This window comes from Nocardia sp. NPDC051929 (assembly GCF_044548645.1).
Classification (GTDB): domain Bacteria; phylum Actinomycetota; class Actinomycetes; order Mycobacteriales; family Mycobacteriaceae; genus Nocardia; species Nocardia sichangensis.
In genome coordinates this window covers 169301-282262 of sequence record NZ_JBIUCG010000006.1, presented here as the reverse complement: position 1 = coordinate 282262, position 112962 = coordinate 169301, and the positions used below count along the sequence as shown (strand labels likewise).

The following is a 112962-nucleotide window of genomic DNA, read 5'->3' as shown; positions in this document are numbered from 1 at the left end:
CACGGCCGCACGGCATGACCGCCAACGCGTTCACGTCCGTCTCGCTGGATCCCCCGCTGATCCTGGTGTGCGTCGCCCATACGGCGCGCCTGCACCGGGCGATCCACGAGGCGGGCGCGTTCGCCGTTTCGGTGCTTTCCGCGGACCAGGAGCCGGTGGCCCGGTATTTCGCCGACTCGGCGCGCCCCGACGGCAGCGCGCAATTCGACCAGGTCGAGTGGTTCCCCGGACCGCACACCGCGGCGCCGATGCTGGCGCACGCGGCCGCGGGCTTGGAGTGCAAGCTCGACGCCGTATTCGACAGCGGCGACCACAGCATCGTCGTCGGCGAGGTCGTACACGCCGAACGCGACGCCGAACTGGCCGCCACGGGAACGCTGACCTTCTTCGACGGCGGCTTCCGTCGCTTGATCCTGTGACGATCCCCCACTCCTCCGACGATTGGAGAACCCCATGCCCTCGCCGTTGGGTCCGCTGCGCGCGGCCCTGTTCGTCCCCAGTCCGGCCAGTGTCCGCCAGGTGCTCAGCGGGTTCGAGCAGCCCGACCAGCACACCGCGCTCGAACTCGAGCAGGTGACGATGCATTTGGTCGGCGGCATCGACTCCGCGGTCCGCAGCTCCGACAACGACGAGCTGATCGCCACCCTCTTGCGGGTGCCGCCGAAGTACCGCGGGTTCGCCTACGAGGGCGCGGCAGTCGGCCTCACCGCTGTCGACTCGCTCTCGCCCGGCCGGCGCGCCGCCGACCTGATCGACGGCCCGGCCAGCGAATACGCGCTGACCATGTACGTCGGCGTCGGCCTCGCCATGGCGAAGATCCCGAAGTTCCGGTGGAAGAAGCTGTTCCCGCAGCACCCGCTGTTCCGCTGGCTCGCCATCGACGGCTACGGCTTCTACAAGGCGTTCTTCCAGATGCAGCGCTACGTGCGGGACAAGCACGTCGAGACCCGCTACCCCGGCTGGCTCGGCGACCGCGACAACCTGAAGCGCATCGCGGACCAGGGCATGGGCCGCGCGCTGTGGTTCATCGGCGGCGGCAGCCCGGCCGGTGTCGTGCGGCTGATCGGCGAGTTCGAGCCGAAACGGCACGCCGATCTGTGGAGCGGCGTCGGCATCGCCGTCACCTTCGCGGGCGGCGTGGAATCGGCTGCGATGGAGGAACTCTGGGACGTGGCCGGCGAGTTCCGGCCGCAGCTGTCGCTGGGCTCGGCCATGGTCGCCCGCATCCGGCAGCAGACCAACAGCGTCAACGAGCACAGCGAAGCGGCGGCGCAGGTCTTCTGCGGGACCACCGTGGCGAAGACCGACGCGCTGATCGAGAGTTCGCTCGATGATCTGCCCGACGACGGCAGCTCCGCCACCTATCTGCTGTGGCGGGACCGGATCGCCGACATCGTCACCGCCAGTCGAGCCTGAGTCGCCGCGATGGCACGGGTCAAGGACTGGGTCGGCAAGCACGTCATCGTCACCGGAGGATCGGAAGGGATCGGCGCCGCGGTGGCGGAGGCCTTCGCGGGGCGTGGGGCGCAGGTCTCGCTCATCGCGCGGCGGAAGCTTCCGCTGCGCGACACCGCGAAACGACTGGGCGCGGACTGGGCCGCCGCGGACGTCACGAGCGCGGAGCAACTCGCCTCGGCCATCACGGAACTGGAGCAGCGCAACGGACCGTGCGAGGTCATCGCCTGCTGCGCCGGTCTCGCGCTGCCCGGGCGGTTCCTCGAAGTGCGGCCCGACGAGTTCGAGGCGCAGATGTCGGCGAACTATCTCGGTGCGGTGCACGCGGTGCGGCGGGTGCTGCCCGGCATGGTGGAGCGGTCCAGGGGAAAGATCCTGTTGGTCAGCTCCACGTCGGCGTTTCTCGGCATCACCGGGTATACCGCCTACGGACCGACCAAGGCGAGCATCCGGCAGCTGGCGTTGTGCCTGCGCTACGAAGTGGAGCCGAAAGGCGTGGACGTCACGGTGATCTATCCGGCCGACACCGACACACCGGGGCTGGCCATGGAGAACAACCGTAAGCCGGTCGAGACCAAGGCGATCACCGGGTCGATCGAGCCGATGCCTGCCGAGCGCGTCGCCGAGGCCGCCGTACGCGGCCTGGAACGCGGCCGCCACCACATCGCGCTCGACCCGCTCACGCGGTTCTTCCTGGCCTGGGCGAACCTGCCCGAGGACATCGCGCGGCCGTTCATGCGCCGCACCATAGCCAAGGCATTGCGGGGCAGCTGAACGCCGACCCGGCAAAGGCCCGCTCACCCATCGATTGCGATGCGTGAGCGGGCCTTTCGCCGTTCTCAGCCGACGATTATGACCACGCAGGCCGCGATGAACAGGACCTGAACCAGCGCCCGCAGCGGCAGCGGCATGGTCTTGATGCCCAGTTCGGCGCGGGCGGCGCGGACGTTCGCCGGGAACAGCGCCACCAGCAGCGCGATCAGGCAGGCCGCGGCCAGGTCGGCGGTCGCGGGAATGAGGACGCCGACCGCACCCGCCAGTTCCAGCACACCGGTCGACGTCACCAGCGCCGGGGCGTTCGGCAGCCGGGGCGGCACCATGGCGACCAGAGCGTCGCGGCGCGGCTGGAGGAAGTGCGCGCTCGATGTGAGCGCGAGCATCGCGGCCAGCCCGAGCGCGGTCGCGTGCGCCCACGAATCGAGCCAGCCGTTGCCGGTGAGCCAGCCGATGAGCCGGGCGAGTGCGGTGACGGCGACGAGGACGACCAGCGGTGCCATCGGGATCTCCTGTGGATCGAAGAGCAAATCTTGACAGTGGAAAGATACGGCTGCGGTCATGAACTTGTCAATGTCTAGATGATGGGTCACCATCGAGGTATGGCGAAGGACGGTTATCACCACGGAGATCTCCGCGCGGCACTGCTCACCGCCGCCGCCGAACGGATCGCCGCCGACGGCGTCGACGCGCTCTCCCTGCGCAACCTGGCCCGGCACGCGGGCGTCTCGCACGCCGCGCCCGCCCACCACTTCGGTGATCGAGCAGGACTGCTCACCGCGTTGGCCACCGAGGGATTCGAACTGCTGGCCGAACAGCTCGCGCAGGCCGGTTCGGACTTTCGCGAGGTCGCGGTGGCCTACATTCGCTTCGCGCGCGAGCATCCGGGACACTTCGACGTGATGTTCCGGCACAGCCTTCTCCACGCGGAGAACGAGACTCTGCGCGCCGCGCGAGAACGATCCGGGTCGGCGCTGCGCTCCGGCGTTTCGAGCATCCAGCCGAGCCACAGTCAGGACCGTCAGTTGTCGACCCGACTCGCCGCGTGGTCGCTGGTGCACGGCTTCGCTTCGCTGTGGCGCGAAGGCGCACTGCATAATTCAGCACTGGCCACCGACTCCGATCCGGAGATCCTGGCCCGCAAGATGCTGTCCACCATCCATTTCGACTGACCGCAAACCGGCTTGCGCCGAGCCGCCATCGTGCTATCCAGAGACCCGGAAGGAGCAGGCGGCCACACCCCCGCTGCCATCGACACATGGACATCCACGCCTACCCCACCGACGCGACCACACCGGTGGACCCGACCGAGGCACACCGGATCGCCGAGCGGCATCTCACCAACGGCGATTACGCCGATCGAGGCATCACCTATCAGCTAGCGGAGTTCGACACCTGCTTCGTCGCCGTCGCCACCTTCCCCCGCTCGCCGCACGTCGACCCGGACAGTCCGCCGGTGATCGTCGGCGGCTCCGTCTGCGTCATCGACAAGCCCACCGGCGCGGTCTCCTATTGGCCGACCTACCCCGCCGACCTGGTCGCCGACCAGTACGCGACCGCGCTGCGCGACGGGACGCTGGTCATCGAGGACGACTGGCCGGAGGACGACGAGTCACCCTCCTCGGCGTGACCGAGTCCCACATCCACGACGCTCGACCACGACGCGATCCCATACAACGACGAGCCCGAACCTGTCAGACCCCGCTGTTAGCCTGAGCACCAGGATCGGCGCTCTTTCGCTCACGAAATCCATTGGGGGATCGCATGTTCGAAGATCAAACGCTCGAAGGCACCGGACCGGCTCCGACGCCCCGTCCGCAGAGTTCCGCGAAAGCGATCGATCCGTTTCGCGAGTGGCAGGAGACCGCTCCGGACGGAGTTCCCGAAGCCGACCTGCGCCGTGCCGTCGCAGTGGCGACCTTGTTCGGCGCGGATGATTCCGCCGAGGCGGAGCAGCTGATGACAGTCGTCTTCGGGAATGGACCCGATACCGCCGCCGACCGGGTGGCGCTCGTCCAGTGGCTGCGGTCCCAGTTCCCGAGCGAGCGGTATCTCGATCCCTCGCCCGGCCCGCTCGGCGACGCGCTCGTCGGTCAGGCGCTGCGCGCGGAAACAGACGCCGGGGTACGGCTGCTGGCCGACGGCGTGCACAGCGCTTCTCTCCGCCAGCGCGAGCGATGCTTCGAAATCCTCTCCCGGCTCCGCACGACAGACGAATACATCGCCTCCGCCTGCGCGAAGTATGTCGCCGCTCATCATCGCCGGTTGGCCGAATACATCGCGGATTCCTCGAAGGGCGACCCGGAAGTCCGGCTTCCCGGCTCGATCACCCATCTCCTCCTCAGCTCGATACCGAATAGCCCGGCCGACGGGTCGAACTCCGGGAGCACGCGACAGCTGACGCTCTCCTTGATCGAGATCGGCGATCGTCTCCGTGCCGCAGGCGACACGCGGGCAGCCGGGCGACTGTACCGCCGCGCGTTCCTCCTCGGTCTCGATGACGACCTCGACAGCCCCCTCGCCGAGGAGCGCGATTCCGACGGTGAACTCACCCCGCTCGCGAGCGGGGCGGCCGAAGCCGGACGCCTGTACCGACGCTCCGTCGCCATCGGGGAACGTGTCGCCACCGCGCAACCGGCCGACTCCGGTTACCGCCGCGATCTGTCGGTGTCGTACGGCAAACTGGCCGATCTGGAACGGAAAGCGGGCGCGGTCGACACGGCGACCAGACTGCACTACTGCGCGCTCGCCATCGTCGAAGAACTCGCGGAGGCCGAACCCGCGAACCGCGTGTATCGCCGCGATCTCGCTGTCGTCAACGAGAAGATCGGCGACATCGCCCACGCCGCGGGCGATGCCGACAAAGCCGCGCGCCACTACGGGGTCACGCTCCTCCTCACCGAGGAACTCGCCGCGGCCGACCCGGGGAATACGCTCTATCGACGCGATCTCTCGGTGTCCTACAACAAGCTGGGCGATCTGGCGTCGGCCACCGGCGACCTCGATGAGGCCGCTCGGCGCTACCAGCTCGCGATCAGCATGGCGCGAGAACTGGTCGATGCCGATCCGGACAACCTCCAGTACCAGCGGGATCTTTCGATCGGCTACGACAAGCTCGCCGAAATGGCCCGGACTCGGGGAGATCTGGACGAAGCGATCCGCCTGTACCGGCGCTCGATGGAGATCGCCGAAGCGCTCGTCGCTGCCGAACCCTCGAACCTCGGATACCGACGCGACCTGTCGATCACCGTAGACCGGCTCGGCGGGGCGATCCGCGCGAACGGCGATCCGCACGAGGCCATCCGGCACTACCATCGCGCCCTCGCTCTCACACAGGAACTCCTCGCCGCCGACCCCACCAATCCGCAGTACCGCCGCGACCTCGTCGTCATGTGCAATGTGCTCGGCGACATCGCCAGAGAATGGCGCGACTTCGGCGAAGCCGCCCGGTTCTACCGACGTGCGCTGGAGGGCACGGAGGAACTGGCCGCGAGCGCACCTGGCAATCTCCGATATCGTCGCGACCTCTTGGTCGTCCGCGATGCGCTGGGCTCGTTGGCGATGGATCAGGGCGACTACGACGGCGCGGCCACCCACTGCAGGCCTGCCCTGATTCATGCGGAGGAACTGTCGGCCGCCGACCCGGTGAACCTTCGGTATCGGCGTGATCTGCTGCTGGCCTACAACGCGCTCGGCAGAGTCGTAGCCGCCCAGGGAGATCACGGAGAGGCGACGCGACTGTACGAGCACGCCATCGCGGTCGCCGCGAGCCTGGTCGAATCCGCGCCGGACAACAGCACCTACCGCAGAGATCTCTCGTTCTGCTACCACCGGTTCGGCGACCATGCCCGTGCACGGAACGACCTCGCCGAAGCCGATCGCGCGTACCGGAACGCCATGACCATCGATCTCGCTCTGGTGGACTCTCAGCCGTCCAACCCGTCTTACCGCCGCGACCTCTCGGTCACTTACGACCGCCTCGGCACTCTCTCGCGAGCGAGCGGCGACCACCATGCCGCGCGGGACTGGTACAACCGCTCGGCCGAGATCGCCGAGGAACTGTCGGCCGCCGACCCGGGCAACCTCGGCTATCGCCGCGATCTGCTGTCCTGCTGCGACAAACTGGGCAGCCTCGCTCGCGACACCGGCGATATCGCCGGCGCGGCCCAGCATTTCCGCCGCGGACTCGCTGTCGCCGACCATCTGGTGCGCTCGGCGCCATCCGATCTCGGCTACCAGCGCGATCTGGCCCTGATGTACGAACGTCTCGCCGACTTGGCGGGCGGTGTCCGCTGAGATCAACGATGTTCCGTCATCGATCGACGCACAGGCTCGTGGCGGCTCGGCATTCAGGTGGCCGATACGACCGCGCACACTCCCACCGGATGTTTCGACGCCGTGATTCAGAACGCGGGCTGGGCGGGGAGGTCAGGATTCGGGTCCGGACTCGACTCACCCGCGTCGGGAACTTCGGTGCCGCGCAGCGAGGTTCCGGCGGTTTCGCGCAGGTAGTTCCAGGCGACCAGACCGATCAGGGAAGCGCCGACCATGTAGACGGCGGGGAACAGCGACCAACCGGTTGCCTCGATGACGGCCTCGTTGATCAGCGGGGCGGTGCCGCCGAAGATCGCGGTGGAGACGTTGTAGGCCAGCGCGAAGCCCGCGTACCGGACATGGGTCGGGAAGATCGCGGGGAAGGTGGAGCTGATGGTGGACAACTGCGGCAGGTACAACAGTCCGAGCACGATGAAGCCGAAGATCGCCCATACCGTGCCCTGGCCCATCAGCCAGTACATCGGCACCGCGAGCACGCTGAGACCGGTCAGCGAGAACAACCACATCGGACGGCGGCCGACGTTGTCGGACAGCCGGCCGAAGAACGGCAGCACCAGCATCATCACCAACTGACCGAGCAGCATCATCGCGGTAGTGGCCGATTCGCCCAAGCCGATCGTTTTCTGCAGATAGGTGGGCTGATAGGTCAGCAGCGTGTAATTGACCACGTTGAGCGCGACCACCAGTCCGGCCAGCGTCAGCGTCTCGCGCCGGTAGGTGGTCACCACTTCACGCAGACCGCCTGGCGGGCGCTTGTGCTCGGCGACCTCGGTGAACACCGGGCTCTCGTCGAGCCGGGCCCGCAGGTACCAGCCGGTCAGGCCGAGCGGGACGGCGATCAGGAACGGGATGCGCCAGCCCCAGTCGTGCATGGTGTCCGAACCGAGCGCGAGCTGGCAGGCCAGCACCGTCGCGGAGCCGCCGACGAAGCCCGCGAGCGTGCCGAATTCGAGGAAACTGCCGAGGAATCCGCGTTTGCGGTCGGACGCGCACTCGGCGAGATACGTTGCCGCGCCGCCGTATTCGCCGCCGGTCGAGAAGCCCTGCACCACGCGGAGCAGAATCAGCAGGATGGGCGCCAGCACGCCGACGGACGCGTGGGTGGGCAACACGCCGATGGCGCCGGTGGCGGCGGCCATGAGCAGGATCGTGGTGGCCAGCACGGCTTTACGGCCGATGCGGTCACCGAGCGGGCCCCACACCATGCCGCCGAGCGGCCGGAGCACGAACGAGATGGCGAAGCCGAGCATGGTGCCGAGCGTGCCCAGTTCCCCGGGGAAGAAGGCATCGGTCAGATACGTCGCGGTGGCCGCGTAGACGCCGTAGTCGAACCATTCGGTCGCGTTGCCCATGGCGGAGGCCGCGACGGAACGTCGCAGCGGGAAACTCTCGGAAGTTCGATCGGTCACGTGCACGTCCTCTCCAGTCCGTCACGGACCTCGGTTCGTTCCACCTCCGGCCGCGAGAACCGAAGGTGTGGCACGAAACAGACCGATACCCAGGATTCGCCCCGGGCAAACAGTCACGTAACAGGAAGAGGGCGAACACATCTGCGCTGACCTGCGACTCAACTAGCAATTGTGATGCCAGTCACATATGCACTCGAGTCGCACCGGTCACCGCCTCCACGACGGTCGCGATACGACGGCGCTCGCGCTCACTTCGGCCCGAGCATGGCGGCGATACCCGCGGCGACTTCCCTCGCCAACGCCCCGTCGACCGGAGCGTGCCGCCCGAGCAGGCGGTACCACATCACTCCGAAAGCGAAATCGACCACGAGGTCCAACGACACCGCCCCGGTGAACCGACCACTGTCCACACCTCGTCGCAGCAGCGTGCGCAACACCTCACGACGCGGGCCGATCACGGCGTCCTGCAATCGCTCGGACAGCGCCGGATCGCGTTGCGCGTCGGCCATCAGTCCCACCAGAGCCTGGCCCGTCAGCTCGCGCGTGAGCTCGTAGGTCGCGGTGAGCAAGCCTTCGACCTCGGCGAGCACGTCGGCGGACTCGGCGCGCACACGCAATGCCGGGTTCTCCTCGACGAGCCCGGCCAGCGCCTCCATGAGCACCGCGGCCTTGTCCGGCCACCAGCGATACACCGTCTGCCTGCCCGCGCCCGCGGCGTCGGCGATGGCCTTGATGGTCAGGTCTTGGTAGCCGTCCCGTTCACACAGTTCCAGCGCGGCGCGCAGGATGGCGCGCCTGGTTTCCTCGCTGCGCGGGCGGCCACGGGTTCCGGTCATGCCGACACTTTACAAGACACCATGCCTCGTTTATATTTCGAGACACAGAGCTTCGAAAATCAGGAGGATGTTGTGGGCAACCGGGTCGTCATCGTGGGCGGTACATCGGGCATCGGCCTGGCCGCGGCGCGCAGGCTCGCCGACCACGGGCACGAGGTGATCGTCGCGGGTCGCGACAAGGGCAGGCTCGAGGCCGCATTGGCCGATCTCGGCGAGAACGTCACCGGCCGTACCGTGGACGCGCGTGACGAGGCGGAACTGACCCGATTCTTCGCGGAGATCGGGCCGATCGACCATGTGGTGGTGACCGTGACCGGACCGTCGGGCACGACGCCGTTCCGCGAGCTCGAACTCGAGCATCTGCGCCGCCACGTCGAGGGCAAACTGCTCCCGCACACCGCCGCGATGCAAGCCGCGCTGCCGCACCTGAACGAGGGCGGTTCGATCACCCTGGTGTCGGCGGCCTCGGCGGGCGGCTCGATGCCCGCCACCGCGGCGCTGGCGGCGGTCAATGCCGGTGTGGAGGCGATGGTTCCGGTGCTGGCGGTCGAGCTCGCGCCATTGCGCGTGAACGCGGTGTCCCCCGGCGTGATCGACACCGAATGGTGGAGCTTCCTGCCCGACGGCGCGCGCACCGAGGTCTTCGACCAGATCGCCGCGACCACGCCGGTGGGGCGGGTCGGCACCGCCGACGACGTGGCCCACGCGATCGAATTCCTGGTGGACAACGCGTTCACGACCGGAATCGTGGTGCGCGTCGACGGCGGCGCACGATTGGGCGCGCCGAAGTAGGTCCTACAGCGGCGTCACGTAGGCGCCCGCGATGCCGCCGTCCACCAGGAACTGGGACGCGGTGATGAACGAGGAATCGTCGCTGGCGAGGAAGGCCACGGCAGCGGCGATCTCCTCCGGTTCGGCGAACCGGCCGAGCGGCACGTGCACCAGGCGGCGGGCGGCGCGCTCCGGGTCCTTGGCGAACAGTTCCTGGAGTAGCGGGGTGTTCACCGGCCCGGGGCACAGGGCGTTCACCCGAATGCCGTCGCGGGCGAACTGCACGCCGAGTTCGCGGCTCATCGCCAGTACGCCGCCCTTGGAGGCGGTGTAGGAGATCTGCGAGGTCGCCGCACCCATGACCGCGACGAACGAGGCGGTGTTGATCACCGATCCTTTGCCGCGCTCGAGCATGTGCTCGATGGCGTACTTGCTGCACAGGTACACGGAGGTCAGGTTGACCTCCTGAACCCGCCGCCACGCGTCGATGCCGGTGGTCAGGATCGAATCGTCCTCCGGCGGGGAGATGCCCGCGTTGTTGAACGCGATGTCCAGCCCGCCGTAGGTGTCGACCGCGGTCTGGAAAAGGGCCTTGACCTGGTCTTCGTCGGTGACGTCCACGTGCACGTACCGGCCGCCGACCTCCTTGGCGGCCGCCTCGCCGGTCCCGGCGTCGATGTCAGCGACCACCACCTTCGCCCCCTCCGCCGCGAAGCGACGGACCGTGGCCAGACCGATACCGCTCCCGCCGCCGGTGACGACGGCGACTCGATCCTGTAAGCGCTGCAACGTATCTCCTGTCGGATGTGCGGGTGTCACTACGTGGCGAGGAAGACGTTCTTGGTCTCGGTGAAGGCGAGCGCGGCGTCCGGGCCGAGTTCGCGCCCGAGCCCGGACTGCTTGAAGCCGCCGAACGGCGTCCAGTACCGCACGGACGAATGCGAGTTCACCGACAGGTTGCCCGCCTCCACACCGCGGGCCACGCGCAGCGCGCGGCCGACGTCGCGGGTCCAGATCGAGCCGGAGAGGCCGTAATTCGTGTCGTTGGCGATGCGCAGCGCGTCGGCCTCGTCCTCGAACGGGACCACCGCGACCACCGGCCCGAACACCTCGTCGGTGAGCACCCGGTCGGTGGGCGCGCCGGGCAGCACCACGGTCGGCGGATACCAGAATCCGGGACCGTCGGGCGCGCTTCCGGTGAACGCGACCTTGGTCGAGGGTTGCACGAACTCGGCCACTCGCTCCCGGTGCGCGGCCGAGATCAGCGGGCCCATCTCGGTGGATTCGTCGGACGGGTCGCCGACGCGCACCCCCTGCACAGCGGGTTCCAGCAACTCCAGGAACCGGTCGAACACACTGCGCTGCACAAGGATCCGGGAGCGGGCGCAGCAGTCCTGCCCGGCGTTGTCGAAGACGCCGTAGGGCGCGGTCGCCGCCGCCTGTTCCAGGTCGGCGTCGGCGAACACGACGTTCGCGCTCTTGCCGCCGAGTTCCAGCGTCACCCGCTTCACCTGCCGAGCGCAGCCCGCCATGATCCGCGTGCCCACCTCCGTGGAACCGGTGAACACCACCTTGCGGACGGCCGGGTGGGTGACGAAGCGCTCTCCCACCACCGACCCCTTGCCGGGCAGCACCTGGAACACACCCTCGGGCAGGCCCGCCTCGAGCGCCAGTTCACCGAGTCGCAGCGCGGTCAGCGGCGTCAGCTCGGCGGGTTTGAGCACCACGGTGTTGCCCGCGGCGAGCGCGGGCGCGAAACCCCAGGCCGCGATCGGCATCGGGAAATTCCACGGCACGATCACGCCGACCACGCCGAGCGGTTCGTGGAAGGTGATGTCGACTCCACCCGCGACCGGAATCTGACTGCCCAGCAACCGTTCCGGCATTCCGGCCGCGTAGTGCAGCACGTCGCGGACGTTGCCCGCCTCCCAACGCGCGTTGCCGATGGTGTGCCCCGCGTTGGCGACCTCGAGCCGGGCGAGCTGCTCCACATCCGCGTCGACCGCCTCGGCGAACCGGCGCAGCAATCTCGCCCGATCGCCGGGCGCCACCTCGCGCCACCCGGCCGCCGCGCGCTGCGCCGCGGCGACGGCGGCATCGGTCTCGGCTTCGCCGACGAGCTCGACGGTGGTGACCACCTGTTCGGTCGCCGGGTTGAGCACCTGCGCTGTCGTCACGAGTCCCGCTCCCTTCGATAGGTGTCCGCCGCCTCGGCCAGCGCCCGCACCAGCCCGCGATCGGTGGCGTCGGCCTCCGGATGCCACTGCACGCCGACCAGGAACGACCCGTCGGTGGACTCCGCGGCCTCGATCGTGCCGTCCGCGGCGTACGCGGTGGCGGTCAGGCCCTCGGCGAGCCGATCGACGGCCTGGTGATGGTGGCAGTTCACCTTCACCTCCGGACCGGCCAGCCGCGCGACCCGGCTGCCCGCGATGGTCAGCACCCGGGTCGCGGTGAACCCGCCCTCGACGCCGGAGTGCTCCTCGTGTCCGACCACATCGGGCAGATGCGGGATCAGCGTGCCGCCGAGCGCCACGTTCGCCAGTTGCAGCCCGCGGCACACCGCGAGAATCGGCATGCCCGCGGCTCTGGCCAGCTCGAACAGGCCGAACTCCGACTCGTCCCGGTCCGGCCTGGTGTAGCCGGGGATTCCGGCGGCAGGGCCGCCGTAGCGCGCTGGATCGACGTCCGCGCCGCCGGTCAGCACCAACCCGTCGAGCCGTCGCACCAGCTCGGGACGCGCGACGCCGGCGGGCGGCAACAGCACCGGGATGCCACCCGCGGCGGCCACCATCTCGACGTAGGCGTGCGGCAGCACCGCGCACGGCAGATCCCACGCGTTGAAGCGGGCCTGCTCCACATAGGTGGGCAGGCCGATCACGGGACGGGCTCCCGCGACCTCAGAGTCGTTCGAAACCACGGATACGCTCCCAGTCGGTGACCGCGGCGTCGTAGGCGTCCAGTTCGACCCGCGCCGCGTTGCGATAGTGCTCCACTACATCATCACCGAAGGCCGCGCGGGCCACCGCGCTGTCGCCGAACAGCTGGGCCGCTTCGCGCAGCGTACGCGGCACACGGGGGCGCTCGGAGTGATAGGCGTTGCCGTGGAATTCCGGCTCGAGCGGCAGCCGCCGGTCGATGCCGTGCAGTCCCGCTGCGATCAGCGCGGCCACGGCCAGGTACGGGTTCACGTCACCGCCGGGCACCCGGTTCTCGAAGCGCAGCCCATGGTCCTCGCCGACCACGCGGATGGCGCAGGTCCGGTTGTCCCGGCCCCACGCGATCGCGGTCGGCGCGAAGCTGCCCGCGACGAATCGCTTGTAGGAGTTGATGTTCGGCGCGAGCAGGTAGGTGAACTCGCGCATGCAGTCCAGCTGGCCCGCGATGAAGTGCCGCATCAACGGCGACATGCCGTCCGCGCCGTCCCCCGCGAAGACCGGCTCGCCGGCCTCGCCGCGCAGGCTCAAATGAATATGGCAGGAATTGCCTTCCCGCTCATTGTATTTCGCCATGAAGGTGAGGCTGCGCCCTTCCTGCGCCGCGATCTCCTTCGCACCGGTCTTGTAGATACTGTGGTTGTCGCAGGTGACCAGAGCTTCGTCGTACCGGAACGCGATCTCGTGCTGGCCGGGGTTGCACTCGCCTTTGGCCGACTCGACATACATCCCCGCGCCGTCCATCTCCTTGCGGATACGGCGCAACAACGGCTCGATCCGCCCGGTGCCGAGCATCGAGTAGTCGACGTTGTACTGATTGGCCGGCGCCAGCCCGCGGTACCCCGCGTTCCAGGCCGCCTCGTAGCTGTCGTCGAACACCAGGAACTCGAGTTCGGTCCCGACGAACGCGCGCAGGCCGCGCTCGCTCAAGCGGTCCAACTGTTTGCGCAGCACCTGGCGCGGTGAAGCCGCGACCGCCCGCCCTTCCGGCGCCACGTGCTCGACGTCGCAGAGCACCAGCGCGGTGCCCGGCCACCACGGGGCCGTCCGCAGCGTGCGCAGATCCGGCCGCAGCACGACGTCTCCGTACCCGGTCTCCCAGGACGAGAGGGCGTATCCGTCGACGGTCGTCATGTCCACGTCCACCGCGAGCAGGTAGCCGCAGGCCTCGGTGGCGTGCTCGAGCACCTCGTCCAGGAAATAGCGTGCCGCGCAGCGCTTCCCTTGCAGTCGCCCCTGCATGTCGGTCATGGCGACCAGCACCGTGTCGATCTCACCCGTATCGACCTGGTCCCGCAATTGCGCCACACTCAGCATCCCGCTACGCATCCACGACCCCTCTCGGCACCAACCGTGCTCACGCTAGAGCAAAACGGACACCTTTGTGACGTGACACCGGAATCTCGTTCCCGGCGCGTAACGGTGTGCGATCAGGCCAGCTCAGCAACGTCTCGGTGGTGGCCGAGCAAGATCAGGACAACGGATTGCGCAGCGCCGCGGAAAAGACCGACAGGCGGCGCGGGCCGGGACGCGACAGCGCGGGCGGGCGCGGTGCGCGGATCGGCCGTCCGAGCCACATGCGCACGAGCAAGGCCGCGAATCGCAGGTGGCCGCGCAGCGCCGGACCGGCGAAGGCGAGCGACCAACGCGTCTGCGTACCGGCCGCGGGCAGCTCACGACCGGCGAAGCGACCGGCGAGCCAGTCGACCATGACCGGCAGCGCCAGGAATTGCAGCAGCAGATGGGTGCTGAGCCGATCGCGCAAGTAGCGCACGTGGACGCCCGCCGCGACGTAGCGCGCGACGTGGCCGTCCACGTCGGCGGTCGCGATCACCTCGTCGTGCACGCCCTGCAGCACGAGCATGGGCATCGCGGGCGCTCGGCCGCCGGGGTGGATGTCGTCGAGGATCCGCCGCAGCCCGTCCTGCTCGAGCATGGCGGCCAGTCCCGCGTCACTGTGTTTGTCGATGTCGCGCCGGGCGAAGCGATACAGCAGCGGGAACGTCGCGGTGGTCTCGGTCTCGGCCAGCCAGCCGAGATATCGCGCGTCCAGATGCGCGCGCAGCATGCGGTCGAGATCCGGGTAGCCGCGGCGCAGCCCGGCGGTGAAGACGGCCGCGAATCCCGCGAAGAGGGTGCCGTTGAGCCGGACGAACGCGGCGGCCGGATCCCCCACCGGCGACCCGGCGACCGCGCCGACGATATTCAGCTCGGGCGCGTATTCGGCGGCCATTTCCGCGGCCCAGGCCGTGGCCAATCCCCCGCCCGAATAGCCCCACAGCGCCACGGGTGTGGTCGGGTCCAGTCCCAGCGGAACGAAGGCGTGCGCGGCGCGCACCGCGTCCAGCGCGCGATATCCCGGCTCCCTGGCCACGCCGAACCGGCCCGCGGTTCCACCGTGATCCGGCACCGACACCGCCCAGCCCCTCGCCAGGGCGCTGGCGATCAGCGGCAGCTCCAGCTGGGGAATCGACCCCGCCGCCCGTGCGCCGCGCCGGAGCGAATAGGACGGAAGACATTTCGAGGCCACCGCGTCGATCGCGCACTGGAACGACACCAGCGGGCGCGGCTCGGCCGGATCCGCGCCCCACGGCAACAGCACGGTGGTCACCGCGACCTCGGGCACCCCGTTCAGATCACACGTCCGATAGAGCAGTTGCCAGGCCGAGATGCGCTGGGGCACAAGACTGAAGAAGCCGATCCGCACCGCACGCGCGCGAACGATCGCGCCGGGACGCAACCGCCCGACCGCAGGCGGTGGGACGTAGAACGGATCGTCTTCGGGCAGTATCGGCCGCTGCGCGAACGGGGCCGGATCGGGCGGCACTGTACCGCCATCCCATTCGAGTTGCACACTCATCCGGTTCTTCCTTTCCGACGGCACGGCCGTGATCGCGGGCATCCCGCGCCGGATCGCCCATATTCACCCAACCAAGGTCGCGCCCGGAAAAGAATTGTCCCGGGTACCAATTAGACGCGCGCGGATTCTCGTGCCGATGCAGTGACAGCGGCTCACCAGCTGCCGTTGCCGCCGACCATCCACGGATTGAAAGTGCATTCCAGCGACGGCTGGGCGACCGGGTCGAGCGCGTGCAGGACGATCGACGCCGCCCGCGGCGAATACATCATCGTCAGGTGGTCGGACATGTCCTGCTCGCACCCGTCTTGCAGCGTGACGTTGTCGACCGTCGCGTCCGGCCCCGCTTGCAGGAACGTCCATTGATAAGGGTTGGTCACCTCGTCGTGCCGCGAGCCGACCGCCGTGTAGGCGACTCCGGGCACCGTGTCGCCCTGGGCGTTCAGACTGGCGTAGAACGGCGAGCCCACCGCTTGCTGGATATTCGCGAGTCCGACCAGCGGCTCGTAGAACCCGAGAATGTTGACGCCCAGATTGTTGATGATCCGGCCCAGCGTGGCGATACCCATCAGCGACGTGCCGTGGTGTGTCGCTCCCAGGCTCACCAATTTGCCCACTTTGCCCTGGCCGCCCTCGAACTTCAGATAATGGTCGGCGACCGTCCCGCCTTGCGAGTGACCGACGATGTCGACGGCCTGCGCACCGGTCGCGGCCAGGACCCGGTCGACGAAATCGCGCAACTGCACGGCCGAATCCTCCATCCGGCCCACGCCGAAGCGCCCCGGCAGGATCGGGCCGAGACCGCCGCCCTCCAGGATGCCGGAACGCCCGAAATTGAAGGCGAACACGCAGAAACCGGCGCGGGCCAGGCGCGGGGACAAGTAGGAGAAGGTGTCGTAGGCGTTGAGCCAGGTGCCGTGCAGCAGCACCACCGGTCGCGGGTGTTCGGCGGTGGGGGTGCAGTTCCAGCGGTTGCCGCCGGGCGGGGCGGCGTCCGGGTGGGTCAGGCCGTAGGCGAAGGCCGCCAGATACGCCGACATCTCCGGGCCTTCACCGAACGCGTCGGAAGCGACGCTGGTCGGCCATCCCGACGAGCTGCCGCTGTCCACGATCGCGCGCGGTTGCCTGCCGTCCGGGGCGGGCGCCAGGCCCGCGCTGATGTAATCGGCCAGGGCCTGCTGGGTCGGTTCGATCTCCTCCCGCGCGTGCGCCGGTCCGTTGCCGAGTGCCGTGGCCATCGTCACGCCCGCGATCACCGCGGCCCCGAGAATCGCCCGTCGAGCGTTGTGCATCATTGCCAACATCGAGTTCACTTCCATTCACGCCGAACCACAGGCGGCCCGGCGGTGAATCGAACACCGCTACAGAATGTTTCCTACGCCACATTCGGATTCGAATGTGATCGGGGACATAGATGCGAGCCGCTTTCCGAATGTATGACTCGCGCCGGGGCGGTGTCACTGCACGCCGAGGAGAAGATTCCGTCTGGAATGTTGGCCCCGAAGCCAAAATTCGCGCGACTGGGCCCGCGACCTTGCCGCGGTTTCCTGTGGTCGGAAACAATCGGCCCATGTCCGTCGCGTTGTCCCCGGTGGCCGGAGACGCTCCGCTCGTCGCCCGGTTGCTCACCCGCTGGCCGCAGATCGCCGAGCGCATGCTCGCCGCAGGCCTCGGCACCACCTCGCCCGCCGCCGATCTGCCCGAGGGGCATTTCACCGCCGAGGTGCTTCCGGCGATCTACGCGTGCGGCCGCGCCGTGCTCCAGGCGATCGGTGAACAGCGCAGCTTCACCAAGGCCGAAGTCGCGACGTTCGTCGCCCCGGTGGCCGAGCGGCACGCCGAGGACCGGTTCCCCCTGCCCGTGCTGATCGAGGCCATTCACGGCTCCGCGCAGTCGGTGCTCCACGAGGCGGCCGCGCTGGCCTCCCGCGAGGAGCTCGACGACCTCGTGCTGGTCGGCAGCCGACTGCTCGACCTGCTCATGCAGATCAACATCACGGTCGTGGAGACCTACACCGAGGTCGAGCAGTCCATCTACAACGCCGAACGGGAGGCGCGCCGGGCGCTGTGCTCGGCGCTGCTGAACGGGTTCCCCGCGGCGGAGCTGGCGGCGCGGGCTGACACCGCCCTCGCGGAGCACTACACCGTGCTCGCCATCCACATCCGGCCCGACGATCAGCCGAGCAAGGTCGCCACACTCGTCGGACGTCGCCGCATCCGCCTGCTGCACCGTGCTCTGGACGCCCTCGCGGGCACCACGGCGCTGGCCACCTTCGACGGCTGGAGCGGAATCGCGTTGCTGCCCAGCGGTTCCGACGCCGAACTCGACGACGCGCGCCACACCGGGCTTGCCACCGAGCTGGCCGAGAACTTCGGGGTTCCGGTATTCCTCGCCGAGTATCCGTCCGTGCCGAAGGACGCCATTCCGCACACCGCGAAGGAAGCCACCGACCTCGCCGAACTCGCGCGCCTGCTCGGCCGTCCGGCGGGCGTCTACCAACTCGACGATCTGCTGTTGGAGTACCAGCTCACCAGGCCGGGCACCGCCCGCACCCGGCTGGCCGAGCGGATCGCCCCGATCCTGGACAGCCCGCACCTGATGGAAGCCCTCGACGCGCACCTGCGCCACGGCTCGGACCGTAAGGCCGCGGCCGCCGAGATCCACGTGCATCCCAACACGTTCAGCTATCGCCTGCGCCGCATCGCCGAACTCACGGGCGTCGATCCCACCGACCCGCACGACTCCCGGCTGCTGGCGGCCGCGCTGACGATTCAGCGCCTGTATCCGGGCAGGCCGCCCGGTGAGGCCAAGGCCTAGGCACGGGGACTCCCTGCGGTCGATCGCGGCCAGACCGTTGGGCACGCCATGGCCCACGACGGAGAATCTATGTTAACTTAACTGCGAATGCCAGTTAACTTAACTGATCGGAGATGGCCATGAGGTCCGCCGTCGTCGTCGATGTCGTCCGTACACCGTCCGGTAAGGGCAAAGCAGGCGGCGGCCTGTCGGACGTACATCCGGCCACCCTGCTCGCGGGTGTGCTCGCCGAACTCGTCGCCCGCAACGACCTCGATCCCGCCGTGGTGGACGACGTGGTCGGCGGATGCGTCACGCAGAGCGGGGAGCAGGCGTTCAACATCAGCAGGACCGCAGCGCTGGCCGCCGGATTCCCGGATTCGGTGCCCGCTACCACGGTGGACCGGCAGTGCGGGTCCAGCCAGCAGGCCGCGCACTTCGCGGCGCAGGGTGTCATCGCGGGCGCCTACGACGTCGCGATCGCGTGTGGTGTCGAATCCATGAGCCGGGCGCCGATGTTCTCCAACGGCCAGGGCAAGGACGCCAACCGCGGTCCGCTCGCCCACCGCTATCCGGACGGCCTCATCCAGCAGGGCATCGCGGCCGAGGTGATCGCCGCCCGGTGGAAGTTCGACCGCGTCGCGCTCGACGAGTTCGCGGCTCGTTCGCATCGGCTCGCCGCCGACACCGCGGCGCGGGGCGGCTTCGACAACGAACTGGTCGCGGCGGGCGCCCTGACGGCCGACGAGACGATCCGGCCCGCCACCACCGGCGAGAGTCTGGCGAAGTTGCGGCCCGCCTTCGTCGACGACCAGTACACCGCGCGCTTCCCCGAGATCGAGTGGTCGATCACGCCGGGCAACTCCTCGCCGCTGACCGACGGCGCCTCCGCCGCACTGATCATGAGCGAGGAGGCCGCCACGAAACTGGGCCTTCGTCCGCGCGCCCGGTTCCACTCGTTCGCCGTGGTGGGCGACGACCCCCTGCTCATGCTCACAGCCGTGATCCCGGCCACCCGCAAGGTGCTGGATCGCGCCGGGCTGAGCATCGATGACATCGACGCCTACGAGGTGAACGAAGCGTTCGCACCCGTGCCCCTGGTCTGGCAGCACGAGTTGAACGCCGATCCGGCCAAGCTGAACCCCCGCGGCGGCGCGATCGCCCTCGGCCACCCGCTGGGCGCCTCCGGCACCCGCATCCTGGCGACGCTGGTCAACCACCTGGAGCAGACCGGCGGCCGCTACGGCCTGCAGACGATGTGCGAGGCGGGCGGCCTGGCCAACGCGACGATCATCGAACGCCTCGGATGAGCGTCCGCACCGCACTGATCACCGGAGGGTCACGCGGCATCGGCGCCGAGGTGGCGCGCCGACTGGCGGGCGAGGGTTATCACCTGACCCTCGCCGCGCGCACGCTCGACACGCTCGAGCAGACCGCGGCCCGCGTGCGCGCGGAAACGGGAGCCGAGGTGCAGCCGGTGGTCACGCAGATGAACGACCTCGACCAGGTGCGCGCCCTGGTCAAGGCGCATGAGGAACGGTTCGGCGGCATGAACGCGCTGGTGCTGAGCGCGGGCACCGGCACGGCGGGCGCCGTGGCGGACCTGCCCGCGAAGGCGTACGAACGCATGCTGGACGTGAATTTTCGCGCGCCGCTGACGCTCGTCCAGGCCGCGTTGCCGCTGCTGCGCAAGAGCGCGGCCGACGATCGGGAGCGCGGCGCGAAGATCGTCGCGCTGGCTTCGATCACCGGCGTCGCCGGAGAAGCGGGCCTCGCCGCCTACGGGGCCACCAAAGCGGCGCTCATCTCGCTGTGCGAGACGGTATCGCTGGAGGAATCCGCGAACGGCGTCAGCGCGACGGCGGTGTCCCCTGGCTACGTCGACACCGACATGACCGCGTGGAAGCGTGCTGTCCTGGACCGATCGGCCATGCTCACCACCGGTGACATCGCCGAGATGGTCCTGGCGGTCACGCGGCTGTCGCGTAACGCGGTGGTGCCGAACATCGTCCTGTCGCGCGCCGGTGATCAACTGTGGCGGGCCTGAGCACCGTTACCTGACAGCGACTGGCGCGTGGATCCGACCCTGGAGAGCGGGCGAATCGGCGTTCGGTGAATCCTAATTCGGACCGGATGATCGGATATCGAATTACCGATGCGATTGTCCGAATAAACCGACATTTCGCGAAATTTATTACTGCCGGTAAATAGCTCGGCGCCTACCGCGAATTCGCGGTAGGCGCCGGCGACGCATCAGAGGTAAGAGCCGCACACGGGCCAGGCGCCCGGACCCTGGGTCGCGAGGACGTTCTCCGCGACGCGGATCTGCTCGTCACGGCTGGCGTTGGACGGGCTGCCGCTGCCGCCGTTGGCCTCCCAGGTGCTCTGGGTGAACTGCAGGCCGCCCGAGAAGCCGTTACCGGTGTTGGTGGACCAGTTGCCACTGCTCTCGCACTGCGCGACGGCGTCCCAGTTGTGGGCCGAAGCGGTCGCGGTGGACAGGCCGAACGGCACGGCGACGAAGGCGCCGACAGCCGCGGTGAAGCCGAGAACACGAGTGGTGAATTTACGGTTTTGCGACATGAGATTTCCCGCCTGCGCCCACCGGCTCGGCGAATTCGCCGCGCCCCTGTCCCCAGGGAAGTTCGTGGACACTCGAATCGCGGGACAGGGTTTCCGGCGTTCTGCGATTCGAGCTCGATCTCGGTGTTGCCCCGAGCCGTGACCGACGTTAGCGGAGATGTCGCGACAGATCACGCTCGAATAACGTCGGCATAGGTTTGACCCTTGGTCGAGACTTCGCGCCGTTCACCCAGGTCGATCGCGAAAAATCGACCGATACAGATCCGCTGTTATGGCTTCGTTATGTGGCCGAGATCACTGCGATATGGTGAAGCGGATCGCATTTTCGCAGGTCCACGACTTGCGGTAGTAGGCATACCCCGGCCTCGCCCGCCGCCACTCAGGGCATCAGCTACCGAGCCGTTACCAAATCGAAGAACCGGAGATATCCGCGTGACGCCGCGGCCGAACCGGTGCCCCGCGACCGGTCCGTGATCTCGGCGCGGGCACGGCGACCTGGCCGGACACCGTCGTCGGCCCCCCGCCGGCTCGCCACAGCGCGCGGCCGACCGGCGCCGGATGCGTGCCGAACGCCTCGCTCCGGCGCCGAGGCAGGCTACTTGCCGTGCGCCCGCAATTGGTAGAGGCCTTCGGTCTCCGCCACCACAACGCCGTCGGCGTCGGTGACCACGGATCGCAGCGTGAAGTCGGATTTGCCGTTCGCCGCCGCCTCCGCGCCGACGCGCGTGATCTCCTCCTCCGACAACGTCGCCTCCGCGCGCACATCCGTCTTGGCCGGCTTGCGGAAGAAGACGTGCAGATCCTTCACCAGCGGATAGAACGCCGAGTTGTCGAATGTGGCGACCGCGATCGCGCCGCCGAGGATCTCGGCCACGGTGAACAGCACTCCCGCGTACATCACGCCGAAGTGGTTGCCGTTGCCCTCGACGGGCACCGAGGTCGCCGCGAAACCGCGCCGCACCTCCACCGCCTGCACACCCATTTTGTGCGCGATCGGGATGGTGAATTCCAGTGCCCCGTTGACGATGTCCTTGAACGGAGGAGTCTCGACGTCGCTCATCGCAACCGTCCCTTCACGCTGGAGGTGGCCGGCACCTCGTTGTCTCTGCCACGGCCACCTCGGTGGACGTCACCGAAGCGTAGGCCCTGACCGGCGCGGCCCGACAGGGTGTTGGCAGTTTGCCAACACAGTCGGCCGCTCGGATCACAGACTGCGGGCGATGATCTCTTTCATGATCTCGTTGGTGCCGCCGTAGATCTTCTGGACACGGCTGTCGGTCCACATCCGCGAGATCGGGTATTCGCTCATATAGCCGTAGCCGCCGTGCAGTTGGAGGCACTCGTCGGCCACCGACATCGCGCGATCGGTGGTCCACCACTTGGCCATGGCGACGGTCGGGATGTCCAATTCCCCACGTAGATGCCGCACGATGCAGTCGTCCAGGAACACCCGGGCCACCCGGGTCTCGGTGGCCGCCTCCGCGAGGGTGAACTTGGTGTTCTGGAAGGCGAACAGCGGCTTGCCGAAGGCGTGCCGCTCCTTGGTGTAGCGCAGCGTGACCTCGAGCGCGGCCTCCATCCCTGCCACCGATCCGACGGCGATGATCAGCCGCTCCTGCGGAAGCTGCTGCATCAACTGGACGAAGCCCTGTCCTTCCTGCGTGCCCAGCAGGTTCGACACCGGGACCCGGACGTCCTCGAAGAACAGCTCGGAGGTGTCCTGCCCCTTCTGCCCTACCTTGTCCAGCACTCGGCCGCGGCGGAAGCCCGGCCGGTCGGCCTCGACCAGGATCAGCGAGATGCCACTGGCGCCCTCGCTGGTGTCGGTCTTGGCGACCACGATGATGAGATCGGCCTGGCTGCCGTTGGTGATGAAGGTCTTGGAGCCGTTCACCACGTACTCGTCGCCCTCGCGGATCGCCTTGGTCTTGACGCTCTGCAGGTCCGATCCCGTGCCGGGCTCGGTCATGGCGATCGCGCCGACGACCTCGCCGGTGGCCATCTTGGGCAGCCACTTCCGCTTCTGTTCTTCGGTGCCGTAGTGCAGCAGGTAATGCGCGACGATCCCGCTGTGCAGGGTGGCGCCCCAGGAGGTGTCGAACGCCTTGGCCTGCTCCTCGATCAGCACGGCCTCGTGCGCGAAGGTGCCGCCGCCACCGCCGTACTCCTCCGGGATCGATGCGCACAGCAGGCCGAGCGCGCCCGCCTTGTTCCAGAAGTCGCGGTCGACGTGGTGCTGCTCGATGAACTTGTCGATGTTCGGCGTCAACTCCTTCGCGAAGAACGAGCGGGCGAGCTCGCGCAGGGCGTCCAGGTCGTCGTCGAGCCAGGCGGACCGGTAGGTCGTCATCGGGTGTCCTTGCGAAAGTCTGATACCGACAGTTACGGGTACAGTGTGTACCACGGAACTGCCGGGTACAAGGTGTACCACCCGATTCGCCTGCCGATACGCTGAGCCGCGTGGCACGACGACCTTGGGTGGACACCGCCGACGCGCGGCGTTCCACCAGTGATCGGCCCGGCCGCGACGAACGCCGCCGGGCCATCGTGACAGCCGCGATCGCGGCGATCGAGGAAGACGGCCCGCACGCGCTGACCGGCCGGATCGCCGACCGCGCCGGACTGGCCCGCACGCACGTCTACCGGCATTTCGCCAGCAAAGAGGAACTCGACCTCGCGGTCGCCCGGCACGCGCACCACGATCTGACCGAACGGATTCGCGCGCGCCTGGCGGTGGACGGCACGCCGCTGGACATCATCCGTGCACCCTTGACCCAGCACGTGCGGTGGGCCGCCGAGCATCCCAATCTCTATCGCTTCCTGGTCGGACGCGACTACCGGCGCGGCCGCAACGAACCGCGCGTCGGCGGCAGCGCGTTCGCCGCCGAGATCTCCGCCGCCGCGACCCGCTACCTGCCGGAATTCGGGGCCGACCCGCTGGCCGCGGACCGGGTGGTGGTCGCCCTGCTCGGCTTGGTGGATGCCTCGGTGCGGTGGTGGCTGGAACACCACGACACCACCGAAGCCGCCCTGGTCGACCGCCTGACCACCGAGTGCTGGCTGCTCATCGACAACCGGCTGCGCGATCTGGGAATTACGCTCGATCCGCGAAAATCATTGCCTGGCAACTGAATCGAGCCCCACAGAGGTCAGCGCGAGGCAGGGACCACTTCGCGCGTGATCGCGTGCACGAAATCGGATAGGTCACCCGGGTTGCGCGAAGTGAGCAAGGTCCACCCGCCCTCGACGGAGCGGACCGCCGCTTCGTCGACCCACTCGCCGCCCGCGTTGACGATGTCGGTCCGCAGCGAGAAGTAGGAGGTCAGCGTCTTGCCGCGGACCAGTTCGGCGTTCACGAGCAGCCAGGGGCCATGGCAGATCGCGGCAATCGGCTTGCCCGCGCCTGCGAACTCCTTGGCCAGTTCGATCGCCCGGTCGGTGACCCGCAGCTTGTCCGCGTTCACCGTGCCGCCGGGGACGACCAGCACGTCGAAATCGTCGACAGAGACCTCGTGCACCGACGCATCCGGTTGCACGACGGTGTCTTTCTCCGTGTCGTGCAGGTAGGTCTGCACCTCCTCGCGCTTCGGTGCGGCATGGGTGACGCGCGCCCCGCGCTTGCGGAGTTCGTCGCGCGGCACCAGCAGTTCGTCCCGCTCCACTCCCGTATTCGAGGTGATGATCAGCACGCGCGTCCCATTCAGTTGATCGGTCATGAGCCGCTCTCCTTTCGCCTCTGGATGGTCCTGTTTCCGGCATGCCGCGCGAGGGGCGGGCTAAACCTCGCCGGAGGCGCGATCCGCGGCGTCGTCCGCCGACAGCAGCGTGCTGGACAGATGCTCCTGCGCCAGCCTGCGCAGCGCGGCGAGCAGCGTGTCGCCCAGAATCGTTCCGACAATGGCGGTTTCGGTCATCCGCTCGAGGACCGGTTCGTTGCGGACCAGGGCGATGTCGGTGGCGGCGATGGCCTCGCTGGCACCCGCGTAGTCGTCCATCGCGGCGACCACGTCACCGTGGCCGAGCAGACGCAGCGCGGCGCAGACATCGATGAGGGTGTCGCGGGCCGGGCTGTCGTCATCGATCCGCCAGCCGCGCCGGTCCAGCAGTGCCGCGACATCCTCGGCGGCGGCTTCCCGCTGCTCCTCACCGACCTGCGACCTCCGGCCGCCCAGCGCGTACTGGACGTGGCCCAGCGCGTCCCGCGCGGACAGGCTGCCGCTGTCGAGCGCCGCGAGCAGTTCCTTCGCCGCTTCGATGGACACGCCGCCGATATCCACCAGCGCCCGGATCAGCCGCAGTCTGCTGACGTGGGCATCGCTGTATTCGGCCTGATTGCGATGGGTCCGCACGCCGGAGGGCAGAAGCCCCTCGCGCACGTAGTACTTGATCGTCGCGGGAGCAACGCCGCTGGCGCGGCTGAGTTCGGCGATCCGCATCGGACTCCTCGGCTCGGTCGACGTATTGACAGTCGATAGTACAGCTATCCATAATATCTGCTGATAGTACAACTATCGATACTTCGAGTTCCCGAAAGGTCAGCCTCCCGTGACCGCCTTCTCCCAGCGATTCCCCGCACTCTCCTGGCATCGGCCACTGATGCTTCTCGCCGTCGCCATGGCGCTCCTGGTCGCCTGGTCGATCGGGGGCATGATCATCGACGACCGCACCTCGACCGGGTTGCCGATCTGGGCCAAGTCCGCCAAGTTCGCGTTTTCGGTGCTGATCTATGCCCTGACCTGGGCGTGGCTGCTTGCCCAGCTCACCAGATGGCAGCGCGTCGCCTGGTGGGCGGGGACGGTGGCGGCGCTGGGCCTCGCGGTGGAGCTCATCGTCATCACCACGCAGATCGTGCGCGGCACCACCAGCCACTTCAATTTCACGACGCCGCTCAACGCGGCACTGTGGGAGATCATGGGGTCGTCCATCGTGGTGGTCTGGATCGCCACCTTGGTCGCCTCGGCGGCGTTGTTCGCCGATCCGACGGCTGACCCCGCCCGCAACGCGGCGATCCGTTACGGCGCCGCGCTCTCGCTCGCGGGCGCCGCGCTGGGGATGCTGATGGTGCCGCCGACTGCCGAACAACGGGCGGCGGGCAGCGCGATCAGGGGCGCCCACACCGTCGGGCTCGCCGACGGCGGACCCGGCTTGCCCATCCTCGGCTGGAGCACGGCCGGAGGCGATCTGCGTGTCCCGCATTTCCTCGGAATGCATGCGTTGCAGGTGTTTCCGCTGGTTCTACTCGCCGTGGAGTACGGGTCGCGCCGGATTCCGGCCATGCGCTCGGCGGCCACCAGGCGAACGCTCGTCGTGATCGCCGCGGCGGCCTACGCCGCACTGCTCGCGGTGCTGACCTGGCAGGCGCTGCGTGGACAATCGGTGGTCCATCCCGACGTCGCCACCCTGCTGGCTCTCGCCGCCATCGCCCTCGGAGCCGCCCTGTCGGCCGCTGTCACGCTGCGGACGAAAAAGTTTGTCGTGCAACGCGTCCCGATAGGAGCGGGACTATGACGGAGCTGCTGTTCGACATCACTTTTTGGTTCGCGACCCCCTTCTGGGCACTGATGATCCTGGCCCCGGGATGGCGACGGACCAGCGCGATCGTCGCCTCACCGCTCATCTGCCTGCCTCCACTGCTCGTCTACGCGGCGCTGGTCTTGCCCGAGTTCGGCTCGTTCGCAGCGGCGCTCGTCGATCCGGAACTCGCCGGGCTGCGAGAAATACTGGGCCAGGGGTCGGGGGCCGCGGCGGCATGGGCGCACTTCGTGGCCTTCGACCTGTTCCTCGGGCGCTGGATCTACCTGGACAGTCGCGCGCGCGGCCACACGCCGCTGCTGATCAGCCCCCTGCTCGTCCTCACCATCCTGTTCGCGCCGATCGGCGTGCTGCTCTACCTGCTCATCCGATTCACCACGACACCGGCGCCCGGCCGGACCGTCCCCATGGAGGCATGATGGAAACCCTCATCGTTCTGCTCACCACCCTTTTGTCGCTGCGCGTTGCGGGTGCCCTCGGCGCGCGCCGGTTCGCCGCATGGCCCACCTGCGCCGCCTATGCGCTGGGCGTGATGCTGATCATGACCGGCACAACGCATTTCCTGCCGGAGTCGTTCGCGGACACCCCCGTTCCGACCCACGCCGATCTGCTCCCGATGGTGCCGCCGTTCGTCCCGTTCCCCGGCGCGATGGTCTACCTCACCGGCGTACTGGAACTACTCGGCGCGGCGGGCCTCTTCCTCGCCCGCACTCGCCGCGCCGCCGGTCTCGGGCTGACCGCCCTGTTCGTCGTGATGCTGCCCGCCAACATCTACGTGGCGCTCTCCGGCATCCCGTTCAACGACGCACCCGCACCGCCACTGTGGGAGCGCGTTCCGGAGCAGGCACTGTACATCGGCGTCGCCTTGTGGGCCGCCGGGATGCTGCGCTTCCCGCGACGAGCGACCGGTGACCGAATCGCCCATACCGCGGTGATTTCGAAACAGTGAGCGGCATGACGACCATCGACAGGCCGGTCAGATGAACGCCCTCGATCGAAGTGCGCTTGCCGGCTCCAGCCCTTACCGTGATCCTCACGGCCCGAGCGCTCCGCCTTCGAACGCGATCGTGCGGAGATGAACCGGCCCTGACCGCCATGACATGGGCTCCAGCTCCGGTACACGCCTTCCCGGAATCGCCACGAGTGAGAGGTCGTTCGACCGCCCGACGCAGCACCTGAACGAAACATGCTGCTCGAGCGTGGCTTTCGCGCAGACAATCCTTCCAAATGGATCGATTTCGCCGAATGATCCACGCGCGGCCGGGTACAACGGAATCGTGAGTGCTTCTAGGTATGTGGGCGCGCTCGTCAGCGCGCTGGCGACAGTTGTCGCGGTGTCCTCCTTCTCCGCTCGTCCCGCCGAAGCCGAGTCCGCGCGGGCGCGCGTGGTGGGGGAGGCCCCGCTCGGCGGATCGGTGTCCCAGATCGATGTCTACTCGCCGTCGATGGACAAAGTGGTCACCAACCGGGTGATCCGGGCGGCGGGCGGCGCACCCGCGCCGACGTTGTACCTGCTCACCGGTATCGGCGGCGGCGTCGACGGAATCTCCTGGTGGGACGATACGGACGTCCGGGAGTTCTTCGCGGACAAGCACATCAACGTGGTGATGCCGGTCGGCGGCGCCTACAGCATGTACACCGACTGGCGCGCCGATGATCCGGCGGTCGGGCGCAACCGATGGCAGACCTATCTCACGCGTGAGCTTCCGGCGACGCTCGACGCCGAACTCGGCACGACCGGGCGCAACGCGATCGCGGGGGTGTCGATGAGCGCCGGATCCGCGGTCGACCTCGCGATCCAGGCGCCCGACGTGTACGACGCGGTGGCGGCCTACAGCGGATGCCCATGGGCCGCGGACGCCGTCGGCGCGGCCATGGTGAGCGCCCAGGTCATCCGTGGCGGGGGCAATCCGGCGAACATGTGGGGCGCTCCGGGCGACGTGATCTGGCGAGCGCACGACGCTTTCGCCAACGCGCCCGCTCTGGCCGGGAAGACCATCTACTTGTCCGCCGCCTCCGGCACTCCCGGTGCCATCGATCGAGGCGGCCTGCCCTTTCCCCCCATCGAGGCGATCGCCAGCTCCTGCACGGCGGCCTTCGCCGATCGTCTCGACGAGCTCGGGCTGTCCGCTGTCCACGTGAATCGCGCGGAAGGCTCGCACACCTGGGGGTTGTTCGAGACCGACCTCCACGAGTCGTGGCCGCACCTGGCGCACGCTCTCGCCGCGTGAGGATTCGGCCGCCGGAGGTCGCCTTCGTGACCGCGGCGGGCGCCTCCGTGCCGGGTGCACGCCTCTTCGTCACGCGCGCCGGAATTCACGCTTTCGAGCGGGTGAGTCCAAGGCCTGTCACGATCGCCAGACCGGCAGTGGCGAGCAGCGCGGCGACGGCGAAGGTCGCGTGTGTTCCCCGGGCCACCTGCTCCGGCGCGGCGCCGATGACGTCGCCGGTTCCCGCCGCGAGAGCGAAGACCGCGCCCATGACCGACGCACCGGTGACGAGACCCAGATTGCGAGAAAGGTTCAGCATGCCCGAGACGAGGCCCCGCTGTCGCGGGTCGACGTCTCGCATGACCGCGGTGTTGTTGGCCGCTTGGAACAGGGCGTAGCCCAGGGTGGTGACCACCAGTGGCAGCACGTAGCCGATGACCCCGGCGCTCGCGGGCAGCAGCGCGAGCGCGGCGGTGCCGCCGATGACACCGCCCAACCCGACGCTCACCATGGTCCTCGCTCCGAAGCGATCCGTAGCGCGTCCCGCGGGCACGCCGGTGAGGGCCGACACCGCGGGACCGGCCGACATCACCAGACCGACCGCGGCCGGATCGAGGTGCAGAGCGCGGGCGAGGTGGAAGGGACCCACGACGAGCGTGGTCATCATGACGGTCGAGACCAGCGCACTGGTCGTCAGGCCCGCGGTCAGGAGCGGATCGCGGAGCATCCCGAGCCTGAGCAGCGGCGCGGAAACGCGGGTTTCGGTGCGGACGAACAACGCGAGGCACGTTCCGGCGACGAGCAGCAATCCGATACCGAGCGGGCCGACCGCGTTTCCTTCGATCGTCATGGCCAGGGCGTAGGCGCCGAGCGCGAGCGCCAGCAGCACTGTACCCGAGATGTCGAAACGCGAACGCGCGCTTCCGATTTCCGGTGCGGCGCCGGTCGGCAGGCGCCTGGCCAGGACCAGGGTGAGCAACCCGAGCGGCGCGACGGCGACGAAGATCGCACGCCAGCCGCAGGCCGCGATGAGCACTCCACCGAGCGAGGGACCCAGCGCGGTCCCGACCGCCGACATCGTCCCGAGCAGTCCCATGACGCTGCCGGTGCGGTGCTTCGGCACGGTCTCGCCGACGAAGGCCATCGTCAGCGCCATCATGCATGCGGCGCCCGCTCCTTGCAGCGCGCGGGCAGCGGCCAGGAAGACGAGATCCGGAGCCAGACCGCACAACATGGTCGCGACCGTGAACACCCCGATACCGCCGAGCAGCAGGCGGCGCCGGCCTGCGACGTCGCCGAGACGGCCCGCGCCGACGACCAGTGTCGTGGTGGCCAGCAGGTAGGCGATCACGACCCACTGCACCTGGTGGAAGGAGGCGTCGAACGCCACCGCCATGGTCGGTAGGGCGACATTCGCGATGCTGATGCTCAGCGAGGGCAACAGCATGGACAACGACAGCGCGAGCAGCGTCCGAGGCAAGGTGGGACGACGGGCGTACGACGTCCGTAGACGGGGTTCTACTGATTTCAAGACGACCTCTTCGATATGGATGACGCTCTGGACGCTAGGCCCCGCTATCACCTGGCGGAAGACGCAAAGATGGAAACTCATCTGTGCACTGAACGCCATATCCCAGGAGCACTGTGAGATCGTGTGCCCATGGCGCGGCCCGATCTGAATCTGCTGCTCACCTTGGACGTTCTACTCGAGGAGGGCAGCGTGACGCGAGCAGGCGAGCGGCTCGCGCTCAGCCCTTCGGCGATGAGCCGTCAGCTCGCGCGATTGCGCCGGGCCACCGGCGATCCGCTGCTGGTACGGGCGGGCCGGGGGCTGGTGCCCACGCCACGCGCCGTGGAGCTGCGCGACCGCGTGCGCGGCCTGGTCCGGGAGGCCGAAGAGGTGTTGCGGCCCGCCGATCACCTCGACCCGGCCGAGCTTTCGAGAACGTTCACCGTGCGCAGCAGCGACGGGTTCGTGGAGCGGTTCGGACCCGAACTGGTGGCCGAGATCGGCCACGAGGCGCCGGAGGTGCGACTGCGGTTCGTGCGGAAGACGAAGAAGGACACCGATCCCTTGCGAGACGGCACCATCGACCTGGAGACGGGAGTCATCGAGCGCGCGCTGCCGCCCGACATCGTGAGCCGACCGCTGTTCACCGACCGCTTCATCGGGGTGGTGCGTGCCGAACATCCGCTCCGTGCGGGGAAGATCACCGCGGCCCGATACGCCGCCGCACGGCACGTGCACGTCTCCCGGCGCGGCATGGGCGAGGGACTGGTGGACCAGGCGCTACACCCGACCGGCCACCGGCGCGACGTCGTCACCGTCGTGGACGGCTTCGGCGCGGCCTTGGCGCTGGCGAGGGCCTCGGACCTGGTCGCGACGGTCCCGCAGCAGCACACCGTGATCCTGCGGCAGGGCATGCACTCGTTCGATCTGCCGTTCCGCGCTCCGGAGGTGACCGTGTCGTTGTTGTGGCACGTCCGGCTCGACGCGGACCCGGCTCATCGGTGGCTGCGCGGCCGCGTGCTCGATGTGTGCGCGCGATCGGCCGGACCGTGAAGGACGAGTGAGCGCCGCGTCCTCGCGGTCAGGTACGCGGGGTGCTCACAGGCCTTCGTCGATGGGATAGCGGGCGGCGAGTCCGGACCGGTCGCCGAGCCCGAAATTCATGACGAGGTCGTCGGCGACCTGCACCAGCACGTCGCGTCCCTCGACCGCCGCAACCCACTCCATCGGCAGTCCGGAGACACCGTGGACGGCGCCGACCAGGTTTCCCGCCACCGCGCCCGTGGAATCGGAATCGCCGGAGTGGTTCACCGCCAGCAGCAGCGCGCCGCGGGCATCTCCGGTCCTGGCCGCGTACAAGGCGCAGTACACCGCGATGGCCAGGCATTCCTCGGCGACCCACCCCTCCCCCACGTGCTCGACCTGTTCGGCGGAGACCGGATGCTCGGACAATTCCGCGGCTCGGGTCAGCGCCGCCACCGTCTCCGCACTCGAAGGGACGGCGGCGAGCTGGGTGATCGTCTCCCGTAACGCGATCGGCAGTTCGGTTCCGCTCACGACCCGATCGACCAGTGCCGCGAACGCCCCCGCGGCGAGATATCCCGTGGGGTGCCCGTGGGTCAGCTGCGCGGCCCGGGCGGCGGTGGTGAACGCGAGATCGGGCCCCATCCCGGACAATCCGAAGGGCGCCGACCGCATGACCGTGCCACACCCCTTCGAATGCGGATTCACCGGCCCGCTCGCACCGAACGCGACCGGTGCGAGATATCCGCGGGACTGCTGTCCCAGGCCGGACATGCACGCGTTCCCGGGCGCCCGCACCGCGTACAGGAAGGGCAGACTCGCCAGCCACCCGTCGACGTGTGGCGCGGGCGCCTCCTGCCGCTGAGTCTGCAACCAGCGCAGATAGGCTCGGCGCAAGGCCGGCACCGGATCGGCGCCGGGCCCCGAGCGCAACAGTCCCTCCGCGGTGAACAGTGTCATCTGAGTGTCGTCGGTGATCTGTTGCGGCGCGTCCTGGGCGTGCTGGGGCAAGAAGCCCGTCACGCCTTCGTAGCCGTACCGCTGCCGAATCTGTTCCAGCCGTAAGAATTCGACCGGCCAGCCGAGCGCGTCACCCACCGCTCCGCCCAGCAGAGAACCCCTGACCCGATCGAAGACCGCCATGTAATCCGCCACGAGACACCATCATTGCGCATGGCTGATCAGTGATCCGCTCCGCCGATCATCCATGGATTGAACGCGCAATCCAGCGGCGAGTTCGCCTCCTGGTCGAGCGCACGCAGTGCGATCGAGGCCGCACGCGGGGAGTACATGATCGTCAGATGATCGGACAGATCCTGGGCGCAGCCGTCCTGCAGGGTGATGTTGTGCACGGTCGCGTCCGGCCCCGGAGTCAGGAAGGTCCATTCGTACGGGTTGGAGATCTCGTCGTGACTGGTGCCGACCGAGGTGTACTCGACACCGGGGACGGTGTCACCGTGTTCGTTCAGCTTCGCGTAGAACGCCGAGCCCACCGCCTGCTGAATATTGGCCTGACCGATGATCGGTTCATAGAATCCCAGAATGTTGACGCCTAGATTGGTGATCAGCCGCCCCAAAGTAGCCATTCCCAACAACGAGGTGCCGTGATGGGTGGCGCCGAACGTGACGAGCTTGCCGACTTTTTCGGCGCCGCCTTCGAATTTCAGGTATTGGCTCGACACCGGCCCGCCCTGAGAATGCGCGACGAGATCCACCCGATCCGCACCGGTCGCGGCGCGCACCTGCTCGACGAAATCGCGCAACTGTCGCGCGGAATCCTCCATCGGACCGACGCCGTACCGGCCCGGCAGGATCGGACCGATACCACCGCCTTCCAGCACGCCGGAGCGGCCGTAATTGAAGGCGTAGACGCAATAACCGGCCCGTGCCAGCCGCGGTGACAGGTACGCGAAGGAGTCATAGGCGTTGAGCCAGGTTCCGTGGACGAGGACGACCGGCCGCGGGTGCGCGGCCGAAGGCGTGCAGTCCGGCCGATTCGCTCCCGGCGGAGATGCGTCGGGATGACCGACTCCGTGCAGGAAGGCGGCCAGGTAGGCAGGCATCTCCGGCCCTTCGCCGACCGCGGCGGAGGCGAAACTGCGCGAGGCGGAACCGGAACTGCTGCCCGAGTCGACGATCGCCTTGGGCTGCCTGCCGTCCGGCGTGGGCGAGAGGCCCGCGTTCAGTTCGTCGACGAGTTGCTGCTCCACGGTAGGCGTTTCGAGTTCGGCGTGTACCGCACCCGCTCCCACGCTCATGGAAAGTGCCACGACAACCACACCGAGCAGACCGCGACGAATCCTGTGCTTCATTGCAAAGCCTTCCATAGATGTGTTCGCATTCTCTTGATACGAACACTTTCATCCTGAAGCAGCTGTGGAGCACTGTCACTGCGCTCGACACATAAGTTGCCGGACATAATTGGGCTCCGGATACAAAAAGTTCCGCCGCGGGCCGGAATCGGCCCACCTGAGGTCAGCGGGCGGCGAACTGTTCTTTCAATTTTCGTTTCATGACTTTGTGACTGGGCCCGAGCGGCAGTTCCGCGACGAATTCCACTCGGCGCGGGGATTTGTGCTTGGCCAGGTGCTCACGTCCGAAGGCGAGCACGTCCTCGGCGGTGATCGGTCCGGAAGGCACTACGACCGCGCAGATCTCCTCGCCGAAGACCTCGTCCGGGATGCCGATGACCGCGACGGCGGCGACACCCGGATGCCGCAGCAGCGCCGCCTCCACCTCGCTGGGATACACGTTGTACCCGCCGCGGATGATCATCTCCTTGATCCGGTCGACGATACGCAGATAACCGTCGGTGTCCTTCACGCCGAGATCGCCGGTGCGAAACCAGCCGTCGACCACCACCGCGGCCGTGGCATCCGGATTGCCCGTGTACCCGTTGAACAGATTGTGACCGCGAATCACCACTTCGCCGGGTTGCCCGGCGGGCAGCAACGCGATCCGCTCGGCCAGGGCGGGATCGGCGATCTCCACCTCGACACCCCAGACCGGATGCCCGACGGTACCCACCCGAGAACCGAATATCGGCTGGTTGACCGCCGCGGTCGGCGAGGTCTCCGACAAGCCATAGCCTTCCAGGATTCGCGCGCCGAACGTCTCCTCGAACGCCTCCAGCACCGGCTGCGGCAGCGACGCGCCACCGGAGATGCACAGCCGCAGCCGCGGCAGGCTCGTCCGCTCGCGTGCGGCGGATATCAACCGGACGTACATCGTCGGCACACCGTGGAAAGTGTTGACGCCGTGCTCGACCATGAGCCGGATGGCCTCGGCCGGCTCGAAGCGCGGCATCAGCACCAGCGCCGCGCCCGCGCGCCAGATCGAGTTCATCGAGACCGTCTGGCTGAACACGTGCGACAACGGCAACGCGCCCAGTGCCACGTCGTCGGCGCGTACGTCGTTCGCGTCGAAGGCGTTGACCGTCGCGTTCATCACCAGGTTCAGGTGACTCAACTCGGCGCCTTTCGGCCTGCCGGAGGTGCCGCTGGTGTAGAACACGACCGCGGGGTCCGCGGGTTGTCGCGAGACGAACGAGGCGATCGGTTCCGCGACAAGGGAATCCGGCGCACGGCAGGGAAGGCCGACGGCGGCGGCCGCCGGATGGCCCGCTTCGGCGAAAACCGGATGGCACAGCAGAAGCCGCGCCGCGCTGTCGCGCAGCATGTATTCGGCCTCGGCGGACGTGGACAACGGGTGCACCGGCACCACCACCGCTCCCGCGGCGAGGATTCCGTAGTAGGCGACCGGGAAGTCGACGACATTCGGGCACATGAGCGCCACCCGGTCACCAGGCCGCACACCGAGCCCGATCAAGGCCGCGGCCTGGGCCCGCGCCCGAAGCCACAACTCGGCGAAAGTGATCCGCCGCGCCCCGTCGATCAGGGCGACCCGGTCAGGGCGCCGTCTGGCCTGCTCGGCCGGAATGCTGGCTACCGACAGTGTCGCGTTCATGCCGACCGCCTGGTGAATCTCGACATCGCTCTCCAAAACTAGCAGCGCAAGTTTTCCGCTCACCGTAGGGCACCGAAACTAGCGGCGCAAGTATCGTGTCCCGCGCCTGCGAGAATGCGAGGACCGAAAGGAGAGCTCATGGCACGACCACGCCGACCGCTGCTGACCCGCGATCGCATCATCGACACCGCCCTCACCCTGGTCGACGCCGAGGGTCTGGCCGCTGTCTCCACGCGGCGCCTGGCCACCGAGCTGGGCGTGCAGGGCCCCTCGCTGTACAACCACGTCCGCACCAAGGACGACCTGATCGATGCCGTCGTGGACGCCGTCCTCGGCGAAGTCGACATCGCGATGTTCGAGGGATTGTCGGCCGAGGATCAGGACTGGCGCTCGGCACTGCGCGATTGGGCCCGTTCCTACCGCACCGCCATGGCGGCGCACCCGCACATCGTTCCCGCCTTGGCGAGCGGTCCCGGTCATCGACCCAACGCGTTGCGCATGGCCGACGCGGTCTTCGGCGGCCTCGTCGCGGCGGGCTGGCCGCGCCGCGAGGCCACCACGGTCGGCACGACCATGCGCTACTTCCTCACCGGAGCGTCGCTGGGATCGTTCGCCGCGGGCTTCCCCTCCGACGTCGCGGTATACGCCGACGCCTATCCGCACCTGAACGAGGCGCACCTGCTGGCCGAGCGGCAGCAGAGAATCGATCGGGACGCCTTCGAAGTCGGTCTGGAATCCCTGTTGGACGGGCTGGAGATCCGTTACCGGCTGCTCGCGGATGCCGGGTAACTCCGACCCGCGCACCGAAGCACACCCGTCGCCCGTACGCCTCGGCGCGAACAGGTACCCGGGCCTGACAGACCAGCCCGCCGACCGCGGCGACCATGCCCCCCAGCGCGGTGTCCGGGTAGTAGCTCGGATATCGGCCCACCGTGCACGTCACCGAGATGGTCAGCGATCCGGCTTTCGCGTTTCCGACCCGGCCCGGGTACTACGGCAGCGGCAGCGCCTGCGACTCAGGGAATACGACCGGCAAGGCGGTCAGCGCTCGATGGAACGGACCGGGACGCCAGGTCAGCTCGTCCACCGGCACCGCGAGACGTAGCTCCGGCAGCGCGTCCAGCAGTTGATCGATCGCGTCCTGGGCGATCAGGTAAGCCAGCGAGTTCGCCGGACACGCGTGCGGCCCGCCGCCGAACGCGAGATGGGCGCGGTTGCCCGCGTAGCGTTCGGCGCGGATCGCCGGATCGGTGTTGCAGGCGGCCATGCTGATCACGACCGGCTGATGGGCAGGCAACCAGACGTCGTCGATCAGGATCGGCTGCTTCGGGAAGCTGAAGCAGAAATTCGCCATCGGCGGGTCGTTGAACAGCACCTCGTCGAGCGCGTCCCGGGTCGACAGACTGCCGCCGAGCACGCTGCCGCCGAACCGCTCGTCGGTGAGAATCAGCAGCAGGGTGTTGACGATCAGATTCTGCTGCGGCTCGATGCCCGCGCCGTAGAGCGTGCCCAGCTGGTGGACCATCTCGGTGTCGTTCAGCCCGGATGGGTGCCTGAGCATGCGCGTGGTGATGTCGTCGCCTGGATCGGCCCGCTTCAGTACCGTCAACTCGGCCAGCGAATCGGTCAGCATCTTGTTCCCGCGTTCCGCGTCGATGCCCTCGAAGATCGCGGCCATACCGGTCGCGGCGCGCTGCGCGATCTCGGCCGGGCAACCCAGCATGGCGTTCAGCACCGCGAAAGCGAGCGGAAAAGCGTACTGGCGCACGATATCCGCCGACCCGTCCGCGCAGAACGAATTGATCAACGGTGTCGCCAGCTGCGCCACGGTGTCGTGCAAGCCGTACAGGTCGACCTTGGCCAGACCCGCGACGTTGGCCTGCCGATAGCGGGCATGCTCGGCTCCGGCGTTGCGCAACGCGTTCGGCCGCCACTGCATCATCGGCAGCACCGGGCAGTCGGCGGCGATGTCCTGCTGCCACGTGCGGGGGTCGGCCGGAAAGTGCTCCGGATCGTTCAAGATCCGCACGGCGGTGTGATACCCGAGCACCAAGGTGGCAGGTACACCCGGGGCCAATTCCACCGGCGCCAGCGATCCGTAACGCTCCCGCATCTCGCGATAGGCGCTGTGCGGGTCCGCGGCGAATTCCGCGGCGAACAAAGGAATCCGCGGGCCGTCGGTGTCGATCGGCGAACCGTGCGGTGCGCGGCTGTGTGCGGAGGGCGGGGACGTCGTCATCGAGGAGGCTCCAGGCGATCGGGCAGCAAGATTCGTGAGCCTAAGCAGCTCGCACGCCCTCTGCACCGGAAACGACTCGAGATGACCCCTCACTGCAAGTTGCTATAGAATTGCCCCGATATTCGACGCGTTGACCTGATCGAAGGCGAATCGCACCCGCTGTGTCGAGTGCGCCGGTCGAGCGCAGTAGCACGGCGGCCGTGCGCGAAACTGCAACCCGAGGACGGCACGCCATGACAGACGTCGACTTTTGCGTAATCGGCGGGGGATTCGCGGGATTGACGGCCGCGCTGCGGCTGAAACAGATGGGTCGGTCGGTGGCGCTGCTGGAAGCCAGGGACCGGCTCGGCGGCCGCACCTTCACCCAGGTACGCGACGACGGGTCGTGGATCGATCGCGGCGGCGCCTGGATCGGGCCGGGACAGGACCGCATCCAAGCGCTGATGACCGAGTTCGGCGTACCGAGCTACAAGCAGTACACCGACGGCGAGGCCATGATGGTCGTCGACGGCAAGCAGCACCGCTACACGGGCACGATCCCGTGGACGATGAGCCCGTGGGCGTCGATGAACCTCGGCGCGGTATTCCTCGAGCTGGGACATATGTGCAAGTCGGTTCCGCTGGAAGCGCCGTGGGCGGCGAAGAAAGCCGACAAATGGGATCAGGTAAGCCTGGCGCACTGGCTGGAAGCCAATGTCCTTTCCAAGCCCGCGCACGATCTGCTCGAGACCGCCATCGCGGGCTGCTACACCTCGGCGGCTTCGGAGGTCTCGTTGCTGTTCGTCCTGTACCAGATGGCCTCGGGTGGCGGGCCGAGCTTCGTCCTCGGCGTCAAAGACGCGGCGCAGGACGCGCGGCCGGTCGGCGGCATGGGCGCGATCTACCGTCCGATGGCGGCCGAGCTCGGCGATGCGATCCACCTCTCGCAGCCGGTCCGCTGCATCCATCAGGACGACTCGGGGGTGACCGTCCGCGCGACCGACCTCCGGCTGCGCGCGCGCCGGGCGATCGTCACCGTTCCCCTCGCTATCGCCGGCCAGATCTCGTACCGGCCGATGCTGCCCGCCGATCGCGCTTTCCTGCATCAGCGCATGCCGAGCGGTTCGATCATCAAGGTCTCCGTGGTGTACGACGAGCCGTTCTGGCGCGGTGACGGGCTGTCGGGACAGTCCGCCGCGCCGGGTTCGCCCGCGACGATCACCATCGATGCGTGCACGGACACCGGGCGGCCCGGAGTCCTGTGCGTCATCATCGAGGGACCGATCGCACGGCAGCTGGCCCGACTCGACGACGCGGAGCGCCGCAGCGCGATCCTCGACGCACTCGTCGAGCGATTCGGCCGGCAGGCCGGCTCACCCGTCGACTACATCGAGCAGGACTGGAGCGCCGAGCGCTATTCCGGCGGCGGGATGCTCAGCCACGCGCCCACCGGTGTGCTCACCCAATTCGGCCACGCTCTGCGCGAGCCGTGTGGCCGCGTCCACTGGGCGGGCACCGAGAGTTCGGCGGTCATGTGCGGCTGGATCGACGGGGCCATTCGCTCGGGCGAACGCGCGGCCAGCGAAGTGCTGGAGCACGAGACCGCCGTGGTGGGCTGACCTATGCGCACCGAGGGAGACGTATGGGACATCGTCAGTAGTGTCGGACTCACCGCATTGGGCGTCGCGACGTTCCGGGCGCTGGAGACATCCGCTCCCGATCCGTTGATCCGGGACGATTACGCGCCCCTGTTCGTCGCGGCCTCGGGCCATCGACATTTCAACGGACTGTTGGCGGACCCTTCCCAACTGGACGACATCCCGCTGGTACCCGGGTTCATGGGCTTCCGCACGAAGTTCTTCGACGACTTCTTCTCGTCGGCCGCGGCGCGGGGCGTTCGGCAAGCCGTTATCGTCGCCGCCGGATTGGACGCGCGGGCATACCGCCTCGACTGGCCCGCGGGTACCACGGTGTTCGAGATCGACCAGCCCAAAGTTCTGGAATTCAAGGAGAAAGTCCTCACCGAGAACGGCGCGCGGCCGAAGGCGGATCGTCGCCCGGTGGCCGTCGACCTGCGCGAGGACTGGCCTGCCGCGCTGCGCAGCGCGGGTTTCGAACCCGGCGAACCGACCGCATGGTCCGCCGAGGGCCTGCTGCCCTATCTACCCGGGGCCGCGCAGGACAAGCTCTTCGAGCACATCGACGGCTGGTCCACCCCTGGCAGCGAGCTGGCCGTGGAGAGCTTCGTGGCGGGAACCGACGTCAAGCGCTTCGCGAACATCGAGAAGAAGTATTTCGACCGCTGCAACCCGTTCGGCGACATCGACCCGGCCGAGTTGTTCTACGACGACGAGCGAGCCGATCCCGCCCGGTGGCTGGCCGGACACGGCTGGTCGGTGCGGAGCGAGAGTCCGAGCGAACTTGCCGCGTCCTACGGGCGATCGGTCCCGGATCTGCCCGAGGAGCTCGACGAGCTGTGGCGGCAACCAAGGCTTCTGACCGCCGAGCGGTAGGCGCTACATCTTGGCGCTGCGAGCCATGACGAAGCTGTAGAGACCGTAGGTGATGATGCCGAGGCCGGCGATCAGGAGCAGAACCACACCGAAGGGCTGCGCGCCGAGCGTCTTGATGGCTCCGTCCAGTCCTGCGGACTTGTTCGGGTCGGATTCGGTCGCGGCGAGGATCACCAGCAACCCGACCGCGGCGACGGCCAGCCCCTTCGCGATGTAACCCACCGTGCCGAGCCGCCGCACGAATGCGCTCGGGTGTCCGCTCAGATCGTCGAGAAAGTTCTGCGTGGCGCCTTTGTGCACGTGGTAGCCGCCGACCGCGATGATGACCAGCCCACCCACGACGAGCGCGATCGTTCCCGCCGTGTTCTGCATCAGGCGCGCCGTGAGCCCCACACTCTGGCTGCTACTCGGTTGCCCGCTGCCCTTGGCAAAACGGAACGCGGTCACGGCGAACGCGAGATAGACAGCGCACAGCGAGAGCGCTTTGACCCGATCGAAGACTTGGGACTTCCAGCTGTCGGCGCCCGGCTTCGACGCGCTGCCGAAAACCGCCTCCACCAGCCGCCACAGTGCCATCATCACGAACGCGACCACACCAACCCACAGAGTGAACACCCCGCCCGGCTTATCGGCCAATTCGGCCATCGCCCCGGATTGATCGGCGCTCCCGCCGCCACCGAACGCCAGCCGGATGGCGATGTAGCCGATCAGCAGATGCACGAGGCCGGACATGACGTAGCCCGCGCGGGCGAACCGCGCGAACACGCCGTTCTGGGCGACGCGACCGGCGGTGCCGGAAAGACCGGTGTGAGTCGTGTGAGTCATGCTGCTCCTCCGTCCCAGGTAGTACGACGGAGACCGCCGCAGGACACCGACCGGATACCCAAGTCCGTGGAGAAAGCACCTGTCCATCGCGGCGGCAGGATGCCCCGCGGTGCGCGCTTCGCCCGCCAGCCACCCGGGTGCAAGGGGCGGGGTGTGCTGCAACACGTCGATGATGGATCCGTCCGACGGCTGTGCCGACGTCCTAGCGGCGGTGGCGCACCGACAGCCAACGGGCATGATCGCGGAAGCCAGGGTTTACGACTCGTGGGTCTTCTCCTGTTTCGAGGATGTTCTCGACCGACTCGGCATTAGCCGCGAGCATCGCGCGGTAGGACTCCTCGGTAGCGCCGGCCGCGTGCGGCGTGACGAGAAGCTTGTCATTGCCCAACGCGATCAGCCCGAAGGGATCGTTCTGGTCGGAGGGCGCGGGCACGACGTAGTAGCCGTCCATGGCAGCGGCCGCGAGGCGACCGTCGAGCAACGCGGTTCGCAACGGCGCCGGATCTACGAGCTCCGCTTCGGAAGTGTTGATCAGAATCGCGCCGGGCTTGACGGCAGCGAGTTGTGCTTCGCCGATCATCCGGGCTGTCTGCGGGCCGTATGGAGCATGGAGACTGATGACATCGGACTCGGCGAGCAGCTCGGGTAGCTCGACCCGGCGAGCGGCGATGTCTCCTTCCAGTTCCGGTTTGGCTGTTCGACTCACGTAGACCACTCGCATCCCGAACCCGCCGACCGCTATCCGGGCAACGATGGTGCCGATGGTCCCCATTCCCACAATTCCCAGCGTCTTCCCATAAAGGTCGCTTGCCCGGGTCTCGGGCCATCGACCGGCCTTCGTTTCCATTGTCAGGTCTGTGATGCCGCGCCAGGCATCGAGCATGAGACCGATCGCGAATTCCGCGACCGCGCGTGCGTTGGCTCCGGGCGCGTTGGTCACCGCGATTCCCGCCGCGGTCGCTGCCGCGGTATCGATGTAGGCGTGATACCCGACACCCATGAACGCTATGACTTTGAGGTCGTCGGCAGTGGACAACGCGGCAGCGGTCGCACGCTCTACACCACCGAGAATGTATGCGTCCTTGCCCAGCAGAGCGCGCGCCAATTCGACTTCGGACAGGTCGTGACGGCAGACTTCTACCTCGATATTCCGCTGACGAAGCCATTCGATCTCGGCTGCCTTCAATTCAGCCCCGGTGAGCAAGGCGCGATAACGGCTCGATCGACCGCGCACGGTCATGCGTCCTTCGCGGCGAGCCGGACTGCGGTGTCTCGCAGCAACTGCGCACCCTCCGACATCAGTTGCGGATCGCGAGCCAAGGCAACGCGGACGAACTTTCTCCCGCGCTCCGGCTGATTCCAGAAGAAGTTCGTTCCGGGTAGCACGTGCACTCCCTCCCAGATCGCCTCATGGACGAAATTCTCACACTCGAGTCCCTCGGGGAGCCGGAGCCAGTCCACCGAGACGGGCGATCGCGATTCGGTGACGAATTCCAATCCCCCGTCCGCGAGAATCGAGCGGAGGATAGCCCGATTTTCCAGCACGGAAGGAAGGATGCTGTGTTCGATGCCATGCTTCGAACTGTCCTCGATGAATTCTGTCAGCACCCGGAGATGGAAAGGAGAGACACTCTGCAGCAGATCGTCGTGCAGTCGGTACATATCTGCGTACATATCCGGACTGCATACCGTCAATCCGACTTTCATCTCGCTGGTGGACCAGGTCTTGCCCGTGTCTTCGAGCACAATATAGGAGACTCCTGATTCCTCCAGGACCTCGTACTGCGACCAACCGCTCGGCAGAGGTGAGAAGAATCGAAAAGACGAGTCCAGAACCAGGGTGCAACGACGGTCGACGCAACACTGCACCAACGTTCTGAACCCCGGTTCGGACAGCGTCCATCCGGTGGGGTTGTTCGGCGAGACCAGCCAGACCACCGCAGGATCGAGCCGAGCCATCGCCGCAGGCAGGTCTTCGACGGTGCAATCCTGTTCCAGCAGCGGCACGAGCTCGACATTCTCTCGGCGCAAGATCGAGGAGATATTGTCGAACACCGGCTCGATCAAGGCGACTCGCTTTTTCGCGCGAGCGCAGTAACTCACCACCATTGTTATCGCGGATGATGCGGAATACGACAGCATATATCTGGATGCATCCTTATGCATCGGCTCGCCCGCCAGGCGCAGAAAGGCGGTGAGGAACACCTCTTCCAGCTCGGACTGCGATTGATTTCGCGCCTCGTGGAACAGCTCTGGAAATCGTTCGACAATTTCGATCTGGGAGGGCGTCAGCGGTTGACGGCAATGCGCATCCGATAGGTTTACGGCGCGATCGAGACTACGCCTCTCGTAGGTGGTGCTGGTTGTGCGCCCGAGCGGATTCGGATGATTCGAACTGTGCGTACGGATAAGTGTCACGGTTGGTCGACCTCCGAAATACTAGTTACATGCTGATGCGATAGCCGGGCAGCCACAGCAGTTGACGAAACCGCGGAGTTCAAGCGGGTGGCCGGCTCCACGGTGAGCCTTTTCGCTGAGGAGATGAAGGAGTTTCGGTCCAAGGCGTCGGGAATTGTCGCATTCCGGTTCGACCCGGGTCGGCAGCCTCGGAATCTATTGACGATACGGCTGGGGATTCGGTTCCGTTGCGCTGTCCGGTAACCGGCTGCTTCACCTTCTTCTCGAAGGCGTAAATTCCGCCGAGTCGGACGTCGAGTGAACCATCGGTATTTCGAGCAAGGGTGATCTGCGCGATATCCAGTATCCGCCTGGTCGCGGTGACGATGAACGCTCGATTCACTGGGCCGGGCGCCCCGGGAATGGGGCCGGCGCGAGCCGCGATTCGGCCCAGCCCGATTCCGGCGCCGATACCGATCGTGGCTGCGGCCAGGATGCCTCCTGACGAACCGGCGAAGTCGACGGACTGACTCGCCCCGATACTTCCCATGGCTACGCCGACCCACATCAGACTGAAATGAAAGCCGAGGGCCTCTCCGAGCGCGTCCTCAGAAGCAGCAGCACTCATCCGATCGGTACAGGCCGGGAAAACAGCACCGGCCAGCACGCCGACCGCGAAAACGGCTATGGCCAGCGAAACCGGCCCGACCGCGAGGGCGCAGAGCGACACGCCGATTCCGAGTCCGACCAGCAGAACGTATGGCGAGATGGTTCTGGAGATCGCGCCGTACCCGTACCCACCGGCCACCGCACCGGCTGCGCCGATGGCCAGCACCAGTCCGATCGCATGCTTGGCATGGAAGTCGTGCATGGCCGTGATGACACTCAGTTCCTCCGCACAGAGGACGGCGGCGGCCGCGGCGTATCCGACACATGCTGTCACGAAGCCGGTCTGCAACCAGGATCGCCGTGGGACCCGCCGTGACACTTCGCTCGTCTCGGTTCGCAGCGGTGGGTTCCGTCTCAGCAACAGGACACCGCAACCCACGGCCACCAACCGGACCACGAGCAGCACCATCGCCGTGTCCCAGATATTCATCACCGCGACGCCCAGCGGCGGCCCGACCAACAGCGACACGTCCGCGGTCACCTCGTACGCGGCGAGCGCCGGCCTTCGCTCCCGTTCGGTCGTGGCGACCGTAATGGCCTGTTTCGCGACATTGATGACCGGTATTTCGAACCATCCCGCCAACGCCGCGAGCAACAGCAACACCGGAAACGGAGCGAATGGCGCGATGAGCCAGCAGATCCCGTTTACCAGGATCGATGGAGCCATGGTGGGGCGCAAGCCCAATCGATCGAGACGCGGGCCGCGCCGCAGCTCGGTTCCGGCCATGCACAGGTAGACCACAGTGCTCAACAAGCCCGCAGCACCGTAGGAAAGATGCAACGTGTGCCGCACATGCATTACCAACAGCAGGGATTGGGAGTTGAGAACAGTCCGGAACAGCAGACTGATCAGCACCATATTGCATACTGTCCGATTTGCCAGAAGCTCTCGGTAGGCTTTCACTCCCACTCACTTTCGGGTGGAATGTCTACTCCTGGCGATCGGACGAGCAGTCATCGATACGCAAAGCTAGCCGACGGATGTCGTCTCGAGCACGGCGCACAACTCCGGGATGGCGACAGAGAGGGCGTGTGCGAATTCGAGCATGTGTTGTTCGATGCCTTTGGAACCGCTCAGGTGTACGCCGAAGCTGCCGGGCTGCAGGATATAGCCGATCCCGATGCAATCGGCGGTCGGCGGCCCGAAACCGAAGAACCGAACATTGACCGACGACACAGCACTGGTACTGAGATAGTCGTCACGCAGAATCCGCCAGCCGGGAGATTCGTAGATCGCGAGCGGCTTTTCGCCGTGCTGACGCTGAATTCGCTGTAGCTCCACGAGATGCCGTTCGGGAGCACGCCCCGCCTGGCATTCTCTGGTGTTGGCGACGTGTGCCCCCGCCGCGGCACGTAGCGCTTCGGCGCGAGCGGTGTGCGTAGCGGTCGAGTCGTTCATCAATGCCACGAAACGAACGACTTCGGGGGTGACCGCCCGGAGCGCCTCGGTACGGCCGTGGCGGTAATGTCGCACGGCTACGGATTCGTAGGTGCTGCCGAGGAATCCCCTGGACCGTTGATGAGCCAGTTGGTAAGCCACTTGCACCAACGCATCCGGCGATATTCCGAGACGTTTGGCCGTGTCCGAGCCGAAGTCGTCGAATGTCACCACCTCCGTGGCGATCTCGCCCGCCTGTTTGCCGAAGTCGGCGGCGGCTTGCCGGATCTCGTGCCGCAGGTCCTCATCGAAACGGAATTCGATCGGTGATATCTCGGGCGCTCGGCCGGGCCGGTCCGCCGAGATGGCTGGCGCATTCGCCAGAATCGCGTCGCAGAAGCCGGCAACCGTGGTTCCGTCCAGGCCGGACTCCTCGATGTTGACGCCCGCGCGACCATCGGCGAACACGATGAATGTCAACGCCTTGTCGTACCAGCGGTTCTCGCCGTCACCATGCAGGAGCGCGTTACAGGCCGAGCGTTCGTCTCGGGGCGCGAAGTCCTCGAGCGCGACGCAGAACAGTGCCGTCTCGATCGTCTCCAGCGCGGCGGCGTTGTCCGGATCTTCGAGGAGAGCCTGGCGGGCCCTCGCCCATGCCGCGCGCGGTTGTGTTGTCAGCGCTCCCGGCGACGGCTCCGCGGCCGGATCGGCTCCCCTGATCGCATCCAGCCCGGCGATCAGATCCTCGATGCGATGTGGGGTACCGTCCGCTGCGAGGACATCCATTCGGAACGCCTGACGACGGAAATGGACGACGATGTGCCGGACCGTTGACGAGCCTGGTTCTCCGGCACTGTGAGCGGAGCGCACGGCGTCGAATTCGATGCCGGGGATTCTGGTGGTAGAGAACAGACACCTGTTCTGGTGCATGGACACCGGACGGCCGCGAAGAATCACGGGCGAAATCATCTCGGCGTCGAGTTCGAGTTTGTACGCGGTGGCGCGCGCGATCAGTTCGGCGGCGCGTTCGAGTTGACCGTGCTCCGAGTCCGTGAGCAAGAAGAAGGAATTCGCACTGAGCGCGATACTGTCGCGGTAGCCGAGATGGCGAGATCTCCAAAAGGCGTCGAGCCAACTGTGGACGCCCGGCGTCCGATCGAATCGCTCTATCTCGGCCTGCCACGTCCGGGCCGGACTGTCCAACGCAAGGAATTGATCCACGGCCGCTGTCGTGACCATCAGTTGCTCGTCGGTCAGCAACGGCGAACATCGCTCGAGAAACCGTTCGCACGTCTCCTCCAACGTCGGGATGGGGAGTCGCGGCAATTCGTCGTCGTAATCGAATGTGCTGCTGGACATCTCGCCGACGGGTTTCTCGCTCACCGTCAGAGTGTCTCATCGCCACCGCAACGACTGGCTCCAGTGGTGGGAATGCCGGGCGCGGCCATTATGGCGGAGTACCGAACCATAAACTATGGTTCGAGATTCGAAGTCGCCGGCATGGGACGCCAGGATGTAGCGGAGGTGCTCCACTCGGCCGGAGACGGTGCGAAACCGGCCCGCACCGCGCCGGAGATCCGCTCTCGATTCAAGTCATACTATGGCCGACTGCAGTCAGCCTTGGATGCCCTTGCGCTGATTGGCATTGAAACGCGCCTTCTTCTGACGATTCCCGCACGTGTTCATGTCACACCATTTGCGGGTGCGGCTTTGGCTGGTGTCGAAGAAGGCCGCTCGGCAGGTTGGCGAGGCACACAAGGCCAGTCTTCCGTTCCGTTCGCCCGCGACGATGCTGATCGCATCGGCGGCGATCACGCCTAGGGCATCTTCTACGCAGGAAGCGGAGCCGAGTCGCCATTGACGCCTGCCCTCGGATGTCAGAACGGCCGCCGCCCGACCCCGAATGCTGCTGTCATTGATGACTTGGACAGCAGGTGCGGGAAGAGCGTCTCCGAGCGCGGCCGCTGTCGCGACGGCGTGAATCGATTCCCGCAGTTCCCAGGCGAGTTCCAGCTGGGCGGTAGTGCAGGAGTCCACGGCCAGGCCGTACACGACCAGCCAGTCGACGAGTCGCTGCGGCGTGGGAATGCGTTCCACACGGTCGCCATGGCGCTCGGACAGAGTCCCCGTGAAGCTGGTCGCTAGCACGTTACCGAGGCGAAAGTCAGGGAGCCCAGCAGGCATGGAACCACCTTAGCTGGTTGCCGGCCGATGCGGAGCCATGCTAGAACCGTCTTAGCCGGTCTCGATAGGCCGAAGCCGGTTCCGCGATGAACAGGAGGTCTCATGCCTGCACTTGGCCACCTCGATCCGGTCTTCACCCGCGACCCCGTCGACGTGCAAGCATTCGAAGCCCACGCGACCGACGCCGTCCTCGACGATCTACGCGCGCGACTGGCCACAGCGCGGCTACCGGAGGCCGAGACGGTCTATCGCGCCGCCCCCGACCCTCGCAGATGGGAACAGGGCGTTCCGCTCGCCGATCTCGTCGACGTCGTGAACTACTGGCGCACCGGGTACGACTGGCGGTCGTTCGAAGCGCGCCTCAACCGGATCGGCCAGTTCCGCACGACCATCGACGATCTGGGAATCCACTTCCTGCACCGCCCATCCGAGCGCGCAGATGCCACTCCCCTGATCTTGACGCACGGCTGGCCGGGCAGCGTTGCCGAGTTCATCGATGTAGTAGACGAGCTGGCAGATCCGAAAGACGCGGACACGCCGGCGTTCCACGTCGTGGCCCCATCGCTACCAGGCTTTGGTTACAGCGACAAGCCGGCCACCACCGGGTGGGGAACCGAAAAGATCGCGGCCGCATGGGTGCAACTCATGGAGAGGCTCGGCTACAGCAAGTTCGCAGCCCACGGCGGCGACTGGGGAGGTGTGATCACCACGGTCCTCGGCGGCAGGTTCCCGGCGCACGTTCTCGGCATCCACACAACGACCGCGCAGGCACCGCCCGGGCTGACAACGGAAGGACTGACGGCGACCGAACGCGAATGGACGGAGCAAACCCGCGATTTCTGGCGCCACCACGCGGCGTACGCGAAGCAGCAGGCGACCCGACCGCAGACCATCGGCTACTCGCTCGTCGACTCACCGGTCGGGCTTCTCGCCTGGATCCTCGACAAGTTCGCCGAGTGGACAGATACCGAAGACAGCCCGTTCGAGACGATCTCCAGAGACCGCGTTCTCGACGACGTCACCCTGTATTGGCTGACGCGGACCGGCGCATCGTCGGCCCGCATCTACTACGAGAGCCACGACTCGCTCGACCCCGAACTTCGGGTCGACGTCCCGTCGGCGATCACCGTGTATCCCCGCGACATCGAGAAGTGCCCGCGCCCCTGGGCACAGGAGCGGTACCGACAGATCGTCCGATGGAACTCGCCCGAAGCCGGGGGACATTTCCCCTCACTCGAGGTTCCCGAATATTTCGTCAAGGACCTACAAGAAGGCCTCGCAGCAGTGCTGGACGCCAATCGGTGAACGCGACTGGGGTGCCGAGCGCGCGCCCACACCGATCCGCCGGCCGAGCGCGTCCAGGCCGGCGGAGACCTCGTAGCGTTGGTCGAGCCATCCAGCCGGTAGCAGAATCATCCGTATTGAGCGGGGTCCCAGGTACGGGTCGGCTTGTTGGTGATGATGAACAGCAATGCCTTGATCATGATGTCACCTCCTTCCTGGGGCTCGGTCGGGCGTGGCCAGGGCTTGTGGGGGTACGCAGCAGGGTGAACGGCCTGGGGGTCGCGGCATTGGTCACGATCGGGCGGGTATCACCTCCGCTGATGACGCGCATAGCGGTGTTCTCGATGAGGGCGGTGGCCGCATCGGTGACCAGATCGTGGGCGACCGCGGCGCCGGCGCAGGTGAAGGGGCCGGAACTGAAGGGTACAAATGGGCCGTGCTCGCTCGGTCGAATCCAGCGGTCGGGTTGAAATGCTCCTGGTCTGGTCCAGTGGTTGTCGTCGTGATGGAGCAGATAGGGGCTGACGGATAGGAGGTCGCCGGTCTGGAAGGCGATCCCCCCGAACTCGGCGGGATAGGGGACGGGACGGCTGACCATCCAGGACACCGGCCGGTGCCGCAGGGCCTCACGTACCACCCAGTCGACGGGCCATGGCCATGGTGCGCCGGGAGAGTGGAGACTGCCCAGCAGCACCGACCACGCGAGCGAGTAGCCCAGTGGTCCCACAATGGACCGGAACATCAGCACATACAGCCGCGCCACCGTTGTATCGGCGACGCCGTCGGGACAGGCACCGATCACGGCATCGAGCAGATCCCGTGGTTCGGCTTCCGCACTGCGGCCGGTGGCGCTGCGCCGGTCCCGGATCTGCTCGTTCAGCGCGGTGGACAGCTTGACGCGCAACAGCTGCGCCCGCGCCCGCTGCGCCATTCGGGCTGGGCGAAGCGCGCCCACGCGTGCGTTTCGCTCCAGTGAATGCCGCAACTCGGGCGAACCATCGGGGTGCAGCAACAGGTCCGCGGTGCACCGATACACCAGCTCGACCCCCGCTGCGGGCCAGCGGGTGATGGAGGGCATTTCCATCACCGCCGCCGCCAGGGACTCGCGATACTTGGGCGTATGCGTCCGCAGAATCGCGCGCACCGCACGGCCGAAATCGACCTGAGCAGACCGCGAAGGCAGCATAGAACCGAAGAACCCGGACTTCCCCGCATGGAAAGCGCGGTCACTCAGCACCGTCAGCGCCAGACCCGTATCGCCGACACACCACCCGCCCCACGGCAGCCCGAACACCTCTACCGGGCTGGTCCGGCGCAGATTCTCGAGGAAACCCAACGGATCACGCCGGAACCGGCGCATCTCTGCAAAACCCATCGGACGGTCCTCTCATAGAGAGGGTGAGCGATTCATCAGATTTTCGAGCGGATTTATCCACTGGCGGTGCGTACAAACGCAGATCAAGCATAGTCTCGAGTAATTCTGCAAGCGAGGCCGTGGGGGTCGACCATGAGGTGAGTACCCGGCACCACCGGGCCTATCGAACACTGGGACAGCAGTGATATCGGTTCACGATCACCCGAGACGGCCGGGCAACCGGCCATCGAGGTCTAACCGATGTGAACTCCATCCGCCTCGGCGAAGGTTCCCGCTGCCACGCGCGCGTACATGAACATGTCGCGGCGTCGATCGCCAACCTTCTGCCACGATCTGAGGAGCCCTTCGCATTCGAAACCGGCTCTCTCCGCAGTGCGGATCGAAGCGCGGTTCCAAGGTTCCACATAGAGCTGTAGTCGTGGGATATGCAGCTCTTCCAGCGCCCAGGTAGCCATTGCCGCCAGAGCATGCGCGGCGACGCCATGGCCGCGGGCAGAGCGGACCACCCAGTAGCTGAGCGATGCGCGGCCTTCGTCGATGTCCTTCAACCACAGGCCGATGCTTCCCAATGGTGTGTTGTCCCGTCGCCGGACGATCACCATCGGGTATCCGGTTCGATCGGTCGCTGGTTGCCGCTGGCGTTCGACAAACCTCGTTGCGGCCTCGAGCGAGAAGGTCGCAGGCACCGTGGTTATAGGAATCAGGTCGTCGGCAGAAGCTTCCCTCACAAGCTCGAGGTCTGCCGCGGACAACGACCACGGGCGGAGTTCCAAGTCTGCGGTGGCTCTCAGATGCGGTATTTGCAGAGCATCGTCCATGGTCGACCTCCCCACAATATGCACAGGATATCGGCCCGGTGTCACCCTTACCACTTCCATTCCCGAGTACCGCATGCACACGCCCACCCCCGCAATTCGATGGCCTCCGGCAGGCATCGGCCGGTTCACCGCGCGATAGGTAGTACCGAACTCCTCGGGCTGAAAGGCGCTTCTTCGATCGGGGCGAACGTCACCTCGCCCGGCGGCAAGTCGCCAATGGTATCGGCCCAGGATCACCACACCCACCGGCCCATCCGATACAAACCAGAATGCGAACCGTGCGTTTCCGTGGGGTCGGGCCGAACAAAACAGGTCATCGCCTCCACCGGCAGCATCACCGGTCACCTGCCGATGATCAACCCGCCACCCCGGGCCGCGGGTTACAGCGTCAACCTTCCCGGACACGGCAGTAGTATTCTCGCTGGTTTCTCGCGGCGGGCCTGGAATTACGCGGTACGCGTTCGCCTGATCCCGGCGAGTGCGGGTGCGAGCCGGGCGGCGGTGTTGCGCAACGCGATGCCGGTCCGGGTGCCGGGTAGCAGCATGGCGCGTGCGGCGCGGAATCCCTGTTGTTTGGAATCGACCAGGGGTCGGTGGCCGGTTTCGTAGCGGCGCAGCGCGTCGGCTATGTCGGTCGGTGATTGGCTCAATTCCTCGGCGAGCCGGTAGGCGCCGGCGATGGCCAGGGTTGAGCCGTCGCCGAACAACGACACCGCGGCGGCCGCGTCCCCGACCAGTCCGATGCGCCCGGTGGACCAGTGCGGCGCCCGGACCCGGCTCACGGAGTCGAAGTACAGATCTTCGGCGGTGTGTACCTGGTCCAGCAGTTCCGGCAGTCGCCATGAGGCGTCGGGGAATGCTTCGGCGACGAGGTTCTTGTGCTGAGCCAGGTCGCGGTGGTCGTAGCCGGGCACCGCGTCACCGCGGAACATGAACGTCGCGATCGCATGTCCCTTGGTCGGGTGTATCGAGACCGCCCGGCCGGGTGTGTTGTAGATGATGACTTCGGTGTCGTCACCGAACGGTACGCCGATCGGCAGCGTCGCCACATACATTCCGGCATGGCGCACGAACTGCTGTTCCGGCCCGAAGGCCAGCCGCCGCACGGCCGAGTGCAGACCGTCGGCGCCGATCACCGCATCGAACCGTGCGGGTGGAGCGGCAGCGAAACCGACATCGACGCCCGCCGCGTCCTGGGACAGGTCGGTGATCGTGTCGCCCCAGAGGAATTCGACGCGGTCGCGGGCGGCGTCGAGCAGGATCGAGGCGAGGTCGGCGCGCGGCACCTCGACCTCCCGCTCGCCGGCGCCGCCCTGGAACATGCGCAGCGGAACACCGGCCACCCGCCGGCCTGCCGCATCGACGAACGTCATCCGGTCCACCGCGGAGGCGACCTCCCGCAGTCGTGGCATCACGCCCATCTTCTCGACCACCTCGACCGCCGGCCCCTTCACGTCGACGGGATTGCCACTGGAGCGCTCCGTTGCGGCCCGCTCGACAACCGTCACGTCGAATCCCTTGTGGGCCAGCCAGTATGCAGCCGTCGCGCCGCCGACGCCCGCGCCGGAGATCAGCACCTTCTTGTCCATGTCGCACACCCTTCGAATAACTGGACGATTTTCGTCCACTTCCAGAAGGTAGCATAAGTGGAAGATATTCGTCCAGTTATTACCGGGAGGCGCGCATGGCGGCCGAGACCTTGCGGGCCGATGCCCGCAGCAACCGCGACCAGATCGTCGCGGCGGCGTTGATCCTGTTCCGCGACAAGGGTATTGACGTGTCGATGAAAGAGGTCGCCGACCATGCCGGTGTCGGCGTCGGCACGCTCTACCGCCGCTTCCCCGACCGCGACGCACTCATCTCCGCCGCCGCGCACGCCTACCTGACCGATCTCGCCGACCGTTGCGCCGCAGCGGCCCGCGAGGAGCGCGACGCCTGGTCGGCGCTGGGCCGTTTCCTGCGCGAATGCGCCCTCGCCGACGTCGGCGCGTTCGCCTCCTCGGTGGAACCCGCCCTGCACACGCGCATACAGGCCGATCCGGTATCGACTCAGGTGCGCGCGACGGTCACCGACTCCATCGCTCGACTCGTGACGCGAGCCCACGACGACGGCACACTCCGCTCCGACGTCGACGCCGCCGATATCGCCCGGCTGATGACCGTGCAGATCTACACACGGCCCACCGAAGACCGCACCGTCGCAGTGGGGCGCGTCGTCGATCTGCTACTGGACGGCATCAGGAGTGCGACGCACCCCTGAACCCTGCCTCACGAATGTCTCATCATGTCCCAAAACCACCGAAAGCCTCCCCGACTACGGGTCGGCAGCCGATGGGCTACCGGGCCACTGTCCGGCGAAGAACTCACCTTCGTGCGGGCCCGGCGCACTGACACAAACTCGGTCTAATTCGCTGGGATCGGTGGTGATGAGCGCGTTTTCGGTTGGTGCCGCCCACGGACTCGCAGAGGCGACGGTATTCGTCCTCGGGGTCGATCACGACCTGCTCGATCCCGCGATACGGCCCCCCAGAACGGCGACACGGCCACGTTCCCGGCCACCGGCTATGAACCCGACACCGCCGCCCCCGTGCAGACCGGCTGGATCGAACAGGCCATCGATCGCACCAAATAGGCCCCGCAATAGACGAACAGCGAACAGCCGGTGGCGTCGAGCAGATGCTCGGCCCACCGGCTGTCTCGGCACAAGCTCGGGGACTGGACTACTCAGTCAATGCACTCTGCCTGTCCTGGGCTTCGTGATGTCCGAGCGCGATCTGGTGACGCGGTCTGAATTCCGGAGACACCGCTTCCACCTCGTTCTGTTCCCAACCACGCTCGTGCGGGTCTGGCACCCATAGACCTTCTATGAACTCGCTCCTCTCCGACAACTCTCGAGCACGCTGAACGAAGTCCCCCAGCGATGAACGATTCGCCTGGAAAGTTGAACTGCCCGTGGGATAGAACTCAAGGCCGCCTTGCAGGATGTGGTCGAGCTCAGCGCACAGCCCGCACGCGATATCGCCCTCCGCGAGCGGCGTGGCGCAGAATTGCAGGTAGAAACCGATCCTCTCCAAGAGCGGCTCGGAGATGAGGAAGGGGCGTGGACGGTGAGCGAGGTGCAGCAGCGCGAGCCTCGCACACGTCGTCGCATCAGCACGGCTCGGAACGCTGATGTCGGCCGGCCGCAGCCTGCGCAATGGCTGCATGCGCAGCCGCATCACCTCGTAGCCCCTCCCGACGTCGGGGTACTTGGTGATGTCACGGCGCTCGTGGTGGCGGTGCCAATACTCTCCGTCGTACTCGACAATCAGGTCGTACCGGCGGTTGTTACCGACGAGGCTTCGCCAGCCCTCACCGATGCGTCGCAGGCGCTCGCCCTCGATCGAGAACACCATGTCTGGCCGCACCCAACCCGGTGGTCCGAGGACACCTTTTCCGAGGATCACGTTCAGCGCGGCGAAGACATCGATCTCCGAGACCGACGCTCCAGGCTTCGGTCCCCCACTCAACGGCCCGCGATATCGCCCACCGAACATAGGCGCCACCGTAGGACCAAGGGCTGACATATCGGCGACTGTGGCTACATCGGTGCACCGTGACGCTCGAACCGCGCTCTGGATCATTCCCGGCCACCAGGGAACCACCCCGGCGGGCCTCCACCATTTCCTCGCACGCACAAATGGCGAATTCAGTGTGTTCTGAGCCATTTTACTCGCACGGCCCCGCCGCTCTTAGACCAGCTCGCCGACTGACGGAAACAACGCAAGCTATGCTGGCAGGCCATGTTCCGCTCTATGTGGAACACGACAATATTCCAACGAAGCCGTCGCCGCGCAAATTCACACGTAGGTCGTGTTGCGAAGTAGGTGGTCGTGGGGTCGGTGTGGGCTGTCGGCCGCGATCCGTTCGACGTCATCGATCCGTGCGAGCAGCCTGTGTCTCGACACAGGCGACGGCGGCGTCGAGGGCCGCCTCCAGCGGTGCGGGCTCGCGCTGGGCCCGGGAGACGAGCATGCCGCCCTCGTAGGCGGTGACGACGACGAGCGCCAGGCGGTCGATATCGGTGTCCTCGCGCAGTTCTCCCGCATCGCGCATGGCGGTGAGGCCATCGGCCACGGCGGCGGTGAGGCGGCGTAATCCGGCGGCCACCAGTTCGAGGAGTTCCGGATCGGTATCGGGGATGTCCTCGGCGAACGAGGCCAGCGGACACCCCGTGCGACAGCCGGTCGCGCGCGCGGCGGCGACCACCGCATCCCGCCACGCGCGCAGATCATGCAGCGAGCGCATCTCGAGCAGCCACTTGTTGGCGACCACGACCTCCGTGCTCGATTGAATGACCGCCGCCAGCAGATCCCGTTTGTTGTCGAAGTAGTGATAGAGCTGCGAGGCGCTGACGCCCGCCTCGTACTGGATCGCCTCCATCGTGGTGCCGTGCGCACCGTTCGCGAGCATCAGGCGCGCGGCGGCGTCGACGATCCTGGCGCGGCTACGCAGTCCTTTGGCGGTCAGGGTTTCGGTAGACGCAGGCATTGGGAATCTCCGGACTCGATTTTGGTATTGCCATTCCATTCTGCGCTCCGAGAATGAGAGCAATGGACACAACGAATCCATTGGCGGTCCCGTCGGCTTCGACCGCGCTGGTGACCGGAGCGACGAGCGGTATCGGATTCTCGGCCGGTCGCGCGCTGGCGCGGCTCGGCTGGACCGTACTGGTGCACGGGCGCAGCGGGGAGCGTGCGCGGGAGGCGGCAGCGCGCATGGGCGACGTGCCCGGCGGTCTGATCCCCGTCGATGCCGACCTCGAAACACGGTCGGGAGTGCGGCGACTGGTCGATCAAGTGCACCGCGCCGCACCGGACGGTCTCGGCGTCCTGGTCAACAACGCGGGCGCCGCGTTCGATCGGCACGGCCTCACCGCGGACGGCGTGGAACGGACCGTCGCCGTCAACCACCTGGCGGCCGCCGGACTTGCCCACAGCCTGGAGTCGATCATGAAACCGATTGGCGGACAGCCTAATTCATTGCCGAAGGTGATCATGATGACCTCGTATCTGGAAGCGCGGGCCCGCCCGATCGAGGACTGGGCATTGCCGGGGGAGTGGACACAGATGCGCGCGTACGCGTCGAGCAAACTCGCCAATCTCGCCTATACCTACGCACTGGCCGAGCGGTGGCGTGACCGGATCGAGGTATACGCGGTGGACCCGGGGGCCGTGCGCACCGGATTCCAGCGCAGCGCGGGCGGTCCGCTGCACCTGATCGGCCTCGTCGGCGCACCGTTGATGACCTCACCGGAGCAGCCGGCGCGCACGGTGGTCGCGACGGCCACCCGACCCGCCCACCCGAGCGGCAGCTATATCCGTGCGGTCCGCGCCGTGGACACCGGACGTGCGAAGCTGTCCTCGGCCCGCTCCCGCGATCATGCCTACCAACGCGACGTCTACGACGCCACCCAGCGCTTCCTGGGCGGCTAACAGTACTCCCCAAAAGACCGGCCAGGTCTACCGCGCGCTTCTCCGGATACTCAGGCCCGGGGACATCGAAAGAATCCCATTCGGAAGTGAGGAGAAGAAGTGATACCACCATGCGAAAGATGCAGCGAGCCAGCCGTCTTTTCGGTCCAGGAGCCCGGCGCCGACCTGGGGCTAGTCCGCTTCTGCACGACATGCCTGGTCAGCTTCGCCAACGCCCAGCTAGCAAAAAAGAACCGCGAGGTAGTGGACGCCTTTCTCGAGTATGGCTCCGCGCGAAAGGCGGAGGAGCATCACGCGGACTTCGCCAGGGGGATCGGCGAAGTACTCGACATCGAGGCGGGGCTGGCCATGGCCGAAATTCTGAACCAGGAGGTGAAAGTACCCGAGGGCGACGGCTTCTGTCTGTCCATGGACACCAAGGATGGACACCACTTCGAGATCGTCGGCGAATCGGAGGACAGCGACATCCTGAGCGCACTCATCATGGCCGAGGACTGGGTAGTCGACTTCGACTTGACCCCCAAGGAGGTCGAGTTCTTCCGGAACGCGCTGGATGCCTGGATCGAGCACCGCCGTGGCAACAAGGCCACCTGAGAGCGCCTGACAGGTTCGTTTGAGTGGCGGTGATTATCGTTGCGGCGCAGTATATTTCGTCATGACGGCACCGCGGATTGTCGACTTCTCCGCCGAGATCTACCGCTCCTACGCCCGCAACGCCGAGCAGTTCCTCGCCGACGAGCCGATCGACCTGCCCGCGAACAGCGGCCGTGCGGTCATCCGCCGACGGGGGATGCCGTACACGACGATCGACAATCCGGCGGAGGTCGATCCAGATGAGGTTTTCACGCTCGACATGATGGTGCTGCAGCACTGCGTGGACGCGGTGATCGAGGGGACGCGAGAACGCGCCAGCGAGTAACGGCGACGGAAATGACTGCACACGCGTCGAGTCTGGGTGCGAGTCCCAGAGGAGGCAATTCATCTGGGCTGGTAGATCAACCGCAGTGTCGGGACCAGCCAGCGGCAGCGGGTTTCGCGCCAACGCGCGTACCAATCCCTGTCGGGACTGCTGAACCGGACCCCACGCTCAGCGTGGGTAGCCCGTCCAACAGCACAACGGGTGTGGTGCGGAGCCCTATGGGGAACGCACCAACAACATCCATACCCGCTCGTCTGCCAGTGACATTGTTTCATCACAACCGCGCGGCATCCGTGCGGCTGGTGACGGCAATCAGCTACCGATCGGGACACCTGGTTGCGGCGGATACAGCGGCAGAGCAGGACCGCGATAGGCAGCACCGGCGAACGGGACCTAAAACGAAACGGGGGGTAAATGCGGGGCTAGACAAATAAAACAGGTCAGACCCGGTCGTAGACCGGGCCTGACCTGCTATTTAAGTGGAGCTAAGGGGACTCGAACCCCTGACCCCCACACTGCCAGTGTGGTGCGCTACCAGCTGCGCCATAGCCCCTGATTGTCGCGCTCCGGGTGTCCCCGCCGCGCTTGAATGAAGTTACACCAACGGTGTGTCGGCAACCAAATCGCCTCGATTCGGGGGTGACAGGAGGCGGCGGTTGAGGTTAGTATCGAACATGTGTTCGAATCGATTTCGATCGTGCGGGGTGTGGGGAGGTAGGCGGTTGGACGCTCGGGTTGGGCAGAGCAGATGGGGTTGCTGGTTTGTTCGTTCCCGAGTGTCCAGCGGTCGTCTGGTGCGAGTCGGATGTACGTGAGGGTGTGGGCGTTGCAGTGCCGGACAGGGATGTGCCGATCGGTCGGCACGTTCGCGGATCGGGACGAATGCCGAAACAGCCAGCGGTACAGCCGGTCTCGTCACTGGACATGGAGACATCTCGAGGCGCGGTCCAGGACAGGGGGCCGGATCGCGCTGTCGAGTGCGCGGGCCGGGTGGCGGCAGGTGGAGCCGTTGCCCGGTCCCAGGCCAACTGAAAGCTCGGCGATGGCGATCTCGGGGGCTGGGGATGTCGGGTCGCGCCGTCGAGTGGGCCGGGGCGTCGATTTGGTGGAGTCGGCGTTCCGGCCCTTCCGTTCGCCGCGAGACCGCATCGCCTTGCCGAGTCCGTGGCGGATCGGCGCTTCGTGGGGAAAACACCGGAGCCCGCTCTACCGGGAACAGCGCAGGCGTCCGCTGCTCAACGGGTGAGCGAGGCCACCCAGTTCTCGTCGTTGGTGTCGACCTTGGTCGTGCCGTCGAAGACCGCGGGTGTGGCCGCGGAGCCGCCCAGTGCCGCGCCGAGCGCCGCCGTCTGCGCCATGGCGCTGCTGCGGGCGGACTCGACCTTGGCGCCGGTGGCGATGCATTGCCGCACGGACTCGGCGGCCCCGGCGTCGCCCGCAATAGCGGCGAGTTCCTCGTTGCTCAGGTCGGCGCCGCCTTCGCTGGGGCGCTTGGTGGTGAACAGTTCGGTGTGGAACTTGGAGTAGACCGGGCCCGAATCCGCCTCGGCCACACACTGGTTCGCCGCGATGGCGCGGGTGGAGTAGTCCTTGCTCCGCGAGCGGGCGTCGAGGAAGTTCACCAGGCGATAGCGGACCGCCAGCGCGCCCTCATCGATCTTCTGCGCGATCTCTTGACCGTAGATGCGCTCCAAGCTGCCGCAGCCGGGGCACAGCGGGTCCTCGAAAATGTCGATGGTCTTCTTCGCGTCCGGGCGGCCGAGCAGGATCGAACCGTTCTGCTCGAGCACCGAGTGCACCGCCTCGTTCCGCACCGAACCGTAGCCGTCGTTGCGGACGGCCGCGTCGTCCCGCCCCCAGCGGATCGCCGCGATGACGATCACCACGATCAATACGAGAGCGACCGCACCGAGCGCATAGGTGGTCGCACTGGACATCGGCCGGGGCGTGTACTTCGAACGCGATTCGCTCACATTGACACTTTGCCGCAACGAACCGTCATCCCCGCCGCCGGGCCACCGATCCGATCTCCGCTGACCACCCGTGCGCGCCGGACCTGGCCAGCGGCAAACGGCACGGCCACGCGTTCGGTTCTGTCCTCGCATGGGCTTCGCACTTCGATCGCTCGACAGCGGATGGAATGCGACCGTCGTCGCCGACCTCGTACCGGCTCGGCAGCGATGGTTCCGGCGGCCGGGCTTCGGTGCTCAGCGGCGCGGCACTCGTCGCGGCCCTGCGAGCTTCGTCCACGTCCGACCGTGGCGGGTTCGCCGATGGCATCGGCCGCTGCGCGGGTGAGACCTGGGCGACCTGCGCGCGACTGCGCTGGTGACCGCATGTCACGACCGGACGCTCGCCTCCCAGCGCCTGGCGACGCCAAGCGGTCCCGCCTCGACAGGCGCTGTGCCGCAGGTGACGGCTTCAGCGCCTGCGGCGGGTTCGCCGCACCGGCCGCGGACGTTTGCCACGGGACATCGGTCGCCCCGGGGTGCTCGGGTACGGGGTTGCGTCCGAGTCGACGACCGCCGTACCCGGCGCGGTCCGCGACGGTCCGGTATCGGCCGCCGTACCACGACGATCACCGCTCACAACCGACGGAGGGCTCCCCGTTCCATCGGATTCAGCAGCCGTCCCGACGCCATTCGCCGTCGATCGGCGACGACCAGCCACCGCACGGGCGTCTTTGACGCCCGCTGCGCGATCACCCGGAAGCTCGGCAGACTCGGCCACCGCCGGCACCGGGCTGTCGGCGACCGGCGCGCCGGACACCTCGTTCAGCGCACGCTCGATACGAGCAGCGCGCCGCTCGGTGTCGTCCGCTCCGCCGGAACGTTCGGACGGGATCTCCGAGGGAACCGAACTTCCCCGCCGCAACGGCTCGGGCACCACAGCCCAGACGAGCGCGGCGACAGCGAGCAAAGCACCGGTCACACCGAGCGCGAGTTCGTAGGACACCTGCTGCGCCAGGGCGCCCACGGCGACCGGACCGATGACGGTGCCGAGGTCGGCGGCCATCTGGAAACCGGCGAGCACCGGGCCGCCGCGCGCCTTGGGCCCGATGATGTCGGCGACGGCCGCCTGCTGGGTCGGCGTGAACATGCCGGACCCGAGCCCGGCCAGGAACGAGGTGGCGAGCAGCCACGGGAGGCCGGTCGCCAGGCCGAGCCCCGCCGTTCCCGCCGCACACACCAGCGAGCCGACGATCACGAACGGTTTGCGCCCCCACCGGTCGGACAGTCGCCCCGAGGCGAACAGCACCGTGACGTTCCCCGCGGCGAACACGGTCAACGCGACACCGGCCATACCCGGCGCCTGGTGCAGCACCTCGACGACGAGCAGCGGCACCAACGCCATCCGGACACCGAACACGGCGGCCCCATTGGCGAAATTCGACAGCAACACCGCCCGGTACTCCGGCCGCGCCAACCCCTCGCGGAAGGACATCATGCGAACACCGCCGACGGGCTCCGGCGCGGCCAGTTCCGAATGCCGCAAGCTCAGGTACACCACCACGCTCACGGCGAGCAACGCGACGGCGTAGATGACGAACGGCCAGCGCAGCCCGAGTCCGGACAACCCGCCACCGACCAGCGGCCCGCTCACCGAGCCGACCAGGAAGCTGGTGGACCACAACCCGGAGACCCGGCCGCGCTGCTCGGGCGGGGAGATGCGGATGACGAGCGCCAGCGACGACACGGTGAACATGGTCGATCCGATGCCGCCGAGCGACCGCAACAGCATGAGCTGCCAATAGCTCTGCGCCAACGCGCTGGCGCCGGTGGACACCGCGACGATCAGCAGCCCGCCGAGATAGACCGAGCGCTCCCCCAGCCGCTGCACCAGCCGTCCGCTGAGCGGCGCGAACAGCAACCGCATCAGCGCGAACGCGGACACGATCGCCGAGGCGGCCGCCACGCCGACGCCGAAGCCGCGCGCGAACTGCGGCAGCACCGGGGCGACCAGACCGAACCCGATGGCGATGACGAACGCGCCCCCGACCAGCACCCAGATCTCGGTGGGCAGGGGCTTGGATCTACCGGTCACCGGACAGCGCCTGCCCAACCAATTCCTCCGCGGCCGTCTGCACCTCGGCGAGGTGCTCCGGGCCGTGGAACGATTCCGCGTAGATCTTGTACTTGTCCTCGGTGCCGGACGGGCGAGCGGCGAACCACGCGTTCTCGGTGGTCACCTTGAGACCGCCCAGCGGCGCTCCGTTGCCCCGCGCCCTGGTGAGCACGGCGGTGACCGGCTCCCCGGCGACCTCCTTCGTGGTGATCATGTCCGGAGTCAACTTCGCGAGCAGCTCTTTCTGTTCCGCGGTGGCCGGTGCGTCGATCCGCGCGTAGGCGGGGCTGCCGTAGCGGCGTTCGAGTTCGACGTAGCGCGCCGACGGGCTCTGCCCGGTGACCGCGGCGATCTCGCCCGCGAGCAGGGCGAGCAGGATGCCGTCCTTGTCGGTGGTCCAGACCGTGCCGTCCATCCGCAGGAACGACGCGCCCGCGCTCTCCTCGCCGCCGAAGGCCAGGCTGCCGCTGAACAATCCGGGAACGAAGAACTTGAACCCCACGGGCACCTCGTGCACGTCGCGCCCGAGCACGGAGACCACCCGGTCGATCATCGACGACGTCACCGCGGTCTTGCCGATCTTGGTCAGGGCGTCCCACCCCATCCGGTTGGCGACCAGGTATTCGATGGCCACCGCGAGGAAGTGGTTCGGATTCATCAACCCGCCGTCGGGCGTGACGATGCCGTGGCGGTCGGCGTCGGCGTCGTTGCCGGTGGAGATGTCGTAGTCGTCCTTGATCGCGATCAGCGAGGCCATCGCGTAACGGGAGGACGGGTCCATCCGGATCTTGCCGTCGCTGTCGAGCGTCATGAACCGCCAGGTGGGGTCCACGAAGGGATTGACCACTTCGAGCTCGAGGTCGTAGCGCTGGCCGATCTCCTCCCAATAGTCGACGCTGGCGCCGCCCATCGGGTCGGCGCCGAGGCGGATGCCCGCGCCGCGGATCGCGTCCAGGTTCAGCACGTTGGGCAGGTCGTCGATGTAGTGGTCGAGGTAGTCGTAGCGTTCCACGCCGGTGGCCAGCGCGCGCTCCAGCGTGGTGCGCTTGACCCCGGTGAGCCCGTCGCGCAGCAGTTCGTTCGCGCGTGCGGCGATGGCGTCGGTGGCCGTGTTGTCGGCCGGGCCCCCGTGCGGCGGGTTGTATTTGAAGCCGCCGTCGCGGGGCGGGTTGTGCGACGGGGTGACCACGATGCCGTCGGCCTGATGCTTGGCGCCGCCCCGATTGTGGCGCAGCACAGCGTGACTCAGCGCCGGCGTGGGGGTGTAGCGGTCGCGCGCGTCGATCACCGCGGTGACGTCGTTGGCGGCGAGCACCTCCAGCGCTGTGGTCCAGGCGGGCTCGGACAGCGCGTGTGTGTCCCTGGCCAGGTAGACCGGCCCGGTGATGCCGCGGGTGGCGCGATACTCCACGATCGACTGGGTGATCGCGAGGATGTGCGCCTCGTTGAAGGCGCCGTCCAGGCTGGAGCCGCGATGTCCCGATGTGCCGAACGTCACCCGCTGGGCCGGATCGTCCGTATCCGGAACACGGCTGTAGTACGCCGTCACCAGGTGTGCGATGTCTTCCAGATCGGTGGGACGTGCGGCACGCCCGGCTCGATCGTGGGCCATGCTCGGGTCTCCCTTCCGTATCGGCTGCGCCCGGCTCGTCATCAGGATCATGTCCACGACCGCCCGGTCACCGCCGACCCCACGGCCACGTCGTTCATGTCGGCCGCCGGCCGGAACGACTCGCAGCCCTCCATGCTGAACGTGGTCGGCACGGTGCGGAAGCCCGCTTCCGCGGCGGCGAGCGGTCGGTCACCCGCCGGCGCGCCGCTCAGATCGCCGAGCCGCGCCGAACCGACAATGGTAACGGCCGACGTGCCCGGCGGCATCGGCGAGGCGAAATCCGCTGGTGCCGCGAGGGCTACGGGAGAACCGGCCGGGGCATCGGGCTTGCCGCGGGGTCTGGTCATCGCTCACCTTCCTGCCACTGGTCCACCGGTGCCAATGTGACGTTGACCGAGGTGAACAGTTCGGCGTTCCGCTCGACGAAGGCGCGCAGGCGTTCGAAATCGTCGACCAGCACCAGCATCAGCGGAAGGTGGTCGGCGATATCCAGGATCCGGGTGGTGTGCACATGCGAGGACGCGCCGTATCCCTCGATGCCGCGCCACACGCTGGCGCCCGCCAGGCCGCTGTCTCTGGCCCGGCGCACGATCTCGTGATACAGGGGCGTGTGCCGCCATTTGTCGTCCTCGTCGAGCAGCACGGTGAGCCGTGCCGCGGGCCGCCACCGTCCCGCCGCGGCGGCATCCGCTTGCGAACCACTCATGCCTGCCCCCTTCCGTCGTGCCGTTCCCGTCGATCGCCGAGCCGAACCAGGTACTCACCGTGCCATGCCCGCGCCGGGCTCCGACGCCCCGGCTACGCCACCGCCACCCCCGGGGCGGACGAGCGCGGGAAGTGCCGCGCCCGGTCCGAGGAGTCTACGAACCTCGCGGGTGGGGTGGAGAAGGTGGTGCGACCGCCGGGTGCGCCGATACCGAGAAGGGTGCACCGCAGCCCCTTGGCTACCCACACCGAAGCGGTCGGAATCATCGGGTTTCCGATTGCAAAGCATCCCATGACATTTACCGCGTACGCCGGGTAGAGGACCGCCCACCTCTGCACGAGACCGGATCGAGCACAATGCCGATGGCGTTCAGCAAAGCCCGCCACATCTACTTACCTCGTATTTTGCACCAATAATGGTGATTCGGGAGCGCTTTGCCGTGTGCGGCGGACGAGCACCGCGTGTCGTGCGCGATAATCGGCGAAGGGCTCCGCGATCCGGATCATTGCCGCAGCCCATGGCGGAAGACTCGTCCCCACACCGGAGTAGAGCGCCAGGAGTGGCCGATCGGGCAACCGCAGAGCACAGTCCCGCCACCCCTCCTCGCGATGGCACCGCCGCGCTCGCCGACGAACCCGGGATCGCCCGGCTCGGACAGCGACGACGGCCGCCGCCCCCGCGACGGAATCGCGGGGACGGCGGCCGCTGTGCCGGAAACCGGATCGGCGGTACCGCACTCGGTTCAGTGGGCGAGCACCGGCTCTCCCTCGGCGGGCACCGGCGCCGTGCTCGGCATGAGCACCGCGGTGAGGATGCCGCCCACCACGAAGATCGCCGTGGCCCACCAGAAACTGGTGGTGTAGCTCTCGATCGCGGACTGGGCGATGGTGAGCGGGTCCGGGGTGCGGGCGGACAGGTAGTCCGTGGCCGCGGACGCCGCGATGGTGCTCAGCAGCGCGGTGCCGATCGATCCACCGACCTGCTGGCTGGTGTTGATCATGGCCGAAGCCACGCCGGCGTCCTCGTGCTGGACGCCCGAGGTGGCGCCCTGGAAGGCGGTCGACATCGAACCGCCGAGGCCGAACCCGAGCAGGATCAGCGCGGGCAGGATGTGGGTGACGTAGCCGGTGTCCAATCCGATCCGGGTCAGCCACGCCATGCCCGCCGCCGCGATCAGGAAGCCACCGCTGACCACGACCTTCGGGCCGAGTTTCGGCAGCAGCAGCGACGGGCCGGTAGTCGAGGAGGCCACCATGGCGGCGACCATCGGCAGGAACGCCACGCCGGTCATGATCGGCGAGTAGCCCAGGGTCAGCTGCATGTAGTAGGTGAGGAAGAGGAAGATCGCGAACATCCCGATGCCCATGACGAAGACCGTCAGGTAGGAGGTGCCGCGCATCCGGTCGAGCACGATCCGCACCGGAAGCAGCGGGTGCGCGACCCGGGTCTCCAACCAGGCGAACACCGCGATCAGCGCCGCACCGCCGAGCAGGAACGCCAGGGTGACGCCGTTGGTCCACCCGTCCGATTCCGCGTGCGAGAACCCGTAGACGATACCGAACAGGCCCGCGGTGACCACCACCGTGCCGGGGATGTCGAGCTTGGGCCGCTCGGTGCTCGTGTGCTTGGCCAGCAACAGCACGGCCCCCACCAGGGCGACGGCGGCGAAGGCGAGGTTCACGAACATCACCCAGCGCCACGAGGCCCATTCGGTCAGTGCGCCGCCGAGCAGCAGCCCGATCGCGCCGCCGGTGCCGGCGACGGCGCCGAAGATGCCGAACGCCTTCGCCCGCTCGGACGGTTCGGTGAAGGTCACGGTGAGCAGCGAGAGCGCGGCGGGCGCCAGCAGCGCGCCGAAGACACCCTGTCCGACACGAGCCGCGACGAGCATCTCGAAACTGGTGGCCGCGCCACCGACGGCGGAGGCGACCGCGAAGCCGACCAGACCGATGATGAAGGTGGTGCGCCTGCCGAACAGGTCGCTGAGGCGTCCGCCGAGCAGCAGTAGGCTGCCGAACGCCAGGGCGTAGCCGGTGACCACCCAGGAGCGGTCGCCGTCACTGAAGCCGAGGTCCTGCTGGGCAGCGGGCAGGGCGATGTTCACCACGGTCGCGTCCAGCACCACCATGAGCTGAGCGACGCCGAGGACGGCCAGCACCCACCAGCGCAGGGCGTGCGAGCCGCGCCGCCCACTTCCCGTTCGCTCCGGGGCCGGGGCCCCGCGGTCGATCGCGGTAGTCATGTGTACCCTTTGTCTCGAGCATTGATCCGGAGAATGCTCCTCCGCTTACTCGAAGAAGCTATCACGATAACGGAGGCAACACCTCCGGTTAATCCCCGATGTTGATAGAATGGCGGTGTGAATCACGCCACGGTCGCCTCTCCACCCCGGCGCCTGCGGGCCGATGCCGCGCGCAATCAGCAGCGGATCATCGCCGCGGCGCGGGAACTGTTCGCCGATCACGGACTCGAGATCACTCTCGACGACGTGGCCGAGCGCGCCGGTGTGGGTGTCGGCACGGTGTACCGCCGCTTCGCGAACAAGAAGGAACTGATCGTCGAAGTCTTCGACCAGAACCTGAACGATTTCGCCGACGCGGCCGACGCCGCCTACCGGCATCCCGATCCCTGGTTCGGACTCGTCGAGTTCTTCGAATACGCGTGTCGGCACATGGCCACGAATCGCGGATTCAGCGAAGTCATGCTGGAACTCGAAGACGACGAGACCGACCGATTCGCGGTCGTGCGCGATCGCATCAAGCCGAAGGTGCACGCCATCTGCGCACGCGCCCGCGACGCGGGCGTGCTCGCCGACGGCATCGAGCCCTCGGATTTCTTCGCGCTGGTGCACATGGTCGACGGTCTCGCCGAGTTCGCCAGGCCGGTCAATCCCGATGTCTGGCAGCGGTATATGGCCATCATGTTGAACGGCGTGCGCGGCGACAAGACGCCGCGTCAGCATCTCGTCGTCCCCCCGCTGAGCGACGACGAGGTCGAGCACGCCAAGCAACAGCTGACCTGCAGCTGGCGCAAGAGGTAGCGAAAACGAACCGTAAGTAGCGCGGGTCACACACACTCCCGTAGAGTTGGACACATGACCAATTCGTGGGTGAACTGGGCCGGCGATCAACGCTGCGCACCCGCACTCCTCGCCACGCCGCGCTCCGTCGACGAACTGGCCGGCCTGCTCGCCGACGCCGAAGCCGACGACCGGACCGTGCGCGTCGCGGGCAGCGGGCATTCGTTCACCGACGCCGTCCTGACCGACGGCACCTTGCTGAGCCTGGCGAACCTGAACCGCGTGCTCGACGTCGACCGGGCGAGCGGCCTGGTCCGGGTGGAGGCGGGCATCAGCCTGAACGCCGCCAGCACCGCCCTGCACGAGCACGGCCTCGCCTTCCCGAATCTGGGCGACGTCGACGTGCAGACCGTCGCGGGCGCCATCGCCACCGCTACCCACGGCACCGGCGCGACTTTGCAGAACCTCTCCGCCGCGGTGCATTCGGTGGAACTGATGCAGGCCGACGGAACCCTGGCGGAACTGAACGAGCAGACCGATCCCGACGGTTGGCGCGCGGCGCGCGTCGGCATCGGCGCACTGGGCGTCGTCACCGCCCTGACGCTGCGGATGGCGCCGTCCTTCGTGCTGGAGGGCATCGAGCGACCGATCCCGGTGGAGGACGTGCTCGCCGACCTGGATTCGTTCGTCGACGGCAACGAGCATTTCGAGTTCTACATGTTCGCGCACAGCCCGCTGGCCATGACCAAGCGCAACAACCGCGTGCTCCTGCCCGAACAGCCGCGCCCCAGAGCGGTGGACTGGTTCACCGACATCTTGTTGTCCAACTACCTGTTCGACGCGCTGTGCGGCCTGAGCCGCAGGCAGCCGCGCCTGCTCCCGTTGATCCAGCGCAGCGCCGCCTACGCGGGCAGCTACCGGCGTCAGGTGGACCGCTCCTACCGGGTGTTCGCGTCGCCGCGCCTGATCCGCTTCACCGAGATGGAGTACGCGATCCCGCGCGAGCACTCCGTCGACGCGATCCGCGAGATCAAGGAACTGTCCACTCGATTCGACACCCCGATGCCCATCGAGGTGCGGTGGGTCGCGCCCGACGACGCGTTCCTGTCCCCGGCGGCCGGCCGCGACACCTGCTACATCGCGGTGCACCAGTACCGGGGCATGGACTTCGAGCCATACTTCCGCGCCTGCGAAGCGGTTTTCGACCGCTTCCAGGGCCGCCCGCACTGGGGTAAACGCCACTTCCAGACCGCCGCGACGCTGCGCGGCCGCTATCCCGACTGGGATCGGTTCGCCGAGGTGCGCCGCCGCTTCGACCCGAAAGGGCGTTTCGCCAATCCCTATCTCGACCGGGTACTCGGCCCCGTCGGCTGAACCCGGCGCACCGCAGGCTTCACTCCGGTGGATCGGCGAGGAGCTCCGCGACCAGACGGGGCACGGCCGTGCCGATGGGTTCGCGGATGATCTCGGTGGCCATGGCGTCGTACGGCGTCGGCTCGGCGTTCACGATCACCAGATCCGCGCCGCTGCGCACGGCGATGGAGCACATCGACGCGGCGGGCTCGACCTGCAACGACGTTCCGATGGCCAGGAAGATGTCGCTCGTCTCCGCGGTGAGCGCGGCCTTGGTCATGGTGCGGCGGTCCATCTGCTGGCCGAACATCACGGTGGCGGACTTGAGGATGCCACCGCAGTCCGGACACGGCGGGTCGGGTTCTCCCGCGGCCACTCGCTCCAAGGTGGCGGACATCGAGGTCTGGTAATCGCATTCGATGCAGACCACCTCGAACATGTTGCCGTGGATCTCGATCACCCGATCCGGCGATGACCCCGCCCGCTGATGGAGGCGATCGATGTTCTGGGTGATGATGGTGACCGCTCGCCCGGCCCGCTCCAAGTCGGCGAGCGCGTTGTGCGCGGCGTTCGGGACGGCCTGCCAAGCCGGATTGTCCCGCCGCGCGAGCCAGGCGCGTTCCCGCAAGCCTCCGTCGGCCACGTAGTTCTGATAGGTCGACAGCAATTCGGCGATCGGATCCTTCGTCCACACCCCGCGCGGGCCGCGGAAATCCGGGATGCCGGAATCGGTGGAGATGCCCGCGCCCGTGAGTACTCCGATCCGGCCGGTACGACTGCGCCACTCGGTCGTCATATCTGCACAGCCTAGGGGCAGCGACGAGATCGGACACGGATAGACGATGAGAGATTGTTAGGGTTATTATCTCATTGTATGAGTTCGGCCGATCAAGGGAGATCACGATGACCGCGTCCGTCGCACGCGAATCCACCGGCGCGCGTACGCTGCCGCCCCGCCGCCCGATCGAACCGGGAACCCGCATGTGGGAACAGACCGGTCTGATCACGTTCTCCCTCACCGCGGGCTCGGCCTTCCTGTTGCAAACGATGGAACCGACCATCTCCGCGGTGGTGGACGAGTACTCCACCTTCCGCACCGATCCGATGGGACGTGCCACGCGCAGCCTGGCTTCGGTGATGATGTGGGTCTACGGCGGCGACGAGGCGCTCGCCGAGGCCGACCGCCTGCGGGAGCTGCACGCGTCACTGAACACCACCGACGCCAACGGCGTGCGCCACACCGCGCTGTCCAGCGCCCCGTGGGCCTGGGTGCTGCACACCGGGACGTTCGCCTTCACCGAAAGCGCCAAGTACTTCGCCAAGCGCCCGCTCACCGCGGCGGACAAGGAAGCGTACTTCCAGGAGACGCTGCAGCTGTTGCGCAATTTCTCGGTGGCGCCCAAGGAGATCCCGGCGAACTACACCGAATTCGAGAAGTTCTTCGACGACACCGTCGCGAACCATCTGGTCGCCACCGACACCGCGCGTGATTACCTGCGGGTGATCCGCTCCGTCGCGCCGCCGAAGCAACTGCCGCGCGTGCTGCGTCCGGCCTGGAAAGCGGCGGCCGCGCCGATCGGCTGGCTGCAGTACTTCGTGACGGTCGGCACCACGCCCGAGGTTGCGCGCCAGAAGCTCGGCCTGACCTGGACCGCGGCCGACGAGCGCAAGCTCCGGATGCTCGGCCGGCTGATCGCGCGACTGGTGCCGCTGCTGCCGGAGCGGTTGCGTTACTTCCCGATCGCCTATGAAGCCCGCCGCCTCGAACGCGATCGTCAGCGGCTGCGCAAGATGATCGACCTGCGTCCGATCTGATCCGCCTCCGGGAAATAATCCCTTCTCCGGTGGACATGCGCGGCGGGCGAGACGATTCGATCCCCGCGGCCATGACATTCCGCTGATTCGCGCGTGTACCCCGGTCGACCTCGCATCGACCGGGGTACACGTGTCGGCGGTGCAAGAGACCGAAGCGCGTTCGGCGATGTGATATCGCGCGTTGCGTAGTGATCCGCATAACAGCGGCTACCGGGGTTATGCCCGCACGTCCTGAGCCTGTGCGCTCGCCGGATCGAATCGCGTATCGTCCCGCGCTGCCGAAAGCTCGCGAACCGCAACGTCTCTGGATGCCGCGGCCTTCCTCGTGCCTTCCGGTGCGCCCCTTCGGGCGAACACTCCTGCGCTACCGTCCAGTCCCCTCCGGCATGCGAGTACGCGGCGGCGGCGCGATCTCGGATTCGGGCTCTGACCTGCGATCACCGTACGCGCGCGCACACGAAGGCACGGCGCGCCGTAACGATTCACGGCTCGCTGGTATACGTATCTCATACGCTCCGAAAGCGTTTCGGCTCACCCAGCCGGGCGGCCGGTCCGCCAGCCAGCACACTTATGCTCCACCTTGCACATCGAAAGGCGTTCCCATGTCCCACAAGCCCAGTGTGCTGTTCGTCTGCGAACACAACGCGGGCCGTTCGCAAATGGCCGCCGGGTTCCTCACCGCCCTCGCGGGCGACCGGTTCGATGTGCGGTCGGCGGGCAGCGCACCGGCCGACGCCCTGAACGCCACGGTGGTGGACGCCATGGCCGAGATCGGCATCGATATCTCAGGACACACCCCCAAGCCGCTCACGATGGACGCGATCGGCATCTCCGACGTGGTGGTCACCATGGGCGCGGGCGACGCCTGCCCGTTCTTCCCCGGCATCAGCTACCGCGACTGGATGCTGCCGGATCCCGCCGACCAGACCATCGATGTGGTGCGCACGATCCGCGACCACATTCGCATCCTGGTGGAGAATCTCATCGCCGAACTGGTCCCCGCACCCGCGCGGTAGGCGCTGTCCGATTCGTTCAAGACGCGCCCGCGCGGCACTGCCTACGCTGCCGGCATGACACCACAACTGGATGTGATCGGCATCGTCGTCCGCGATATGGCCGCCGCGGTGACCTTCTACCGCCGCCTCGGTCTCGACTTCCCGGACGGCTCGGAACACGAGGGGCATGCCGAGGCGGCTCTGCCCAACGGCCTGCGGCTCACGCTGGACACCGAAACCGTCATCCGCTCCTTCCATGCCGACTGGACGCCGTCGACCGGAGCGGGCCGACTCGGAATCGCCTTTCGCTGCTCGGATCCCGCTGAAGTCGACGCCGTCTACGCCGAACTCGTGGACGCTGGATACCACGGCGAACTGAAGCCGTGGGACGCCTTCTGGGGGCAGCGCTACGCGGTGGTGCAGGACCCGGACGGCAACGGCGTCGACCTGTACGCCGCTCTCTAGGACTGAGCGAGGAGCTTTCCCAGCGGGATCCCGGCCAGCGCGCGCACCTCGCGCGACAGGTGCGCCTGGTCGGCGAAACCGGCTCGCGTCGCGGTTTCGGCGAGCGGTACGCCCTGGCGTGCCGTCCCCAGCGCGCGTTGCAAGCGCAGCACCCGCGCAAGGGTTTTCGGGCCGTAGCCGAAGGCATCCAGGCAGCGGCGGCGCAGGGTCCGCTCGCCGAGCCCGGCCGTGTCGGCGACCGCCGCCACCGGCCACCCGGCGTCGAGCGCGCCGACCAGCTTCCGCAGGAGCGGATCTGCCGGTTCGGTCTCGGCCGCGCGCCGGCGCACGAGGTGTTCCAGCGCTGCCGCCTGATCTCCGGCACCCGCGATCCGGTCGACCAGCGGCCGGACCATCGCCGACGGCCACAGCTGAGCCAGATCGACTCGCCGGTCACGCAACTCGCACGCCGGGACGCCGAGCAACGCGGGCGCGGTTCCCGGGAAGAACCGGACGCCGAGATACCGGTCGCCGGACGTTCCACCGGGATAGTGGGCACGGGTGTCCGGTCCCGCGACGACCAACCGGTCGTTCATCCAGATCAGATCCATGCAGCCGTCGGGCAGCACCGGCAGCGCGGAGCCACTGGCGTCGACGGTCTTGGTCCACAACACGGCGCCCGCGTACCTCGACGGCCGCTCGCGGTAGGCGGCATCGTCCATGCCGCCGACGCTACCCCGGGCCTCCGACGAACACGAGCGGCTTGTCTCAAAAATATCGTCTCAATAAGACGATTTATTTGAGATAGCGGTACAGCGTCGCCCGGGAGACACCCAGCTCCCGGGCGATGTCCGGGACGCTGCGGCGCTCCGTGTCACGCATCCGCCGGGCGAGTTCGATCCGCTCCTCGGTCATCGCCGCGGGCCTTCCCCTGGACGCCGACGCGGGCGGCGTCCGGTCCGCGGGCGCCAACAGCAGGCGCACTCCTTCCAGCACCTCGGCACGCAACTGTTCGACCGGAGCCTCGGCGTACAACACCACGGGGTCACTGAGCCCGGCCACCGCCTGGATGGCCCGAACGCGCTCCGCGAAGGTGGCGTCCGGGCCCGCCACCAGGATGTTCGCCTGCATCATGGCCTTGCTGAACCGCTCGAAAATGGTTCCTGGAGCGGCCAATGCCAGGTCGCGGACATTGAGCCGGAGCAGATAGCGATGCGTGAGGAACACGTCGAGCAACCCTTCGATCACGCGACGGCGCGCCTCGCAGGGATCCGGGTCGGCCGCCTCGGCGACGACACGTTCCATGGTGAGGAGCAACGGTTCGGCCAAACCGGCCAGGATGTCGTACTTGCTCGGGTAGTGGTACAGCACGCCCGCCTTGGAGATGCCCAGCTGCTCGGCGATCGCGCGTACCGAGGTGCGGTGGTAACCATGCGTCCCGAACAGGTCCATGGCCACCTCGAGGATGCGCGCGCGGGTGGTCGTCTCGTCGCTCACGGTACAGATCCTACCTGTTGACTGACCGATGGTCAGTGTCTTACATTCATGACTGACCAACGGTCAGTCGACGAAGGAGGCACTCATGGCCCACGAACCCCGCATTCTCATCTCCGGCGCGAGCATCGCCGGACCGACGCTCGCGTACTGGCTGGTGCGCAACGGCTTCCGGCCCACGGTGGTCGAGCGCAGCCCCGCACTGCGCCCGGGCGGCAACGGCGTCGACATCCGCGCCAATTCGGTGCGGATCGCGGAGCGCATGGGCGTGCTGCCGCGGCTGCGCGAACGAGCCACCGACATCCGCGAGTTGACCTTCGTCGACGCCGCCGACCGCCGCGTCGCGGGCATGAGCACCAGCACCTTCAACGGGGACGGCGACCTCGAGATCATGCGCGGCGACCTGGCCCAGGTGCTGTACGAGGCGACCGCCGACGACGTCGAGTTCAGCTTCGGAGATTCGATCGCCGCGATCGATCAGCACGAGGGCGGCGTCGAGGTGACCTTCGACAGCGGCAAGCAGGCCGAATTCGACTTGGTTCTCGGCGCCGACGGATTGCATTCGCGGACAAGGAATCTCGCCGTGACACCCGAGGCGGACGCGCTGCACCACCTCGGTGTGTACTTCGCCACCGCGCGTATCGACACCGAGCTCGGACGTCCGCACTCGGTGACGCTCTACAACACGCCGGGGAAGGTGGCGGGCGTCTACCGCTCGGGGAGCCACGACACCGCGACGGCCTTCTTCGCCTTCCGCGAGGACCGCGTGCTCGAGGTCGACCACCGCGACCAGGATGCCCAGAAAGCCCTGCTGCGCGAGTATTTCGACGACCAGGCCTGGCAGGTGCCCACCCTCCTCGACCAGGCCACCGCCGACGACGGCTTCTATTTCGACGCGGTGAGCCAGGTCCGCATACCGGCGTGGTCGAAGGGGCGGGTCGCGCTGGTCGGCGACGCCGGTTACTGCGCGACGCTGCTGTCGGGCGCGGGCGCGGCGCTGGCCATCGAGGGCGCACATCTGCTCGCGACCGAGCTGGCCGCAGCGGGCGGTGACCATCGGATCGCCTTCCGCCGCTATGAGCAAGCCCTGCGTCCGACCGTGCTGCGGGCACAGCGTTCGGTGCGGGCGAGCAGTTCCATGCTGATTCCGGCCACCGGCGGCCGCATCTGGTTGCGCAACCAACTGACTCGCCTGATGGTGTTGCAGTCCCTCGCGTCTCGCGTCTACCGGCCGGTCGAGGTGCGCGCCGCCGCCTGAACAGCCGGGCACCGCGCCGGTGCGATCAGCGCTGCGGCGGCGCGATCGGGACGATCTCGCGCGGCACGACGCGCAGATACGGATCACGATGAGCGGCAGCGATCTTCGACTCCGCGTCCCGGCAACCCACGGTGACGTCGCTGTTCGGGGCAGAGGAGAACGTCCACACCGTCACCCATTCCGTCCCGCCGAACGTCTCGGTCTTCTTCGCGTCCGACGAGCGCAGATCTTCATTCCGGCCGGAACTATCGGTGACTGTGCAGCGAATACCGCCGACGGCTTGCCCCCAAGCGGCGGGAGCCCGGATATCGAGCACCGCATCGGCCGGCACCGGAACTTTCTTTACTTCACCCAGCAATATCCGGAGCCCGCCGTCCGCCGCCTCGTCGTCGCGCGCTCCGGCCGTCGTGGCCGGAGCGCTCGAGGCGGCACCGACGGTCGTCGAGGTCGCCGCCGACCCCTCCGAAGGATCGTCGGAACACCCGGACACAGCAGCGACTACCAGCGCGGCAATCGCCATCCAGCTCAGTTTCACAGTCGGACCTCTCGTCGCGCCCACTCCTCAGGCGGTTGGTTCGGATCAGCCAGGCACTGAGCATGACAACGGGACAGCGGAAAATCGCGGATACACGCCGAGGAATCAGCAATCGGGCTGCAATCGACCGAATCAGCCCCCAAGAGAAAGAAATAGGGTTGAATTGTCGATTTGCTTCGATCATGCTCCGCGCACATTCGGGCAATCGGTCTGCAGCCGAGGATTCTCCTATGTCGTCGCGCGGGCGCACATCGCGCGGCCGGCATCGCACCGGTTGACCGCCGAAATCCGACCTCGGAGCCCCGATGATTTCGCCCGTGACGTCGGCTGCGACCTTCGGCGATCGGATCGCGGCCCGCCCGGACAGCCCGCGCCACCACGCGGCGGGCATCACGGCGGAACTGCTGGTCGCTCACGCCGATCAGGACGGTCCACGCCACCCGATCGGATCGCACGACTGGAAGCGGCCCTGGCGAAGGAATAAAACGGGATTCATCCGATGTTTGCCCCTGGGGGCGGCACGTGCCCTGCGTCCGGCTCGGTTCGTGCCCCCGGGCTACCCGACGGTTCGGAAAGGCATTTCCCCTGGACCGTCGGGTGCGCATAGTGTGTTCGGTAGGCGATCATCTGGAGGGCCACCATGGCGAAACTGTCGTGGGTAGCGAAGCGCGCGGGCAGAGCGGAGCCCGCTCGTGCCTGACGGTCAGGGAACCTCCAGCTCGCGCACACTGCGCGCCACCACCCTCAGCGGCTACCGGGAAGCCGCTTTCACCACCACGCCCGCCGCGCGCGCCACGCTGATCACCCTGGCGCTGCTGATCGCGGTGATCCTGGCCTACGAGGCCAACGCCACCTCGAACGAGACCGTCGACCACGGTTGGTTCGTCGCACTCGCGCTGTCCGGCGTCTTCGTCGCGCGAGGGCTGCACCTGCGCAGGCCGATCACGCTTCCGCACCTCACCGCCGCGGTGCTGGTGCTGGCCGTCGCGCATCTGGCCTACCGCGCCGAGCATCCCGGCGCCGGATTCGTGCTGCTGGCCGCCACCGGCTTCGTTCTGGTGCTGCCGATAGCCAGCAAACCGCAGCCCGACCAGCTGTACCGAGTGGCAGAACTGGTCGGCCGCACCGAGGGCGATGCGCTGGCGCCGTTCGCCTTGCACTCGTCGAAGACCTACTTCTTCAACTCGTCGTCGACCGCCGCGATCGGCTATCGCGCTCGCTTCGGCATCGCCGCCGTGGCGGGCGACCCGATCGGTGATCGCGCGGCCTTCCCCGAACTGGTCGCCGCCTTCTCCGACTTCGCGGTCAACCAGGGCTGGCGCGTCGCCGTGCTGGGCGCGAGCCCGGAACTAGCGGATCTGTGGCAGGTGTGGGCGCTGGAGCATCGCGGGCTGCACGCGGTACCGATCGGCCGCGACGTGGTGCTCGATGTGGACGAGTTCGACCTCGTCGGCCGCAAGTTCCGCAACCTGCGCCAAGCCGTGAGCCGGACCAAGAATTTCGGCGTCACCACCGAGGTGGTGTACGAGTCGGCCCTCACCGAACAACGACGCGAGGAACTGCTGGCCATCGTCGACGAATGGCGGCGCGGCAGGCAGACCCGTGGCTTCTCGATGATCCTGGACCACCTGCTCGACGGACGGAATCCCAACATGCTGGTGGTCATCGCCAGCGACGCCGACGGCAATCCCGTTGGCTTCCAGCGCTACGGCATCTCGGACCGGGGCCGGGAACTGAGCCTCGACGTGCCGTGGCGGCGCAAGGACGCACCCAACGGCCTGGACGAACGCATGATCGTCGATCTGGTCGACTACGCCGCCGCGCACGATATCCACCGGATCTCGCTGGCTTTCGCCCCCTTCCCGGAACTGTTCGCCGAGAAGGACAAATCGCGCACGGCCACGCTGCTCTACGTGCTGGTGCACCTCGCCGATCCACTGATCCGGCTGGAATCGCTCTACCGCTTCCTGCGGAAATTCCACGCGCTGTCGGATCAGCGCTACGCCTTGATCCGCTGGCGCGAAGTGGTCATCGCCGCCGCCGCCCTGCTCACCCTGGAGTTCGCCCCGCACCGCCGCGAGTACTGAGCGGCACGGTACCGAGGAGTTCGATGGAACTGACGCACAGCGACGTGAAGGCCGCTGCCGAACGGGTGGCCGGGCTGGTCAGACCGGTGGCCGTGGCGCAGGCCGACCACACGGGCGAGCTGTGGTTCGCATTGGAGTTCCTGCAGCACACCGGCAGCTTCAAAGCCCGGGGTGCGCTCAACTTCTTGCTCACGCATCGCGAGAACGAGACGCTACCTCGGGTAGGCGTGACGATCGCCTCGGGCGGCAACGCCGGACTCGCGTGCGCGTGGGCAGCGCGCAGCCAGGGAATTCCCGCCACGGTGTTCCTGCCGACCACCGCGCCGCGGGTCAAAGTGGACCGGTTGACCTCCTATGGCGCCGACGTCCGCCTGGTGGGGACGCAATACGCCGACGCGCTCGCGGCCAGTCGCGAATTCGCCGACGCCACCGGCGCCCTGCTCTCCCACGCCTACGACAACCCGCTGATCGCCGCCGGTGCGGGCACGCTCATGACCGAGATCCACGAGCGCATCCCCGATCTCGGCGCCGTCGTGGTCGCCGTCGGCGGCGGCGGGCTGTTCGCGGGTGTGGCCACCGCCGCCGATCACTACGGTGTCCGGACCGTCGCCGTCGAACCGGTTCGTTGCCGCGCGCTGCACGCCGCGATCGAGGCCGAGCAGGTCGTGGACGTGGAGGTCGACTCGATCGCCGCCGACTCGCTCGGCGCCCGGCGCGCCTCGCAGCTGGCGCTGACGGCCGCACAGCGCTACGACGTGGCCTCGGTGCTGGTCGACGACGACGCGATCGTGGCGGCGCGCCGCGAGCTGTGGGCGCAGCGCCGCCTCGCCGTCGAGCACGCCGCGGCGACCGCCTTGGCGGCGATACGCGGCGCGGAGCCGGCGTTCCGACTTAGGCCCGGCGAGCGGGTGTGCGTGGTGCTGTGCGGAGCGAACACTGATCCGGCCGATCTGACCTGCTGAGAAGCCCGCCACGCCGACTGACCGTTCATCGGCGTATTTCCGACGAATCGGACGACACGGGGTTAGGCTCCCGCTGTCCTCTGCGATCCCGACGGAAGGCACACCATGGCGCATACCTCACACATGGTTCCCATCGGCACACCGCTACCCGACTTCGCTCTACCCGATCTCGACCAGCGGATCTACTCCCGCGACGACTTCGCGGACGGACCCGGTCTGCTGGTCGTCTTCGCGTGCAATCACTGCCCCTACGTCAAGCACATCGAGGCCGCGCTCGGCGAACTGGTCGACTCGCTGCCGTCCATGCCGACCGTGGCCATCTGCACCAACGACGCGACCGCCTACCCGGACGACGCACCGCTGCGGCTGCGCGACCAAGCGATCCGCGCGGGCTGGACGTTTCCCTATCTCGTCGACGAGGAGCAGCACGTGGGGCGGGCCTTCCGCGCCGCATGCACTCCCGATTTCTTCCTCTACGACGCCGACCTCCGACTCGCCTACCGCGGCGCATTCGACGAATCGACGCCCGGGAACGGCAAGCCGCTGACCGGGGACGACTTGCGCACGGCCGTCGAGGCCGTGCTCGCGGGCGAGCCCGCGCCCGAACCACACCGGCCGAGCATGGGTTGCTCGATCAAATGGCGGGACGCCTGAAGATTTTCCACTGGGCGGTGGCGGCCCGCCGCACGGCGCGCGAGGCCTTGCCGACGTGACCGGCGTCGTACGGCGGCTGCGGGTCGTACTCGATGATCAACTGAGCGATCTGTGCCTGCTCCGCGCCGAAGACGTCCCCGACCAGCCACAGCGCCAGATCGATGCCTGCGGAGACTCCTGCGGCCGTGGCTGTTCTCCCGTTACGCACCACTCGTTCCTCCGGGCGAACGTCCGCGCCGAGTGCGCGCAATGCCGACTGCGCCGGCCGATGCGTCGTGGCAGGCGTCCGTCCAGCAGTCCGGCCGCGGCCAGTACCAGCGAACCCGTGCACACCGAGCTCGTCCACCGGGTGGGGCTCCGGTGCGCTCGCCGCAGCCAGGCCGGCAGCGCGTCGTCGACCGCGGCCGCCGCCGGGCCGGGCCCGTCGGGACGAGCAGGATGTCGGGCGTGGGCGTGGAGCGCGGTCATCCCCGAATAGGTCACTATCGCGATGACGAAAGGATTACCGTTGACGAACTCAGGCGACCCGGGCTCGGTGGCGCGTCGTTACGTCGAGGCCATCGGCGAGCAGAACTGGCAAACCGTCTCCGACTGCTGGCGGCCGGGTGCGATCGACGTGTTCGTCGGCGTCGCCGATCTGCGCGCTCCGGGCGAGGTCGTGGCCTTCTTCCGTGACGTGCACGCCGCGGTCCCCGACCTGACGGTGGAGATCCTCTCGGTCACAGCGCAAGACGAGCGTGCCGTGGTGCACTGGCGCATGCACGGCCGGTTCGACGGCACCGCGCCGCTGATCGGGTTGGCCCCCAACGGAAGACACCTCGATCTGCTGGGCACCGACGTGTTCGTCGTGCGCGAGGGGCTGATCGAGTCGAACACGGCGATCGTCAACGGGCTGGAACTCGCCCGCCAACTCGCCGTCCTGCCCCCGCAGCACTCGATCGCCGAGCGGGTGCTGTTCGGACTCGCCAATTCGATTGCCCCACTGGGCAAAGCGATTCGCGCACGGAACCGTTCCGGACGATGAGCCACGCTGCCGATCCCGCCTCCGATGAGGGACACTGTTCCCGACACCGGGAATCGAAAGGGGTGGGACGTTGGCGACGATCGTCCTCGTGCACGGCATCGCGCAGGAACAGGAATCGGCCGACACGCTGGAGGCGCGCTGGTTGCCCGGACTCGCCGGAGGCGTACGCAACTACGGCGCACCCGAATTGGCGGACCGATTGTGGCGCAACGGTACTCCCGGCGACTTGTCGACCCGCATGGCGTTCTACGGCAATCGGTTCCTGGTCGAGGGCGCCCAGGGTGCGGGGACCGAACTCGACGACGAGCAACTCGACCTGATGGAGCAACTCGCGGCCACGTGGCTCGCGACAGCCGTGGAGCACGCCGGTGACCAGCGCGATCGGGCGACGGCCCGCCGACTCGGCACTCCCCCGCCGCCGGACGCGGTGGCGCAGGGAGCGAACGCGAGGCTGCGGCCCGCTTTGAACGCGCTGATGCGCTTGCGCTGGTTCGCGCCGTTCGGGTTCGGGCTGGCCCAGAAGTTCGTCATAGCGGCACTGTCCCAGGTCACCCGGTACTTCACCGACGACGAGGTGCGGGAGTACGCCCAGCGGCAGGTGCTCGACCAGATCGGCCCCGAAACGCGCCTGGTGATCGCGCACTCGCTCGGCAGCGTGGTGGCCTACGAGGCGCTGCACCGCACCGACCATCCGGTGTCCCTGCTGACCATGGGCTCGCCACTGGGCCTGCGCACGGTCGTGTACGACCGGCTGCGCCCGCAGCCGAGCACCGTGCCGAAGGCGGTGACGAACTGGCACAACCTGGTGGACGAGGACGATCTCGTCGCGGCGCACCTCGATCTCACCGTGTTCTTCCCGCCGTATCCCGGCGGCACCGTCGCTCCGGTCACCGAGCCGCACTTCGACAACGGCGCGTCGCCGCACGACTCCACGAGCTACCTCGTCAAATCGGTCACCGGCGGCATCGTCACGAAAGCGCTCGGACACTCCATATAGTTCGCACTGGCACTGTCCGAGTTTCGAAATGGCGAGCGCTGGACCGAAACTCAGCGGCAACCCCCTGCGCGATCCGGAGCCGACGCTTACCGAACGCTCTGGGACAGATGCACTTTCGCGTCTTCGTACGTTCCGGCGAGCGCGGCCTCGTCGCGGGTGTAAACCAGGTGCAGCACCCCGGTGTCGAAGGTCTCCGAGGACAGCAGGCGCAGCGGAACAGTGGTTGCGCCGTCCTGGAACAGGCGCTCGCCTTTGCCGACCGCGATCGGATGCACCAGCAGGTGCAGTTCGTCCAGCAGCCCGGCGGACAGCAACTGACGGACGACCGAGACCGAGCCGCTCATGCCGATGTCCCCGCCCGGCTCGCCCTTCAATGCCGTCACCACCTCGATCAGGTCGCCGTCGATCACTTCGGAGTTGCGCCAGGTGAATTCGAGGTTCTGCCGCGTCACCACGAGTTTGCGCGCATCGCCCAGTTTCTTCGCGAACGCCGCGTCCGGGCCGCCCGCCGCTTCGCGCTCCGGCCATGCGCCCGCGAAGCTCTCGTAGGTCCTGCGGCCGAGCAACAGGGTGTCGGCGGCGCCGAGTTGGGCGTCGACAGCCGCCCCCATGGCGTCGTCGAAATACGGGAAGTGCCAGTTCTGCGGATCTTCGATGACGCCGTCGAGGGCGATGAACAGGCCTGCGGTGATTTTCCTCATGCGCGTTGCTCCTGGATCGGTGTTGCGAACTCGGTCGCTTGATCCGACGGGGTGACGCGCGAGAACTCATCGGTCGGCGTGAAAGGCTGCCCGGTAGTTGTGCGGGCTCGTCCCGACCACTCGCTTGAAGCGGTCGCGGAACGCGGTCGGCGACCCGAAACCGACCTGGCCCGCGATCCGGTCCACCGGGTGACTGGTGACTTCGAGCAGATGCTGCGCCTGCCGGATGCGCGCACGCAACAGCCATTGCAGGGGCGTCGTTCCGGTGTGCTCGCGAAACCGCCGGTTGAGCGTGCGGGTGCTCATTCCGGCTTGTACGGCGATCTCGTCGAGGGAGAGGTCGCGCGCGGAGTTGTCCTGGATCCACCGCAGCACCGGCTCCAGCACCGAGCCGCGCGGCGTCGGTGGCTGGTCGTGCACGATGAACTGCGCCTGTCCCCCTTCCCGCTCCAGCGGCACGACGGATTTCCTGGCCGCGTCCGCCGCCACCGCCGAGCCGTAGTCGCGGCGGACCATGTGCAGGCACAGATCGATCCCGGCCGCGGCGCCCGCCGAGGTGAGCAACGAACCGTTGTCCACGTACAGCACGCCGGGGTCCACCTCTATCTCCGGGTAGCGGGCGGCTAGTTCCGCGGTGGCGAGCCAGTGCGTGGTCGCGCGATGGCCGTTCAGCAATCCGGTCGCCGCCAAGATGAAGGCGCCGGAACAGATCGACGCGATACGGGTACCCGCGGCGGCGGCCCGGCGTAGCGCGTCGATCACCTCGGCTGGCACCGGCAGGCCCGGATCGGCGCAGCCGGGCAGCACGATCGTGTCGGCCTCAGCCAGCGCGTCGAGCCCCCGGGACGCACACAGCGTGAACACGCCCGCGTCGACCGTCGGCGCGGGCGCGCAGACCAGCACGCGATAGGCGGGGCGTCCGTCGGGCAGGCAGGTTCGCCCGAACACCTCCACCGGCGTGGCCAGATCGAACGAGATCACTCCGTCCAGCGCGAGTACGACCACGGTGTGCATGGCAATAGCGTAGTTATCCGGTCGATTTCAGCCAATGCCGATCTAGTGCGCCCTGGGAGGAGTGGGCAGTTCAAGGCTAATGGCGAGAATCAATCGCTATATGGCACTTTCGCCAATTTCTCGTACGCGCCGCGCTTACTAGTGTCGACCGCCGTGACGAAGTTCCTGCTCTCGGTCCACGTGCTCGCCGTGATCATCGCCGTCGGACCTGTGACGGTGGCTGCCAGCATGTTTCCCGCCACCACCCGCCGCGCCCTCGCCCCATCCGGAGCCGAGCACAGCCCCGCCGTCCTCGGCACGTTGCATCGCATCTGCCGGGTCTACGCTCTGCTCGGCGTGCTCGTCCCGGCCTTCGGTCTGCTCACCGCGCTGAGTCTCGGCGTGCTCAGCGACGCATGGCTGATGGTGTCGATCGGGTTAACGGCCGCCGCGGCGGGTGTGCTCGCACTGCTCGTGCTGCCGGGACAGCAGAAGATCCTGGCAGACCTCACCGGGACGACACCGACGCTGATCCGCCGTCTCGCCATGGACACCGGGGTGTTCAACCTGCTGTGGGCGGCGGTCACCGTTCTGATGATCGTCCGGCCGGGTTCGACGACCGGAGCGTAACGCTCAGTCGGGCAGGTGGCGGACCACCATCGACAGGTCGCGGACGATCATGATCGGGCACGCCACCGACAGCAGCAGCGCCTGACTGGTCGAGCCGAGCAGCATGCCTGCGAACCCACCTCGGCCCCGGCTACCGACCACGAGCAACTGGGCTCGCTCGGAGCGTTCGAGCAGACAGCGCTCGGGCCGATCGGTCACGATCTCGCGCCGGATCTCGACGTCCGGAAAGCGCTCCTGCCATCCGGCGAGGCTCTCCGCGAGCACGATCTGCTTTTCGGTGTCACCCGCGAGCTCCGCCCTCGCCGACGGCAATTCGACGCCGGTCCACACGTGCAGTGCCAGCAGCGGCACATCCCGCGCCGAGGCCTCGTGCAGTGCCGCTTCGATGGCGGGTTCACTGACCTCCGTACCGTCCACCCCGACCACGATCAGCTGCTTCCTGGCCTCCGGGCTGAGCGGCGCGCCCTCCCGGACCACGACCAGCGGGCAGCGCGCCCGGCGGGCCAGCGCCGCGCTCACCGACCCGAGCAGAGCGCGCCGGACGGTCCCGCGTTCCCGGGTTCCGACCACCATCATCCGCGCTCCGCGGGTACGGTCCAGCAGCGCCGGACCGACCGGCTCGTACACCAACTCGGTGGTGATCTCGATGTCGTGCAACGCCCGGACCGCGATGAGCGCCTCCTCGGTCGCGGTGTCCAGCACCCAGCGACCGTGCCCCTCCAATCGGGCGTAGTCGGTGCTGGTGAGCGGTTCGGTGACGCCGGGCCCGTAGTCGGCGACCGGATCCAGCACGTGCACCAGACACAGCGGCGCCCGATGCTGCGCGGCCGCCTGCGCTCCCCACGCGACCGCCGCCGCCGATCCGGCGGACCCGTCCACACCGACCACGATCGGCCCGTTGCTTCGCATGCTCACTTCCTTTCCCGACGAAAAGATCGAGCTCAGCACCGCCGATTTCGACACTACCGGCGCGGCGGACCCGTCAACCGCCGAGGACGACGCACGCGTACCCCAGGTGGACGCCTTCACCGACCCGCAGGTCGATTCCCGCCACATACGGTGCGTACGGCTCTTGTACCGCGCTGACGGTGTGCGGCCCCGGTGTCGCGGGCACCCAGTCGATCAGTGCGACGCCGCCCGACGGGCGGACCACGCCGAACGGGATGCCGTTGTCGTAGAACGTCACCGGTGTGACGATGTCGGTCACCGTCGCTCGCGCGGTGTAGGTGCAGCCTGTTCCGTAGTTCGTCGCCAAGCCGAAATTGATGCCGGGATACATCCCCACCTGGGTCACCGTGGCTCCGGCCGGGGGTGGGCAAGCCAGCGCGACTGCCGCGCCGGTTCCGATCGCCGCCGCTATCGCGGCAACTCCTTTTCGCATGCGGAGTGGTCCTATCGGTCGTGAGTCGCTCTTCGTCGAACGGACGCCGGCCGCGCACCGGCGCGATAACTAGATACTCACTCCCCCACGGCTTCGACGGGGGCAAACCGCGGAATCTCGATGGGGCCCGCACCGCCTGACGGTCGTGTCGCCCCGGCGTGGTTGGGTGTCCGGAGGTCTTCCCGAGACAACGGAGGTGCGGCGTGGTGGCGATCGACTTCGAGCGGAGGGCGCGCGGGGCGAGGACGGTCTCGGTCCGGCGTTCGGTCGCCGCTCAGGGGCTCGGTGGCGTACCGCCGACGGCGCTGGTGCTGGCGGGCATCGTCAGCGTGCAAGTGGGCGCGGCGGTGGCGAAGCAACTGTTCGCGGCGACCGGAGCGGCCGGTGCGGTCACGCTGCGGCTGGTCTTCGCCGGGATCGTCCTGCTGGTGATCTGGCGCTCGTCGCTGCGGGTGGCACGCGGCGCGCTGCCGGTCGTCCTCGGCTACGGCGCGGTGCTCGCGCTGATGAACCTCTCGTTCTACGAAGCGATCGATAGGATTCCGCTCGGCATGGCGGTGACCATCGAGTTCCTCGGACCGCTGAGCGTCGCGCTGGCCGGATCGCGGCGCTGGATCGACCCGCTGTGGGCGATGCTCGCCGGGGCGGGAGTGCTGCTGCTGACCCGGTCCGATGGCGACGTGAACTGGGCCGGAGTGCTGTTCGCGCTGGCCGCGGCGGCGTGCTGGGCAGGCTACATCCTGCTGAGCGCCGCACTCGGCGAACAGACCAGCGGCGGCGGCGGTCTGGCACTGGCCATGGCGTTCGGCGGCCTGGTCATGCTGCCGGTCGGTGTCATCGACGCGGGCGCCGCGCTGTTGCAGCCCGGCGTGCTCGCCGCCGGATTCGCGGTGGCGTTGCTGTCGTCGGTGCTTCCGTATTCGGTGGAGCTGGAAGCGCTGCGGCGGATCCCGCCCCGCGTCTTCGGTGTGCTGATGAGTCTGGAGCCAGCTGTCGCGGCGATCGCGGGTTTGGTCGTCCTCGGTCAGATCATGAATCTCGGACAGTGGGCGGGCGTCGCGTGTGTGGTAGCTGCGTCGGCGGGGGCGACGCGGACCGAAGCGAAGGATTGACGGCTCCGGCCGCTCAGCGCGCTTGCCGCGTCACGTCCGGCTGACCGGCGGGACGCTGCGCATCATCTGCCGTCCCCGGGTTGTCGGCGATCAAACTGCCGAGCAGTGCCAGAGATCGCTCCGAGGGCGATCCCGGCTCCGCGTGGTAGGCGATGAGTATCCGGCCCGGCGCGCCGTTCACGCTGAATGTCTCGTAGGACAAGGTCAGGTCCCCGACCATGGGGTTGCGAAATTTCTTGACGCCCCCGGTCTTCGCCCGGACGTCATGGCGGGCCCACAGCTGCCGGAACTCCTCGCTCTTCAGCGACAACTCGCCGACCAGCTCGGTCAATCGCGGGTCGTCCAGGTCCGCGCCCGCGGTCGCCCGCAGGCTGGCGACGGTGTCGGCCGCGATGGTCGGCCAATCCAGGTAGACGTCGCGCGCCTCCGGATCGAGGAAGACCATGCGCACCTGATTCACTCCCGGAACCGAACACGAGTTGACGGCCGCGGCCAAGGGATTCGCCGCCAGGACGTCCAGGTACCTGCCCAGCACCAGCGCCGGCGTGTGCGGCCACGCGTTCATCAGGCGCAGCAAGCCGGGCGCCACACGTTCGGGCCGCCGCGGCGCTCTCGGCCGTCTGGCCGTCGGCCTGGCCAGTTCCCGCAGGTGCGCCGTGCCCTCCTCGTCCAGCGCGAACACCCGCGCGAGCGACGCGATGACCTGTTCGGAAGGATGCCGGTCGCGCCCTTGCTCCAGTCGCACGTAATAGTCGGCGCTCACCCCGGCGAGCAGCGCGATCTCCTCCCGGCGCAGACCGGCGACCCGCCGCTGGCCGCCGCCCGGCAACCCGAAATCCTCCGGTCGCACCAATTCGCGGCGCGCGCGTAGGAAGGCGCCCAGTCGATTGTCGGAGTCCATGACCCGAGCGTAGGTCAGGGGCGCCGCTCCTGGGTGGCCCCGCGACTACCAGGAAGTCCGCAGCCTGTCAGGCGCACGCGAAGGGCCGGAAAGTAGTGGACATGACGAACGACAACCTCACCGGCCGCGTCGCGGTCGTCACCGGAGCATCGAGTGGAATCGGCGCCGCCACCGCACGGCGGCTCGCGCGGAGCGGCGCCAAGGTCGCCCTGCTGGGCAGGCGCAAGGATCGCATCGAAGAACTCGCCGCCGAACTCGGCGCGGACGCCCTCCCGGTCGTCGCCGACGTCGGCGATCAGCAGTCCGTGCGCGATGCCGCCGCCACGGTGCGTGCGGCGTTCGGGCCCGTGGACCTCGTCGTCGCGAACGCGGGCGTCATGCTCGCCGCGCCGTTCGAGTCCGCCCTCACCGACGAGTGGGACCAGATGGTCGGCACCAACGTCACCGGGCTGCTCTACACCGGACGAGCGTTCATCGATGACCTGCTCGCGGCCGCGACCGACGGCAAGCGCGCCGATCTGGTGCTGGTCGGCTCGATCGGCGGGCACACGGTCTTCCCCAACTACGCCGTCTACACCGCCACCAAGGCGGCGGTCGCACACCTGACCCGCAACCTGCGCGCCGAGTTCGGGCCGCGCGGCGTCCGGATCAAGAACATCGAACCGGGCTTCGTCGGCACCGAACTCGGCGACGGGATGCAGGACGAGCAACAGCGCTCCGGCCTGGCGCAGTGGCGCACGGCGATCGAGATCCTGGAACCCGGCGATATCGCGGACGCGATCGCCTACGCCGTCGACGTACCCCGGCACGTCAACATCGCCGAGATCGTCGTCGTCCCGACCCAGCAGGGCTGATCGCCGACGCGTTCGCCGCTACCACCCTGGCGGATGACCGACACTGCCCCGGCGCCGCGCCAGGCCCGAGGACGCCTCGGCGGCCGCCGAGATGGGATACCTCGGCTGGCGCGACGCACATCGGGCCGACGTCCCCGACATCCCGGCCGTGCGTCCGCGCGACTCGTTCGAGTCCGCGGCCGAGCGCGTCGGCGACACCCGCGCCCGCCGCCTTCCCTACGAACCAGGGCTGGACCGGCGAAGGCGTCTTCACCCACGCGGCTCCTGGCCCCACTGATCCGGTCCTGGTTCCCGCCCACCGCTATACGAAGCTGCCCTGACCGCTCTCGCGATTGCTGCGGACGACGCACTGTCGTACCCAGCAGGCGCACCGGGATGTCGCGGCAGACTAGTCGGTGTCCGCCCACTCGGGCCACGGTCGCATGCCCTCGTCACCGCGGATGTATGCGAGGCGGCGCAGCGCCAACCGCTGATGGCTCGGGTCGACGGCGGCAGCCCGCAACGACTGCAAGGCCATCCGGAACTCCTGGATGTCGCGCAGCAGGTAGAAGCCGTCCCACCGCATCACATCCCGGCCGTATCCGGTACAGAACTCGGCGTACTCCGAGGCGGTGATCTTTTTGGCGGTCCAGCACTCGATCGCCATGTGCACCAGGTCCCACTCCGGTGGGCCGATCACAGCCCGTTCCAATCCGACCAGGATCGCGTCGCCGTCGTCGCCGACCACCACGCCGTCGCCCGAGCCCGCGCCCTGCACCACCGACCACGGCAGACCCCGCGGCAGCGCCTTCCAGCGGCCGCGCAACTCGTCCAGATGTTTGCCCAACCAGCGCCGGTCGTCCTCGGTCACCGTCTGGGCGGCGGCGATGTCCTCCTCCACCCGAGCCAGGGGCGCCATCCGGCGCAGCTCGAAACCGGGCAGCGGCAGCCGATGCAACTCTCCCAGCGCCTTGCCGACCTCGCCGGGCGTGCCGGAGTGATGCGGCGGCAACTCCTGCCAAAAGGTCACCGGTCGGCCGTCGACCACGACCGGCTGCGGGATATCCGGGACGACCCGCGTCGCCGACACCCCACAGGTCTCCAGCCATCGAGACACGGCGACTTCCCGCGAAGTCGCCAGCTTCTGTTGCCGCCCGCCGATCCGCACGACGATTCCGTCGCGCAACCGATAGACCCCCTGCGCGCCCACGGGCTCGGCATCGCTCGCATCGATACCGACGCTCACACAGGCGGCACGCAGAATCGACCGCATGCCGTTGCCCGCGACATCCGCGGTCATGTCGACCCCCCGCAACCGCCCCGGGGGGAGTAGCACCGCATCTCGCTCTCGAGCCTCATGGCAGCCATCCAGATACCGGGGGGCAAACACCCCATTTTCCCTGGTCAATGGACATTACCCGAGAGATTCCACCGCGCTCAGCAACCAAACAGAATCCGACCGATTCGCCCGAATTACCCCGTTCGACAGCTCCCACATCCCGCCCATGCACCGAAAACGGTCCCCGTGCCCCGCAGCACGATGCCGCCGCCCAACTGCCGCGACTTACGCCAGAAGGTGAAGCGATGTGCGAGCACCGCGAAGTGGCGAAGGCGAGAACGCGCCGCACAGTGGCGCAACAATCACAAGGAGCGACACCGGGCGGGTGTGGGGGTTGCACCCCCACAAGACACCCAGCGGAACGAGCAAGGCCCATGCTCTCCATGGACCGCGCAGTCTGGAGCCACCGAAACCGCGGACACCCGGCGGTCGGAAGAAGCACCTCACACCCAAAGAGGCTGCCGAGATCGAGTCCAAGTACGAGGCCGGTGTGTCGATGGCTCGGCTGAAGGCGGAGCACCACATGGCCAAGCGAACGGTGGCGAAGGGGTTGAGTGCCACTGGGGTGACGATCAGCCCGAGAGGTGGCCAACACCACCGAGGCATCGACTCTGCCGACAACGTCTTGTACACACGGCGCTGTATCAAGGCGTCGATACCGCACGACGACGACGGCAACCCGACCGGCCCGGCGACGTTCCCCGAGTGACTGCGCATCAGCTCAGGCACACCGCCGCGTCGCTGATGATCGCCAGCGGCGCGCACGTGAAGACGGTGCAACGGCAGCTCGGGCACAAGACAGCCACGATGACGCTCGACAACTACGGGCACCTGTTCGAGGACGATCTCGACGACGTGGCCGATCGGATGAGCGAAGGTCTACGTGCTGCCGCCCAGAAGTGTGGGCACATTGTGGGCACGGCCCCGGAAGACACCAGCGTAGCGGTATGAAAAAGGCCCCTCACCTGCGGTGCAAGTGAGGGGCCTTATCGTGGAGCTGCCGGGAATCGAACCCGGGTCCTCCGCCGCGTCTTCAGGGCTTCTCCGTGTGCAGTTCGCTGTGTCTCTACTCGGATCTCCGGGTCCCGCGAACAAGCCCGGATGACGATCCCAGCCGCTGTTCGATGTCCCGCCCTACTCCGCGACCGAGTAGGACGGTTAGCCCTCTAGCTGATGCCGGCACCGGAGCCGAGGGCATGCCCCGGGCCGACAGAGACGCTCTGCTGATCAGGCAGCGAGAGCGTACTCGCGCTGATTGGAATCGGCGCTTAATTGGTTGCAACGACGCTTACGGTGGTCTCTTGCCTGCACCGACACGCTTCCCCTAAATCTACGTACGCAGTCGAAACCGTTCAGCCCCGTACGCCCCAGCACCTTGCCGGGCTGTTCATGTTAACACCGGGGAAAGCGCGGATCATCCCGATATCCGGCGGTGGCGGTCGCCACACCCGAAGGCGATCTACGGACGCGGCCCGGAGGTGGACGCCGACCCACGAGGGCGCGCCGCGAGCATATGCGCCGAGCGCCCCGCGACCGGATCTCGAGTCACCCGCTCCGGCGAGCACCTCGCCTCGCCCTTCCCGGATGCTGGTAGTCGATTCTCGAGGTCCGACGACGAACCCGACTTACACTGCACGAGCCGTACGATCGGCTCTGAGCAGCGGATCTCGATTTCAGACTAAGGAAACACTTTGGCAGTTCGCACCATTCGGGACAGGTTGCTGCGCCTGTCCGCCCTCACCGTCATCGCCGGGCTCGTCCTGACCGGATGTTCCGTCCTGCGTGGCGAGCCGACCGGAGCCATCGAACCCGGAGTCACCGCCGACCCGTGTCCGAACGCGGTGGACTCCCACAAAGGGTGTATCTATCTCGGCGTGCTGTCCGATCTGACGAGTGGGCCGTTCGCCGCGCTGGGCAAGGACATCAACAACGGCCAGTTGGCGTTCTGGAAGGCGGTGAACGAAGCGGGCGGGATCGGCGGCAAGTACGAGGTGGACATCGCCACGTACACCGAGGATACGAACTACGATCTGCAGAAACATGCCGAGGCCTACCGGCGGATCGAGCCGCATGTCCTCGCGCTCTCGATGAGTTTGGGCACGGTGCAGACGCAGAAGGTACTTCCCGAGATGGACGCGGCAAACATGGTCGCCATTGCCGGAACCCTGTGGTCGGGTTGGCAATTCGAGAACAGCGACAAGGGTCTGCTGCTGGAGTCCGGCTACTCCTACTGCTCCGAGGCGATCATCGCCCTGGACTGGATCGCCGAGCACGAAGCCAAGCCGAGTTCGATCGCCACCGTCAGCTACCAGGGCGACTACGGCGGCGACTACGCCACCGGCGCCAAGAAATGGGCGTCGGCCAATCGGGTCGACCTGGTGGCGCAGATAGACACCGAGCCGAACACCCAGATCGGCAACCAAGACGCGGCGGTCGCGAAGATCCTCAATACCAGAGCGGATCTCGTGCTCCTTGCCACAGGGCCCGCGGAAGCGGGCGAGATCATGGGCAAGGCGGCACTGGCCGGTTTCCCTGGCAGGTTCCTCGGCTCGGGCCCGACGTGGAACGGCGGCCTGCTGAAAAGTCCTGCGGCCTCGGCGATCACCGCTCGCTACAACATGACCTCACCGCTGGACGGCTGGGACGGAACCAGCGCGGGCGCCAAGAGGGCCAGGGCCTCGGCGACCCGAGAACCCTCCACCTGGGGTTACAGCGCGGGCTGGATGTTCTCCTATCCGATGAAGGCGCTGCTCACCCGGGCGGTCAACGAAGGCAAGCTGACCCGCAAGGGTGTCCGTCAAGCCGTGCACGGCCTGCGCGTCGACTACGAGGGCGCGATTCCGGAACACACCTACGGCGCGGTCAAGCCGGACCTCACCCGGCAGCGCGCCGTGATCGAAGTGCCTGATCAGACCGCGCCGCTGGGCGCGAGGACGCTGGCGACCGACTATCACGGCCCGACTCAGGACCGCATCACCCTCAACGAGCCCTGCGTGCAGCCGTAAGCGAGCAAGAAATGCCTTTTCCTCATACTTTTCGTCGGCTACTTCGTCTCGTGGCCGCTCCCCTCACGCTCGGGCTCGTCCTGACCGGCGGCTGTTCGGCCTCGTCGCCCGCCGCCGCACCAGGCGTCACCCGCGAAGCCTGCCCCCACGCGATCCAGCGTGACAAGGGCTGTATCTATCTCGGCGTTCTGTCGGACCTGAACAACGGCCCCTTCGCTCCTCTAGGAAAGTCCTTGCAGGACGGTCAAGTCGCGTTCTGGAACGAGGTGAACAAGCAGGGCGGCATCGGCGGCTACGAGGTCGACATCACCACCTACACGCGCGACACGGCCTACGATCCGCGCAGGCACGTCACGGAATTCGAGAACATAGCGCCGCATGTGCTGGCGCTCGCGATGAGTTTCGGGACCGCGCAGACGCTCGCCGTGCTGCACGAGATGGACGAGGCGGACCTGGTGACCGGGGCAGGCACACTCTGGTCGGGTTGGCAGTACCGCGGCACCGACCGCGATCTGGTGCTCGACGACGGTTTCTCGTACTGCACGGAAGCCGTGCTCGGCCTGGATTGGTTCGCGCAGAACTTCTATCAGCCACGCACGCTCGGCGTGGTCGCCTACCGCGGCAACTACGGCGGCGACTACGCCAGCGGGGCGCTGAAGTGGGCATTGGACAACGGCGCGACGATCACCGAGCGGATCGACACCGGACCCAACACCGAAGTCGGCACACAGGACTACCCGGTCGCCGAGCTGTTGGCCGACCCGCCGGATGTGGTCCTCTTGGCCACCGGCCCGGCCGAAACCGCCGAAATCGTCGGCAAGCTGGCGAAATCCGGTTACACGGGCCGATTCCTCGGGTCCACCCCGACCTGGAACAGCGCGCTGCTCAAGACACCGGCCGCACCCGCGCTCACGGCGCTGTACAACTACACCTCTCCGTTCGACGGCTGGGACGGCGCGAGCACCGGAGCCCAGCGCGCCAGGAACGCCGCGCCGAGCGAACCGACGAACTTCGGCTACAACCTGGGCTGGGCGATCTCGTATCCGCTGAAGGCGCTGCTCACCAAGGCAGCCGAGACCGGCGGCATGGACCGGCCGACACTGCGCAAGGCCCTTGCCGGGCTCACGGTCGACTCCGAGGGAATGGCGGCGCCGCAGATCTACGGGCGTGACGAACCCGATGTCGCGGCGCAGCGCGCGGTGGTCAACGTGCCCGACCCGTCCACTGCGCTGGGGTCGCGCACCGTGGTGGCCGACTATCGCAGTCCCACGCTGAAGCGGATCTCGATGCACGAACCGTGCACGCGGTGATCCGCGCGATCGGCGTGCGTCGATGACGCGTCGGTCCGGGTACGCGCGGACCCGGACCGCGTTTTCGGCACTCGGGCGGCGGACCCGTCACCGAGTGCCCGGCCCGCACCGCGTCCGAGCGGGCGCGTGACCTTCAGGCCGCGGCGATGAGCGCGACCGCGGCCAGCGCGAGGATCAAACCGATCAGCTGCTGCCGGTGCACCCGCTCGCCGAGCAGAACCATCGCCAGCAGCACGGTCACCGCCGGATACAGCGAGCCGATCACGCTCACCAGCGACAACAGCGATCCGTGGAAGGCGTACAGCAGCGCCGCGTTGCTGATCACGTCCAGCGCGCTGATATAGCAGGCCAGCCGCAGCGGTTCGCCGCGCAACCGCCCGAAGTCCCTGGCGGCAAACGCGGTCAGCCAGACCACCGCGGTGGCGGCGATCCGCTGCATGAGCAGGGGCCACAGTCCGGAGTCCGCGGAGGTCTCGTGGAAGAACACGAAGGCAAGACCGTACGCGGCGCCGGACCCGATGGTCAGCGCGGCGACCTTGCGGGTGAACCGTAGTTCGCGGCCGCCGGTGATCTCCTCCGTCACGTCGTCCGGCGACTCCCGGCTCACCAAGAGCACGGCGACCAGGGCGAATACGATGCCGGCGAAGGCCAGCGGGCCGGGACGCTCGCCGGTCGCCAGACCGGCGAGTACCGGAATGCCCGCGACCAGCACCGCCGTCAGCGGTGACACGACCGCCATCGGACCGCTGGCCAGCGCGGCATAGAACCACCACACCGCGACGCCGCTCGCCAGGCCCGCCGCCGCGCCCCACCACAACGACGCCGCGTCCGGGCTCCCGGGCACGAGCGGGAGCGCCACGAGGACCAGCAGCACCGAGAACGGATAGGAATAGATGACCACACGCAGCGCGGTCACCCGCCGCGACGCCACACCGCCGTAGAAATCGCTCACGCCGTAGCCCACCGCGGCCGCCAGCGCGAGCAGGACGGCGGTCACCTCATGCCTTTGACCCGCCGTCCGAGTTCACGGGTGACCTCTCGCTCGGCGGTGCGCCGGGCCAGGTCCTGCCGCTTGTCGTAGTCCTGCTTGCCCTTGGCCAGCGCCAGCTCGACCTTCACCTTGCCGTCGGAGAAATACATCGACAGCGGCACCAGCGTCTGGTTGCCCTCCCGCGACTTACCGACCAGCCGCTCGATCTCCCGCTTGTGCAGCAGCAGCTTGCGCACCCGGCGCGGCGCGTGGTTCGTCCAGGTGCCGTGGCTGAACTCGGGGATGTGCAGCCCACGCAGCCACACCTCGCCGTTGTCCACCGTCGCGAAGGCGTCCACCAGTGAAGCCTTGCCCTCGCGCAGGCTCTTCACCTCGGTGCCGACCAGCGCGATCCCGGCCTCGTAGACGTCCAGGATCGTGTAGTTGTGCCGCGCCCGGCGGTTGGTCGCGATGACCTTGCGCCCCTTCTCCTTCATAACGGTCCACTTTAAGTGACCCGGCAACCGGATTATTCCCGCAGGTCGCGGACGCGCTAACCGCCCTGATGCAGCACCACGTAGAGCGTGAGCACGGCGAGGAACGCGACGAGCAGCGCCACCGTCGACATCCGCGGTACGCCAGGGCGCGGCGGCGGCGGACTGCGGCGCAACCATACGTTCTCGACCGCCGGATCGGTCCGGCCGCGCACATACGGCGGCGTGTCCGGCGTCTCACCCCCCACCGAGCTGATGGAGATGTCATCGCCCGCGTCACTGGAACCATCACCCGGTGCCATAGCCAGAACGGTAGCCGCCGAGAGAGCGACGCGCCGCAATTCTCGCACGCCGCAACATAGTTGGAACTCAGGCCAGACGCCGCCGGAACACCTCGACGGACGCGCCGGTCGCCAGGTCGGCCGTGTGCACGCCCAGGTCGACTCCGCCCTCGGTGAGCTCGAGAACCATGAAGCCCAGCTCCTGGTAGTTCTCGTACAGCGCACCGTGGCCCGCGCTCGCGGCGAGCCGCGGCTCCGCGCCGACCGTCTTCGCGGCCGCGCCGGACACGACCTGCCTGGTTCCCTTCGACGCCGCCGTGAGTTCGAGCACCTGCAGCGAGTGGTCGTGCCCGGACAGGATGAACTGGCACCGTCCGATCACGTGGTCTTCGAAGAAGCGTTTCACGTGCACGCCGTTGATCGGCTCCAGCGACAGACCCTCGTAGCGGCCCGCGTCCCCGTGCGGGCCGTTGTTCAGATACGGGTGGTGGGTGCAGGCGATCTTCCACGTGGCGGGCGAGTCGGCGAGGGCGCGATCGAGCCAGTCGCGCTGCTCGTTCATGAACTGGCCGTCGACCGCCCAGTACGGCGAGAAGACCGGCGGCACGTAGGCCGCCAGCGGGTTGACGTCGAGGACGAAGAACTCGACGACGGGGTTGCGCTCCGGAATCCGCACCGAGTAGTAGCGGCTCGGCATCCACCAGCGCCGGGAGTTCGCGTGGTACTCCACCTCGGCGTTGCCGCGCAGCAGCCAGCCGCCGTCACCGCCGAGAACCGAGCTGTTGTCGTGGTTGCCCAGCACCATCAACCAGGGGAAATCCAGTCCGGCATTGGGATTTTCGAACTTGTCGGCGAACTGGACGTCGGCCGCGCCGTCGGGCCCGTGCTCGTAGATGTTGTCGCCGAGACCCAATGCCAGCGAGACCGGTTCGCGGCCGTGCAGCGCGCGCATGGCGTCGGCGACCGCCCACTGAGCGCGGGTGCCGGTGCCCGCGTCGCCGGTCACCAGCACCCGCACCCGGCGCTCGTCCGGGAAGGGGAACTTGGTGACACCCTCGGCGACGGGTACCGCATGACCCGGCGTGCGCCCGACCAACGTGGTCCCGGCCGCGAGGGTGGCCGCACCGGCCAGAAACGCCCTGCGCCCGATCGTGTCGCTCCGGCTCACGCTGTCCTCCATAGTTTTCGGCGGCCTTGCCCGGCAACCGTCCCCGCTCATCGGTGACCCGCGTGACGGTAGCGGTTCATCCGGTGGCTAGCACCTCGAGCACCTGTTCGCCGTATTTCGCCAGTTTGTTCTCGCCGACACCGCTGACGCCGCCGAGCTGGGCGAGGCTCGCGGGCTTGCGCGCCGCGATCTCGCGCAGCGTGGCGTCGTGGAAGACGACGTAGGCGGGAACACCCTGTTCCTTCGCGGTGGCCGCGCGCCATTCGCGCAACTTCTCGAACAGCGGCAGGTCGGTGGACGTCAGGTCGACGGAGGCCGCCTTGGCGGCCTTCGCGGTCCGGGCGGGCTTGGCCTGGCGTTCGGGCTCGCGGCGCAGCGCTACCTGTCGTCCGTCGAACAGCACCTCACTGCTGGCCTCGGTGAGCGTCAGCACGCCGTAGTCGCCGTGAACGGCCAGCAGCCCGTGCGCGAGCAGTTGCCGCACCACGCCACGCCACTCCACGTCACGCAGGTCGGTGCCGACCCCGAAGACCTTCAACTCGTGGTGGTCGTATTGCAGGACTTTGGGACTCTTCTTACCGAGCAGGATGTCCACGATGTGCCCCGCGCCGAAGCTCTGGCCGCGTTCCCGCTTCAGCCGCAGCACGGTGGACAGCAACTTCTGCGCGGCCACGGTGCCGTCCCAGGATTGTGGTGGCGACAGGCAGGTGTCGCAGTTGCCGCAAGGCAGACCGGGCTCGCCGAAGTAGGCGAGCAACTGCGTGCGCCGGCAGGCGACCGTCTCGCACAGCGCGAGCATCGCGTCCAGGTGCAATTGGAGCTGGCGCCGGTGGGCGGCGTCGCCCTCGGAGGAGTCGATCAATTTGCGCTGCTGCACCACGTCGCTGAGGCCGTAGACCATCCACGCGGTAGAAGGCAGCCCGTCGCGGCCCGCGCGCCCGGTCTCCTGGTAGTAGCCCTCGACCGACTTCGGCAGGTCGAGATGGGCGACGAAGCGCACGTCGGGCTTGTCGATGCCCATACCGAAGGCGATGGTCGCCACGACGACCAACCCGTCTTCGCGCAGGAAACGCGCCTGGTTCTCCGCGCGGGTGCGGTTGTCCAAGCCCGCGTGGTAGGGCACGGCGGTGACGCCGTTCTCGGTAAGGAACGCCGCGGTCTTCTCCACCGAGTTGCGCGACAGGCAGTAGACGATCCCCGCGTCCCCGGCATGCTCGGTGCGGATGAATTCCAGCAGCTGACGCTCGGGACGATTCTTCGGCTCGATCCGGTACTGGATATTGGGGCGGTCGAAGCTGGACACGAACCTGCGGGCGGCGCCGAGGTCGAGGCGCTGGATGATCTCGTCACGGGTCTTCTCGGTGGCGGTCGCGGTCAGCGCGATCCGCGGTACGTCCGGCCAGCGCTCGTGCAGCAGCGAAAGGCCCAGGTAGTCGGGCCGGAAGTCGTGACCCCACTGGGAGACGCAGTGCGCCTCGTCGATGGCGAACAGCGCGACCTTGCCGCGATCGAGCAGCTGCGCGGTGGAGTCGAGGCGCAACCGTTCCGGGGCCAGGTACAGCAGATCGAGTTCGCCGGCGACGAATTGCGCTTCGACGGCCCGGCGCTCGTCGGGGTACTGGGTGGAGTTGAGGAAGCCCGCGCGCACGCCGAGCGCACTGAGCGCGTCCACCTGGTCCTGCATGAGGGCGATCAGCGGGGAGATCACCACACCGACGCCGGGACGCACCAGCGCGGGGATCTGATAGCAGAGCGACTTGCCGCCGCCGGTCGGCATGAGCACGAGCGCGTCGCCGCCATCGATCACGCGCTGCACGATCGTCTGCTGCTCACCGCGGAAGCTGTCGTAACCGAAGACTCGGCGTAGAACCTCTTGCGCCGCAACGGATCCAGCGTCCGATCCGGACACGGCTTCGGTCGCTACCGCAGCGAAATCATCGGGGGGAGTCACCCGGCCCATCCTACGAGCGCACGGGCGGGGCGGTACCCGCACCGTTCGGCGTTCGCCCTGTTGGGCCGCCGAGTTGTCCACATGTGGACAACCGAGACCCTCGCTTTCCGTCACAGCGCGCCGACCTCGCGTTTTCTCCACTCGAGCGAAGTTCGCCGGCCTGCTCGCGGGATCCGGCGCTGTTATGTTGTCGCTCATGGCAAAACGGATAGGGATTCGGGCGTGCGCCGCGGTGCTGAGCGCCGTCGCGGTGACTGCCGGAGTCACCGCGGCGATACCGACGGCGCGGGCGGAGACATTCCCCTCCAGGTGCTCGGACGGCTGGGAGACCACGACGGTGGTCGAAGGGGTCGGCAATCTGGAGAATCTCGATTCCGACGGGCGGGGCGGCTTCTACGTCACCGGTCTGATGGACGGCTACTTGGCGCACGTCGATCGGGCCGGACGATTGGAGAAGCTGGTCACGAACCTGTACCGCCCGGCGGGCGTGCGCGTCGCCGGACGCTACGTCTACTTCCTCACCGGAGACGGGCTCAGCGAACCGCCGGGCACACTCCAGCGCTACGACACCGAGACCGGCGCCGTGCAGGTTCTGCTCACCGGGCTGAACGGGCCCAACGGCCTGCTGTTGCTTCCCGATGGCAGCCTGCTGTTCACCACGATCGGCCTCGGCGGGTCGAACGGAATCTCCCGCTACTGGCCGGCGACCAGCGAGTACGAACGGGATTGGTCGGTGCTGCCGCCCGCCAACGGCCTCGCGCTGGCCGCGGACGGCGAATCGGTCTACGTCGACACCATGACGTTGCAGATCCTCCGCGTCCGGCTGGACGATCCGGCTCATCCCACCACCGTCTCCGGTATCCCGGACCTGGTAGCTCTGCCCGACGATATGGAAGCCACCAAGGCGGGGGCGCTGTTCGTGGCCGATCACATACTCGGCGCCGTCTATCGGGTGGATACGGCGACCGGCGCAACGTGCGCGATCATCACGGGCCTGATCAAACCCGCTCCGGTGCGCAACCCACCGGACGGCGCCACGTCGGTGCGCATCGACCGTGACGGGGACTCCTGGGCGCTGTTCGTCACCAGCATGGACGGCACGCTGCGCCGCCTGCGTCCTCCGGCGGGGATCGACCTCACGCCGGCGACCCCGTGGCGGGCCGGTTAGCTCCGAACATCGCGAGTGCGGTCAGCCGCGCAGGCGGTCGAGGACCTCATCGTGCAGCAGGCCGTTGGTGGCGATGGCGTCGCCACCGTGCGGGCCGGGTGCACCGTTCAGCGAGGAGAAACGCCCGCCCGCTTCGCGGACGAGGATGTCCAGAGCGGCCAGGTCCCACAGGGAGACCTCCGGTTCGGTGGCGATGTCGACGGCGCCCTCGGCGAGCAGGCAGTAATTGAAGAAATCGCCGTAGCCGCGCACACGCCACACATCGTCGGTCAGAGTGATGAACTGCTCGCGCAGGCCGCGGTCGCGCCAGCCGGAAAGACTGGACAATGCCAGGCTGGCCGAACCCAGCTCACCCACGGCGGAGACCGAGATCGCTCGCGCGGCACGCCCTTCGAAACTAGACCATGCCCCCGATCCCGCCGCTGCCCACCAGCGCCGTGCCAGAGCGGGCGCGCTCACCACGCCCACGACCGGTTCACCGTCTTCCAGCAGGGCGATCAGCGTCGCCCAGATGGGCACTCCGCGCACGAAGTTCTTCGTGCCGTCGATCGGGTCGACCACCCATTGCCTCCCGCTGAATTCGGCGGCGCCACCGAATTCCTCACCGAGCACCGCGTCGTCCGGCCGCGCCTCGGACAACACCTGCCGGATCGCCTGCTCGACGGCCAGATCGGCATCCGACACCGGCGTCAGGTCCGGCTTCGCGTCGACCTTCAAATCGAGCGCACCGAAGCGAGCCCGCGTGATCTCGTCGGCGGTATCGGCCAGCCGCAGGGCGAGTTCGAGGTCGGAGGAGTACACAGCCACGCCCCGCACCCTATCGGCCCGGCGCTCACCCCACGGGTTCCAGGGATCGCGCCGCCGTCAACGCGCTCGCCCACCAGTGCAACTGATCCAGCATCGCCGTCGCGGCGGCCGCGGGCTCCTGCGGCTCCCTCGGCTTGCCCTCGTCGTCGAAGAGCAGGTAGTAGCGCGGGAACGACACGTAGTTGCGCACGGTGTGCGCGTTGAGCTCGTTGAAGATCTGCCGCAGGTGCTCGATGGCGAGCAGGCCGCCGGACGCTCCGCTGTAGCCGACGAAACCGATCGCTTTCGCGTTCCACTGGGTGAAGTGCCAGTCGATGACGGCCTTCAGGGACGCGGGGATGCTGCGGTTGTAGTCGGGCGTGACGATGACGAAGGCGTCGGCCGCCGTGAGCCTGCGCGTGAGGTCGGTCATCCCTTCGGGTCGCTGCGGGTCCGGATCCATCGCGGGCGGCACCGCGGGCAGTTCCCAGGGGATGTCCGCCTCGGCCAAGTCGATGACGTCCACCTCGAACGAACCGTGCCGCCGCGCCTGCTCGGTGAACCATGTGGCCACGACCGGCCCGAAACGTCCCTCGCGGACGCTGCCGATGATCACCGCGAGCTTCAGTGGGGCGTTGGACATGCTGTTCCTCCTCGGATCACAGAACGGCCCGGCCGGGCCGCCCACTCAATCTGCTGCCGGGCACGTGGAACAGGGAGACCGCCGTAAGAGTGGTAGTGGCAGGGACACCCTCCGAGCGTTTCGCCTTGTTAGGTTCGACAGGTGAGCGACAACGAGCTGGGGCTGTTCCTGCGCACCCGCCGCGAGGCGGTGACGCCCGCCCAAGTCGGCCTGCCCACCGGCGCGCGGCGGCGCACCCCCGGATTGCGCCGCGCCGAGCTGGCCACCCTGGCCGGTGTGAGCGTGGAGTACGTCACGCGCCTGGAGCAGGGGCGCGACCGGCGTCCCTCCCCTCCGGTGCTTTCCGCGCTGGCGGACGCGTTGCGTTTGAGCCCCGCCGAACGCGTGCACCTGCACCGGTTGACCAAGTCGGTGGACAGCGGCTTCACCTGCATGGGGGACGCGCAGCCGCTGCGCGAGGTGCGGCCGACGGTGCGCGCGATCCTGGACCGGCTCGAGCCGACGCCCGCCGTCGTGGTCAATCGCCTCACCGAGGTTCTCGCCTACACCGGCGCCTACCACCGGCTGATGGCGCCGACCGGACTCTTCGACGGGCCGCATACCCCGCCCAACCTGGCACGTTTCGTCTTCTGCGTCCCTGGATCCAGGGACGTATACGCGGACTGGGAGCACGTCGCCGACGAGACGGTCGCGACGTTGAAGCAGGGCCCGTTCCGCGCCGACTCGCATATCGCCGCGCTCGCCGACGAGCTCACCGTCACCGTGGGCCCGGCGTTCGCCGACCGGGTCGACACCGTGCCGAGTTTGGCCGCCGCCACCGGCATCACCCGCCTCGCCCATCCCGAAGCCGGATCGCTGCGCCTGGCCTACGAGTTCCTGGAGCTCTCCGCCGACGACGACCAGCGGGTGATCGTCTATCTACCGGCCGACGACGCCACCGCCGCGGCCCTCGACGCACTCGCCGGACGCCGCCCGGGTGGACTGCGGGCCGTCTCGGGCTGAGCGGGCCACTCATGGCACAGCCGGATCGATCGCGGTAAATCGAGTACGCCCGCGCGGCACAGCCGGAGTCGACCAGGCATGTCGATCGCTGACCCCGTGGGGTGAGGAAGCCGGTCGGGGCGCGGTGCTTCCGCAACCCTGCGCTCGCCGTCGGTCCCGGTGACCGCACCCCCGATATCGGCTGTGACCAGCCGGAACGGCGAAACGCTCTGCCGTGGGCGCAAGTCCCCCGGGCGAACCCTCCTCGGCCACGGGGTTTCGGCTGCCGAGCACGCCGATCGCCGCTTCGGCCGGAATCACCTCGGCCGGAATCGGCACGGCCGGAATCGGCACGGCCGAATCGGCACGGCGGAATCGGCACGGCGGAATCGGCTTGGCCGAGAGTCGTCGAGCAGTTGCGTGAGCTCCGAGCGGCGGCGATCCGCGGCCGCACGAGTGGAGTTCGCCACACCGCTCCCCTCGCGCACAAACCGTCCGCCCGGCAGGACGACTGATCAGGCACGACCGGCATCCCGTCGCGTGGCCGGAGCAGCATCTCCGCCGCGAATTCCAAACACCAACTGCGCCAAGCGCGGTCGCCGTTTAGGGTAGAAACCCATGAGGCGTCCGTCACAGCTCACCCGCCCGGCGCGGGCTGTCGAGCGAGCGCGCGACGTCCCGGCGATCCGCCCGCTCGGCCCGCGCCGGGCGCGAGCAACCCGCGCAGGCGCCGTCCCCGGTCACACCGCGCGCACTCGTGTGCTGCGGCCGAAGAGGGGCAGCTAGGCTTGACGATCGTGCATCCTGACGTTTCCGCTGATCTCGCCGAACTCGACGCCACTCTCAAGACGGTCGAATCGGTCCTCGACATCGACGAGCTGCGTCGTCGTATCGACGAGCTCGAGCATCAGGCCGCCGACCCCGAGCTGTGGAACGACCAGGACCACGCCCAGCGGGTCACCAGTGAGCTGTCGCACGCCCAAGGCGAGTTGCGCCGGGTGGAGGAGCTGCGTCAGCGGCTCGACGATCTGCCGGTGCTCTACGAACTGGCCGAAGAGGAAGAGGGCGAGGCCAAGACCAACGCGCTCGCCGAGGCCGACGCCGAGCGCGCCGCGCTGCACAGCGACGTGGAGGCCATGGAGGTCCGCACGCTGCTGTCCGGCGAGTACGACAAGCGCGACGCGCTGGTGAACATCCGCTCCGGCGCCGGTGGCGTGGACGCCGCCGACTGGGCCGAGATGCTCATGCGCATGTACATCCGCTGGGCCGACCGGCACAAGTACGGGGTCGAGGTCTACGACACCTCGTATGCCGAAGAAGCGGGCATCAAGAGCGCCACCTTCGCGGTGAAGACGCCCTACGCCTACGGCACGCTCTCGGTCGAGATGGGCACGCACCGGCTGGTGCGGATCAGCCCGTTCGACAACCAGGGCCGCCGCCAGACCTCCTTCGCCGAGGTCGAGGTGCTTCCCGTGGTGGAGACCACCGACCACATCGAGGTGCCGGAGACGGAGATCCGCGTCGATGTGTACCGCTCGTCGGGCCCCGGCGGCCAGAGCGTCAACACCACCGACTCCGCGGTCCGGATCACCCACTTGCCCACCGGCATCGTGGTCACCTGTCAGAACGAGAAATCGCAGCTGCAGAACAAGATCTCGGCCATGCGGGTGCTGCAGGCCAAGCTGCTGGAACGCAAGCGGCAGGAAGAGCGCGCCGAGATGGACGCGCTGAAGACCAACGAGGGCGCGTCCTGGGGCAATCAGATGCGCTCCTACGTGCTGCACCCGTACCAGATGGTCAAGGACCTGCGGACGAACTACGAGGTGAACAACCCGTCGGCGGTGCTCGACGGCGACATCGACGGGTTCATCGAGTCGGGGATCCGCTGGCGAATGCGAGAGCAGGCGAGCTAGATGAATGTCGCGGGCATCCAGGCTATCGCTTCCACCGGTTTCACCACGTGGCTACGCGGTTCGGGCCTGGAGATCGTGCTGCTCATCCTCGGCGCCATCCTGTTCAGCCGGCTCGCCACCTACCTGCGGAACCGGGTCACCCGCAGGATCGACGCGGGATTCCGCAGCAGCGACGCGCTGGTGCGCACCGAGGCGGCCAAGCATCGGCACGCGCTCGCCCAGGTGATCACCTGGGTGGTGCTGACCATCGTCTACGTGCTGATCACCATGGAGGTGCTGCGGCGGCTCGGCTTCGCCGTCACCGGGTTGGTCGCGCCCGCCGCGGTGCTCGGCGCCGCGCTGGGTTTCGGCGCGCAGCGCATCGTGCAGGACATCCTCGCCGGATTCTTCCTGATCACGGAGCGGCAGTACGGGTTCGGCGATGTGGTCCGCATCGCCGTGACCGGAGCCGCGGAGCAGGCCGAAGGTACGGTCGAGGACGTCACGCTGCGGATCACCACATTGCGCAACGCCGACGGTGAAGTGATCACCGTGCCCAACGGCCAGATCGTGAAGGTCACGAACCTGTCGAAGGATTGGGCGCGCGCCGCGATCGACGTTCCGGTGTCCGCCAGCGCCGACATCACCAGGGTCAACGAGATCCTGCACGAGGTGGGCGCGAAGGCGTACGAGGACGCTCGCCTGAAGCCGTTGCTGCTGGACGAGCCCACCGTCATGGGTGTGGAAGACCTGACCGTCGACCAGATGAACATCCGAATGGTTGCCCGGACGTTGCCGGGTAAACAGTTCGACGTCGGACGCGAGCTGCGGGTACGAGTCGCCGCGGCGCTGCGCCGGGAGGGAATCAGTGAGACCACGTAGATCCACGGCGATCCTGATGGCAACTTGGGTCGCCACGTTCGTGCTGTACGTATTCGTCAAACCCGAGGAGACCACCACCGCTCCGGCCACCCTGGTCAACGCTGTTCCGGCAGCGGTGTTCAACGAACAGCCGGGCCACTGAGCCGAGTGGGACCGACCGCCGCCGCACTGTCTCCCACGGTTGACAACGCAGGCCGCGAACGGTTGCTGGTTACACTGGCTCCCCGTGATCACCATGCGGAACGTGACCAAGTCGTACAAGACCTCGACGCGACCCGCGCTGGACAACATCACCGTCGATGTGGGCAAGGGCGAGTTCGTCTTCATCATCGGACCGTCCGGCTCGGGAAAGTCGACCTTCATGCGCTTGCTGTTGAAGGAGGAGACTCCGACGGCGGGCGAGATCAGAGTGGCCGATTTCCGGGTCGACCGCTTACCCGGCCGCAAGGTGCCCAAGTTGCGCCAGCGGATCGGGTGCGTCTTCCAGGATTTCCGGCTGCTGCAGCAGAAGACCGTGTACCAGAACGTCGCCTTCGCGCTGGAGGTCATCGGCAAGCGACGCCAGGTCATCGACCGCACGGTCCCCGAGGTGCTCGACATGGTCGGCCTCGGCGGCAAGGCCGACCGGCTGCCGACCGAGCTGTCCGGCGGTGAACAGCAGCGCGTCGCGATCGCGCGCGCCTTCGTGAACCGGCCGCTGGTGCTGCTGGCCGACGAACCGACCGGCAACCTCGATCCCGACACCAGCGCCGACATCATGATGCTGCTGGAGCGGATCAACCGCATCGGCACCACGGTGGTGATGGCCACCCATGACAACCACATCGTCGACGCGATGCGCAGGCGGGTGGTCGAACTCGACCACGGACGCCTGGTGCGGGACGAGGCGACGGGCGTGTACGGGGTGGGCCGATAATGCGCGCGAGCTTCCTGTTCGGCGAGGTCTTCGCGGGCCTGCGCCGCAATGTCACGATGACCATCGCGATGATCCTGACCACCGCGGTCTCGCTCACCATGCTCGGTGGCGGTCTGCTGGCGGTGCGCATCGCGGACAAGACCGAGCAGTACTTCCTGGACCGGCTCGAGGTGCGGCTGTACCTGACCGAAGACGTGTCGGCCAACGACCCGGACTGCTCGCTGGACCCGTGCCGCTCGCTCATGGCGGATCTGAAGGCGACCAGCGGCGTGGAGTCGGTCCAGTTCCTCAACCGGGAAGAGGCGGTCCGCGAGGCCAAGGAGAAGACGTTCAAGGACCAGCCCGAGCTGGCCAAGTACGTCAGCGAGACGCCGTTGCCCGCGTCGCTGCGAGTCAAGATGGACAACGCGGAGCTCTATCCGACGATCTACGAGAAGTTCTACGACCGCCCCGGCGTCGGCATGGTGCGCAACGACAAGGACATCGTGGACCGGCTGGTCAGCCTGTTCGACGGGTTGCGCAACGCGGCGTTCGGCCTGGCCGTGCTGCAAGCGCTGGCCGCGGTGATGCTGATCGCGAACATGGTGCAGATCGCCGCGTTCACCCGGCGCACCGAGGTCGGCATCATGCGATTGGTCGGTGCGACCCGCTGGTACACCCAGCTGCCCTTCCTGCTCGAGGCCGTGGTCGCCGCGCTGGCCGGCTCCCTGCTCGCCATGTTCGGCCTGCTCATCGCCCGCCCGCTGGTGATCGACCGCGCCCTCGGCGACCTGTTCGCCAGCAAGGTCTTCCCCCGCATCACCGGCGACGACATCGCGATGACCGCGCTCGTCATCGCCCCGGTCGGCATCGTCTTCGCGGGGATCACGGCCTACGCGACGCTGCGGTACTACGTGCGCGAGTGATCCTTCGGGCCGGTGGCCGCAGCGCCACCGGCCCGCTCGGACCGTGTACGAGTCGGCTCCGGCCCCTCTTACAGCACGAGATCGGTGAGCTGGTCCCAGTCGAGCTGGATGCGGATCGGCAGATCGACGGCGAACGCGGTCTGCGGCTTCAACACGCGGGCGAGCCGGTAGTGACCGACGCTGTGGTCCAGGCCGTAGGTCTCGATCGCGGTCACCTCGGTGTCCGACACGCTGACCAGCCAGTACCACGGAATTCCGGCAGCGGCGTATTCGACCATTTTCTCGAGTCGGTCCGTTTTGACATGGCTGGGCGAAATGATCTCGACGGCGATCTTCAGATGGCGCGCCGGCATCGGTCGCACATCCGCTGGCACGCACTCGAACAGTGCGATGTCGGGACGCCGAATCGTCGCTCGGGGCACTTCCCAAAGGACCACGTCGAAGTCGTGGTTGGCGTCCAGACATGCCGACGGATCTTCGGCCATGTATTCACGAGCCGCCGATTCCAGCATCGCCAAGAGCCGGTGGACGGCTTTCTGATGTGCCCTACTCGGTGATTCGCAACGGACCGCGTCCCCGTTCACCACTTCGACCAAGCGGCAGAACTCTTCCGGAAGCTCGCGCCAGATGTCGACCGTGATCGGCTCCGGCTGCACATTGTCCGGCCGGGCCCAGTCGAAGATCGCTGACATGCGTCGGATTGTAATCACGGCACCACGGTCGACCGCCTCCGTCGACATCACCTGCCGTTGGATTCGTCTCGCCTGCCGACCGCGCCGCCGCCGGGTTCGAGACAGCTCTGCCGATCGCTCCACACAGCACGCATGTCCCCTGTCGACGAAATAACGAATCAGCATCGATCGCCGCTATGGCCTTGGATCGCGGCGAACCGGCGGCGGTCGATCCGGCTATCCGGCTCGGAGTGTCCGCGTGTGTTCCGAAGCCGCAGCTCATCGCGCTGCGTGGCCTAGCACGACGCGCGCAGGAGGCGACGGCGACCCCGGGACGCAACTTCGGGCACTTGTCCAGCAAGGCGCGGATTCACCGCGTATGCTGCACCTCGACGCACTTCTTACTCAGCAGTAAGATAGCCTTACTCTGGAGTAAGATAGCTGGGAAAGACCGCACCAACCCATCCGAGAAAACAGGTGATGATGAGCACTCGAGACAGCGCAACGAAGCGACGTCCAGACACGTCCGCGGTCGGCCTGAACCATCCCAAGCGGGATTGGATGGGCGCGGCGATGCGGGTCATGACGAGCATTACCGGGTCGGAACTGGCCGAGAAATACAACCTGCGCAAGCCGATCGAGCGCGTCACCTACGAGGGCACCAAGACCGGCTTCCGCACGCTCGGCGCGGCGACCCGCGCCTTCGCCAAGGTCGCGGGCGGCGGTGCGCCGAAGCGCCTGGCCACCAACGAGGCGAAGAACAAGGACTTCTTCGACCTGACGCCCAGCGACGAGCAGCAGATGATCGTCGAGACGGTGCAGGAGTTCGCCGCCGAGATCCTGCGCCCGGCCGCCTACGAGGCCGACAACGCCGCCAAGGCGCCGCGCGACCTGCTCGAGCGCGCCGCCGAGCTCGGCATCACCCTGATCAACGTCCCCGAGGAACTCGAGGGTGCGGCCTCCGAGCGCGGCGCGGTGACCAACTCGCTGGTCGCCGAGGCGCTGGCGCACGGCGACATGGGCTTGGCCCTGCCGATCCTCGCTCCCAGCGGCGTCGCGGTCGCGCTCGCGCAGTGGGGCAGCGACGCGCAGCAGAAGACCTACCTGCCCTCCTTCACCGGCGAGAACGTGCCGCAGGCTTCGGTGGTGATCAGCGAGCCCCGCGCCCTGTTCGACCCGTTCGCCCTGGACACCAAGGCCGTGCGCTCGCCGAGCGGCTACCGCATCTCGGGCGTGAAGAGCCTGGTGCCCGCCGCGGCCGACGCCGAACTGTTCCTGATCGCCGCCGAGCTCGACGGCCGTCCCGCGCTGTTCATCGTCGAATCGGACGCGCCCGGTCTGGTGGTCGAGGCCGATCCGAGCATGGGTCTGCGCGCCGCGGGCCTGGGCCGGCTGATCCTGGACAACGTCGCGGTCGGCGCCGACGCCATCCTGGGTGACGGTGACGCCGCGACCCGCGCCGAGGAGTACGCCGACGCCGTGCGCCTGGCCCGCCTCGGCTGGGCTTCGCTCGCCGCGGGCACCGGCCGGGCCGTGCTGGACTACGTGATCCCGTACGTCAACGAGCGCGAGGCGTTCGGCGAGCCGATCTCGCACCGGCAGGCGGTGGCCTTCATGGTCGCCAACATCGCGATCGAACTCGACGGCCTGCGGCTGGTCACCCTGCGCGGCGCGTCCCGCGCGGAGCAGGGCCTGTCCTTCGGCCGCGAGGCGGCGCTGGCCCGCAAGCTCGCCACCGACAAGGGCATGCAGATCGGCCTCGACGGCGTGCAGCTGCTCGGCGGCCACGGCTTCACCAAGGAACACCCGGTCGAGCGCTGGTACCGCGATCTGCGGGCCATCGGCGTCGCCGAAGGTGTCGTGCTCATCTGACCGGCCCGTTCCGTTTTCCAGGAGACCTCACAACATGATCAACCTCGAACTCCCCAAGAAGCTGCGGGCCAGCGCGAACCAGGCGCACCAGGTCGCGCAGGAGATCTTCCGCCCGATCTCGCGCAAGTACGACCTCGCCGAGCACGACTACCCGGTCGAGCTGGACACCATGGCCGCCATGGTCGAGGGCTTGGCCGACTCCGGCACCCAGAAGATCGGCGGCGCCGCCGGTGGCCGCTCGGATGACAGCGAGGGCGACCGCCACGCCACCGAGCTGCTCGGTAACACCAACGGCGGCAACATGTCCGCGCTGTTGAACGCGCTGGAGACCTCGTGGGGCGACGTCGGCCTCATGCTGTCGATCCCTTACCAGGGCCTGGGCAACGCGGCCATCGCCGCTGTCGCCACCGACGAGCAGCTGAAGCGCTTCGGCAAGGTGTGGGCCTCGATGGCGATCACCGAGCCGTCCTTCGGCTCCGATTCCGCCGCCGTGTCCACCACCGCCGTGCTCGACGGCGACGAGTGGGTGCTCAACGGCGAGAAGATCTTCGTCACCGCGGGTCAGCGCTCGACCCATATCGTGGTGTGGGCGACGGTGGACAAAAGCCTCGGCCGCGCGGCGATCAAGTCGTTCGTCGTGCCGCGTGACGCTCCCGGCCTGTCGGTGGCGCGGCTCGAGCACAAGCTCGGCATCAAGGCCTCCGACACCGCCGTGCTGCTGTTGCAGGACTGCCGGATCCCGAAGGACAACATCCTCGGCAGCCCGGAAGTCAACGTGGAGAAGGGTTTCGCCGGGGTCATGCAGACCTTCGACAACACCCGTCCGCTCGTCGCCGCGATGGCGATCGGCGTGGCCCGCGCCGCGCTGGAAGAACTGCGCTCGATCCTGACCGCGGCGGGTGTGGAGATCTCCTACGACACCCCCGCGAACAACCAGCACGCCGCAGCGGCCGAGTTCCTGCGGATGGAAGCCGATTACGAGTCCGCCTACCTGCTCGCCCTGCGCGCCGCGTGGATGGCCGACAACAAGAAGCCCAACTCGCTCGAGGCGTCCATGTCCAAGGCGAAGGCGGGCCGCACCGGCACCGACGTCACCCTCAAAGCCGTCGAACTGGCCGGCGCCATCGGCTACTCGCAGCGAACGCTGTTGGAGAAGTGGGGCCGCGACTCGAAGATCCTGGACATCTTCGAAGGCACCCAGCAGATCCAGCAGCTCATCGTGGCGCGCCGGGTGCTGGGCAAGACCAGCGCCGAGCTGAAGTGACGCCGCGCTAGACGGTCGACAACGGAATCCGGTGCGAGCTTCTCGGACTCGCACCGGATTTTCGTTCTCTCCGCCGCCAGTAGGCGAATGACGTGTCCCCGAACACTTTCAGTGATGCGTAGCTATGGATTTCGCCCCGCGGGTTCCGTACTCTTCGCCCCCATGTGGAGCATCGTTCTCATTTCGATCGTCAGTTGTTTCGTGATAGCCGCTGGATTCGCGTGGGGGCTGCCCGGCGACTGAGACGCCCCCTCGTATCAGCGCGTTCGCTCGCCGACTTGGGCACCGCCGAGCGTTTCAGTCCGGGTTTCGGCGAGCGAGCCGGGCGGCGGTGACGTCGGCTGTCCAGAGGGGCTGGAGCATGTGCCAGTCGGCGGGGTGGGCGGTGATTCCCGCCGCGAATCGATCGGCCAGCGCCTGGGTGGTCTCACGCACTCCACGGCTGGTGTCGATAGGTGGATCCACGCGGAATCCCCAGCCGTCGGGGGTGTACCAGCAGTGCACGGGGAGAAGTGGCGCGCCGGTGTCGATGGCCAGCCGAGCCGGACCGGCCGGCAGCCGAGCCTGCTCACCGAAGAAAGTGACCGGTACGCCCGTACCGGACAAGTCGCGTTCCCCGAGTAACCCGACTATCCGCCCCTGCCGGATCCGGGCGAGCAACTGCGGGAACGGCGGCGTCGCGGTGCCGGTGAGGGGGATGATCTCGAAGCCCAAGCGTTCACGGAAACGAACGAAGCGCCGGAACAACGATTCCGGCGCGAGCCGCTCCGCGACCACGGTCGGCGAGCCGACGCGCTGCACCAGCCAGACCCCCGCCAGGTCCCAATTACCGCTGTGCGGCAGGGCGAGCACGGCTCCGGTGCCGCGTTCGACCGCCCGGTGGATGTGTTCGAGTCCGGTCGCCGAGGATTCGATGGCGTCGGCCAGGCTCAGCGGGTCCATCGACGGCAGCCGGAAGGCTTCGCGCCAGTACCGGGCATAGGAGCGCAGGCTCGCCAGGACCAGCGGCTGCGGCACCTCCTCCGGCGCGGTGCCCAGGACCCGAGAAAGGTTCCGGCGCAATTGGTTCGGTCCGCCGTTCTGAGCCGCGCGTTCGGCTCCCACATCGAAGAGGCGGACGGCCAGTGGTTCCGGCAGGGCGCGCACCAGCCGCCAACCCGCGGCGTAACCGAGATCCCATGCCCTGGCCGCCGGATCCATCGGTCACCCGCCTGCGGCCTGCGTCGTTTCGTCGGTCGCCATGGCAGGAGTTGCGGCGACAGCGTCGCTGAATACGGGCAGATCGACCGCGCCCGGCATCGGCGCGCTGGTATCGACCGGCTCGCTCCGATGGCTGAACAGGTCAGATGAGGGTCGGTTACTTCGATACATTCCGGGGTTCTCCGCTCACTCGCGATCGATGGCACCCGACTGGGTGGCGTACCGCGAAGACACGATCGCCGCCGCCGCGAATTCGGCGGTCACCTCGAGAACTCCACACTACGCCTGCGCAGATCAAACGGAATGGTTTTATCGGAAGTGCGCCGAACCGCTCCTTGGAAGAGACCCGCGATGATGGCGACGACCGCGGCCGGTTCCCTTCGCGATGTCCGACGACGAGGACAACCACCGCGGCTGCTGTCGACGGGCAGGCCGCTGCATCGATGTGTCAATGACACGATCACGCCAATCCGCGTTCATCCCTGGACAGACGCGCCCCGGCCGAGGCAGCCTATCGCCCTGAGTCGCTGGATCGACGAATCAGCGGACGTATCTTCACTCGAGCAGTACCAGCAAACTTCAAGGAGAACTGGTTATGCAACGACTGAGTTTCACGCGTCGCCTCGCCACCGCTTTGGCCGCCTCGGCAGTGTTGACAGCGCCCTTCGCCGGACACGCCGCCGCCCAACCCGCCGCGGTCGATTGGTCCGCCGCCGCGCAGCAACTGCGGACCGCCGCGGCCGGTAATCCGGCGGCGGAGCAGGCGGTGGATCGGCTGATCGCCTCCGGACAGCTCGCGAAGGCAGGTCAGGTCGCCTTGCCCGCCCAGCCGTTCCAGGTTCCGGCGCAGTCGGATATCGGACGCGGTGAGGGGCCGGGCGTGTACGGATCGGGAATCGCCCTCGGGATGGACGGATTCCGCATCGGGTTCTTCGGCGGCCCCGGCACCATCTCGCCGAACCAGGGCGGCGCGAAGCTCGAGGCGCTGTGGATCAACCTGGCCAACGGGCGCAGCGGCACCGAACTGCTCTACGAGCACAACGACGTTCCGGTGGACACCACCATTCGCAGCCGCGCCCTGGACACCGGCGCGGGCCCGGTGGTCGCCGCGGTGTACGGATCGCTGTGGCATCGTTGGTCGGTGCCCGTCAGCGACATGAACCCGGATGGGTACGCCTACCGGTTGGGCACCATCTCGGTTCCGTCGTTCGGCGCCGTCTACAACTGAGTACGAAAGGCCCCGGCTCCCGCCGCCACGGGAGCCGGGCCATCGGTTTGTCGGAAGTTATGGAATTCCGTAGCTTTTGGGTTCGTGAGCCTGGAAGACCGAGTCGCCGAGTTGGAACGGCGGCTCAGCGCGCTGGAAGAAAGAATTCGCCCCGAAGATCTCCCGCCGGGCGCCGAGCAGTGGGCGGTGGCTCGTCTGCGGGACGAGTTCGCCACGGCCGACGAGCCCGACGGCGGCGTGGTCTTCGCCGGGTCGGTCCGTTTGCCCAACGACCAGCAGCGCGAGTGGCAGGCCCGGTTCACCACCGGCGACCTCATCGAGGACGACTGGGCCGAGACGGCGGAATGCCTTGCGGCGCTGGGCAGCCCGGTGCGGCTGCGGCTGCTGCGCGAGATCATGGGCGGGCGGCGAACCGCGGCCGAACTGGCCGGAGTGGACGGTGTCGGCGACTCCGGCCAGATCTATCAGCACTTGCGGCAACTGGCCGCCGTCGGCTGGCTGCACACCGCGGGGCGCGGGCGATTCGAGGTGCCCACCGCCCGGGTGGTGCCCTTACTCGTCGCCCTGGCCAGCGCTCGCCGCTGATTCCGGCGGCACTCCGGCGGCCACATATCCGGCGGTGGCGAGCATCCCACCGATCTGCTCGTAGGTCGCCCGCTCCTTGGGCGCGACCGTCGCCAGGCCGTCCACATAGCGGTTGAACATGCAGAACGCCGAAGCGATGAGGACCGCGTCGTGGATGTCCTCGTCCTTGGCGCCCGCGGCGCGCGCGTTCTCGACGTCCTCCGCGGTCACCTCGAGTCCCGACCGGCGCACCTTGTCCGCGATGCGCAGCAGCGCACGCAGTTTCGGATCGATCGCGGCGGAGTCCGCGTCTTCGATGACGGCGTCGATCAGCTCGCGACCGCCGTCGACCAGCGCTGCCGCGGTCGCCGCGTGCGACTGGGTGCAGAAGTAGGTCTGGTTGCGCGACGACACGTACGCGGCGATGGTTTCGCGCTCCCCCGGCGTCAGCGGGGACGACCCACGCAACAGGGTCTGCGCGAATTCGCTGAGCGCCGTCCCGGTTTCGGGCTTGAAAGCGAACAGGCCGCGGATGCCGGGCAGATCGCCGGGAATGTCGATGAACGGTGCACGGTCCTTCGGATCGGACATTGGCCGCGTCTCCCTTCGAGCGGTCTCGAGACGTTGCGAGGGTAGCGCTACCGGCCGGTAACGGCGGGCGAAAAGACCGAAATCGGACCGGCGACCGCTCTCACCTGCGGTGGCCGCGACCGAACCGAGACGGGTTTGTCCGTTTCTGTTGTGACCTGTCACACTCCGCACTGCTACGGTGTCAAGTCACACGCCGTACCGGTTCGCTAGGTCGAGGACCGACGCGAGGGTTTTGTGGAGGTTGTTCGACATGAATTTGGCC

109 protein-coding genes, 1 tRNA gene, 1 other RNA gene and 1 pseudogene (2 of these 112 only partly in view) are annotated in these 112962 nt (G+C 67.7%); 53 read left to right on the top strand and 59 right to left on the bottom strand.

Annotated elements, in window-relative coordinates; translation table 11 throughout:
- The 3 genes in view from ACIHAX_RS10395 to ACIHAX_RS10385 are tightly spaced (at most 34 nt apart) and all read left to right on the top strand, a layout consistent with a single transcriptional unit that may run on beyond the window.
- Positions 1 to 419, top strand: partial view of a flavin reductase family protein gene (locus tag ACIHAX_RS10395; protein ID WP_355077734.1) — the 3' portion only. 76 nt of this gene lie to the left of the window's left edge; 419 of the gene's 495 nt are visible here — the last part of the coding sequence; its start codon lies off the left edge, out of view; it ends in the stop codon at positions 417 to 419.
- Between the two features lie 34 nt (positions 420 to 453).
- Complete coding sequence (locus ACIHAX_RS10390; protein WP_356961059.1) at positions 454 to 1416, top strand: DUF1702 family protein; 963 nt, start codon at positions 454 to 456, stop codon at positions 1414 to 1416.
- Positions 1417 to 1425: 9 nt separating this feature from the next.
- The gene (locus tag ACIHAX_RS10385) at positions 1426 to 2229 is read left to right on the top strand and encodes an SDR family oxidoreductase (RefSeq protein WP_364429458.1); all 804 of its coding nucleotides are present in this window, start codon (positions 1426 to 1428) and stop codon (positions 2227 to 2229) included.
- A gap of 65 nt (positions 2230 to 2294) precedes the next feature.
- Here the strand turns inward: ACIHAX_RS10385 and ACIHAX_RS10380 are convergent, their stop codons facing one another.
- Positions 2295 to 2732 (bottom strand): hypothetical protein, encoded by a 438-nt coding sequence (locus ACIHAX_RS10380; RefSeq protein ID WP_364429461.1) that lies wholly within the window; start codon positions 2730 to 2732, stop codon positions 2295 to 2297.
- Between the two features lie 99 nt (positions 2733 to 2831).
- Between ACIHAX_RS10380 and ACIHAX_RS10375 the strand changes: the two genes are divergently transcribed.
- The 3 genes from ACIHAX_RS10375 to ACIHAX_RS10365 all read left to right on the top strand — a co-directional run bounded on the left by ACIHAX_RS10375 (position 2832) and on the right by ACIHAX_RS10365 (position 6525).
- Complete coding sequence (locus ACIHAX_RS10375; RefSeq protein ID WP_355077742.1) at positions 2832 to 3401, top strand: WHG domain-containing protein; 570 nt, start codon at positions 2832 to 2834, stop codon at positions 3399 to 3401.
- 86 nt (positions 3402 to 3487) lie between these two features.
- Positions 3488 to 3859 (top strand): hypothetical protein, encoded by a 372-nt coding sequence (locus tag ACIHAX_RS10370; RefSeq protein WP_355077744.1) that lies wholly within the window; start codon positions 3488 to 3490, stop codon positions 3857 to 3859.
- Positions 3860 to 3993: 134 nt separating this feature from the next.
- Complete coding sequence (locus ACIHAX_RS10365) at positions 3994 to 6525, top strand: tetratricopeptide repeat protein (protein ID WP_397276953.1); 2532 nt, start codon at positions 3994 to 3996, stop codon at positions 6523 to 6525.
- Positions 6526 to 6632: 107 nt separating this feature from the next.
- Here ACIHAX_RS10365 and ACIHAX_RS10360 read toward each other — a convergent pair whose 3' ends face one another.
- Positions 6633 to 7916, bottom strand: a complete 1284-nt coding sequence (locus tag ACIHAX_RS10360; RefSeq protein ID WP_397276993.1) for an MFS transporter — start codon at positions 7914 to 7916, stop codon at positions 6633 to 6635.
- Between the two features lie 305 nt (positions 7917 to 8221).
- Entirely contained in the window at positions 8222 to 8809 is a 588-nt protein-coding gene (locus ACIHAX_RS10355; protein ID WP_355077747.1) for a TetR/AcrR family transcriptional regulator, read from the bottom strand.
- Between the two features lie 72 nt (positions 8810 to 8881).
- Between ACIHAX_RS10355 and ACIHAX_RS10350 the strand changes: the two genes are divergently transcribed.
- Positions 8882 to 9601: an SDR family oxidoreductase gene (locus tag ACIHAX_RS10350; RefSeq protein ID WP_364429470.1), complete on the top strand. Its 720-nt coding sequence runs from the start codon at positions 8882 to 8884 to the stop codon at positions 9599 to 9601.
- A gap of 3 nt (positions 9602 to 9604) precedes the next feature.
- Here the strand turns inward: ACIHAX_RS10350 and ACIHAX_RS10345 are convergent, their stop codons facing one another.
- From ACIHAX_RS10345 to ACIHAX_RS10320, 6 genes are all read right to left on the bottom strand, one after another.
- Positions 9605 to 10399 carry a 3-oxoacyl-ACP reductase gene (locus ACIHAX_RS10345; RefSeq protein WP_397276950.1) on the bottom strand — a complete coding sequence of 265 codons (795 nt, stop codon included), beginning with the start codon at positions 10397 to 10399 and terminating at the stop codon, positions 9605 to 9607.
- On the bottom strand, positions 10399 to 11757 hold the full coding sequence (locus ACIHAX_RS10340) for an aldehyde dehydrogenase family protein (protein WP_355077752.1): 1359 nt from the start codon (positions 11755 to 11757) through the stop codon (positions 10399 to 10401). The genes ACIHAX_RS10345 and ACIHAX_RS10340 overlap by 1 nt, the downstream gene beginning before the upstream one ends.
- Complete coding sequence (locus tag ACIHAX_RS10335) at positions 11754 to 12500, bottom strand: gamma-glutamyl-gamma-aminobutyrate hydrolase family protein (RefSeq protein WP_364429475.1); 747 nt, start codon at positions 12498 to 12500, stop codon at positions 11754 to 11756. The genes ACIHAX_RS10340 and ACIHAX_RS10335 overlap by 4 nt, the downstream gene beginning before the upstream one ends.
- A complete protein-coding gene (locus tag ACIHAX_RS10330) occupies positions 12481 to 13845 on the bottom strand; it encodes a glutamine synthetase family protein (RefSeq protein ID WP_397276947.1) in 1365 nt (454 codons plus the stop codon). The genes ACIHAX_RS10335 and ACIHAX_RS10330 overlap by 20 nt, the downstream gene beginning before the upstream one ends.
- A gap of 142 nt (positions 13846 to 13987) precedes the next feature.
- The gene (locus ACIHAX_RS10325; protein ID WP_397276945.1) at positions 13988 to 15376 is read right to left on the bottom strand and encodes a lipase family protein; all 1389 of its coding nucleotides are present in this window, start codon (positions 15374 to 15376) and stop codon (positions 13988 to 13990) included.
- Between the two features lie 152 nt (positions 15377 to 15528).
- Positions 15529 to 16668: an alpha/beta fold hydrolase gene (locus ACIHAX_RS10320; protein ID WP_355077759.1), complete on the bottom strand. Its 1140-nt coding sequence runs from the start codon at positions 16666 to 16668 to the stop codon at positions 15529 to 15531.
- A gap of 275 nt (positions 16669 to 16943) precedes the next feature.
- Here ACIHAX_RS10320 and ACIHAX_RS10315 point away from each other — a divergent pair, with 275 nt between their 5' ends.
- The 3 genes from ACIHAX_RS10315 (at position 16944) to ACIHAX_RS10305 (ending at position 20217) form a co-directional block, all read left to right on the top strand.
- Positions 16944 to 18191 (top strand): helix-turn-helix domain-containing protein, encoded by a 1248-nt coding sequence (locus ACIHAX_RS10315; RefSeq protein ID WP_356961039.1) that lies wholly within the window; start codon positions 16944 to 16946, stop codon positions 18189 to 18191.
- A gap of 119 nt (positions 18192 to 18310) precedes the next feature.
- On the top strand, positions 18311 to 19480 hold the full coding sequence (locus ACIHAX_RS10310) for a thiolase family protein (protein WP_397276940.1): 1170 nt from the start codon (positions 18311 to 18313) through the stop codon (positions 19478 to 19480).
- Positions 19477 to 20217: an SDR family oxidoreductase gene (locus ACIHAX_RS10305; protein WP_355077765.1), complete on the top strand. Its 741-nt coding sequence runs from the start codon at positions 19477 to 19479 to the stop codon at positions 20215 to 20217. The genes ACIHAX_RS10310 and ACIHAX_RS10305 overlap by 4 nt, the downstream gene beginning before the upstream one ends.
- Before the next feature lie 206 nt (positions 20218 to 20423).
- Here the strand turns inward: ACIHAX_RS10305 and ACIHAX_RS10300 are convergent, their stop codons facing one another.
- The 3 genes from ACIHAX_RS10300 to ACIHAX_RS10290 all read right to left on the bottom strand — a co-directional run bounded on the left by ACIHAX_RS10300 (position 20424) and on the right by ACIHAX_RS10290 (position 23103).
- A complete protein-coding gene (locus ACIHAX_RS10300) occupies positions 20424 to 20753 on the bottom strand; it encodes a transglycosylase family protein (RefSeq protein WP_355077766.1) in 330 nt (109 codons plus the stop codon).
- A 595-nt stretch (positions 20754 to 21348) separates the two neighbouring features.
- Complete coding sequence (locus ACIHAX_RS10295; protein ID WP_355077768.1) at positions 21349 to 21813, bottom strand: YiiD C-terminal domain-containing protein; 465 nt, start codon at positions 21811 to 21813, stop codon at positions 21349 to 21351.
- A gap of 144 nt (positions 21814 to 21957) precedes the next feature.
- A complete protein-coding gene (locus ACIHAX_RS10290) occupies positions 21958 to 23103 on the bottom strand; it encodes an acyl-CoA dehydrogenase family protein (RefSeq protein WP_355077770.1) in 1146 nt (381 codons plus the stop codon).
- 110 nt (positions 23104 to 23213) lie between these two features.
- Between ACIHAX_RS10290 and ACIHAX_RS10285 the strand changes: the two genes are divergently transcribed.
- Complete coding sequence (locus ACIHAX_RS10285) at positions 23214 to 23885, top strand: TetR/AcrR family transcriptional regulator (protein WP_355077771.1); 672 nt, start codon at positions 23214 to 23216, stop codon at positions 23883 to 23885.
- Positions 23886 to 23902: 17 nt separating this feature from the next.
- Here ACIHAX_RS10285 and ACIHAX_RS10280 read toward each other — a convergent pair whose 3' ends face one another.
- Complete coding sequence (locus ACIHAX_RS10280) at positions 23903 to 24469, bottom strand: type 1 glutamine amidotransferase domain-containing protein (protein ID WP_364429493.1); 567 nt, start codon at positions 24467 to 24469, stop codon at positions 23903 to 23905.
- A gap of 60 nt (positions 24470 to 24529) precedes the next feature.
- Complete coding sequence (locus ACIHAX_RS10275) at positions 24530 to 25189, bottom strand: MerR family transcriptional regulator (protein WP_397276936.1); 660 nt, start codon at positions 25187 to 25189, stop codon at positions 24530 to 24532.
- A 109-nt stretch (positions 25190 to 25298) separates the two neighbouring features.
- Here ACIHAX_RS10275 and ACIHAX_RS10270 point away from each other — a divergent pair, with 109 nt between their 5' ends.
- The 4 genes from ACIHAX_RS10270 (at position 25299) to ACIHAX_RS10255 (ending at position 28516) form a co-directional block, all read left to right on the top strand.
- Complete coding sequence (locus ACIHAX_RS10270) at positions 25299 to 26261, top strand: hypothetical protein (RefSeq protein ID WP_397276934.1); 963 nt, start codon at positions 25299 to 25301, stop codon at positions 26259 to 26261.
- Complete coding sequence (locus tag ACIHAX_RS10265) at positions 26258 to 26704, top strand: ABA4-like family protein (protein ID WP_355077779.1); 447 nt, start codon at positions 26258 to 26260, stop codon at positions 26702 to 26704. Before ACIHAX_RS10270 ends, ACIHAX_RS10265 begins: the two co-directional genes overlap by 4 nt.
- Positions 26704 to 27234 carry a hypothetical protein gene (locus ACIHAX_RS10260; protein ID WP_364429503.1) on the top strand — a complete coding sequence of 177 codons (531 nt, stop codon included), beginning with the start codon at positions 26704 to 26706 and terminating at the stop codon, positions 27232 to 27234. Before ACIHAX_RS10265 ends, ACIHAX_RS10260 begins: the two co-directional genes overlap by 1 nt.
- Positions 27235 to 27562: 328 nt before the next feature.
- Positions 27563 to 28516: an alpha/beta hydrolase gene (locus ACIHAX_RS10255; RefSeq protein ID WP_397276931.1), complete on the top strand. Its 954-nt coding sequence runs from the start codon at positions 27563 to 27565 to the stop codon at positions 28514 to 28516.
- A gap of 85 nt (positions 28517 to 28601) precedes the next feature.
- Here the strand turns inward: ACIHAX_RS10255 and ACIHAX_RS10250 are convergent, their stop codons facing one another.
- A complete protein-coding gene (locus tag ACIHAX_RS10250; protein ID WP_397276929.1) occupies positions 28602 to 30026 on the bottom strand; it encodes an MFS transporter in 1425 nt (474 codons plus the stop codon).
- Positions 30027 to 30155: 129 nt separating this feature from the next.
- On the opposite strand from ACIHAX_RS10250, the gene ACIHAX_RS10245 reads away from it, so the two are divergent.
- A complete protein-coding gene (locus ACIHAX_RS10245) occupies positions 30156 to 31058 on the top strand; it encodes a LysR family transcriptional regulator (RefSeq protein WP_397276927.1) in 903 nt (300 codons plus the stop codon).
- A gap of 45 nt (positions 31059 to 31103) precedes the next feature.
- Here the strand turns inward: ACIHAX_RS10245 and ACIHAX_RS10240 are convergent, their stop codons facing one another.
- From ACIHAX_RS10240 to ACIHAX_RS10230, 3 genes are all read right to left on the bottom strand, one after another.
- Complete coding sequence (locus ACIHAX_RS10240; RefSeq protein ID WP_397276925.1) at positions 31104 to 32183, bottom strand: ADP-ribosylglycohydrolase family protein; 1080 nt, start codon at positions 32181 to 32183, stop codon at positions 31104 to 31106.
- Positions 32184 to 32209: 26 nt separating this feature from the next.
- Positions 32210 to 33340: an esterase/lipase family protein gene (locus ACIHAX_RS10235; RefSeq protein ID WP_397276923.1), complete on the bottom strand. Its 1131-nt coding sequence runs from the start codon at positions 33338 to 33340 to the stop codon at positions 32210 to 32212.
- Between the two features lie 163 nt (positions 33341 to 33503).
- Positions 33504 to 35057, bottom strand: coding sequence for a long-chain fatty acid--CoA ligase (locus ACIHAX_RS10230; protein ID WP_397276921.1), 1554 nt, complete (start codon positions 35055 to 35057; stop codon positions 33504 to 33506).
- A 75-nt stretch (positions 35058 to 35132) separates the two neighbouring features.
- Here ACIHAX_RS10230 and ACIHAX_RS10225 point away from each other — a divergent pair, with 75 nt between their 5' ends.
- On the top strand, positions 35133 to 35783 hold the full coding sequence (locus tag ACIHAX_RS10225) for a TetR/AcrR family transcriptional regulator (protein WP_397276919.1): 651 nt from the start codon (positions 35133 to 35135) through the stop codon (positions 35781 to 35783).
- Positions 35784 to 35985: 202 nt separating this feature from the next.
- Here ACIHAX_RS10225 and ACIHAX_RS10220 read toward each other — a convergent pair whose 3' ends face one another.
- Positions 35986 to 37233 (bottom strand): cytochrome P450, encoded by a 1248-nt coding sequence (locus ACIHAX_RS10220; protein ID WP_356961010.1) that lies wholly within the window; start codon positions 37231 to 37233, stop codon positions 35986 to 35988.
- 233 nt (positions 37234 to 37466) lie between these two features.
- On the opposite strand from ACIHAX_RS10220, the gene ACIHAX_RS10215 reads away from it, so the two are divergent.
- Complete coding sequence (locus ACIHAX_RS10215) at positions 37467 to 38831, top strand: FAD-dependent oxidoreductase (protein WP_364429526.1); 1365 nt, start codon at positions 37467 to 37469, stop codon at positions 38829 to 38831.
- 3 nt (positions 38832 to 38834) lie between these two features.
- A complete protein-coding gene (locus ACIHAX_RS10210) occupies positions 38835 to 39725 on the top strand; it encodes a class I SAM-dependent methyltransferase (protein ID WP_364429529.1) in 891 nt (296 codons plus the stop codon).
- A 3-nt stretch (positions 39726 to 39728) separates the two neighbouring features.
- Here ACIHAX_RS10210 and ACIHAX_RS10205 read toward each other — a convergent pair whose 3' ends face one another.
- From ACIHAX_RS10205 to ACIHAX_RS10180, 6 genes are all read right to left on the bottom strand, one after another.
- Positions 39729 to 40550, bottom strand: coding sequence for a DUF1206 domain-containing protein (locus ACIHAX_RS10205; RefSeq protein ID WP_397276916.1), 822 nt, complete (start codon positions 40548 to 40550; stop codon positions 39729 to 39731).
- A gap of 202 nt (positions 40551 to 40752) precedes the next feature.
- Positions 40753 to 41790: a 2-hydroxyacid dehydrogenase gene (locus tag ACIHAX_RS10200; protein WP_397276915.1), complete on the bottom strand. Its 1038-nt coding sequence runs from the start codon at positions 41788 to 41790 to the stop codon at positions 40753 to 40755.
- Complete coding sequence (locus ACIHAX_RS10195; protein ID WP_397276913.1) at positions 41787 to 42968, bottom strand: pyridoxal phosphate-dependent aminotransferase; 1182 nt, start codon at positions 42966 to 42968, stop codon at positions 41787 to 41789. Before ACIHAX_RS10195 ends, ACIHAX_RS10200 begins: the two co-directional genes overlap by 4 nt.
- A 79-nt stretch (positions 42969 to 43047) precedes the next feature.
- Entirely contained in the window at positions 43048 to 44520 is a 1473-nt protein-coding gene (locus ACIHAX_RS10190; RefSeq protein WP_397276911.1) for an MFS transporter, read from the bottom strand.
- A gap of 66 nt (positions 44521 to 44586) precedes the next feature.
- Positions 44587 to 46377: a choline/carnitine O-acyltransferase gene (locus ACIHAX_RS10185; protein ID WP_397276909.1), complete on the bottom strand. Its 1791-nt coding sequence runs from the start codon at positions 46375 to 46377 to the stop codon at positions 44587 to 44589.
- A 231-nt stretch (positions 46378 to 46608) separates the two neighbouring features.
- Complete coding sequence (locus ACIHAX_RS10180) at positions 46609 to 47178, bottom strand: CGNR zinc finger domain-containing protein (protein ID WP_364429545.1); 570 nt, start codon at positions 47176 to 47178, stop codon at positions 46609 to 46611.
- A 102-nt stretch (positions 47179 to 47280) separates the two neighbouring features.
- Between ACIHAX_RS10180 and ACIHAX_RS10175 the strand changes: the two genes are divergently transcribed.
- Positions 47281 to 48483 (top strand): epoxide hydrolase family protein, encoded by a 1203-nt coding sequence (locus ACIHAX_RS10175; RefSeq protein ID WP_397276906.1) that lies wholly within the window; start codon positions 47281 to 47283, stop codon positions 48481 to 48483.
- Positions 48484 to 48658: 175 nt separating this feature from the next.
- Here the strand turns inward: ACIHAX_RS10175 and ACIHAX_RS10170 are convergent, their stop codons facing one another.
- From ACIHAX_RS10170 to ACIHAX_RS10160, 3 genes are all read right to left on the bottom strand, one after another.
- The gene (locus ACIHAX_RS10170; protein ID WP_364429551.1) at positions 48659 to 49837 is read right to left on the bottom strand and encodes a cytochrome P450; all 1179 of its coding nucleotides are present in this window, start codon (positions 49835 to 49837) and stop codon (positions 48659 to 48661) included.
- A 233-nt stretch (positions 49838 to 50070) separates the two neighbouring features.
- Positions 50071 to 50655: a GNAT family N-acetyltransferase gene (locus tag ACIHAX_RS10165; RefSeq protein WP_397276904.1), complete on the bottom strand. Its 585-nt coding sequence runs from the start codon at positions 50653 to 50655 to the stop codon at positions 50071 to 50073.
- Between the two features lie 446 nt (positions 50656 to 51101).
- Positions 51102 to 52244, bottom strand: coding sequence for an FAD-dependent monooxygenase (locus ACIHAX_RS10160; RefSeq protein WP_397276902.1), 1143 nt, complete (start codon positions 52242 to 52244; stop codon positions 51102 to 51104).
- 95 nt (positions 52245 to 52339) lie between these two features.
- On the opposite strand from ACIHAX_RS10160, the gene ACIHAX_RS10155 reads away from it, so the two are divergent.
- Positions 52340 to 52915, top strand: a complete 576-nt coding sequence (locus tag ACIHAX_RS10155) for a TetR/AcrR family transcriptional regulator (RefSeq protein ID WP_397276900.1) — start codon at positions 52340 to 52342, stop codon at positions 52913 to 52915.
- Positions 52916 to 53375: 460 nt separating this feature from the next.
- Here the strand turns inward: ACIHAX_RS10155 and ACIHAX_RS10150 are convergent, their stop codons facing one another.
- Positions 53376 to 54191: a hypothetical protein gene (locus ACIHAX_RS10150; RefSeq protein ID WP_364429563.1), complete on the bottom strand. Its 816-nt coding sequence runs from the start codon at positions 54189 to 54191 to the stop codon at positions 53376 to 53378.
- A gap of 376 nt (positions 54192 to 54567) precedes the next feature.
- Positions 54568 to 55185: a TetR/AcrR family transcriptional regulator gene (locus ACIHAX_RS10145; RefSeq protein WP_397276898.1), complete on the bottom strand. Its 618-nt coding sequence runs from the start codon at positions 55183 to 55185 to the stop codon at positions 54568 to 54570.
- A 62-nt stretch (positions 55186 to 55247) separates the two neighbouring features.
- On the opposite strand from ACIHAX_RS10145, the gene ACIHAX_RS10140 reads away from it, so the two are divergent.
- The 3 genes from ACIHAX_RS10140 to ACIHAX_RS10130 all read left to right on the top strand — a co-directional run bounded on the left by ACIHAX_RS10140 (position 55248) and on the right by ACIHAX_RS10130 (position 57048).
- Complete coding sequence (locus tag ACIHAX_RS10140; protein ID WP_397276896.1) at positions 55248 to 56129, top strand: SDR family NAD(P)-dependent oxidoreductase; 882 nt, start codon at positions 55248 to 55250, stop codon at positions 56127 to 56129.
- A 243-nt stretch (positions 56130 to 56372) separates the two neighbouring features.
- Complete coding sequence (locus tag ACIHAX_RS10135) at positions 56373 to 56723, top strand: hypothetical protein (RefSeq protein ID WP_397276894.1); 351 nt, start codon at positions 56373 to 56375, stop codon at positions 56721 to 56723.
- Between the two features lie 61 nt (positions 56724 to 56784).
- Positions 56785 to 57048, top strand: a complete 264-nt coding sequence (locus tag ACIHAX_RS10130; RefSeq protein WP_364429631.1) for a hypothetical protein — start codon at positions 56785 to 56787, stop codon at positions 57046 to 57048.
- Positions 57049 to 57528: 480 nt separating this feature from the next.
- Here the strand turns inward: ACIHAX_RS10130 and ACIHAX_RS10125 are convergent.
- The 7 genes and pseudogenes from ACIHAX_RS10125 to ACIHAX_RS10095 all read right to left on the bottom strand — a co-directional run bounded on the left by ACIHAX_RS10125 (position 57529) and on the right by ACIHAX_RS10095 (position 65673).
- Positions 57529 to 57601, bottom strand: a tRNA-Ala gene (locus ACIHAX_RS10125).
- Positions 57602 to 58283: 682 nt separating this feature from the next.
- On the bottom strand, positions 58284 to 59021 hold the full coding sequence (locus ACIHAX_RS10120) for a DsbA family protein (protein ID WP_397276892.1): 738 nt from the start codon (positions 59019 to 59021) through the stop codon (positions 58284 to 58286).
- 892 nt (positions 59022 to 59913) lie between these two features.
- A pseudogene (locus ACIHAX_RS10115) lies at positions 59914 to 61092 on the bottom strand (MFS transporter); the annotation flags it as partial.
- Positions 61082 to 62725, bottom strand: coding sequence for a phosphoglucomutase (alpha-D-glucose-1,6-bisphosphate-dependent) (gene pgm, locus ACIHAX_RS10110; protein ID WP_355077830.1), 1644 nt, complete (start codon positions 62723 to 62725; stop codon positions 61082 to 61084). The gene pgm and the pseudogene ACIHAX_RS10115, both read right to left, overlap by 11 nt.
- Positions 62726 to 62772: 47 nt before the next feature.
- Positions 62773 to 63072, bottom strand: a complete 300-nt coding sequence (locus ACIHAX_RS10105) for a hypothetical protein (protein ID WP_364431692.1) — start codon at positions 63070 to 63072, stop codon at positions 62773 to 62775.
- Positions 63069 to 63431: a DUF190 domain-containing protein gene (locus tag ACIHAX_RS10100; RefSeq protein ID WP_355077832.1), complete on the bottom strand. Its 363-nt coding sequence runs from the start codon at positions 63429 to 63431 to the stop codon at positions 63069 to 63071. Before ACIHAX_RS10100 ends, ACIHAX_RS10105 begins: the two co-directional genes overlap by 4 nt.
- A 742-nt stretch (positions 63432 to 64173) precedes the next feature.
- Positions 64174 to 65673, bottom strand: a complete 1500-nt coding sequence (locus ACIHAX_RS10095; protein WP_364431688.1) for an MFS transporter — start codon at positions 65671 to 65673, stop codon at positions 64174 to 64176.
- 117 nt (positions 65674 to 65790) lie between these two features.
- Between ACIHAX_RS10095 and ACIHAX_RS10090 the strand changes: the two genes are divergently transcribed.
- Together ACIHAX_RS10090 and ACIHAX_RS10085 are read left to right on the top strand one after the other, a co-directional pair.
- Positions 65791 to 66471, top strand: coding sequence for a TetR/AcrR family transcriptional regulator (locus ACIHAX_RS10090; protein ID WP_355077834.1), 681 nt, complete (start codon positions 65791 to 65793; stop codon positions 66469 to 66471).
- Positions 66472 to 66525: 54 nt separating this feature from the next.
- A complete protein-coding gene (locus ACIHAX_RS10085) occupies positions 66526 to 67824 on the top strand; it encodes a D-arabinono-1,4-lactone oxidase (RefSeq protein ID WP_355077835.1) in 1299 nt (432 codons plus the stop codon).
- Between the two features lie 19 nt (positions 67825 to 67843).
- On the opposite strand, the gene ACIHAX_RS10080 is transcribed toward ACIHAX_RS10085, so the two are convergent.
- Positions 67844 to 68599 (bottom strand): Sir2 family NAD-dependent protein deacetylase, encoded by a 756-nt coding sequence (locus tag ACIHAX_RS10080; protein ID WP_356960962.1) that lies wholly within the window; start codon positions 68597 to 68599, stop codon positions 67844 to 67846.
- Positions 68600 to 68706: 107 nt separating this feature from the next.
- Here ACIHAX_RS10080 and ACIHAX_RS10075 point away from each other — a divergent pair, with 107 nt between their 5' ends.
- From ACIHAX_RS10075 to ACIHAX_RS10065, 3 genes are all read left to right on the top strand, one after another.
- A complete protein-coding gene (locus tag ACIHAX_RS10075) occupies positions 68707 to 69618 on the top strand; it encodes an oxygenase MpaB family protein (RefSeq protein WP_397276889.1) in 912 nt (303 codons plus the stop codon).
- Between the two features lie 602 nt (positions 69619 to 70220).
- Positions 70221 to 70634: an arsenate reductase ArsC gene (locus tag ACIHAX_RS10070; protein WP_364431674.1), complete on the top strand. Its 414-nt coding sequence runs from the start codon at positions 70221 to 70223 to the stop codon at positions 70632 to 70634.
- Positions 70635 to 70688: 54 nt separating this feature from the next.
- Positions 70689 to 71078 (top strand): VOC family protein, encoded by a 390-nt coding sequence (locus ACIHAX_RS10065; RefSeq protein ID WP_355077839.1) that lies wholly within the window; start codon positions 70689 to 70691, stop codon positions 71076 to 71078.
- Here ACIHAX_RS10065 and ACIHAX_RS10060 read toward each other — a convergent pair.
- Together ACIHAX_RS10060 and ACIHAX_RS10055 are read right to left on the bottom strand one after the other, a co-directional pair.
- Entirely contained in the window at positions 71075 to 71779 is a 705-nt protein-coding gene (locus tag ACIHAX_RS10060) for a helix-turn-helix domain-containing protein (RefSeq protein ID WP_397276886.1), read from the bottom strand. The two genes, ACIHAX_RS10065 and ACIHAX_RS10060, sit on opposite strands and share 4 nt — an antisense overlap.
- 73 nt (positions 71780 to 71852) lie before the next feature.
- A complete protein-coding gene (locus ACIHAX_RS10055; protein WP_397276884.1) occupies positions 71853 to 72554 on the bottom strand; it encodes a TetR family transcriptional regulator in 702 nt (233 codons plus the stop codon).
- An 85-nt stretch (positions 72555 to 72639) separates the two neighbouring features.
- Here ACIHAX_RS10055 and ACIHAX_RS10050 point away from each other — a divergent pair, with 85 nt between their 5' ends.
- Positions 72640 to 73809, top strand: a complete 1170-nt coding sequence (locus ACIHAX_RS10050; RefSeq protein WP_397276882.1) for an FAD-dependent monooxygenase — start codon at positions 72640 to 72642, stop codon at positions 73807 to 73809.
- 25 nt (positions 73810 to 73834) lie between these two features.
- Here ACIHAX_RS10050 and ACIHAX_RS10045 read toward each other — a convergent pair whose 3' ends face one another.
- A complete protein-coding gene (locus ACIHAX_RS10045; protein WP_355077843.1) occupies positions 73835 to 74329 on the bottom strand; it encodes a hypothetical protein in 495 nt (164 codons plus the stop codon).
- Positions 74330 to 75036: 707 nt separating this feature from the next.
- Between ACIHAX_RS10045 and ACIHAX_RS10040 the strand changes: the two genes are divergently transcribed.
- From ACIHAX_RS10040 to ACIHAX_RS10030, 3 genes are all read left to right on the top strand, one after another.
- Entirely contained in the window at positions 75037 to 76431 is a 1395-nt protein-coding gene (locus ACIHAX_RS10040; RefSeq protein WP_397276880.1) for a bifunctional lysylphosphatidylglycerol flippase/synthetase MprF, read from the top strand.
- A 23-nt stretch (positions 76432 to 76454) separates the two neighbouring features.
- Positions 76455 to 77393, top strand: coding sequence for a threonine/serine dehydratase (locus ACIHAX_RS10035; RefSeq protein ID WP_397276878.1), 939 nt, complete (start codon positions 76455 to 76457; stop codon positions 77391 to 77393).
- A gap of 105 nt (positions 77394 to 77498) precedes the next feature.
- Positions 77499 to 78047, top strand: a complete 549-nt coding sequence (locus ACIHAX_RS10030) for a thioredoxin family protein (protein ID WP_355077846.1) — start codon at positions 77499 to 77501, stop codon at positions 78045 to 78047.
- Here ACIHAX_RS10030 and ACIHAX_RS10025 read toward each other — a convergent pair.
- Positions 78028 to 78255: a hypothetical protein gene (locus ACIHAX_RS10025; RefSeq protein WP_397276876.1), complete on the bottom strand. Its 228-nt coding sequence runs from the start codon at positions 78253 to 78255 to the stop codon at positions 78028 to 78030. The two genes, ACIHAX_RS10030 and ACIHAX_RS10025, sit on opposite strands and share 20 nt — an antisense overlap.
- A gap of 300 nt (positions 78256 to 78555) precedes the next feature.
- Here ACIHAX_RS10025 and ACIHAX_RS10020 point away from each other — a divergent pair, with 300 nt between their 5' ends.
- Complete coding sequence (locus ACIHAX_RS10020) at positions 78556 to 79071, top strand: ester cyclase (protein ID WP_397276874.1); 516 nt, start codon at positions 78556 to 78558, stop codon at positions 79069 to 79071.
- 70 nt (positions 79072 to 79141) lie between these two features.
- A complete protein-coding gene (locus tag ACIHAX_RS10015) occupies positions 79142 to 80068 on the top strand; it encodes a hypothetical protein (protein WP_355077849.1) in 927 nt (308 codons plus the stop codon).
- 86 nt (positions 80069 to 80154) lie between these two features.
- Here ACIHAX_RS10015 and ACIHAX_RS10010 read toward each other — a convergent pair whose 3' ends face one another.
- Positions 80155 to 80769, bottom strand: a complete 615-nt coding sequence (locus ACIHAX_RS10010) for a dihydrofolate reductase family protein (protein ID WP_397276872.1) — start codon at positions 80767 to 80769, stop codon at positions 80155 to 80157.
- Positions 80770 to 80835: 66 nt separating this feature from the next.
- Positions 80836 to 81783: a GlxA family transcriptional regulator gene (locus ACIHAX_RS10005; RefSeq protein ID WP_397276870.1), complete on the bottom strand. Its 948-nt coding sequence runs from the start codon at positions 81781 to 81783 to the stop codon at positions 80836 to 80838.
- Positions 81784 to 81936: 153 nt separating this feature from the next.
- Between ACIHAX_RS10005 and ACIHAX_RS10000 the strand changes: the two genes are divergently transcribed.
- Positions 81937 to 82392: a hypothetical protein gene (locus ACIHAX_RS10000; protein WP_356960941.1), complete on the top strand. Its 456-nt coding sequence runs from the start codon at positions 81937 to 81939 to the stop codon at positions 82390 to 82392.
- 3 nt (positions 82393 to 82395) lie between these two features.
- Here the strand turns inward: ACIHAX_RS10000 and ACIHAX_RS09995 are convergent, their stop codons facing one another.
- Both ACIHAX_RS09995 and ACIHAX_RS09990 read right to left on the bottom strand, forming a co-directional pair.
- Entirely contained in the window at positions 82396 to 83301 is a 906-nt protein-coding gene (locus ACIHAX_RS09995) for a universal stress protein (RefSeq protein ID WP_355077853.1), read from the bottom strand.
- Positions 83302 to 83374: 73 nt separating this feature from the next.
- Positions 83375 to 83773: a hypothetical protein gene (locus ACIHAX_RS09990; RefSeq protein ID WP_397276867.1), complete on the bottom strand. Its 399-nt coding sequence runs from the start codon at positions 83771 to 83773 to the stop codon at positions 83375 to 83377.
- A gap of 206 nt (positions 83774 to 83979) precedes the next feature.
- On the opposite strand from ACIHAX_RS09990, the gene ACIHAX_RS09985 reads away from it, so the two are divergent.
- Positions 83980 to 84885 carry an EamA family transporter gene (locus ACIHAX_RS09985; RefSeq protein ID WP_397276865.1) on the top strand — a complete coding sequence of 302 codons (906 nt, stop codon included), beginning with the start codon at positions 83980 to 83982 and terminating at the stop codon, positions 84883 to 84885.
- 13 nt (positions 84886 to 84898) lie between these two features.
- Here the strand turns inward: ACIHAX_RS09985 and ACIHAX_RS09980 are convergent, their stop codons facing one another.
- Positions 84899 to 85786, bottom strand: coding sequence for a helix-turn-helix transcriptional regulator (locus ACIHAX_RS09980; protein WP_397276863.1), 888 nt, complete (start codon positions 85784 to 85786; stop codon positions 84899 to 84901).
- 101 nt (positions 85787 to 85887) lie between these two features.
- Between ACIHAX_RS09980 and ACIHAX_RS09975 the strand changes: the two genes are divergently transcribed.
- Positions 85888 to 86640: an SDR family oxidoreductase gene (locus ACIHAX_RS09975; RefSeq protein ID WP_364431643.1), complete on the top strand. Its 753-nt coding sequence runs from the start codon at positions 85888 to 85890 to the stop codon at positions 86638 to 86640.
- A 388-nt stretch (positions 86641 to 87028) separates the two neighbouring features.
- Here the strand turns inward: ACIHAX_RS09975 and ACIHAX_RS09970 are convergent, their stop codons facing one another.
- On the bottom strand, positions 87029 to 87919 hold the full coding sequence (locus tag ACIHAX_RS09970) for a phosphotransferase (protein ID WP_397276860.1): 891 nt from the start codon (positions 87917 to 87919) through the stop codon (positions 87029 to 87031).
- A gap of 57 nt (positions 87920 to 87976) precedes the next feature.
- Here ACIHAX_RS09970 and ACIHAX_RS09965 point away from each other — a divergent pair, with 57 nt between their 5' ends.
- Positions 87977 to 88909: a tyrosine-type recombinase/integrase gene (locus ACIHAX_RS09965; RefSeq protein ID WP_397276858.1), complete on the top strand. Its 933-nt coding sequence runs from the start codon at positions 87977 to 87979 to the stop codon at positions 88907 to 88909.
- 38 nt (positions 88910 to 88947) lie between these two features.
- Here ACIHAX_RS09965 and ssrA read toward each other — a convergent pair.
- Positions 88948 to 89318, bottom strand: a transfer-messenger RNA (tmRNA) gene (ssrA, locus tag ACIHAX_RS09960).
- A 331-nt stretch (positions 89319 to 89649) separates the two neighbouring features.
- Here ssrA and ACIHAX_RS09955 point away from each other — a divergent pair.
- Complete coding sequence (locus ACIHAX_RS09955) at positions 89650 to 90963, top strand: ABC transporter substrate-binding protein (RefSeq protein ID WP_397276856.1); 1314 nt, start codon at positions 89650 to 89652, stop codon at positions 90961 to 90963.
- A gap of 50 nt (positions 90964 to 91013) precedes the next feature.
- A complete protein-coding gene (locus tag ACIHAX_RS09950) occupies positions 91014 to 92273 on the top strand; it encodes an ABC transporter substrate-binding protein (RefSeq protein WP_364431577.1) in 1260 nt (419 codons plus the stop codon).
- Positions 92274 to 92406: 133 nt separating this feature from the next.
- On the opposite strand, the gene ACIHAX_RS09945 is transcribed toward ACIHAX_RS09950, so the two are convergent.
- The 5 genes from ACIHAX_RS09945 to recQ form a co-directional block, all read right to left on the bottom strand.
- Positions 92407 to 93270 carry an EamA family transporter gene (locus ACIHAX_RS09945; RefSeq protein WP_397276854.1) on the bottom strand — a complete coding sequence of 288 codons (864 nt, stop codon included), beginning with the start codon at positions 93268 to 93270 and terminating at the stop codon, positions 92407 to 92409.
- Positions 93267 to 93740: an SsrA-binding protein SmpB gene (smpB, locus tag ACIHAX_RS09940; RefSeq protein ID WP_174186417.1), complete on the bottom strand. Its 474-nt coding sequence runs from the start codon at positions 93738 to 93740 to the stop codon at positions 93267 to 93269. Before smpB ends, ACIHAX_RS09945 begins: the two co-directional genes overlap by 4 nt.
- Before the next feature lie 56 nt (positions 93741 to 93796).
- On the bottom strand, positions 93797 to 94039 hold the full coding sequence (locus tag ACIHAX_RS09935) for a hypothetical protein (protein WP_356960909.1): 243 nt from the start codon (positions 94037 to 94039) through the stop codon (positions 93797 to 93799).
- Between the two features lie 67 nt (positions 94040 to 94106).
- Positions 94107 to 95186 carry a metallophosphoesterase gene (locus ACIHAX_RS09930; protein WP_397276852.1) on the bottom strand — a complete coding sequence of 360 codons (1080 nt, stop codon included), beginning with the start codon at positions 95184 to 95186 and terminating at the stop codon, positions 94107 to 94109.
- A 76-nt stretch (positions 95187 to 95262) separates the two neighbouring features.
- Positions 95263 to 97146, bottom strand: coding sequence for a DNA helicase RecQ (gene recQ / locus ACIHAX_RS09925; RefSeq protein WP_397276850.1), 1884 nt, complete (start codon positions 97144 to 97146; stop codon positions 95263 to 95265).
- Between the two features lie 187 nt (positions 97147 to 97333).
- Between recQ and ACIHAX_RS09920 the strand changes: the two genes are divergently transcribed.
- Complete coding sequence (locus ACIHAX_RS09920) at positions 97334 to 98305, top strand: hypothetical protein (RefSeq protein WP_397276848.1); 972 nt, start codon at positions 97334 to 97336, stop codon at positions 98303 to 98305.
- Between the two features lie 21 nt (positions 98306 to 98326).
- Here the strand turns inward: ACIHAX_RS09920 and hisN are convergent, their stop codons facing one another.
- Complete coding sequence (gene hisN, locus ACIHAX_RS09915) at positions 98327 to 99112, bottom strand: histidinol-phosphatase (protein WP_355077866.1); 786 nt, start codon at positions 99110 to 99112, stop codon at positions 98327 to 98329.
- A 25-nt stretch (positions 99113 to 99137) separates the two neighbouring features.
- A complete protein-coding gene (locus ACIHAX_RS09910) occupies positions 99138 to 99734 on the bottom strand; it encodes an NAD(P)H-dependent oxidoreductase (RefSeq protein ID WP_355077867.1) in 597 nt (198 codons plus the stop codon).
- A 141-nt stretch (positions 99735 to 99875) separates the two neighbouring features.
- On the opposite strand from ACIHAX_RS09910, the gene ACIHAX_RS09905 reads away from it, so the two are divergent.
- The 6 genes from ACIHAX_RS09905 to ftsX all read left to right on the top strand — a co-directional run bounded on the left by ACIHAX_RS09905 (position 99876) and on the right by ftsX (position 105310).
- Positions 99876 to 100736 carry a helix-turn-helix transcriptional regulator gene (locus ACIHAX_RS09905; protein ID WP_355077868.1) on the top strand — a complete coding sequence of 287 codons (861 nt, stop codon included), beginning with the start codon at positions 99876 to 99878 and terminating at the stop codon, positions 100734 to 100736.
- Positions 100737 to 101512: 776 nt separating this feature from the next.
- Positions 101513 to 102628 (top strand): peptide chain release factor 2, encoded by a 1116-nt coding sequence (gene prfB, locus ACIHAX_RS09900; RefSeq protein WP_355077869.1) that lies wholly within the window; start codon positions 101513 to 101515, stop codon positions 102626 to 102628.
- Complete coding sequence (locus ACIHAX_RS09895; protein ID WP_397276845.1) at positions 102629 to 103489, top strand: mechanosensitive ion channel family protein; 861 nt, start codon at positions 102629 to 102631, stop codon at positions 103487 to 103489.
- Positions 103490 to 103505: 16 nt separating this feature from the next.
- Positions 103506 to 103631 carry a hypothetical protein gene (locus ACIHAX_RS09890; protein ID WP_355077871.1) on the top strand — a complete coding sequence of 42 codons (126 nt, stop codon included), beginning with the start codon at positions 103506 to 103508 and terminating at the stop codon, positions 103629 to 103631.
- An 84-nt stretch (positions 103632 to 103715) separates the two neighbouring features.
- Entirely contained in the window at positions 103716 to 104405 is a 690-nt protein-coding gene (ftsE, locus tag ACIHAX_RS09885; protein ID WP_039800068.1) for a cell division ATP-binding protein FtsE, read from the top strand.
- A complete protein-coding gene (gene ftsX, locus ACIHAX_RS09880) occupies positions 104405 to 105310 on the top strand; it encodes a permease-like cell division protein FtsX (protein WP_355077872.1) in 906 nt (301 codons plus the stop codon). Before ftsE ends, ftsX begins: the two co-directional genes overlap by 1 nt.
- A gap of 68 nt (positions 105311 to 105378) precedes the next feature.
- On the opposite strand, the gene ACIHAX_RS09875 is transcribed toward ftsX, so the two are convergent.
- Positions 105379 to 106002, bottom strand: a complete 624-nt coding sequence (locus ACIHAX_RS09875) for a Uma2 family endonuclease (protein WP_397276843.1) — start codon at positions 106000 to 106002, stop codon at positions 105379 to 105381.
- A 456-nt stretch (positions 106003 to 106458) separates the two neighbouring features.
- Between ACIHAX_RS09875 and ACIHAX_RS09870 the strand changes: the two genes are divergently transcribed.
- Together ACIHAX_RS09870 and ACIHAX_RS09865 are read left to right on the top strand one after the other, a co-directional pair.
- Complete coding sequence (locus ACIHAX_RS09870) at positions 106459 to 107853, top strand: acyl-CoA dehydrogenase family protein (RefSeq protein WP_379253215.1); 1395 nt, start codon at positions 106459 to 106461, stop codon at positions 107851 to 107853.
- A gap of 34 nt (positions 107854 to 107887) precedes the next feature.
- Positions 107888 to 109117, top strand: a complete 1230-nt coding sequence (locus tag ACIHAX_RS09865; RefSeq protein ID WP_355077874.1) for an acyl-CoA dehydrogenase family protein — start codon at positions 107888 to 107890, stop codon at positions 109115 to 109117.
- Positions 109118 to 109414: 297 nt separating this feature from the next.
- Here the strand turns inward: ACIHAX_RS09865 and ACIHAX_RS09860 are convergent, their stop codons facing one another.
- On the bottom strand, positions 109415 to 110317 hold the full coding sequence (locus ACIHAX_RS09860; RefSeq protein WP_355077875.1) for a phosphatidylinositol mannoside acyltransferase: 903 nt from the start codon (positions 110315 to 110317) through the stop codon (positions 109415 to 109417).
- Positions 110318 to 110912: 595 nt separating this feature from the next.
- Between ACIHAX_RS09860 and ACIHAX_RS09855 the strand changes: the two genes are divergently transcribed.
- Positions 110913 to 111545 (top strand): hypothetical protein, encoded by a 633-nt coding sequence (locus ACIHAX_RS09855; protein ID WP_355077876.1) that lies wholly within the window; start codon positions 110913 to 110915, stop codon positions 111543 to 111545.
- Between the two features lie 84 nt (positions 111546 to 111629).
- The gene (locus ACIHAX_RS09850) at positions 111630 to 112130 is read left to right on the top strand and encodes a winged helix-turn-helix domain-containing protein (RefSeq protein ID WP_364431543.1); all 501 of its coding nucleotides are present in this window, start codon (positions 111630 to 111632) and stop codon (positions 112128 to 112130) included.
- On the opposite strand, the gene ACIHAX_RS09845 is transcribed toward ACIHAX_RS09850, so the two are convergent.
- Positions 112098 to 112700: a carboxymuconolactone decarboxylase family protein gene (locus tag ACIHAX_RS09845; protein ID WP_355077878.1), complete on the bottom strand. Its 603-nt coding sequence runs from the start codon at positions 112698 to 112700 to the stop codon at positions 112098 to 112100. The genes ACIHAX_RS09850 and ACIHAX_RS09845 overlap by 33 nt on opposite strands.
- Positions 112701 to 112950: 250 nt before the next feature.
- Between ACIHAX_RS09845 and ACIHAX_RS09840 the strand changes: the two genes are divergently transcribed.
- Positions 112951 to 112962, top strand: partial view of an acyl-CoA synthetase gene (locus ACIHAX_RS09840; protein WP_355077879.1) — the start only. 1614 nt of this gene lie beyond the right edge of the window; the window shows 12 of its 1626 coding nt (coding positions 1-12); its start codon is at positions 112951 to 112953; the stop codon falls past the right edge of the window.

Excerpts from the sequence above, each read along its gene's own strand:
- ACIHAX_RS10300 (WP_355077766.1), bottom strand. The coding sequence starts at position 20,753 with ATGTCGCAAAACCGTAAATTCACCACTCGTGTTCTCGGCTTCACCGCG.
- ACIHAX_RS10295 (WP_355077768.1), bottom strand. The coding sequence starts at position 21,813 with ATGAGCGACGTCGAGACTCCTCCGTTCAAGGACATCGTCAACGGGGCA.
- ACIHAX_RS09875 (WP_397276843.1), bottom strand. The coding sequence starts at position 106,002 with ATGTCAGCGATCTTCGACTGGGCCCGGCCGGACAATGTGCAGCCGGAG.
- ACIHAX_RS10060 (WP_397276886.1), bottom strand. The coding sequence starts at position 71,779 with ATGGACGATGCCGCCTACCGCGAGCGGCCGTCGAGGTACGCGGGCGCC.
- ACIHAX_RS10160 (WP_397276902.1), bottom strand. The coding sequence starts at position 52,244 with ATGGACAAGAAGGTGCTGATCTCCGGCGCGGGCGTCGGCGGCGCGACG.
- ACIHAX_RS10105 (WP_364431692.1), bottom strand. The coding sequence starts at position 63,072 with ATGACCAGACCCCGCGGCAAGCCCGATGCCCCGGCCGGTTCTCCCGTA.
- ACIHAX_RS10045 (WP_355077843.1), bottom strand. The coding sequence starts at position 74,329 with ATGGCGATTGCCGCGCTGGTAGTCGCTGCTGTGTCCGGGTGTTCCGAC.
- ACIHAX_RS09990 (WP_397276867.1), bottom strand. The coding sequence starts at position 83,773 with ATGCGAAAAGGAGTTGCCGCGATAGCGGCGGCGATCGGAACCGGCGCG.
- recQ (WP_397276850.1), bottom strand. The coding sequence starts at position 97,146 with ATGGGCCGGGTGACTCCCCCCGATGATTTCGCTGCGGTAGCGACCGAA.
- ACIHAX_RS10215 (WP_364429526.1), top strand. The coding sequence starts at position 37,467 with ATGACAGACGTCGACTTTTGCGTAATCGGCGGGGGATTCGCGGGATTG.
- ACIHAX_RS10030 (WP_355077846.1), top strand. The coding sequence starts at position 77,499 with ATGGCGCATACCTCACACATGGTTCCCATCGGCACACCGCTACCCGAC.
- ACIHAX_RS09895 (WP_397276845.1), top strand. The coding sequence starts at position 102,629 with ATGAATGTCGCGGGCATCCAGGCTATCGCTTCCACCGGTTTCACCACG.
- ACIHAX_RS09890 (WP_355077871.1), top strand. The coding sequence starts at position 103,506 with ATGGCAACTTGGGTCGCCACGTTCGTGCTGTACGTATTCGTCAAACCC.
- ACIHAX_RS10210 (WP_364429529.1), top strand. The coding sequence starts at position 38,835 with ATGCGCACCGAGGGAGACGTATGGGACATCGTCAGTAGTGTCGGACTC.
- ACIHAX_RS09865 (WP_355077874.1), top strand. The coding sequence starts at position 107,888 with ATGATCAACCTCGAACTCCCCAAGAAGCTGCGGGCCAGCGCGAACCAG.
- ACIHAX_RS10200 (WP_397276915.1), bottom strand. The coding sequence starts at position 41,790 with ATGACCGTGCGCGGTCGATCGAGCCGTTATCGCGCCTTGCTCACCGGG.
- ACIHAX_RS10370 (WP_355077744.1), top strand. The coding sequence starts at position 3,488 with ATGGACATCCACGCCTACCCCACCGACGCGACCACACCGGTGGACCCG.
- smpB (WP_174186417.1), bottom strand. The coding sequence starts at position 93,740 with ATGAAGGAGAAGGGGCGCAAGGTCATCGCGACCAACCGCCGGGCGCGG.
- ACIHAX_RS09995 (WP_355077853.1), bottom strand. The coding sequence starts at position 83,301 with ATGCGAAGCAACGGGCCGATCGTGGTCGGTGTGGACGGGTCCGCCGGA.
- pgm (WP_355077830.1), bottom strand. The coding sequence starts at position 62,725 with ATGGCCCACGATCGAGCCGGGCGTGCCGCACGTCCCACCGATCTGGAA.
- ACIHAX_RS09935 (WP_356960909.1), bottom strand. The coding sequence starts at position 94,039 with ATGGCACCGGGTGATGGTTCCAGTGACGCGGGCGATGACATCTCCATC.
- ACIHAX_RS09910 (WP_355077867.1), bottom strand. The coding sequence starts at position 99,734 with ATGTCCAACGCCCCACTGAAGCTCGCGGTGATCATCGGCAGCGTCCGC.
- ACIHAX_RS10225 (WP_397276919.1), top strand. The coding sequence starts at position 35,133 with ATGGCACGACCACGCCGACCGCTGCTGACCCGCGATCGCATCATCGAC.
- ACIHAX_RS10265 (WP_355077779.1), top strand. The coding sequence starts at position 26,258 with ATGACGGAGCTGCTGTTCGACATCACTTTTTGGTTCGCGACCCCCTTC.
- ACIHAX_RS10365 (WP_397276953.1), top strand. The coding sequence starts at position 3,994 with ATGTTCGAAGATCAAACGCTCGAAGGCACCGGACCGGCTCCGACGCCC.
- ACIHAX_RS10140 (WP_397276896.1), top strand. The coding sequence starts at position 55,248 with ATGGACACAACGAATCCATTGGCGGTCCCGTCGGCTTCGACCGCGCTG.
- ACIHAX_RS10330 (WP_397276947.1), bottom strand. The coding sequence starts at position 13,845 with ATGCGTAGCGGGATGCTGAGTGTGGCGCAATTGCGGGACCAGGTCGAT.
- ACIHAX_RS09965 (WP_397276858.1), top strand. The coding sequence starts at position 87,977 with ATGGCAGCCATCCAGATACCGGGGGGCAAACACCCCATTTTCCCTGGT.
- ACIHAX_RS10155 (WP_397276900.1), top strand. The coding sequence starts at position 52,340 with ATGGCGGCCGAGACCTTGCGGGCCGATGCCCGCAGCAACCGCGACCAG.
- ftsX (WP_355077872.1), top strand. The coding sequence starts at position 104,405 with ATGCGCGCGAGCTTCCTGTTCGGCGAGGTCTTCGCGGGCCTGCGCCGC.
- ACIHAX_RS09860 (WP_355077875.1), bottom strand. The coding sequence starts at position 110,317 with ATGGATCCGGCGGCCAGGGCATGGGATCTCGGTTACGCCGCGGGTTGG.
- ACIHAX_RS10075 (WP_397276889.1), top strand. The coding sequence starts at position 68,707 with ATGACCGCGTCCGTCGCACGCGAATCCACCGGCGCGCGTACGCTGCCG.
- ACIHAX_RS10385 (WP_364429458.1), top strand. The coding sequence starts at position 1,426 with ATGGCACGGGTCAAGGACTGGGTCGGCAAGCACGTCATCGTCACCGGA.
- ACIHAX_RS10220 (WP_356961010.1), bottom strand. The coding sequence starts at position 37,233 with ATGACGACGTCCCCGCCCTCCGCACACAGCCGCGCACCGCACGGTTCG.
- ACIHAX_RS10380 (WP_364429461.1), bottom strand. The coding sequence starts at position 2,732 with ATGGCACCGCTGGTCGTCCTCGTCGCCGTCACCGCACTCGCCCGGCTC.
- ACIHAX_RS10070 (WP_364431674.1), top strand. The coding sequence starts at position 70,221 with ATGTCCCACAAGCCCAGTGTGCTGTTCGTCTGCGAACACAACGCGGGC.
- ACIHAX_RS10260 (WP_364429503.1), top strand. The coding sequence starts at position 26,704 with ATGGAAACCCTCATCGTTCTGCTCACCACCCTTTTGTCGCTGCGCGTT.
- ACIHAX_RS10035 (WP_397276878.1), top strand. The coding sequence starts at position 76,455 with ATGGAACTGACGCACAGCGACGTGAAGGCCGCTGCCGAACGGGTGGCC.
- ACIHAX_RS10235 (WP_397276923.1), bottom strand. The coding sequence starts at position 33,340 with ATGAAGCACAGGATTCGTCGCGGTCTGCTCGGTGTGGTTGTCGTGGCA.
- ACIHAX_RS10290 (WP_355077770.1), bottom strand. The coding sequence starts at position 23,103 with ATGACGACCTACCGGTCCGCCTGGCTCGACGACGACCTGGACGCCCTG.
- ACIHAX_RS09845 (WP_355077878.1), bottom strand. The coding sequence starts at position 112,700 with ATGTCCGATCCGAAGGACCGTGCACCGTTCATCGACATTCCCGGCGAT.
- ACIHAX_RS09975 (WP_364431643.1), top strand. The coding sequence starts at position 85,888 with ATGACGAACGACAACCTCACCGGCCGCGTCGCGGTCGTCACCGGAGCA.
- ACIHAX_RS10165 (WP_397276904.1), bottom strand. The coding sequence starts at position 50,655 with ATGGACGATGCTCTGCAAATACCGCATCTGAGAGCCACCGCAGACTTG.
- ACIHAX_RS10375 (WP_355077742.1), top strand. The coding sequence starts at position 2,832 with ATGGCGAAGGACGGTTATCACCACGGAGATCTCCGCGCGGCACTGCTC.
- ACIHAX_RS10050 (WP_397276882.1), top strand. The coding sequence starts at position 72,640 with ATGGCCCACGAACCCCGCATTCTCATCTCCGGCGCGAGCATCGCCGGA.
- ACIHAX_RS09980 (WP_397276863.1), bottom strand. The coding sequence starts at position 85,786 with ATGGACTCCGACAATCGACTGGGCGCCTTCCTACGCGCGCGCCGCGAA.
- ACIHAX_RS10355 (WP_355077747.1), bottom strand. The coding sequence starts at position 8,809 with ATGACCGGAACCCGTGGCCGCCCGCGCAGCGAGGAAACCAGGCGCGCC.
- ACIHAX_RS10085 (WP_355077835.1), top strand. The coding sequence starts at position 66,526 with ATGACCAATTCGTGGGTGAACTGGGCCGGCGATCAACGCTGCGCACCC.
- ACIHAX_RS10100 (WP_355077832.1), bottom strand. The coding sequence starts at position 63,431 with ATGAGTGGTTCGCAAGCGGATGCCGCCGCGGCGGGACGGTGGCGGCCC.
- ACIHAX_RS10305 (WP_355077765.1), top strand. The coding sequence starts at position 19,477 with ATGAGCGTCCGCACCGCACTGATCACCGGAGGGTCACGCGGCATCGGC.
- ACIHAX_RS10315 (WP_356961039.1), top strand. The coding sequence starts at position 16,944 with ATGTCCGTCGCGTTGTCCCCGGTGGCCGGAGACGCTCCGCTCGTCGCC.
- ACIHAX_RS10150 (WP_364429563.1), bottom strand. The coding sequence starts at position 54,191 with ATGTTCGGTGGGCGATATCGCGGGCCGTTGAGTGGGGGACCGAAGCCT.
- ACIHAX_RS10280 (WP_364429493.1), bottom strand. The coding sequence starts at position 24,469 with ATGACCGATCAACTGAATGGGACGCGCGTGCTGATCATCACCTCGAAT.
- ACIHAX_RS10275 (WP_397276936.1), bottom strand. The coding sequence starts at position 25,189 with ATGCGGATCGCCGAACTCAGCCGCGCCAGCGGCGTTGCTCCCGCGACG.
- ACIHAX_RS09920 (WP_397276848.1), top strand. The coding sequence starts at position 97,334 with ATGGCAAAACGGATAGGGATTCGGGCGTGCGCCGCGGTGCTGAGCGCC.
- ACIHAX_RS10130 (WP_364429631.1), top strand. The coding sequence starts at position 56,785 with ATGACGGCACCGCGGATTGTCGACTTCTCCGCCGAGATCTACCGCTCC.
- ACIHAX_RS09970 (WP_397276860.1), bottom strand. The coding sequence starts at position 87,919 with ATGACCGCGGATGTCGCGGGCAACGGCATGCGGTCGATTCTGCGTGCC.
- ACIHAX_RS10390 (WP_356961059.1), top strand. The coding sequence starts at position 454 with ATGCCCTCGCCGTTGGGTCCGCTGCGCGCGGCCCTGTTCGTCCCCAGT.
- ACIHAX_RS10320 (WP_355077759.1), bottom strand. The coding sequence starts at position 16,668 with ATGATGCACAACGCTCGACGGGCGATTCTCGGGGCCGCGGTGATCGCG.
- ACIHAX_RS10245 (WP_397276927.1), top strand. The coding sequence starts at position 30,156 with ATGGCGCGGCCCGATCTGAATCTGCTGCTCACCTTGGACGTTCTACTC.
- ACIHAX_RS10310 (WP_397276940.1), top strand. The coding sequence starts at position 18,311 with ATGAGGTCCGCCGTCGTCGTCGATGTCGTCCGTACACCGTCCGGTAAG.
- ACIHAX_RS10095 (WP_364431688.1), bottom strand. The coding sequence starts at position 65,673 with ATGACTACCGCGATCGACCGCGGGGCCCCGGCCCCGGAGCGAACGGGA.
- ACIHAX_RS10145 (WP_397276898.1), bottom strand. The coding sequence starts at position 55,185 with ATGCCTGCGTCTACCGAAACCCTGACCGCCAAAGGACTGCGTAGCCGC.
- ACIHAX_RS10080 (WP_356960962.1), bottom strand. The coding sequence starts at position 68,599 with ATGACGACCGAGTGGCGCAGTCGTACCGGCCGGATCGGAGTACTCACG.
- ACIHAX_RS10175 (WP_397276906.1), top strand. The coding sequence starts at position 47,281 with ATGCCTGCACTTGGCCACCTCGATCCGGTCTTCACCCGCGACCCCGTC.
- ACIHAX_RS10005 (WP_397276870.1), bottom strand. The coding sequence starts at position 81,783 with ATGCACACCGTGGTCGTACTCGCGCTGGACGGAGTGATCTCGTTCGAT.
- ACIHAX_RS10180 (WP_364429545.1), bottom strand. The coding sequence starts at position 47,178 with ATGCCTGCTGGGCTCCCTGACTTTCGCCTCGGTAACGTGCTAGCGACC.
- ACIHAX_RS10170 (WP_364429551.1), bottom strand. The coding sequence starts at position 49,837 with ATGGGTTTTGCAGAGATGCGCCGGTTCCGGCGTGATCCGTTGGGTTTC.
- ACIHAX_RS10360 (WP_397276993.1), bottom strand. The coding sequence starts at position 7,916 with ATGGGCAACGCGACCGAATGGTTCGACTACGGCGTCTACGCGGCCACC.
- ACIHAX_RS09855 (WP_355077876.1), top strand. The coding sequence starts at position 110,913 with ATGCAACGACTGAGTTTCACGCGTCGCCTCGCCACCGCTTTGGCCGCC.
- ACIHAX_RS10325 (WP_397276945.1), bottom strand. The coding sequence starts at position 15,376 with ATGAGTGTGCAACTCGAATGGGATGGCGGTACAGTGCCGCCCGATCCG.
- ACIHAX_RS10205 (WP_397276916.1), bottom strand. The coding sequence starts at position 40,550 with ATGACTCACACGACTCACACCGGTCTTTCCGGCACCGCCGGTCGCGTC.
- ACIHAX_RS10065 (WP_355077839.1), top strand. The coding sequence starts at position 70,689 with ATGACACCACAACTGGATGTGATCGGCATCGTCGTCCGCGATATGGCC.
- ACIHAX_RS10010 (WP_397276872.1), bottom strand. The coding sequence starts at position 80,769 with ATGAGGAAAATCACCGCAGGCCTGTTCATCGCCCTCGACGGCGTCATC.